The sequence below is a fragment of the Bacillus sp. PK3-067 genome (assembly GCF_056738645.1).
The window spans coordinates 5,247,711-5,363,053 of the sequence record NZ_CP096490.1; the positions used below are offsets into that span (position 1 = coordinate 5,247,711).

General features: G+C 35.8%; 99 protein-coding genes, 3 pseudogenes and 1 riboswitch (2 of these 103 cut by a window edge). Of the genes and pseudogenes, 37 read left to right on the top strand and 65 right to left on the bottom strand.

The features are described 5' to 3' along the window. The 7 genes from M1D73_RS27110 to spo0F form a co-directional block, all read right to left on the bottom strand. On the bottom strand, positions 1-106 hold the start of the coding sequence (locus M1D73_RS27110) for a thymidine kinase (RefSeq protein ID WP_000280859.1). It extends 482 nt beyond the left edge of the window; only the first 106 of its 588 coding nucleotides appear in the window; it begins with the start codon at positions 104-106; its stop codon lies off the left edge, out of view. Between the two features lie 108 nt (positions 107-214). Beyond that, the gene (locus tag M1D73_RS27115; RefSeq protein WP_000643433.1) at positions 215-460 is read right to left on the bottom strand and encodes a type B 50S ribosomal protein L31; all 246 of its coding nucleotides are present in this window, start codon (positions 458-460) and stop codon (positions 215-217) included. 500 nt (positions 461-960) lie between these two features. Beyond that, a complete protein-coding gene (gene rho, locus M1D73_RS27120; protein WP_001053903.1) occupies positions 961-2,232 on the bottom strand; it encodes a transcription termination factor Rho in 1,272 nt (423 codons plus the stop codon). A 516-nt stretch (positions 2,233-2,748) separates the two neighbouring features. Beyond that, positions 2,749-3,714, bottom strand: coding sequence for a class II fructose-bisphosphatase (gene glpX, locus M1D73_RS27125; RefSeq protein ID WP_000442340.1), 966 nt, complete (start codon positions 3,712-3,714; stop codon positions 2,749-2,751). Positions 3,715-3,830: 116 nt separating this feature from the next. Then, positions 3,831-5,120: a UDP-N-acetylglucosamine 1-carboxyvinyltransferase gene (gene murA, locus M1D73_RS27130; RefSeq protein ID WP_000413254.1), complete on the bottom strand. Its 1,290-nt coding sequence runs from the start codon at positions 5,118-5,120 to the stop codon at positions 3,831-3,833. A 332-nt stretch (positions 5,121-5,452) separates the two neighbouring features. Continuing rightward, positions 5,453-6,310, bottom strand: a complete 858-nt coding sequence (locus tag M1D73_RS27135; protein WP_001131855.1) for a class II fructose-bisphosphate aldolase — start codon at positions 6,308-6,310, stop codon at positions 5,453-5,455. A 210-nt stretch (positions 6,311-6,520) separates the two neighbouring features. After that, complete coding sequence (gene spo0F / locus M1D73_RS27140; RefSeq protein WP_000398594.1) at positions 6,521-6,889, bottom strand: sporulation initiation phosphotransferase Spo0F; 369 nt, start codon at positions 6,887-6,889, stop codon at positions 6,521-6,523. Between the two features lie 201 nt (positions 6,890-7,090). On the opposite strand from spo0F, the gene M1D73_RS27145 reads away from it, so the two are divergent. Beyond that, positions 7,091-7,615, top strand: a complete 525-nt coding sequence (locus M1D73_RS27145; RefSeq protein WP_000912402.1) for a DUF2529 domain-containing protein — start codon at positions 7,091-7,093, stop codon at positions 7,613-7,615. A 31-nt stretch (positions 7,616-7,646) separates the two neighbouring features. Here the strand turns inward: M1D73_RS27145 and pyrG are convergent, their stop codons facing one another. From pyrG to M1D73_RS27185, 8 genes are all read right to left on the bottom strand, one after another. Further along, positions 7,647-9,254, bottom strand: a complete 1,608-nt coding sequence (gene pyrG / locus M1D73_RS27150) for a CTP synthase (RefSeq protein ID WP_000170460.1) — start codon at positions 9,252-9,254, stop codon at positions 7,647-7,649. A 257-nt stretch (positions 9,255-9,511) separates the two neighbouring features. Continuing rightward, positions 9,512-10,045, bottom strand: coding sequence for a DNA-directed RNA polymerase subunit delta (gene rpoE / locus M1D73_RS27155; RefSeq protein WP_000346279.1), 534 nt, complete (start codon positions 10,043-10,045; stop codon positions 9,512-9,514). Between the two features lie 155 nt (positions 10,046-10,200). Further along, a complete protein-coding gene (locus M1D73_RS27160) occupies positions 10,201-10,830 on the bottom strand; it encodes a TetR/AcrR family transcriptional regulator (RefSeq protein ID WP_000238605.1) in 630 nt (209 codons plus the stop codon). Between the two features lie 66 nt (positions 10,831-10,896). Next, the gene (gene acdA / locus M1D73_RS27165) at positions 10,897-12,036 is read right to left on the bottom strand and encodes an acyl-CoA dehydrogenase AcdA (RefSeq protein ID WP_000545544.1); all 1,140 of its coding nucleotides are present in this window, start codon (positions 12,034-12,036) and stop codon (positions 10,897-10,899) included. A 21-nt stretch (positions 12,037-12,057) separates the two neighbouring features. Further along, positions 12,058-13,188 carry an acyl-CoA dehydrogenase gene (locus M1D73_RS27170; protein ID WP_001011179.1) on the bottom strand — a complete coding sequence of 377 codons (1,131 nt, stop codon included), beginning with the start codon at positions 13,186-13,188 and terminating at the stop codon, positions 12,058-12,060. 73 nt (positions 13,189-13,261) lie between these two features. Then, the gene (locus tag M1D73_RS27175; protein ID WP_000538874.1) at positions 13,262-14,113 is read right to left on the bottom strand and encodes a 3-hydroxybutyryl-CoA dehydrogenase; all 852 of its coding nucleotides are present in this window, start codon (positions 14,111-14,113) and stop codon (positions 13,262-13,264) included. Positions 14,114-14,162: 49 nt separating this feature from the next. Beyond that, positions 14,163-15,446, bottom strand: a complete 1,284-nt coding sequence (locus tag M1D73_RS27180; RefSeq protein ID WP_002026635.1) for an acetyl-CoA C-acetyltransferase — start codon at positions 15,444-15,446, stop codon at positions 14,163-14,165. Positions 15,447-15,455: 9 nt separating this feature from the next. Further along, a complete protein-coding gene (locus tag M1D73_RS27185) occupies positions 15,456-17,567 on the bottom strand; it encodes a (Fe-S)-binding protein (protein ID WP_001086776.1) in 2,112 nt (703 codons plus the stop codon). Positions 17,568-18,014: 447 nt separating this feature from the next. On the opposite strand from M1D73_RS27185, the gene cls reads away from it, so the two are divergent. The 3 genes from cls to M1D73_RS27200 all read left to right on the top strand — a co-directional run bounded on the left by cls (position 18,015) and on the right by M1D73_RS27200 (position 22,996). Then, on the top strand, positions 18,015-19,208 hold the full coding sequence (gene cls, locus M1D73_RS27190) for a cardiolipin synthase (protein ID WP_088324968.1): 1,194 nt from the start codon (positions 18,015-18,017) through the stop codon (positions 19,206-19,208). Between the two features lie 32 nt (positions 19,209-19,240). Then, positions 19,241-20,194, top strand: a complete 954-nt coding sequence (gene uvsE / locus M1D73_RS27195; RefSeq protein WP_011110499.1) for a UV DNA damage repair endonuclease UvsE — start codon at positions 19,241-19,243, stop codon at positions 20,192-20,194. Between the two features lie 123 nt (positions 20,195-20,317). After that, complete coding sequence (locus M1D73_RS27200) at positions 20,318-22,996, top strand: DUF4084 domain-containing protein (protein WP_002184091.1); 2,679 nt, start codon at positions 20,318-20,320, stop codon at positions 22,994-22,996. A gap of 16 nt (positions 22,997-23,012) precedes the next feature. Here the strand turns inward: M1D73_RS27200 and M1D73_RS27205 are convergent, their stop codons facing one another. Next, a complete protein-coding gene (locus M1D73_RS27205; RefSeq protein ID WP_000734730.1) occupies positions 23,013-23,159 on the bottom strand; it encodes a quorum-sensing peptide PapR in 147 nt (48 codons plus the stop codon). Positions 23,160-23,246: 87 nt separating this feature from the next. Continuing rightward, the gene (gene plcR / locus M1D73_RS27210) at positions 23,247-24,104 is read right to left on the bottom strand and encodes a transcriptional regulator PlcR (RefSeq protein ID WP_098212624.1); all 858 of its coding nucleotides are present in this window, start codon (positions 24,102-24,104) and stop codon (positions 23,247-23,249) included. Between the two features lie 168 nt (positions 24,105-24,272). On the opposite strand from plcR, the gene M1D73_RS27215 reads away from it, so the two are divergent. Next, positions 24,273-26,024, top strand: a complete 1,752-nt coding sequence (locus M1D73_RS27215) for a M4 family metallopeptidase (RefSeq protein WP_001109506.1) — start codon at positions 24,273-24,275, stop codon at positions 26,022-26,024. 39 nt (positions 26,025-26,063) lie between these two features. Here the strand turns inward: M1D73_RS27215 and M1D73_RS27220 are convergent, their stop codons facing one another. The 4 genes from M1D73_RS27220 to M1D73_RS27235 are packed head-to-tail and all read right to left on the bottom strand — an operon-like array spanning position 26,064 to position 29,427. Continuing rightward, a complete protein-coding gene (locus M1D73_RS27220) occupies positions 26,064-26,666 on the bottom strand; it encodes a response regulator transcription factor (RefSeq protein ID WP_000619237.1) in 603 nt (200 codons plus the stop codon). Then, positions 26,663-27,793, bottom strand: a complete 1,131-nt coding sequence (locus M1D73_RS27225; RefSeq protein WP_000570607.1) for a sensor histidine kinase — start codon at positions 27,791-27,793, stop codon at positions 26,663-26,665. Before M1D73_RS27225 ends, M1D73_RS27220 begins: the two co-directional genes overlap by 4 nt. Then, positions 27,794-28,528, bottom strand: coding sequence for an ABC transporter permease (locus tag M1D73_RS27230; RefSeq protein WP_121868352.1), 735 nt, complete (start codon positions 28,526-28,528; stop codon positions 27,794-27,796). Next, positions 28,525-29,427 carry an ABC transporter ATP-binding protein gene (locus M1D73_RS27235; protein ID WP_098212626.1) on the bottom strand — a complete coding sequence of 301 codons (903 nt, stop codon included), beginning with the start codon at positions 29,425-29,427 and terminating at the stop codon, positions 28,525-28,527. The genes M1D73_RS27230 and M1D73_RS27235 overlap by 4 nt, the downstream gene beginning before the upstream one ends. 157 nt (positions 29,428-29,584) lie before the next feature. Here M1D73_RS27235 and map point away from each other — a divergent pair, with 157 nt between their 5' ends. The 4 genes from map (at position 29,585) to M1D73_RS27255 (ending at position 42,915) form a co-directional block, all read left to right on the top strand. Then, entirely contained in the window at positions 29,585-30,379 is a 795-nt protein-coding gene (map, locus tag M1D73_RS27240; protein ID WP_047792083.1) for a type I methionyl aminopeptidase, read from the top strand. A gap of 771 nt (positions 30,380-31,150) precedes the next feature. After that, positions 31,151-40,504 carry a SpaA isopeptide-forming pilin-related protein gene (locus tag M1D73_RS27245; protein WP_121868353.1) on the top strand — a complete coding sequence of 3,118 codons (9,354 nt, stop codon included), beginning with the start codon at positions 31,151-31,153 and terminating at the stop codon, positions 40,502-40,504. A 489-nt stretch (positions 40,505-40,993) separates the two neighbouring features. Beyond that, positions 40,994-42,394, top strand: coding sequence for a M28 family metallopeptidase (locus tag M1D73_RS27250; RefSeq protein ID WP_098212628.1), 1,401 nt, complete (start codon positions 40,994-40,996; stop codon positions 42,392-42,394). 146 nt (positions 42,395-42,540) lie between these two features. Further along, positions 42,541-42,915: a hypothetical protein gene (locus M1D73_RS27255; RefSeq protein ID WP_098212629.1), complete on the top strand. Its 375-nt coding sequence runs from the start codon at positions 42,541-42,543 to the stop codon at positions 42,913-42,915. Positions 42,916-42,941: 26 nt separating this feature from the next. On the opposite strand, the gene M1D73_RS27260 is transcribed toward M1D73_RS27255, so the two are convergent. The 5 genes and pseudogenes from M1D73_RS27260 to M1D73_RS27280 all read right to left on the bottom strand — a co-directional run bounded on the left by M1D73_RS27260 (position 42,942) and on the right by M1D73_RS27280 (position 46,684). Beyond that, a complete protein-coding gene (locus M1D73_RS27260; RefSeq protein ID WP_001001598.1) occupies positions 42,942-43,613 on the bottom strand; it encodes an ECF-type sigma factor negative effector in 672 nt (223 codons plus the stop codon). Further along, entirely contained in the window at positions 43,606-43,911 is a 306-nt protein-coding gene (locus tag M1D73_RS27265; RefSeq protein WP_098212630.1) for an anti-sigma factor, read from the bottom strand. Before M1D73_RS27265 ends, M1D73_RS27260 begins: the two co-directional genes overlap by 8 nt. Continuing rightward, positions 43,898-44,425: pseudogene (locus M1D73_RS27270) on the bottom strand (RNA polymerase sigma factor). Before M1D73_RS27270 ends, M1D73_RS27265 begins: the two are co-directional and overlap by 14 nt. Positions 44,426-44,576: 151 nt before the next feature. After that, positions 44,577-46,247, bottom strand: a complete 1,671-nt coding sequence (gene argS, locus M1D73_RS27275; protein ID WP_001086454.1) for an arginine--tRNA ligase — start codon at positions 46,245-46,247, stop codon at positions 44,577-44,579. After that, on the bottom strand, positions 46,247-46,684 hold the full coding sequence (locus M1D73_RS27280; protein ID WP_000414867.1) for a YwiB family protein: 438 nt from the start codon (positions 46,682-46,684) through the stop codon (positions 46,247-46,249). The genes argS and M1D73_RS27280 overlap by 1 nt, the downstream gene beginning before the upstream one ends. A gap of 202 nt (positions 46,685-46,886) precedes the next feature. Between M1D73_RS27280 and M1D73_RS27285 the strand changes: the two genes are divergently transcribed. After that, complete coding sequence (locus M1D73_RS27285) at positions 46,887-47,873, top strand: S66 family peptidase (RefSeq protein WP_000613226.1); 987 nt, start codon at positions 46,887-46,889, stop codon at positions 47,871-47,873. A 25-nt stretch (positions 47,874-47,898) separates the two neighbouring features. Here the strand turns inward: M1D73_RS27285 and M1D73_RS27290 are convergent, their stop codons facing one another. Then, the gene (locus tag M1D73_RS27290; RefSeq protein WP_000779922.1) at positions 47,899-48,261 is read right to left on the bottom strand and encodes a YxeA family protein; all 363 of its coding nucleotides are present in this window, start codon (positions 48,259-48,261) and stop codon (positions 47,899-47,901) included. Positions 48,262-48,494: 233 nt separating this feature from the next. Between M1D73_RS27290 and M1D73_RS27295 the strand changes: the two genes are divergently transcribed. Next, positions 48,495-49,532 carry a PTS sugar transporter subunit IIC gene (locus tag M1D73_RS27295; RefSeq protein ID WP_000996319.1) on the top strand — a complete coding sequence of 346 codons (1,038 nt, stop codon included), beginning with the start codon at positions 48,495-48,497 and terminating at the stop codon, positions 49,530-49,532. 264 nt (positions 49,533-49,796) lie between these two features. On the opposite strand, the gene speB is transcribed toward M1D73_RS27295, so the two are convergent. The 4 genes from speB to M1D73_RS27315 all read right to left on the bottom strand — a co-directional run bounded on the left by speB (position 49,797) and on the right by M1D73_RS27315 (position 53,477). Then, a complete protein-coding gene (gene speB, locus M1D73_RS27300) occupies positions 49,797-50,669 on the bottom strand; it encodes an agmatinase (protein WP_001209831.1) in 873 nt (290 codons plus the stop codon). Positions 50,670-50,886: 217 nt separating this feature from the next. Next, positions 50,887-51,714 (bottom strand): polyamine aminopropyltransferase, encoded by an 828-nt coding sequence (gene speE / locus M1D73_RS27305; protein WP_000424696.1) that lies wholly within the window; start codon positions 51,712-51,714, stop codon positions 50,887-50,889. 186 nt (positions 51,715-51,900) lie between these two features. Continuing rightward, positions 51,901-53,064, bottom strand: a complete 1,164-nt coding sequence (locus M1D73_RS27310; RefSeq protein ID WP_000444228.1) for an MFS transporter — start codon at positions 53,062-53,064, stop codon at positions 51,901-51,903. A 5-nt stretch (positions 53,065-53,069) separates the two neighbouring features. Continuing rightward, positions 53,070-53,477 (bottom strand): MerR family transcriptional regulator, encoded by a 408-nt coding sequence (locus M1D73_RS27315; RefSeq protein ID WP_000276560.1) that lies wholly within the window; start codon positions 53,475-53,477, stop codon positions 53,070-53,072. A gap of 152 nt (positions 53,478-53,629) precedes the next feature. On the opposite strand from M1D73_RS27315, the gene M1D73_RS27320 reads away from it, so the two are divergent. Both M1D73_RS27320 and M1D73_RS27325 read left to right on the top strand, forming a co-directional pair. Next, positions 53,630-54,355 (top strand): glycerophosphodiester phosphodiesterase, encoded by a 726-nt coding sequence (locus M1D73_RS27320; protein ID WP_000042779.1) that lies wholly within the window; start codon positions 53,630-53,632, stop codon positions 54,353-54,355. A 100-nt stretch (positions 54,356-54,455) separates the two neighbouring features. Further along, a complete protein-coding gene (locus M1D73_RS27325) occupies positions 54,456-56,507 on the top strand; it encodes a transglycosylase domain-containing protein (protein ID WP_000372958.1) in 2,052 nt (683 codons plus the stop codon). A gap of 33 nt (positions 56,508-56,540) precedes the next feature. Here M1D73_RS27325 and M1D73_RS27330 read toward each other — a convergent pair whose 3' ends face one another. Continuing rightward, positions 56,541-57,050 (bottom strand): YwhD family protein, encoded by a 510-nt coding sequence (locus M1D73_RS27330; protein WP_000136678.1) that lies wholly within the window; start codon positions 57,048-57,050, stop codon positions 56,541-56,543. Between the two features lie 25 nt (positions 57,051-57,075). Further along, on the bottom strand, positions 57,076-57,750 hold the full coding sequence (locus M1D73_RS27335) for a site-2 protease family protein (RefSeq protein ID WP_000372445.1): 675 nt from the start codon (positions 57,748-57,750) through the stop codon (positions 57,076-57,078). 112 nt (positions 57,751-57,862) lie between these two features. Here M1D73_RS27335 and M1D73_RS27340 point away from each other — a divergent pair, with 112 nt between their 5' ends. After that, entirely contained in the window at positions 57,863-58,048 is a 186-nt protein-coding gene (locus M1D73_RS27340; RefSeq protein ID WP_001147171.1) for a 2-hydroxymuconate tautomerase, read from the top strand. A 39-nt stretch (positions 58,049-58,087) separates the two neighbouring features. On the opposite strand, the gene M1D73_RS27345 is transcribed toward M1D73_RS27340, so the two are convergent. The 6 genes from M1D73_RS27345 to M1D73_RS27370 all read right to left on the bottom strand — a co-directional run bounded on the left by M1D73_RS27345 (position 58,088) and on the right by M1D73_RS27370 (position 64,099). Then, complete coding sequence (locus M1D73_RS27345) at positions 58,088-59,392, bottom strand: HD domain-containing protein (protein ID WP_000262741.1); 1,305 nt, start codon at positions 59,390-59,392, stop codon at positions 58,088-58,090. Between the two features lie 145 nt (positions 59,393-59,537). Next, positions 59,538-60,476: an ABC transporter substrate-binding protein gene (locus M1D73_RS27350; protein ID WP_000787724.1), complete on the bottom strand. Its 939-nt coding sequence runs from the start codon at positions 60,474-60,476 to the stop codon at positions 59,538-59,540. Between the two features lie 189 nt (positions 60,477-60,665). Then, complete coding sequence (locus tag M1D73_RS27355) at positions 60,666-61,478, bottom strand: ABC transporter ATP-binding protein (RefSeq protein WP_000212068.1); 813 nt, start codon at positions 61,476-61,478, stop codon at positions 60,666-60,668. Positions 61,479-61,493: 15 nt separating this feature from the next. Further along, the gene (locus M1D73_RS27360; protein WP_001260757.1) at positions 61,494-62,510 is read right to left on the bottom strand and encodes a FecCD family ABC transporter permease; all 1,017 of its coding nucleotides are present in this window, start codon (positions 62,508-62,510) and stop codon (positions 61,494-61,496) included. Beyond that, positions 62,507-63,562, bottom strand: coding sequence for a FecCD family ABC transporter permease (locus M1D73_RS27365; protein WP_000388293.1), 1,056 nt, complete (start codon positions 63,560-63,562; stop codon positions 62,507-62,509). The genes M1D73_RS27360 and M1D73_RS27365 overlap by 4 nt, the downstream gene beginning before the upstream one ends. Before the next feature lie 312 nt (positions 63,563-63,874). Next, positions 63,875-64,099, bottom strand: coding sequence for a YuzB family protein (locus M1D73_RS27370; RefSeq protein WP_000526071.1), 225 nt, complete (start codon positions 64,097-64,099; stop codon positions 63,875-63,877). 284 nt (positions 64,100-64,383) lie between these two features. Between M1D73_RS27370 and M1D73_RS27375 the strand changes: the two genes are divergently transcribed. Beyond that, entirely contained in the window at positions 64,384-65,076 is a 693-nt protein-coding gene (locus tag M1D73_RS27375) for an RsfA family transcriptional regulator (RefSeq protein ID WP_000868358.1), read from the top strand. 128 nt (positions 65,077-65,204) lie between these two features. After that, positions 65,205-66,050 carry an octanoyl-[GcvH]:protein N-octanoyltransferase gene (gene lipL / locus M1D73_RS27380; RefSeq protein ID WP_000071943.1) on the top strand — a complete coding sequence of 282 codons (846 nt, stop codon included), beginning with the start codon at positions 65,205-65,207 and terminating at the stop codon, positions 66,048-66,050. A 48-nt stretch (positions 66,051-66,098) separates the two neighbouring features. Here the strand turns inward: lipL and pta are convergent, their stop codons facing one another. Next, positions 66,099-67,070, bottom strand: coding sequence for a phosphate acetyltransferase (gene pta, locus M1D73_RS27385; RefSeq protein WP_000067215.1), 972 nt, complete (start codon positions 67,068-67,070; stop codon positions 66,099-66,101). 255 nt (positions 67,071-67,325) lie between these two features. Between pta and hemQ the strand changes: the two genes are divergently transcribed. From hemQ to gerQ, 4 genes are all read left to right on the top strand, one after another. Further along, positions 67,326-68,069 carry a hydrogen peroxide-dependent heme synthase gene (gene hemQ / locus M1D73_RS27390; RefSeq protein ID WP_001287595.1) on the top strand — a complete coding sequence of 248 codons (744 nt, stop codon included), beginning with the start codon at positions 67,326-67,328 and terminating at the stop codon, positions 68,067-68,069. A gap of 199 nt (positions 68,070-68,268) precedes the next feature. After that, entirely contained in the window at positions 68,269-69,540 is a 1,272-nt protein-coding gene (locus M1D73_RS27395; protein ID WP_000722871.1) for a serine hydrolase, read from the top strand. A gap of 319 nt (positions 69,541-69,859) precedes the next feature. Further along, positions 69,860-70,282: a cell wall hydrolase CwlJ gene (gene cwlJ, locus M1D73_RS27400; RefSeq protein WP_000538168.1), complete on the top strand. Its 423-nt coding sequence runs from the start codon at positions 69,860-69,862 to the stop codon at positions 70,280-70,282. A gap of 27 nt (positions 70,283-70,309) precedes the next feature. Beyond that, complete coding sequence (gene gerQ / locus M1D73_RS27405) at positions 70,310-70,738, top strand: spore coat protein GerQ (protein ID WP_000068652.1); 429 nt, start codon at positions 70,310-70,312, stop codon at positions 70,736-70,738. Between the two features lie 31 nt (positions 70,739-70,769). On the opposite strand, the gene M1D73_RS27410 is transcribed toward gerQ, so the two are convergent. The 3 genes from M1D73_RS27410 to M1D73_RS27420 form a co-directional block, all read right to left on the bottom strand. Next, positions 70,770-71,138: a DUF423 domain-containing protein gene (locus M1D73_RS27410; RefSeq protein WP_000688315.1), complete on the bottom strand. Its 369-nt coding sequence runs from the start codon at positions 71,136-71,138 to the stop codon at positions 70,770-70,772. A 64-nt stretch (positions 71,139-71,202) separates the two neighbouring features. Continuing rightward, on the bottom strand, positions 71,203-71,490 hold the full coding sequence (locus M1D73_RS27415; RefSeq protein ID WP_001167352.1) for a YwdI family protein: 288 nt from the start codon (positions 71,488-71,490) through the stop codon (positions 71,203-71,205). Positions 71,491-71,496: 6 nt separating this feature from the next. Continuing rightward, on the bottom strand, positions 71,497-72,489 hold the full coding sequence (locus M1D73_RS27420; protein WP_000993980.1) for a potassium channel family protein: 993 nt from the start codon (positions 72,487-72,489) through the stop codon (positions 71,497-71,499). Between the two features lie 95 nt (positions 72,490-72,584). Here M1D73_RS27420 and M1D73_RS27425 point away from each other — a divergent pair, with 95 nt between their 5' ends. The 3 genes from M1D73_RS27425 (at position 72,585) to M1D73_RS27435 (ending at position 75,420) form a co-directional block, all read left to right on the top strand. Next, complete coding sequence (locus tag M1D73_RS27425; protein WP_121868355.1) at positions 72,585-73,868, top strand: purine/pyrimidine permease; 1,284 nt, start codon at positions 72,585-72,587, stop codon at positions 73,866-73,868. A gap of 227 nt (positions 73,869-74,095) precedes the next feature. Then, complete coding sequence (locus tag M1D73_RS27430) at positions 74,096-74,917, top strand: Cof-type HAD-IIB family hydrolase (protein WP_000221387.1); 822 nt, start codon at positions 74,096-74,098, stop codon at positions 74,915-74,917. A 209-nt stretch (positions 74,918-75,126) separates the two neighbouring features. Next, positions 75,127-75,420: a DUF3817 domain-containing protein gene (locus M1D73_RS27435; protein ID WP_000953396.1), complete on the top strand. Its 294-nt coding sequence runs from the start codon at positions 75,127-75,129 to the stop codon at positions 75,418-75,420. A gap of 41 nt (positions 75,421-75,461) precedes the next feature. On the opposite strand, the gene M1D73_RS27440 is transcribed toward M1D73_RS27435, so the two are convergent. Genes M1D73_RS27440 through M1D73_RS27460 form a run of 5 tightly spaced genes read right to left on the bottom strand, consistent with a single transcriptional unit; the run spans position 75,462 to position 79,927 of the window. Continuing rightward, positions 75,462-76,139: a uracil-DNA glycosylase gene (locus M1D73_RS27440; protein ID WP_000432527.1), complete on the bottom strand. Its 678-nt coding sequence runs from the start codon at positions 76,137-76,139 to the stop codon at positions 75,462-75,464. 19 nt (positions 76,140-76,158) lie between these two features. Beyond that, the gene (locus M1D73_RS27445; RefSeq protein ID WP_121868356.1) at positions 76,159-77,151 is read right to left on the bottom strand and encodes an ABC transporter permease subunit; all 993 of its coding nucleotides are present in this window, start codon (positions 77,149-77,151) and stop codon (positions 76,159-76,161) included. Further along, positions 77,144-78,061 (bottom strand): ABC transporter ATP-binding protein, encoded by a 918-nt coding sequence (locus M1D73_RS27450; RefSeq protein ID WP_000207722.1) that lies wholly within the window; start codon positions 78,059-78,061, stop codon positions 77,144-77,146. The genes M1D73_RS27445 and M1D73_RS27450 overlap by 8 nt, the downstream gene beginning before the upstream one ends. Then, the gene (locus M1D73_RS27455) at positions 78,058-78,939 is read right to left on the bottom strand and encodes an SGNH/GDSL hydrolase family protein (protein ID WP_002022849.1); all 882 of its coding nucleotides are present in this window, start codon (positions 78,937-78,939) and stop codon (positions 78,058-78,060) included. Before M1D73_RS27455 ends, M1D73_RS27450 begins: the two co-directional genes overlap by 4 nt. A 10-nt stretch (positions 78,940-78,949) precedes the next feature. Then, complete coding sequence (locus M1D73_RS27460; RefSeq protein WP_000181976.1) at positions 78,950-79,927, bottom strand: LacI family DNA-binding transcriptional regulator; 978 nt, start codon at positions 79,925-79,927, stop codon at positions 78,950-78,952. A gap of 97 nt (positions 79,928-80,024) precedes the next feature. Here M1D73_RS27460 and M1D73_RS27465 point away from each other — a divergent pair, with 97 nt between their 5' ends. After that, positions 80,025-80,651: a YczE/YyaS/YitT family protein gene (locus tag M1D73_RS27465; RefSeq protein ID WP_121868357.1), complete on the top strand. Its 627-nt coding sequence runs from the start codon at positions 80,025-80,027 to the stop codon at positions 80,649-80,651. 30 nt (positions 80,652-80,681) lie between these two features. Here M1D73_RS27465 and M1D73_RS27470 read toward each other — a convergent pair whose 3' ends face one another. From M1D73_RS27470 to M1D73_RS27480, 3 genes are all read right to left on the bottom strand, one after another. Next, the gene (locus M1D73_RS27470) at positions 80,682-81,977 is read right to left on the bottom strand and encodes a homoserine dehydrogenase (RefSeq protein WP_000659109.1); all 1,296 of its coding nucleotides are present in this window, start codon (positions 81,975-81,977) and stop codon (positions 80,682-80,684) included. A 141-nt stretch (positions 81,978-82,118) separates the two neighbouring features. Beyond that, positions 82,119-83,024, bottom strand: coding sequence for a homoserine O-acetyltransferase MetA (gene metA, locus M1D73_RS27475; protein WP_001121540.1), 906 nt, complete (start codon positions 83,022-83,024; stop codon positions 82,119-82,121). Further along, complete coding sequence (locus tag M1D73_RS27480; RefSeq protein WP_000504780.1) at positions 83,008-84,306, bottom strand: bifunctional O-acetylhomoserine aminocarboxypropyltransferase/cysteine synthase; 1,299 nt, start codon at positions 84,304-84,306, stop codon at positions 83,008-83,010. The genes metA and M1D73_RS27480 overlap by 17 nt, the downstream gene beginning before the upstream one ends. A 92-nt stretch (positions 84,307-84,398) precedes the next feature. Continuing rightward, positions 84,399-84,503, bottom strand: a riboswitch (SAM riboswitch). Between the two features lie 321 nt (positions 84,504-84,824). Between M1D73_RS27480 and M1D73_RS27485 the strand changes: the two genes are divergently transcribed. Then, positions 84,825-86,054 (top strand): chloride channel protein, encoded by a 1,230-nt coding sequence (locus tag M1D73_RS27485; RefSeq protein WP_121868358.1) that lies wholly within the window; start codon positions 84,825-84,827, stop codon positions 86,052-86,054. A gap of 43 nt (positions 86,055-86,097) precedes the next feature. Here the strand turns inward: M1D73_RS27485 and M1D73_RS27490 are convergent, their stop codons facing one another. Next, positions 86,098-86,793, bottom strand: a complete 696-nt coding sequence (locus M1D73_RS27490) for a YjjG family noncanonical pyrimidine nucleotidase (protein WP_069604551.1) — start codon at positions 86,791-86,793, stop codon at positions 86,098-86,100. 107 nt (positions 86,794-86,900) lie between these two features. On the opposite strand from M1D73_RS27490, the gene M1D73_RS27495 reads away from it, so the two are divergent. After that, positions 86,901-87,572: a transcriptional regulator YeiL gene (locus M1D73_RS27495; RefSeq protein ID WP_000703327.1), complete on the top strand. Its 672-nt coding sequence runs from the start codon at positions 86,901-86,903 to the stop codon at positions 87,570-87,572. Between the two features lie 61 nt (positions 87,573-87,633). Here M1D73_RS27495 and M1D73_RS27500 read toward each other — a convergent pair whose 3' ends face one another. From M1D73_RS27500 to M1D73_RS27510, 3 genes are all read right to left on the bottom strand, one after another. Beyond that, positions 87,634-88,260, bottom strand: a complete 627-nt coding sequence (locus M1D73_RS27500) for an FMN-dependent NADH-azoreductase (protein WP_000246735.1) — start codon at positions 88,258-88,260, stop codon at positions 87,634-87,636. A 191-nt stretch (positions 88,261-88,451) separates the two neighbouring features. Next, complete coding sequence (locus tag M1D73_RS27505; protein ID WP_000695801.1) at positions 88,452-89,099, bottom strand: response regulator; 648 nt, start codon at positions 89,097-89,099, stop codon at positions 88,452-88,454. Positions 89,100-89,119: 20 nt separating this feature from the next. Continuing rightward, entirely contained in the window at positions 89,120-90,691 is a 1,572-nt protein-coding gene (locus tag M1D73_RS27510; RefSeq protein WP_000488138.1) for a GAF domain-containing sensor histidine kinase, read from the bottom strand. Positions 90,692-90,825: 134 nt separating this feature from the next. Here M1D73_RS27510 and pdxK point away from each other — a divergent pair, with 134 nt between their 5' ends. Next, positions 90,826-91,650, top strand: a complete 825-nt coding sequence (pdxK, locus tag M1D73_RS27515) for a pyridoxine/pyridoxal/pyridoxamine kinase (protein ID WP_086404465.1) — start codon at positions 90,826-90,828, stop codon at positions 91,648-91,650. 85 nt (positions 91,651-91,735) lie between these two features. Here the strand turns inward: pdxK and M1D73_RS27520 are convergent, their stop codons facing one another. From M1D73_RS27520 to M1D73_RS27555, 8 genes are all read right to left on the bottom strand, one after another. Then, entirely contained in the window at positions 91,736-92,794 is a 1,059-nt protein-coding gene (locus M1D73_RS27520) for a GGDEF domain-containing protein (RefSeq protein WP_086404466.1), read from the bottom strand. 145 nt (positions 92,795-92,939) lie between these two features. Then, positions 92,940-93,143: a YbdD/YjiX family protein gene (locus tag M1D73_RS27525; RefSeq protein ID WP_000914503.1), complete on the bottom strand. Its 204-nt coding sequence runs from the start codon at positions 93,141-93,143 to the stop codon at positions 92,940-92,942. Next, positions 93,136-95,211: a carbon starvation protein CstA gene (gene cstA / locus M1D73_RS27530; protein WP_000854314.1), complete on the bottom strand. Its 2,076-nt coding sequence runs from the start codon at positions 95,209-95,211 to the stop codon at positions 93,136-93,138. Before cstA ends, M1D73_RS27525 begins: the two co-directional genes overlap by 8 nt. A gap of 122 nt (positions 95,212-95,333) precedes the next feature. Beyond that, positions 95,334-96,050 carry a LytR/AlgR family response regulator transcription factor gene (locus M1D73_RS27535; protein WP_000698256.1) on the bottom strand — a complete coding sequence of 239 codons (717 nt, stop codon included), beginning with the start codon at positions 96,048-96,050 and terminating at the stop codon, positions 95,334-95,336. Between the two features lie 218 nt (positions 96,051-96,268). Next, a complete protein-coding gene (locus M1D73_RS27540; RefSeq protein WP_098212634.1) occupies positions 96,269-97,468 on the bottom strand; it encodes an MFS transporter in 1,200 nt (399 codons plus the stop codon). Between the two features lie 214 nt (positions 97,469-97,682). Further along, the gene (locus tag M1D73_RS27545; RefSeq protein WP_000290747.1) at positions 97,683-98,423 is read right to left on the bottom strand and encodes a WecB/TagA/CpsF family glycosyltransferase; all 741 of its coding nucleotides are present in this window, start codon (positions 98,421-98,423) and stop codon (positions 97,683-97,685) included. Between the two features lie 21 nt (positions 98,424-98,444). After that, positions 98,445-99,554: a glycosyltransferase family 4 protein gene (locus M1D73_RS27550; RefSeq protein ID WP_001221227.1), complete on the bottom strand. Its 1,110-nt coding sequence runs from the start codon at positions 99,552-99,554 to the stop codon at positions 98,445-98,447. A 95-nt stretch (positions 99,555-99,649) separates the two neighbouring features. Beyond that, positions 99,650-101,122, bottom strand: a complete 1,473-nt coding sequence (locus M1D73_RS27555) for an O-antigen ligase family protein (protein WP_000880755.1) — start codon at positions 101,120-101,122, stop codon at positions 99,650-99,652. Between the two features lie 494 nt (positions 101,123-101,616). On the opposite strand from M1D73_RS27555, the gene M1D73_RS27560 reads away from it, so the two are divergent. The 3 genes and pseudogenes from M1D73_RS27560 to M1D73_RS27570 all read left to right on the top strand — a co-directional run bounded on the left by M1D73_RS27560 (position 101,617) and on the right by M1D73_RS27570 (position 103,685). Further along, on the top strand, positions 101,617-102,249 hold the full coding sequence (locus M1D73_RS27560) for a trimeric intracellular cation channel family protein (protein ID WP_000924371.1): 633 nt from the start codon (positions 101,617-101,619) through the stop codon (positions 102,247-102,249). Between the two features lie 254 nt (positions 102,250-102,503). Then, positions 102,504-102,881: pseudogene (locus M1D73_RS27565) on the top strand (protoglobin family protein); the annotation flags it as partial. Beyond that, on the top strand, positions 102,879-103,685 hold the full coding sequence (locus tag M1D73_RS27570) for a methyl-accepting chemotaxis protein (protein WP_374221796.1): 807 nt from the start codon (positions 102,879-102,881) through the stop codon (positions 103,683-103,685). The pseudogene M1D73_RS27565 and the gene M1D73_RS27570, both read left to right, overlap by 3 nt. A 91-nt stretch (positions 103,686-103,776) precedes the next feature. Here M1D73_RS27570 and M1D73_RS27575 read toward each other — a convergent pair whose 3' ends face one another. Next, on the bottom strand, positions 103,777-105,090 hold the full coding sequence (locus M1D73_RS27575; protein WP_001015630.1) for an ArnT family glycosyltransferase: 1,314 nt from the start codon (positions 105,088-105,090) through the stop codon (positions 103,777-103,779). Positions 105,091-105,388: 298 nt separating this feature from the next. Here M1D73_RS27575 and M1D73_RS27580 point away from each other — a divergent pair, with 298 nt between their 5' ends. Beyond that, entirely contained in the window at positions 105,389-105,901 is a 513-nt protein-coding gene (locus tag M1D73_RS27580) for an acyl-CoA thioesterase (RefSeq protein WP_000412120.1), read from the top strand. Positions 105,902-105,962: 61 nt separating this feature from the next. On the opposite strand, the pseudogene M1D73_RS27585 reads toward M1D73_RS27580, so the two are convergent. Then, positions 105,963-106,565, bottom strand: a pseudogene (locus M1D73_RS27585) (4-amino-4-deoxy-L-arabinose transferase); the annotation flags it as partial. A 200-nt stretch (positions 106,566-106,765) separates the two neighbouring features. Here M1D73_RS27585 and M1D73_RS27590 point away from each other — a divergent pair. The 6 genes from M1D73_RS27590 to M1D73_RS27615 all read left to right on the top strand — a co-directional run. Further along, positions 106,766-107,746 carry a glycosyltransferase family 2 protein gene (locus M1D73_RS27590; protein WP_000970527.1) on the top strand — a complete coding sequence of 327 codons (981 nt, stop codon included), beginning with the start codon at positions 106,766-106,768 and terminating at the stop codon, positions 107,744-107,746. A 97-nt stretch (positions 107,747-107,843) separates the two neighbouring features. After that, entirely contained in the window at positions 107,844-109,259 is a 1,416-nt protein-coding gene (locus M1D73_RS27595; RefSeq protein ID WP_000856146.1) for an oligosaccharide flippase family protein, read from the top strand. A gap of 347 nt (positions 109,260-109,606) precedes the next feature. Further along, positions 109,607-112,285, top strand: a complete 2,679-nt coding sequence (locus M1D73_RS27600) for a YfhO family protein (protein ID WP_071740972.1) — start codon at positions 109,607-109,609, stop codon at positions 112,283-112,285. Positions 112,286-112,368: 83 nt separating this feature from the next. Then, a complete protein-coding gene (locus tag M1D73_RS27605) occupies positions 112,369-113,307 on the top strand; it encodes a glycosyltransferase family 2 protein (protein ID WP_000175826.1) in 939 nt (312 codons plus the stop codon). 156 nt (positions 113,308-113,463) lie between these two features. Then, on the top strand, positions 113,464-115,017 hold the full coding sequence (locus M1D73_RS27610; RefSeq protein WP_121868362.1) for an ABC-F family ATP-binding cassette domain-containing protein: 1,554 nt from the start codon (positions 113,464-113,466) through the stop codon (positions 115,015-115,017). Between the two features lie 192 nt (positions 115,018-115,209). Beyond that, a protein-coding gene (locus M1D73_RS27615) for an MBOAT family O-acyltransferase (RefSeq protein ID WP_000232078.1) crosses the window boundary here: on the top strand, positions 115,210-115,343 show its start. 1,261 nt of this gene lie beyond the right edge of the window; 134 of the gene's 1,395 nt are visible here — the first part of the coding sequence; the start codon lies at positions 115,210-115,212; its stop codon lies off the right edge, out of view.

Consider the following 115,343-nt stretch of genomic DNA (forward strand, 5'->3'; position numbering starts at 1 on the left):
TTGCAAATTGCGTACGGCGCACACGGCGGATTAGCTCTTCTGACTTGCCAGAAAACATACTACCGCAAATCACTTCAATCCAGCCATTTTGATTTATTAAGTACATGAAGCTCTCCTTTCATCTACTTTTCAGTTAAAAGTAGGGTAAAGGTATAATATTTTCGCAAAAAAAACAGACAAGCGAATACATACACTTGCCTGTTTTATGTTTTTATTACTTAAGACCGTATTTCTTATTGAAGCGGTCAACGCGTCCGTCTGCAGTAGCAAACTTCTGACGTCCAGTGTAGAATGGGTGAGAATCAGAACTGATCTCAACTTTTAGTAATGGATAAGTGTTACCATCTTCCCACTCAACAGTTTCGTTAGATCCTTTAGTAGATCCGCTTAAGAATTTGAAGCCTGTGTTTGTGTCCATGAATACAACTTTCTTGTAATCTGGGTGAATTCCTGCTTTCATTCTTTTCATCTCCTTCCGCCCTGAATCATTTTCGAAACAGAGTTTTTCATCTTCAGCTGCATACACAACTATATTGATGAAACACATATGATGAAATTATAACAAGGCTAACTTCATTTTGCAACTACCTGTTTTTGTCTTTTGAAATTAAAAGTGTAGACGGCTCGTTTAGCTCTGACCGGCTAAGGTTCTCTCGCACAAAAGGTGCTTTTTACCTTTAGTGCGGGAGGTTCTTAGACACGAAGAGCTAGCCGTCGGAACTAGATACAATTTAAAAGCAGAAGCGGCTCGTTCAGAATGGGAGGGGGATGGAGCTTCTGACGTAGAGGTGCTTTTTACCTTGTAGGAAGACGCGAAGCCATCGACCATTCTAGCCGCTGGAGGGAGCTCATCCAGCTCTGACTAACTCAGGTTCTTTCACTTATTTCTCTCTTTAATATCACCTAAACAGCATAAAAAACTCGCTTACTATAAAATAAGCGAGTCTTGATTTTTTCCCTTTACTTAGTTGTTACATACCTTTTCGAGTCTGCAACAATGTTTTGTAAAAACTCTTCATTTGTCTTCGTTTGACGAAGCTTACGTAAGAAACTTTCAACAAAGTCTGGTGTATCACGCATTGTCTTACGAATGCCCCATAACTTGTCTAAATGTTCTTTTGGAATTAATAGATCTTCTTTACGTGTACCAGAACGACGAATATCAATCGCTGGGAAGATACGACGTTCAGCTAATGAACGATCTAAGTGAAGTTCCATATTTCCAGTTCCTTTAAATTCCTCGTAAATAACATCGTCCATACGTGATCCTGTATCAACAAGGGCTGTTGCTAAAATTGTTAAGCTACCGCCTTCTTCAATATTACGTGCAGCTCCAAAGAAACGCTTCGGTCTATGGAAGGCAGCTGGATCGATACCACCTGATAATGTTCTACCACTTGGTGGAATAACGAGGTTGTAAGCTCGAGCTAAACGGGTAATACTATCCATTAAAATGATAACATCTTTCTTGTGCTCTACAAGACGCATCGCACGTTCTAACACAAGCTCAGCTACTTTAATATGATTTTCTGGTACTTCATCAAAAGTAGAACTTACAACATCTCCTTTAACAGAACGTTCAATGTCTGTTACTTCCTCTGGACGCTCATCAATTAAAAGTACAATTAGTTCTGCTTCCGGATGATTTGTTGTAACACTGTGCGCGATTTCTTTTAATAGACTTGTTTTACCAGCCTTTGGAGGCGCAACAATTAAACCACGTTGTCCAAATCCAACTGGTGCGATTAAATCCATGATGCGTGTCGGTAACTTTTTCGGTTCCGTTTCCAATTTCATTTGGCGATCTGGGTATAATGGTGTTAATGCAGGGAAATGCACACGCTCTTTTGCTGAATCTGGATCATCTCCGTTTACAGCTTCAACTTGTAATAACCCAAAATAGCGTTCATTTTCTTTCGGAGGTCGTACTTTACCAGAAACCTTATCTCCATTACGTAAATCGAAACGACGAATTTGCGAAGCTGAGATATAAATATCTTCTGAGCTTGGAGAATAGTTGATAGGACGTAGGAATCCAAATCCTTCTGATTGAATAATTTCTAATACGCCTTCCATGAAAAAGAAACCTTCTTTTTCTGCTCGAGCTTTCAAAATAGAAAAAATCAGCTCTTTTTTCGTTAACTTGCTATAATACGAAATCTTAAATTCTTTCGCAAGCTCGTATAACTCTTTTAATTTCATGTTTTCTAATGCTGCAATTGACAAATTCATTCAGACACCACACTTTAACGTTATTCTCTTTTTTCATGGGTAAAGGGAAAAAATACGGAAGGCAAATAATTAATAATGAAAGGCAATAAGTTCAAGTAGGGTAATATTCACTATTGTAACCCTTTTATCTAGTTTTAATCAATACGTTGGAACACAAATACAAGAAGCGAAGACAAGAAAATTTGTCTTCGCTTCTTATTTAATTTAGTTCCAGCTCCGATAGTTAGAAAGATCGACCATTTTAACCTTTCTGAAGGAGCTGCTTACGCTTTTTATTTAATCTAGCTTCAGCAGCTAGAAGGGTCGGTGGCTTCACTTCTTCCTGCGAGGCAAAAAGCGCCTCTACGTCAGAAGCTCCATCCCCCTCCCATTCTGAACGAGCTGCTTACGCTTTTTATTTAATCCAGCTCCGGTGGCTAGAAGGGTCAGTCATTTCACCCCTTCCTGCGAGGCACAAAACGCCTCTTCGTCAGGAGTTCCAATGCCTTCCCCTTCTGAGCAAGCCACCTCCGCTTTTTACTTAATAACCAAGTTTGGTTTTTTATTTAAGCTATGACGACCATCTACGAAGCGAACTGTGCCTGATTTTGCGCGCATAACAAGGGATTGCGTTGTTCCTACGCTACCTTTAAATTGAACACCGCGTAATAGTTCTCCATCTGTTACGCCTGTTGCTGCAAAGATTGCATCGTCACCTTTTACTAAGTCCTCCATGCGAAGGATACGATTAATGTCTTCTATGCCCATTTTTTTACAACGTGCTAATTCAGCTTCGTTTTGTGGCAATAGTTTTCCGTGAATTTCTCCACCTAAACATTTTAAAGCAACTGCTGCTAATACACCTTCAGGTGCTCCACCAGATCCAAATAAAATATCTACACCTGTACGATCAAACGCTGTATTAATCGCTCCAGCTACATCTCCATCATTAATCAATTTAATGCGCGCACCAGCTTTACGAATTTCTTCAATAATTTCTTGATGACGTGGACGATTTAAAACTGTCGCTACAACATCTTCAATATCTTTATTTTTCGCTTTCGCAACTGCACGTAAGTTATCAATAATAGGCGCATCAATGTCGACCGCCCCAACTGCTTCTGGGCCAACCGCGATTTTATCCATGTACATGTCAGGGGCATGTAACAAATTACCGTGGTCTGCAATTGCAATGACAGCAAGAGCATTCCAGCCACCAGCTGCTACGATGTTTGTCCCTTCTAAAGGATCAACCGCAACGTCTACACGTGGTCCATATCCTGTACCTAATTTCTCTCCGATATATAGCATTGGTGCTTCATCCATCTCACCTTCACCAATTACAACTGTACCTTTCATCGGAATTGTATCAAATACATCACGCATAGCTGATGTTGCTGCACCGTCTGCCTCATCCTTTTTCCCGCGCCCCATCCAACGCGCTGATGATAAAGCTGCAGCCTCTGTTACACGTACTAACTCCATAGATAAACTTCTTTCCACGATAATCCCTCTCCTTTAAGCCTTTATATTTCTGCCGTATTTTGTGAACCGTGTTTTTCTATAAAGTGTACTTCCGCAAGTAGTGATGCTTCGCTTCCCCCTTGCGGAAGTATCACTTATGCGTTCTTCATTTCTTCAATTTCTTGCTTTGTCATTTGTTCTCGCCAAATGTTTGCACCAAGCCCTTTAAGCTTGTCCACTATATTCTCATAACCTCGATCAATATGCTCAAGTCCTGTTACTTCTGTAATTCCATCTGCCATTAACCCTGCAATAACAAGTGCCGCTCCTGCTCGTAAATCACTCGCCTTCACTTTTGCACCTTGCAGTAACACAGGACCAGTTACAATTGCCGAACGACCCTCTACTTTAATTTGAGCATTCATACGACGTAATTCATCAATGTGTTTGAAACGGGCACCGTAAATTGTATCTGTTACAACTCCCGTCCCGTGTGCCTTTGTTAAAAGCGTCGTAAACGGCTGTTGTAAATCCGTTGGAAAACCTGGATATACAAGCGTTTTGATATCAACTACTTTTAACTTTCTATTACCGTTCACCGTAATTTGATCATCGTTCGTTTCAACTTGAACACCAGCTTCTCTTAGCTTTGCAGTAACTGATTCTAAATGCTGAGGAATAACGTTATCAACCGTTACTTCTCCTCCTGATGCAGCTCCTAGAATCATATACGTACCAGCTTCAATACGATCTGGGATGATAGTATGGTGACAACCATGTAAAGAGTCAACACCATCTATTCGGATTACGTCAGTACCAGCACCTTTAATACGTGCTCCCATGCTTGTTAACAATGTAGCTACATCAATGATCTCAGGCTCTTTCGCTGCATTTTCAATAACAGTTCTACCTTTCGCTCGTACAGCTGCTAGCATAATATTAATCGTAGCTCCTACACTAACAACATCTAAATAAATACGTGCCCCGCGTAGCTCATCTGCTCTTAAATAGATGGCACCTTGTTCATTCGTAACATGTGCACCTAGCGCTTCAAACCCTTTAATATGCTGATCAATCGGCCTCGGTCCTAAATGACATCCACCCGGAAGCCCAATAACAGCTTTTTTAAAACGGCCAAGCATTGCACCCATTAAATAATAAGAAGCGCGCAATTTTTTCACTTTTCCATTTGGCAAAGGCATTGCAACCATGTTAGAAGGATCGACTACCATCTCTTCCTCCTGTCCATAAGTTACTTTCCCTCCAATTTCCTCTAGTAAGTCTCCTAACATTTTCACGTCCGAAATATTAGGGACACCACCAATAGTTACTGGAGTATCTGCTAAAATTGTCGCTGGAATTAATGCAACGGCACTGTTCTTTGCACCACTTACTCGAATTGTTCCATTTAAAGCTCTTCCGCCTTCAATTAGCAATTTTTCCATATTGAGCTCCCTTCTTGTGAATGTATTTACTTTCTATCTTTTTATAGAAAGCTCCCCTTAAGAATCTCAATTACTCTTTCCATCCCAAAACTCAATAAATAGGAAACCATTATCTTCATTTCTCCTGTAGCACGAATAGATAAAGATCAACTATTCATCGAATTTACTTTATCAATTTAGATACGTTATCACATTTATTAATAGGACTATGCACATTATTTTCTATTTAAAAACCAAAAATGATAAAATCTTTAGACTTGTTCACGCTTTCATTATACAACGAAAGGAAACCGTCTAAAAGACTAGACGGTTTCCAAAACGGAATTTTATTCTTACGCTTTACCGTTAGAACCGAATTCGCGAATTTTACCAATAACAGTTGCTTTGATAGCGTCGCGGCCAGGTCCGATAAATTTACGAGGATCGTAAACTTCTTGGTCTTTGTTTAATACTTCACGAACAGCTTTTGTAAACTCGATTTGGTTCTCAGTGTTTACGTTGATTTTTGAAGTACCTAAAGAGATAGCTTTTTCGATATCAGCAGTTGGGATACCAGTACCACCATGTAATACTAAAGGTACGCCAGTGAAGTCACGAACTTGTTCCATTTCAGCGAATCCTAAGTTAGGCTCACCTTTGTAAGGACCGTGTACAGAACCTAAAGCTGGAGCTAGGCAATCGATACCTGTTGCTTCAACAAGGTGCTTACACTCTGCTGGGTCAGCGTAAATTACGCCTTCAGCGATTACGTCGTCTTCTTGTCCGCCAACTGTTCCAAGCTCAGCTTCAACAGATACGTTACGAGCGTGTGCGTATTCTACTACTTGTTTAGTAGTTTCAACGTTTTCTTCGAATGGGTGGTGAGAAGCGTCGATCATTACAGATGTGAAACCTGCATCAATTGCTTCTTTACATTTTTCGAAGCTTGAACCATGGTCAAGGTGAATCGCTACAGGAACAGTGATGTTCATTTCTTCGATTAAAGCTTTAACCATAGCTACAACTGTTTTGAAACCAGTCATATGACGAGCTGCACCCTCAGATACACCTAGGATTACAGGAGATTTTTCTTCTTCCGCAGCAGCTAAGATAGCTTGAGTCCACTCTAAGTTGTTCATGTTGAATTGACCAACTGCGTATTTTCCTTCTAGTGCTTTGTTTAGCATTTCTTTCATAGAAACTAAAGGCATGGTGAATCCTCCTAAAAAACGTTTTTTGTATCCGATAAGTTCTTATCGCTGGTAGTATGACCAGAATAAGGTAAAATATGTATATCTACATACCGGACTTTTTTCTACACTCAATAGGATAACAACTTGTACTCAAAAACTCAACCGTATTCACCTGCACAATAGTCCATGTAAACGCTTTTTTCCATATTTTTTATAAAAAATTCATTTTTATGCCTCTACAGCGAGCTCATTTCTCACAGCTTGACGAATTTCATCAATATCAAATGGTTTAGCAAAATGCATTAAAGCTCCTAAATCTTTTGCTTCTTGGATCATATCAAGCTCTCCATAAGCAGTCATTAAAATTACTTTAATACTCTCATCAATTTCTTTTACATGCTTTAAAATCTCTATACCATCCATGCCTGGAATTTTCATATCTAACACTACTAAATCTGGATTATCTTTTTTCACGATATCTAAAGCTTGAAATCCATTCGCTGCTTGGAATGTCTGATAACCTTCTTTTTGGAACACTTCATGTAATAACACACGAATCCCATATTGATCATCAACGATTAAAATTTTACCTTCCATAATTCCCAACCTTTCTGTGTAAGTACAAGATTTAAAGCTTCTTATATCTTAACGATTTAATTTCGCTATCCTTTGGCAAATTCCTTCCTATTCTTTCTTATTTTACCGTTTCCTATTTTGTTATGCTACCCTACGATTTCACCTTTCTAAAAAAATAAATTATAATGAAAGCCGGCAAACACGTACGAAGGGAGTAACATTATGTTAAAAATTTTTTCAACTCAATTAAGTGGTTATTTCTCCAGAGTTTCTCAAAAAGAAGAAATGAATATAGAAGATAGCGCTCGTTTACTTGCTCAAGCACTAGTTGGCGATGGTTTCATTTATTTACATGGTACAAATGAAATGGAGGGCGTTGTTGCCGAGGCACTATTCGGTGCTGAACCAATGAAGCAAGCAAAACGCTTATTTGAAAATGGTAAAGAAGCAGAAGTAACCTCTGCGGATCGTGTACTTCTTATTAGCCGTTTTTCAACAGATGAAGCGGTTGTAGAAATTGCAAAAAAACTACAAGAAGAGGGACACTCTATTGTCGGCATTTCTGCTCTTCAAGAAGGTACGGAATCACTCGAACGATATACAGACGTACATATTGATACAAAACTGTTAAAAGGTCTTATTCCAGACGATGAAGGTAATCGCTACGGATTCCCAAGTTTAATAGTAGCCTTATTTGCTTATCACGGGATCAAATTCACAATCGATGAAATGTTAAATGAATATTAAAAAAAGCGCCTTATTTCAGGCGCTTTTTTTATTACTTGCTCTCTTTATTCGTAATAGAAGCTCTTACGAAGTCATGGAACAATGGTTGTGGACGGTTTGGACGAGAAACAAGTTCTGGGTGGAACTGTGCTGCCACGAACCAAGGATGATCTTTTAATTCAATGATTTCAACTAGACGACCGTCTGGGCTTGTACCAGAGAATACAAATCCTTCTTTTTCCATATCCGGACGGAACTGGTTGTTGAACTCATAACGATGACGATGACGTTCATATACAACCGGCTCATTATAAGCATTGTAAGCATTTGTTTCTTCAGCAAGCTTACATGGGTATAGACCAAGACGAAGTGTACCACCTAGGTCCTCTACATCTTTTTGTTCTGGTAATAAGTCGATGATTGCATATGGTGTGTCAGGGTTGATTTCAGAAGAGTTAGCACCTTCTAAACCTAATACATTACGTGCGAATTCGATTGATGCAAGTTGCATACCTAAGCAAATTCCTAAGAATGGAACTTTGTTTTCACGAGCATATTGAATCGCAACGATTTTACCTTCTACACCACGATCGCCGAAGCCACCTGGTACAAGGATACCATCTGTATCGCCAACTAATTCTTTTACGTTTTCTGCTGTTACGTGCTCAGCATTTACCCATTTTACTTCTACATCTGTGTCGAATGAGTAACCAGCATGACGAAGTGCTTCTACAACAGAAATATAAGCATCTTGAAGTTCTACATATTTACCAACAAGAGCGATTTTTGTTTTCTTAGAAAGATTACGCACTTTGTTAACTAGAGCAGTCCACTCTGTCATATCTGCAGCTGGATTGTCTAATTTTAAGTGGTCACAAACGATTTGGTCCATGTTTTGTTCTTGAAGAGATAATGGGACCGCATATAAAGTATCTGCATCGCGAGCTTCGATAACCGCTTTTGTATCGATGTCACAGAATAATGCAAGCTTGTCTTTCATATCTTGAGAAACAGGCATTTCTGTACGAACAACGATAATGTTTGGTTGAATACCTAAGCTACGAAGTTCTTTAACACTATGTTGTGTTGGTTTTGTCTTCATTTCACCCGCTGCTTTTAAGTACGGGATTAACGTACAGTGAATGTACATTACATTGTCACGACCGATGTCGCTCTTAATTTGACGGATTGCTTCTAAGAATGGTAGAGACTCGATGTCACCAACAGTTCCACCGATTTCTGTAATAACAACATCCGCATTTGTTTCACGACCAGAACGATATACGCGTTCTTTAATTTCGTTAGTAATGTGAGGAATAACTTGAACGGTTCCTCCTAAATATTCACCGCGACGCTCTTTTTGAAGAACTGAAGAGTAAATTTTACCTGTTGTTACGTTGCTGTATTTGTTTAAGTTAATGTCGATGAAACGCTCATAGTGACCAAGGTCTAAGTCAGTTTCTGCGCCATCATCTGTTACGAATACCTCACCGTGTTGATATGGGCTCATAGTCCCTGGGTCTACGTTAATGTATGGATCAAACTTTTGAATCGTTACGTTTAAACCACGATTTTTTAAAAGTCTTCCAAGAGATGCTGCTGTAATACCTTTTCCTAAAGACGATACTACACCGCCTGTTACAAAAATATACTTAGTCATGAAAAAGCTCCCTTCTATTTTGCTGTTATATAATCACCGTTGCAAAGCGCAACGTATGTAGATAACACTGTATCCATCTTATTGTTAGACTCTTTTTATTTTCTAAACAAAAAACAAAAAAGAAAATTGCTCCCCTCATCACAAAAAGTAATAAGTAGGGAGCAATTTTCTTTTATATTTACACTTTAAAAGTATTATCGTCCTTTTTTAAAGAGCCCAAAAATGATTCTACATGGACGATAATGAAAAGTCAAGAACTACAGTTCTTCCTCTTCTTCTTCTTCAGTTTCGTCATACTCAAGTTCTTCTTCAGCGAAGTCGTCGTCATCTTCGTCTAAATCATCAAGATCGTCGTCATCTCCGTCTTCTTCTTCAAGAACCTTGTCCAAATCTTCTACATCATCATCTTCGTCTTCACTTACGTCTGCATCGTCGAAGTCATCTTCATCTTCTTCAATGTAGTCGTCAAAACCGTCTTCTTCAACTTTACGTTTCTTCTTCGGTTTTGGTTGAGGCAAGATTTCTTCATCAATTTGCTCGTATGGGTACCAGCTGCGTAGCCCCCAACGATTTTCTCCTAAATTAATGAAACGTCCATCAATGTTTAAGTCTGTATAAAATTGTGCGATTTTCGCATTAACTTGCTCTTGAGATAGTCCCAGCACTTGAGCGATTTCTTGAACCAACTCGTTGAATGTCGTTGCTTGTTTTTTATCCCCTAAAACGCTATGTACAACTTCAATCATTGAACATTCTTTTAGCTCTTCTGGTGAATATTGCTTAAAATCCACTTATGCGGCACTTCCTTTCATCAAATATAACCTTATATATAACGGCCTGCTTAAAAAAATCCATACTATTCATTATAAACAAAAGTCGCACAAATATGCTACAAAAAAAAACGGGAAACTTTTATAGGGTAGTAAAATTATAATTTGTCTGTTCCTTATTTCGGAAGCATATGGGCCCCTTGCAATACATACCTAATTTGCATTTCTGTATATTCTTCGAGCGTATACAGTTTTTGCAGCGCCCAGCGTCTAAATCCCCACATCTGTCCTTGTATAAAAATATTATGGGCAAGAAGCTGTATTTCTTTTTTATTTAATGTAAATGTTCCATTTTCCGTACACTGTTCTAAAATATTCTCGAACATTCCTACCATTTGAAACTCCTTTTCTAATACATACGGAAGTGATTCTTTCGGTAAAAAGCGTACCTCTTGATACATTATCAATACTTCTTCCTGTAATTCATCCATCACTTTAAAATAATTCGTTATTGCTATCTTTAAACTTTCTACACTCCCTTTTTCTGTACAAACTACTTCCTCTAATCTTTCTTTTACATGTTCATAAATACTATCACAAACTAAATACAAAACATCATCTTTTGTACGAATGTACTCATAAAGTGTCCCTATACTAAATCCAGCCGCTTTTGCAATTTCTCTCGTTGTTGTACGCGGAAATCCTTTTTGTTTAAACAGTTGCACCGCACCTTTAATCATTTGCTCACGTCTTAACGCAACTAATTTTTCATCTTTCACCGATGCATGTACATTATGTTTAACCATTCCCTTCACCTCTCTCTATTATTTTTTGGAAGGAAAAAGCGTAGGAAAATACCTACGCTTTCGTTCCTACTTCGTTAACATACGAGAAATTACAAGCCTCTGAATCTCTTGTGTTCCTTCATATATTTGTGTAATTTTTGCATCTCGCATATAACGCTCTACTGGATAATCTTTCGTATAACCGTAACCACCAAATACTTGCACCGCTTCAGTCGTCACCCTCATCGCTGTATCTCCTGCAAATACTTTTGACATCGCTGACTCTTTTCCATACGGAAGCCCTTCTGATTCAAGCCAAGCCGCTTGATATGTTAAAAGGCGTGCCGCTTCTACATCTGTTGCCATATCCGCAAGTTTAAAGCCAATCCCTTGCTGCGCCGCAATTGGTTTTCCAAATTGATGGCGCTCCCTTGCATATTCTACAGAAGCATCTAAAGCCCCTTGTGCAATACCAACAGCTTGCGCCGCAATACCGTTACGACCTCCATCTAATGTTTGCATCGCAACTTTAAACCCTTGCCCCTCTTCTCCAAGTAGATTCTCTACAGGAATACGGCAATCTTCAAACATAATTTCAGTCGTTGGTGAAGAGCGAATCCCTAGCTTGCTCTCCTTCTTCCCAACTGAAAATCCCGGTGTATCACTTTCTACAATAAATGCACTCGTACCGCGCTGCTTTGATTCAGGATCAGTTAGCGCAAAAACGACATAAATATCAGCAATACCGCCATTTGTAATGAAAATTTTTGATCCATTTAAAATATAATGGTCTCCATCTCTCTTTGCGATTGTCTTCATTCCACCAGCATCCGATCCAGATCCTGGCTCCGTTAAGCCGTATGCACCAATTTTCTTTCCTTCAGCCATCGGTCGTAAAAACTTTTGCTTTTGCTCTTCCGTCCCAAATTTAAAAATTGGCCATCCTGCAAGTGAAGTATGCGCGGACAGTGTTACGCCTGTTGAAGCACAAACGCGGGATAATTCTTCAATAGCGATTACGTACGCTAAGTAATCGCTTCCAATTCCACCGTACTCTTCAGGCCACGGAATACCGGTTAAACCAAGCTCTGCCATTTGATCAAATAATTCTCGATCAAATCGCTCTTCCTCATCACGCTCAGCTGCTGTTGGTGCCACTTCATTTTTAGCAAAATCTCGAACCATTTTTCTTATCATTTCATGTTCTTCTGATAGTTTAAAATGCATCTCCGTCTCCCCCTCGCCCTTTTATAAAGCACGGCTAATAACAAGTTTCTGTATTTCACTTGTTCCTTCATATATTTGCGTGATTTTCGCATCACGGAAAAATCGTTCTACTGGATAGTCTTTCGTATAACCGTAACCACCAAACACTTGCACCGCCTCAATCGCGACTTCAACCGCTGTCTTAGAAGCAAATAATTTCGCAATAGATGCTTCTTTACCGCATGGTAAGCCCTGTGCCCTAAGAGATGCCGCTCTATATACGAGTAACCTTGCTGCTTCGACACTTGTTGCCATATCTGCAAGCTTGAAGCCAATCCCTTGCTGCGCCGCAATTGGCTTCCCGAATTGCTCTCTTTCTTTTGCATAATCAATTGCACAGCCAAGCGCCGCTTCAGCAATTCCTAACGCCTGCGCACCGATTCCAATTCGCCCAACATCTAAATTCGCCATTGCCACCTTAAATCCTTGTCCTTCTTCCCCAAGTAAATTCTCAGCTGGCACTTTCATATCTTCAAAAGTAAGTTGTACTGTACGAGAACCGAGAAGTCCCATCTTATGTTCATCTTTTCCGATGATTAAACCAGGTGTATCTTTCTCTACTATAAATGCAGAAATACCACTTTTTCCTGCCTCTGGATTTGTAGAAGCGAATACAATGTATGTACTTGCTTCACCACCATTTGTAATAAACACTTTCGATCCATTAATAATATAATGATCACCTTTTTTCACAGCTCTTGATTTCAAACTCCCTGCATCTGATCCTGCATTTGGCTCTGTTAAAGCAAATGCACCTAAATATTCCCCAGTTGCAAGTTTAGAAACATATTTTTTCTTCTGTTCTTCTGTTCCGAAATATAAAATCGGATTCATTCCAACTGACGTATGTACAGCTAAAATTACACCAACTGTTGCACTTACCTTTGAGATTTCCTCAATTGCTAGAATGTAAGATATAAAGTCCATTTCTGCCCCACCGTATTTTGCAGGCGCTGGAATACCCATTAATCCAAGCTCACCCATCTTTTGCAAAATCTCTTTCGGGAACACCCCTTGTTCCATACTAGGAACAAAGGGAGCTATTTCCTTCTGTGCAAAATCCCGAACCATTTTCCTCATCATTTGCTGCTCTTCATTAAAACGAAAGTTCATATATTCCGCCTCCATTTGCTATATATCCTTTAAATAATTTGGTAAGACCACTATGTTGTAACAAAGGGGGCATTTATTCGTAAACGTAGAATCCACGACCTGTTTTACGCCCTAACCATCCTGCATTCACATACTTACGTAATAACGGACATGGGCGATATTTACTATCTCCTAATCCTTCATGCAACACTTCCATAATGTATAAACACGTATCTAAACCGATAAAATCGGCGAGTGTCAAAGGCCCCATCGGATGGTTCATACCAAGCTTCATGACTTCATCAATTGCTTCTTTCGTCGCTACACCTTCATATAACGTATAAATTGCTTCGTTAATCATCGGTAGCAAAATACGATTTGATACAAAACCTGGGAAATCATTCACTTCAACTGGTACTTTCCCAATTTTTTTCGTAATATCTTCAATTGCTTCATATACCGCATCATCGGTAGCCAAACCACGAATAATCTCAACAAGCTTCATAACTGGAACCGGATTCATAAAGTGCATACCGATTACTTTTTCCGGACGCTTCGTTACCGCTGCAATTTCTGTAATTGGCAGAGATGACGTATTCGTTGCTAAAATTGCGTGTTCTGGAGCAATTTCATCTAGATTCGCAAAGATTTTCTTTTTAATATCCATTTTCTCAACAGCTGCTTCAATAATAAGATCCGCTTCTTTCACACAATCTAAATCAAGCGTTACTGTAAGACGATTTAATGTGGCTTCCTTCTCTTCTTCCTTCATACGTCCTTTTTCTACTTGCCGTGCTAAGTTTTTCGTAATGATAGCCAATCCTCTATCTAATTGCTCTTGCTTTAAATCTTGTACCTTCACGTCATATCCTGCCATTGCACATACTTGTGCAATTCCTGATCCCATTTGCCCTGCACCAATTACAACAATGTTTTGTACACCCATTTTTTCTTCCCCCTTAATTGTTAATAAATTTTATACCCTCGAATTTTAATTAGTGAACTTCAATCATCACTGCGTCCCCTTGACCGCCACCGCTACAAATCGAAGCAATTCCAATTCCGCCGCCGCGCTGCTTAAGTGCATGGATTAGTGTAACGATAATGCGCGCTCCGCTTGCTCCAATTGGATGTCCCATCGCTACCGCGCCGCCATTTACATTCAATTTTTCCGGATCAATTCCTGCGATTTCTGTACTTGCAATTGCTACCGCTGCAAAGGCTTCATTAATCTCGAATAAATCAATGTCTTCAATTGTCTTTCCTGTTTTTTCAAGCAATGCGTTAATTGCATAACCTGGAGTTCTTGGGAAATCTTTAGATTCCACTGCAATTGCTGTATGCGCCAAAATTGTCGCTAATGGCTTTCTTCCTTCTTGCTTCGCTCTGTCTTCGCTCATTAATACAAGTGCGGCACCACCATCGTTTAGTCCCGGCGCATTACCAGCTGTCACCGTCGCTGTCTTATCAAATACAGGTTTTAACTTTGCTAACTTTTCAATCGTTGTATCTTCACGTGGCGCCTCATCCTTTGCAACGACAATAGGATCGCCTTTTCTTTGCGGAATCGTTACTGGCACGATTTCCTCTTCAAAACGCCCTTCTTTATGCGCTGAAACCGCACGCTGATGGCTACGATATGCCCATTCATCTTGCGCTTCACGAGAAATTCCATCTTCCTTTGCAACTTCTCCGCCATAAACGCCCATGTGTGTACCTGAAAATGCGCATGTTAAACCGTCAGCAACGTTTAAATCAATAACTTCGTTGTTGCCCATTCTGTATCCCCATCTTGCTCCACGTAAAATGTAAGGACTGTTACTCATCGACTCCATACCGCCAGCTACAATCAGTGATTGATCGCCAGTACGAATAATCTGATCCGCTAACGTAACCGCACGAAGCCCTGATGCACAAACTTTATTCACTGTTTCCGTCTGCACTTCCCAAGGGATTCCAGCAGCCCTCGCAGCTTGGCGCGATGGAATTTGTCCCTGCCCACCTTGAATAACCGTTCCAAATATAACTTCTTCAACATCACTAGCCGCAACATTTGCTCTTTCAAGTGCTGCTTTAATTGCAATTCCTCCAAGTTCCGTCGCTTTTACATCCTTTAAAGATCCTCCAAATTTTCCAACTGGTGTTCTTGCGGCACTTAAAATAACTGTTTTACTCATGTTTCTTTCCCCCATTTCATTTTTTAACACTGAGCGCTCGCTCGGTATCCCTACGTTGAGAAGAGGTGCAATCATTGCACCTCTTTCTAAAGTTGTATACATTCTTACAAACTACATTGCTTCTTTTTTCTGTCCGATAACAGATCGTTCTAAAATCTCTGTCACATCAAGAGTTTGAACTTTCTCTTCTACCTCTTTCGCTTTCGTTCCATCACTGATCATCGTTAAGCAATATGGACAACCTGTACCGATAATGGATGGCTGTACAGCTAATGCTTGTTCTGTACGAGCAACGTTAATACGAGAACCTGTTGTTTCTTCCATCCACATTAAGCCACCACCTGCGCCACAGCACATTCCAGTTTCACGGTTACGTGCCATTTCTACAAGATTCACTCCAGGAATCGCTTTCAAAATGTCACGTGGCGCTTCGTACACTTCGTTGTATCTTCCTAAATAACAGGAATCATGGTACGTAACTGTTTCTTCAATAGCGTGAACAGGCTTTAAGCGCCCTTCTTTCACCCACTGAGCTAACAATTCTGTATGATGATAGACTTCTGCTTGCAAGCCAAAGTCCGGATACTCATTTTTAAATGTGTTATAAGCATGAGGATCAATCGTAACGATTTTCTTCACTCCTGCCTTTTCAAATTCTTCGATATTCTTTGTCGCCATCTCTTGGAATACAAATTCATTTCCGAGGCGGCGTGGTGTATCTCCAGAATTCTTTTCTTTATTACCGAGAATTGCGAATGAAATACCTGCTTCGTTCATTAACTTCGCAAACGATATCGCAATCTTCTGACTACGATTGTCGTATGATCCCATTGAACCAACCCAGAATAAATACTCGAATTCCTCCCCAGCTTTTGATTTTTCTTTTACAGTTGGAACTGTTACTTCGTCATCACCTTGGCGCCATGTTTCACGCTCTTTACGGTTCAGACCCCACGGATTCCCTTGACGCTCGATATTTGTCATCGCGCGTTGTGCTTCCGCGTCCATTTTTCCTTCTGTTAAAACGAGATATCGACGTAAATCAATAATTTTGTCAACATGCTCATTCATAACTGGGCATTGATCTTCACAGTTACGACACGTTGTACATGCCCAAATCTCTTCTTCTGTAATAACATCTCCGATTAAACTCGGATCGTAAGCGAGCGTTGTAGACGCTGATTCTTGTTGTCCTTTTCCAGCTGCCATCATCGCTAACTGATTTCCTTGTGTATTATTGAAGGCAACTACTGGAACCCACGGTGCTTTTGATGTTACCGCAGCTCCTTTATCAGTTAAATGATCGCGAAGTTTTAAAATTAAGTCCATCGGCGATAACATTTTTCCTGTTCCTGTTGCCGGACACATATTTGTACAACGGCCACACTCTACACAAGCGTATAAGTCAATAAGTTGATTTTGTCTAAAGTCTTCAATTTTACCAACACCAAATGTTTCTTGCGTTTCATCTTCAAAATCAATCTTTTCAAGCTTCCCTGGGTTTGAAAGACGACCGAAGAATACATTAGCTGGTCCTGCAATTAAATGCGCATGTTTTGATTGTGGAACATACACTAAAAACGTTAACAAAATTAGTAAATGCACCCACCAAGAAAAATAGAACACTGAAATGGCTACGGTTTCATTTATCCCGCTAAAAACGTAAGCGATTGCAGAAGCAATTGGTTCACTCCATGAAAGCTCCTCGCCATGCCATATAAGTCCCATACCGTTACCAAGTAGCACAGAAATCATTAAGCCACCGATAAAGATAAGAACAAGACCTGATTTGAAGTTACGTTTTAAACGAACAAGCTTTTCTACATAACGTCTATGAAAAGCCCAAAATACTGCAATTAAAATAACAAGTGTGACAATTTCCTGGAAGAATGTAAATGCAGGGTATAGTGGTCCAAGTGGAAGATGTGATCCTGGTGCGAGTCCTTTCCAAACGAAGTCAATTGCTCCAAATTGGACAAGAATAAATCCGTAAAAGAACATAACGTGAATGATGCCGCTTTTCTTATCTTTCAGCAGCTTTTTTTGACCGAAAACATTGACCTTAAGGAGATCCCAACGCTCTTTAAAACGACGGTCAAATTCAATTTTTTTTCCTAATTGTATGTAGGCCATTCTCGTCCGTATAAGATATACAAACAAATATCCTGCATAAGCAATAACAGCAATGGCAGCCAGCCAATTAATAATCAGTAAGCTATTCATTTTTATGCTACCCCTCTCTTTGTAAGCCCTCTTTCTTTTTTTGAATCTTCAAAAATATATAATTTTCTGAATTATATCCCCTATCCCCATTATATAATGAGTGAGCATTCAGTCAACAGTTTTTTGTTATAGAACAACACATTTTTTCATAAAGCTGTTTATTTCGGTGAAACTATAAAGTGAAACTTTAATCAGCAGGGGTGGTTCATCCCCCGCTGATTATTAGTTGAACCAATCGGGCTTTTACGGGCAGTTGATTTCCAAACTAGCTTCTGCTTATTCATCAATTTTTGAAATAGGAAGCTTACTGCCCGTTAAAGCGGGATAAAGTGAAACTTTAACCAGTACAAGATCTATCCTCTAAAGAAATTTATAATAACAGCCGTGCTACCCGTATCATTTGTAACACACTGAAGGTGAAAAGAATGCGAAGGAGGGAATTCACTAATGCTCTACTTATCTCTTTTGTTAATATCCGTTGCTCTTTGGATTACAATTGACCTTTCATACGGGAGACTTCTTCATTTAAAACGAGTAAGCTCTCGCACTTTCCCTTTACGTCAAAGTGATTTTCACCTTTATACATACGGGAAAGATTTGTATGACGCTTTATTTACTGATATAAAACAAGCACAGCATCACATTCATATTTTATTCTTCATTGTAAAAAACGATAAAATCAGTCGTGAATTTTTAAAATTGCTGATTGATAAGGCTCAGGAAGGAATTGAAGTACGACTTTTACTTGATCGATTTGGCAGCCATTCTTTATCAAACGAAGCTATTCGCTCCCTGCAAAAACATGGTGTATCTTTTTCATTTTGTCATAAGGTAAAATTTCCTCTGCCTTTCTTTTCTGCCAATCAACGAAATCATAGGAAAATTACAGTGATTGATGGGAAAACCGGCTATATCGGGGGATTTAATATCGGTGAAGAGTATCTAGGGCATAATGAATATTTAGGATTATGGCGAGACTACCATTTACGTCTTACAGGAGAAGGGGTTCAAGATTTACAAAAGCAATTTTTGCATGACTGGTTTGATGATACGAAACAAAATTTATTAGATGCTTCTCTTTATTTTCCAAAACAAAACCCAGGTACCATCCTGCATCAATTTATTCCGACTGATGGGGCTTATTTACAGCATACTTTTTTACATTTAATTAACGCGGCAAAAAAAGAAATCTGTATCGGTACACCATATTTCATTCCTGGAAAAAAAATTATGAATGCCTTATTAAAAGCAAAAGAAAGAGGGGTTCAAATCACAATTCTTGTTCCAGAAAAAGCTGATCACCCTCTTGTTCGAGAAGCCAAATTTCCGTACTGCCGAAAATTAATACAGGCTGGTTGCAATATTTATGCATTTCAACAAGGTTTTTTTCACGCCAAAATTATTATAGTAGACGATGATATTTGTGATATCGGAACAGCAAACTTTGATATGAGAAGTTTATATATTAACCATGAAATAAACTGCCTGTTATATAATAAACATTTCATTCAAACAGTAAAAAAGAAATTCCATGAAGATCTAGATAATGCATCTGTACTTTCCTATAGCGATGTAAACCCGCCTTCTCTTATCGATAGAGGAAAGGAATGGATTGGAACAATATTTGCTTTCTTTTTATAGGAAAGACAATGAATAAAAGAGGTGTATCTCATATGCTTATACGGTTTGGATATGTCTCACATGCAATGGCACTCTGGGACTGTTCTCCTGCCAAAACAATGACGTTTACAAGCTTTAAGAAACTCAGCAAGCAAGAGCGAGAAGACAAACTGTACCATGTTATAAGGCAAAATTTAGAGCACACAATACGTATCCTTCATTACAATATAGCGCATGAAATCCCACTATATCGCCTATCGTCTTCCATCGTCCCACTTGCAACACATCCCGAAGTCGAGTTTGACTATATTGGGGTATTCACACCACTTTGGCGTAAAATAGGGGCTTTAATTAAAGAACACAATTTACGAATAAGTTTTCATCCAAATCAATTTACGCTATTTACAAGCGACAAGCCACATATTACTACTAACGCTATTACGGATATGACTTATCATTATAAAATATTGGATGCTATAGGCATTGCAGATTCTTCTTACATTAATATTCATGTAGGTGGAGCCTATGGAAATAAAGAAAAGGCAATTGAGCGCTTCCATGAAAACATAAAAAAACTTCCTACACATATAAAAAAACAAATGACTCTTGAAAATGATGATAAAACCTATACAACCGCTGAAACTTTATCCATTTGCCAAAAAGAAAATATTCCATTTGTATTTGATTATCATCATCATATGGCCAATCTTTGCGAGGAACCACTAGAAGAGTTGCTTCCTGCAATTTTTGAAACTTGGTCACATACAAATATCTCTCCTAAAGTTCACATTTCCTCCCCGAGATCGGAAAAAGAATTTAGGGCTCATGCTGAATATATCGATTTAGAGTTTATTAAGCCTTTCTTACACATTGCAAAAAAACACAATCATAATTTCGATATTATGATTGAAAGTAAACAAAAAGACTTAGCACTATTCCAATTAATAGATGAACTTTCTGCTATAAGAGGAATTAAAAGAATAAGTGGTGCAATGTTACAGTGGTAAATTGTAACTTTGCACCATTTTTTCAAAAAAGTAATTTTTATAGTAAAAAACATCCTATTTTATATGCTATTATTTAAATTAGCATTCCCTCGAGATTCAACTTTATTGAAACGGAGTCATAATATGATTAATCAAAAAAAATATGTACAATTTGTCATAATATACATATCTATATTTGCTCTTTGGATACTCTTTATTCCAAATGAATCGCATATAAAGGAGATTGGAATTCTTTTCTTATTCTGTTTCGCTGCACTTTTTTCTTGTCACTGTTTATATAAAGCTATTAAGAGAATGAAACGCAGCGATAAACTATTTTGGATTTTATTACTATGTACTTGCCTATGTGGGTTAGTTATGGAGATAACCCTATTTCTTAGTTCACTTTCTATACATGATCAATCTATATTTTCATATAAAGCATTACCTTTTTTTATCATACAATATATTTTGCTCTTTGTTGGATTTGCTATAAAGTTTATAAAAAATTATTCTATTAAGGGGCTTTCTCAATTTTCATTCGATAGCATCTTTATTATTATTATGAACATTTATTTCACCTTAACTTTTATCTTAGACCTTTCAAGCTTCCGCATGTTAACAAAGGATACTTGGATTTTAATTGGGTATTTCATTGCACAATCATTAGTAATTTACGCCGTTATTAGCCTATATAGAAGAGAACAATATTCTTCTAGTAGAATTGCATTAATTATCGGTTTCACTATTATACTCGTATACGGTTATATTCATCTGTTTCAATTGAATTTTGGAATGAAAACTTCTGCTGAAATTAATTATTTAATACACACTGCTTCTATTTTATTAATTGGACTTTCTTCCATACTATATATTTTAGATAAACCAATGCAGCATGAAACGAAAACAAAATATTATCGATTCGATTATGTACGTTTTATACTACCTTATTTTAGTATAATTATTACTTTTTCTTTTATTATCATTCAACCTTGGGATGATAAATTCATGTTAATCGGTCTCGTATTATCACTTATTTTGTTATTCTTGCGGCAACTTTACATGTGGAAAGATAATCAAGCACTAATTCATACATATGAACAGTTGACTACACAACTAGAGGACGAAGTTGAAGAAGGTGCATTTGCATTATCAAAAAGTGAACAACGTTATAAATCTTTATTCGAGGACCATCCCGATGCCGTTTTCTCTTTAAATATGAATGGCATTTTTCAACAATCTAATAAGGCGTGCGAAAGCTTATTTACTGCCTATTATTGCGAAGTGGCAAGCTATTCTCTGGTACACTTCATTGATTCAAAAGACCACGAACTACTAAAGAAGGCTTTACAAATTACAAAGGAAGGTAGGCCACAAACGTTAGAAGTTCGTACAAAAGAACAAGAAGGCTATTATTATTATCTCCATATTACACTTATCCCTACTTTTATAAACAAAGAAGTGGTCGGAATGTTTGGGATAGCACGTGATATTACCACCTTATATGAAAAACAAAAACAAGTAGAACATTTAGCCTTTCACGATGCACTTACTGGATTACCAAATCGTCGAAAGTTCGAAAAAGATTTAAAAGCCATTTTAAATACAGCCCAAACTAACGCAAATGATGTCGCCGTCATATTCCTTGATTTAGATCGATTTAAAAAAATTAACGATAGACTTGGCCATGACGTTGGAGATTTATTATTAATTGAAGTAGCAAAAAGATTACGCGGTTGCTTGCGTTCAAAAGATATCGTCGCTCGCCAAGGTGGAGATGAGTTTACAATTCTATTACCAGAAATGTACTCAGAAAAAAGTGCAATTTTTATAGCTGAACAGATTTTAACTATTTTAAACAAACCATTCTTCATTCAAGGCGAAGAACTTTCTATTACACCAAGTATCGGAATTGCGATGTACCCTGATTATGGAACTGATGTAAATGAGTTAATGAAAAATGCTGATATGGCTATGTATCGTGCGAAAGCAAATGGAAAAAACAGATTTGTTTTCTTCTCAAAAGAAATGAGTATCGCTCAAAATGAAATTCAATTCTTAGAAGGTGAACTTTCAAAAGCATTACAACAAAATGAATTTTTCCTTGAATACCAGCCACAAGTAAGCACAAAAACAAAACAAATTATCGGTTTTGAAGCATTAATACGTTGGAAGCATCCAAAACTCGGTATCGTATCTCCTGCCCAATTTATCCCTCTAGCAGAGGAAACTGGTTTTATTATTGAACTTGGCAATTGGATTTTACGTACTGCTTGTTTAGAGGCAAAAAGATGGCATAATCAAGGTTTCTCTCATTTAAAAGTTGGTGTAAATTTATCTGTTGTTCAATTTAACCATGCAGATTTAATCCCAACTATTTCAAAGGTATTGGAAGAAACAGAACTGAAACCAGAAGCACTAGATATTGAAATTACGGAAAGCATCGCAATTAATCAAAATCAATCTGTAGTTGCAAAACTAGAACAACTTCAAAATCTCGGTATTCAAATTTCAATCGACGACTTTGGAACTGGTTATAGTTCTTTAGCTTATTTAACAAAATATCCAATCAACACATTAAAAATCGCTCGAGAGTTTATTTGTGGAATTACAACTAGCCCTTTAGAAGAAGCAATTGTCTCTTCCATTATTACACTATCAAAACAACTAAATTTAGAAGTGATTGCAGAAGGTGTAGAAACGGAAGAAGAATGGGAATTTTTACATAAACAAAATTGTGATCACATTCAAGGATTCTTTATTAGCAAACCTGTTTCTAGTAAAGACGTTTGGATGTTACTCCATAAAAAAACAACCGCCTAAGTAAGACGGTTGTTTTTTAATATTCAAAAGGTAAATCTTTAGCTAATTGTACCTCTTGATCGTTATGAGAAATTATATGGCTTTTCTCTAATGCCGTATCGCCTAATGAAATACCCCATGCCATCGCTAACGTTAATAAACTACCAATAAGTAATTTCTTCATATTCCATCACCCACATTTTTTATTTTAATATATCATGAAAATTTATATCTATTATATGCAATTATGCATACCCATTTTTTAGGATATTTATCTGCTGATCTTATTTACGAGCGCTTCTTTATATGTATGCATTTCTAATATATCAAAAAAGAAGCTTGCCTTTTTATATGCATCTTCAACCTCTGCCCTATCGTACTCCAACTTCCCTAGGCATTCACCTCTTTGATAATATAGCTGTCCAATTAATGCCATACTATTAATTCGGCATGATATTTCAATCGCTTTATTTACTTGATAAAGTGACTCTTCATATTGATTATCTAAATATAATGCTTTCGCATGATTATATCTTACCTTCACTTCAAATTCTTCATTATCATGCAATACCTCTAATTGTTTTAATATATCTTCAAATAACTCAATACTCTTCTTAAAATAGCTATTTTCAGCATAAATATTTGCAATCGCATTTTCTATATAAAGATTTTGGTATACGTCTATTCCAGCTAACTGTTGATTTAACAATTTTTTTAATTCTAAAATACAATATTCGTAATCGATTTTCTTTAATATGTAAGCTGCTACATGATATTGCCATTGAAGAAATTGCTGGAATTCAGGATGATATTCTTCCTTTTTCAGCTCATTCCATACTTTATTATAAATTTCTTTATATTTCTTTTGCTTACAAAGCATAATGATTTGATCTTTAAACTGTTTTTTTCTTTCAATATCGGAATAAATGAGTACCTCATAAAAATGAATAATAGGAACTTGTAATTTTGCTGCGATACCTTGCAATATATCCATACTTGGGTATACCGCACCCGATTCAATTCTACTCACTTCCGATTGATGACATATATTATCGGATAACTGTTTCTGTGTTAATCCTCTCATCACCCTAATTTTCTTAATTTCACTTCCTAATTTTTCTGCGTGCATACTTACTCACCATCCCATTAGAACAATCTAATTTTTTGAGTTGTCATACCACTACAATAATGTGAATTCGACAATTTTTGATATGAAATAATGCATAATATATATAAAATTCGGCAAATTTTTCATACAATTCATCTCACATACAATAATAGATTAGGAGTGTTATAGATGAATTATAGAAAACTTGCTAGTGCTTTCGTTACATTCGGTCTTCTTTGCCCTTTATCAACAGAAGCTATTCATGCTCAAGAATTAGACAAAAGTGCAGTCAAAGTTGAAATTGCTCAGCCTGGTTTAACAATCGGGAAATTAACACAACCTCAAAATGATACGAAAGAAAATATTGCTAAAAAGTATTTAAAAGGTGAGGTAAATGGGGCGAAAGCTCAACAAGAACAAGTCACTACTGAAAAAAATGTAGATTTCCAACCTACAAATAAAGAAACCAAAGAAAATCAAACCGAAGTTCGCCTTGCACAAACATATAAAAACTATAAAATATATGGCCAAGATCTCATTGTAAAAGTAGATAAAAATGGAGTAATCACAACTGTTAGTGGTAAAGTTGTTCAAAATTTAAATCAACAACCTAATCTTACTATAACAAATTTTTTGTCGAAAAATGAAGTAAAATCTAAATTACGCGATATAGTTCAAATTCCAAGTGATGCAGTTGAGACAGAATTCTCTAGCGAAACCGTTGTTTACAAGAAAAAAGATGGCTATTATACATTCGCAACTGTTATTACATTTACTTATGAAAACAATGAACAAATTATAAACGGCAATGCTATCGTTGATTTAAAAACTGGCGAAGTACTTTTCCAAGAAAAATTCATTAAAAACAAAGAGAATAAGACTATAAATCAAGTAACATCACCTAGATTATCCCCTGCAAGTGAGCAAGGAACTGGGAAAAATGCACTTCAAGAAAACATCTCTTTCAATATTGCCAAAGGAACTGATGGGAAGTTTTATTTAGCAGATTTATCACGCGGAAATGGTATTTATATTTATAATGCAAACTACGCCGATTCCCTCGGAGGATATAGTCAAGCTGGTTATCCAGGGACACTAATTTCAAGTAGTACTCCTAATTTTGCAGATAAAGAAGCCGCGGGCGCTATGAAGAACATGAGTGATATTTACGATTACTTTAAGAAAGAACATAATCTAAAAAGTTACGACAATAAAGATTCAAAAGTTGTTGCTAGTGTACACGGTTTTGATTCTACTGAAGTTAGTGATGGTGTAAAAGAAGACTATGTAAATGCATTTTGGCATCCCGCTTGGAACCAAATGGTATTTGGTGATGGTTTAGACGGAAAACTAACATCCGCTCTTGATGTAACAGCTCATGAATTTGGACATGCTGTATTCAGTGGCACGACGAAAAATAAAGTCGTGAGATATCCAAGCGCTGAAACATCTGCACTAAACGAGGGATTAGCAGATTTCTGGGGTACACAAATCGAATATTACGTAAAGAAAGATAAAGGAAACTGGATTATGGGCGATACATTAGGTGGCCTAACAATTCGTGATATCCCAAGGGAAATTGGTGACGGCGGTCATAAACTATATACAAATTTACAAGATTTCTATAACGATGGTAATAATCAAGAATCACACGTGAATTCTGGTATTATCAGTCACGTATTATATCAATTAGCTGAAGGTAAAACATATAACGGTGTTGCTGTTCAAAAACAAGGAAATGAAAAAGTAAGTAAAGTTGTTATGCGTGCATTGCAAAATTATGCAACTTCCGCTGAAGACTTTGAATCACTTCAATCTCATATCGTACAAGCTGCAAAAGATTTATATGGCACTGCCGTATCAAATGAATTTGCAAAGGCATTTGAAGCACACGGTTACAAACCGTTACAAAAAGTAAATCAAGTAATAGAAGTACAATAATTATAAAAAGAAGGTTACCTCTCATAGGTAACCTTCTTTTTATATCCAACCCTTTTCTTCCGCAATTGTAATTGCCTCAATTCTATTTTTCGCATCAAGCTTCGCTAATACTTCAGAAATATAATTACGTACTGTACCCGGCGAAAGATAAAGTGCCTTCGCAATTTCGTTTGCCGTCTTTCCTTCTTTCGCAAGCAACAGTACTTCCTTTTCGCGATCTGACAACGGATTTTGCTCCTGCCATAAGCCAAACATTAAATCTTGGGAGACCTCTCGTTTCCCCTTCATTACATTACGAATTGCTGCCGCTAAATCTTCACTTGGGCTATCCTTTAATAAATAGCCGTGCACACCAGCTTTCATTGCTCTTTCAAAATATCCCGGCCGTGCAAATGTTGTTAAAATCATTACTTTGCATGATGATTTTTCTTTCTTTAAAGTCTCAGCGACATCCAATCCACTTTGAATCGGCATTTCAATATCCATAATACTTACATCTGGCTTTAACGATTCAATTAATTCTAACGCCTCTTCCCCGTTCGCAGCTTGCCCAATTACTTCGATATCATCTTCTAGATCAAGCAGGGCCCCTAATGCACCACGAAGCATCCGCTGGTCTTCTGCAATAATAATTCGAATCATGCCCTCACCTCATCTTTTCCTGTTCTAATAACAACTGGAACTTTTACCGTTAATAACGTCCCTGGATTGATTGTACCTAGTTCAACAAATCCATCAATAAGAGCAATTCGTTCTTTCATGCCGCGAATACCATTTCCATCATGATTTTGATCTGTTAAACCGATTCCGTTATCTTCTACTTTCAAAATCAGTTCACCTTGTGATTCTAATACAGAAACTGCGCACCGCGTTGCCTTACTATGTTTTACAACATTTGTAACGGCCTCACGTAAACACATCCCGACAATATTTTGTTCAATTGGTGATAACGAGCTCGATCTTGCTTCTTGCCTCACTTCTAATTCAATATTAGCTGCTTGTAAGATCGCTTTTATTTGCTCTAGCTCTTCTTCTACCGTAATCATACGCATATCAGAAATTAATTCTCTCAGCTGTTTTAAGGCTGTACGAGACGTTTGTGTAATTTCCTTCGCTTCCGCACTTGCACGCTCTGGATTTTTCACAATTAACTTCTCTACAAGCTGGCTTTTCAAAGTAATAAGAGATAACGTATGCCCTAATGTGTCATGAAGATCTCTTGCAATCCGCTGCCGTTCTTCACGTTTTACTAAGTCTTTAATTTGCTCGTTCGCCTGATCCAATTGATTTCTTAACATCTTTTTCTGATTAAAATTGCGCATACCAAATGGCGTAAGAAGCATTAAAATAAACATTGGAACGATATTTACTAAACTTGTAGTTGTTAGTTGATTCATATTTACAAATAAAAATGCTCCAAGCATGATAACTAACGAACATAACAGCACTCGAAATACTTTCTTATTTGGCGCAAATCCCATCGCACTTGCTGTGAAAAAGCCAAAAAATATCATAAAAGGATTATAAAATAAAGCAAATAAAAAGATGAGTACCATTTGAATACACGCCCAAAAAACAAACGTCCTCTGAACAAAATAAAGCTGACGGTATGTGACGATAAAAATTATCAACATACCGCTTCCTATTACAAGCTTCCATCCTGATGCCTGCGCTAAGTGATAAATTGGAAATAATAGATAAACAAACCACATATACGGGAAGAATCCCATATGTTTCGGAAAAATCTCAATCCTCTTCTTCTCTATCATTTATACCGCTTCCTGTCTTTTTCTTATATATATTGATACTACAACAAATATAAGGAAATAACCTCCTAATACCGCGATATTTTCCCATCCAATTGATTTTCCAGCTACAATATCCCACGCACCACTTCCGAAATGGTATGTCGGTGTCCATTCACCAATCGTTCTTAATATTTTGGGAAATACTTCAACCGGCATCCATAACCCGCCAACTATAGCTAAACTCATATTTAAAATATTTGCTAAGCCAGCAGCTGCGTCCGCCTTCTTAATGGAACCTATTACTGTTCCTAACGCTAAAAATGGTGTTACCCCTAACAATAACCATAATCCCGCACCAATCCATTGCCCTATCGTTAACTCAACATGATTAATTAGTATCCCTGCAATAAAGATAACTAATATTGAAAAAGCATTTACTACTGTTTGAGCGATAATTTTTGCTGTTAAATATGCTCCCTCTGGAAGCGGTGTAATTTTTAGAAGATGTGTCCATCCTTGCCCTCTTTCCTGAGAAAGTCTCACACCGAAACTAAAGAGTGCAGTCCCTACAATACTGAAAGTTGCCATCGAAATTAAATAATGTGCTTTCCACGCATCTCCGTTTTGTGGTACTTGAACAACATTTGTGAAAATGTAGTAAAACATAACAGGCATTAATAATGAGAAAAAGATAAATAATTTATTGCGGAATGTACGTAAAATTTCTATTTTGCATTGCATCCATAATGCTCTCATGCGATTTCCTCCTTCTGATTTGCGACAAACTGTTCGAATGCTTCATCAAGACTTCCACGTTCAACTGAAACATCTGTTACAGGTAAACTCTTTTGATAAATGGCTTTTAAAGTTGCATCCGTATCCTCCGTTGTTAAAATGAAGCGTCCTTCGCTTGACTTTACTTCTGTTACATTTGGTAATTCCTTTAGTAATTTTGTAGGAATGCTTTCCTTCGAGTAAAATGTGATTGTTTTTCGCGAAATCGTCGCTTTCATTTCGTCTGGTGTACCATCTGCGATAATCTTTCCGTTCGCAAATAATAAGATACGATTTGCTAAAGCATCTGCTTCTTCTAAATAATGCGTCGTTAAAATAATTGTTTTCTCTTCACTTGCTAACTTTCGAATCGTTTCCCAAAACATTCTTCGAGACGTAATATCCATTCCGACTGTTGGCTCATCTAAAAATAACAAATCTGGATTTCCCGCAAGTGCAAGCGCAAAATTCAACCTTCTTTTTTGCCCACCTGATAACTTCTCACATCTTTGCTTTCGCTCTGATTCTAAATTTGATAGCTGCAGTAACGTTTCTTTCGCTATAGGATTCGTATAATAACTACGGAATAACTCGATTGCCTCTTCCACCGTAATACTATCAATGACACTTACTTCTTGCAGCATCGCACCGAGGCTATTACGAACATCTCTATGCTTTGGACTCTTTCCAAATATAAAGACCTTACCTTCTGTCGGGTCCTTTAATCCAAGCATCATCGACATCGTCGTTGTTTTCCCCGCACCATTCGGACCAAGTAACGCTACTATTTCCCCTTTATTTACATGAAATGAAACATTATTTACTGCGTTTTTATGTTTAAATGTTTTAGAAACACCATTTACTTCAATAATCTTTTCCATCTCTCCACCCCCGCTGTTTCTTATATTTACATTGTATTACTTGGAAAACTTAGGAAACAGTATGATGCGTCATGACATCGATATGACAATTGTCATGTATTCTTTATGAGAGGAATCAACCCGCATACCGCAAGCGAGTAGCAGGACGAAAATAAACATGATACAATCGGATAAGATATATATTCGAGGAAGGACAGTGGTTTTCATGATTATTCGTAATGAACAAGATTTAGAAGGCTTACGAAAAATCGGCCGCATCGTTGCGCTTGCACGTGAAGAAATGAAAAAAGAAGCGAAGCCAGGTATGACAACGAAAGAGCTTGATTTGATCGGTAAAAAAGTATTAGATGAGCATGGTGCTATTTCTGCACCTGAAAAAGAATATGATTTCCCAGGTGTAACTTGCATTAGTGTAAATGAGGAAGTTGCTCATGGTATTCCAGGAGATCGCGTATTAAAAGAAGGCGACTTAGTAAACGTCGATGTATCTGCTGCACTTGATGGCTATTATGCAGATACAGGTATCTCATTTGTTCTTGGAGAAGACGAAGCAAAAGAAAAGCTTTGCCAAGCAGCAGTTGATGCATTTTGGGCAGCAATGAAAAAGGTTAGAGCTGGCTCAAAACAAAATCAAATTGGTCGTGCTGTTTCAAACTTCGCACATAAAAGTGGATACAATGTTATTCAAAACTTAACTGGTCACGGCATTGGTCTTAGCTTACATGAAGCACCAAATCACATTTTAAGTTACTATGATCCAATGGATAATGCGCTTTTAAAAGACGGTCTTGTTATCGCTGTAGAACCGTTCATCTCTATGAAAGCTGATCATATTATTGAACGTGGTGACGACGGCTGGACATTCGTTACACCTGATAAAAGTCTTGTTGCACAATGTGAACATACGGTTGTCGTAACGCGCGGCGAACCAATAATTTTAACAGAAATCTAATACCAAAAACGGCTGTTTTGTAGATTTATTCCACATAAAACAGCCGTTTTTATTTTTGGGAAAATATGTGAACTACTGTTGAACTCTTTATCATTTAAGTATATAATCTTTAGCGGAGGTTACTTAAGCTTATCTTTACTAAAAAGATATTGTAACTAAAAACACCTTCTTTCTTATTGTTTAAACAGTCTCAAAAATGACCGTAGTAACGTGTTAGTCGAATATTCTGTAATTCTTATATTCCTCTAACAATGTAAGAAACTATCATCTTTCAACTTCGGTCCACTAATCGCACAACTCTCTTTAGACAAAATAAATGACTATTTTCAAAGTACATATTGTCTTCATTCTGACCAAAACCAACCCTATCTAGCTTTTTATCTCCACATAACTTTAAGGCAAAAATAAGCCTTCACAAAGGGATACACTACATTGGTTAGTATGTATCGTAAAACTTACCTTTATAACCATTCTTTTTTACTAGATATACATGAAAACTATCTCACATATAAAGGTCTGATATCATTCTTTATATCAGTATTTTTTTCGACATTTTTTGTCGAATTGTGTATATTTCCATAGAACTGTGTAAATATACATTTTGTTTTACGTTAAACAATTTTACTTTGAACATAATCCTGTTTGTCTGAGAACGCGTATAGAAACGGAGGGATAGCAAAAATAAATAGCTTATAACAAATACTTTTAATATTCCATTTGTTCATGTGGAATAAGTCCCCAATGGACAAATGAATGTTCAGAGGAGGAAAAATGAAAAAAATTTTTAATGTATGTTTAATTGTATTCGTACTATTTTCGCAACTTGCTAGTTTTCCATACAATCAAGTAAAAGCGGAAACCTTAACAGGAGATTCCTTATTTGACACTGTTGAAATGAAAGATGCAACGAATCATATTATTGACGAAGCAAAAAATCCTAACAATTTAATAAAGATAGGATCAATCATTCAAGTAGAATACGCTTGGTCAATAAAGGATCAACAAGCTGCACACGCAAATGATACAGCAATAGTTCAAATACCACTTGCATTAAAAGTATCTAAAGATTTGCAAGGAGATTTAGTAACAGATCAAAAAAATATTGGTCAATATTTTATAACAGCTAAAGATAATAAATTAAAATTAATATTTAATAATCAAGTAGAAAATTTGAAAGACGCTAAAGGAAAAATTAAAGTTGATACCGTGTTTAACTCAACTTTAAAAACTGGAGAAAAATCAGTTCAAATCGCTTTTCCTTTAGGAACAATGGTTCAGCCTATATCAGTTCCTGTTCAAGTAGAAAACTCTAAAGAAGATAGCACCAAACAGGATACTAATAAACAAGCGCAAGATCCAGTAGCTAAACCTGTTACTGACAATCCGGAGCAAGATCCAGCAACTAAACCTGTTACTGATAATCCGGAACAAAACCCAACAACTAAAACTGTTACTGATAATCCAGAACAAAACCCAACAACTAAAACTGTTACCGATAATCCGGAACAAAACCCAGCAGCTAAAACTGCCACTGATAATCCGGAACAAAACCCAGCAGCTAAAATTGCTACTGACAATCCAGAACAAAAGCTAGCAAGCGACCCTGCTGAGAATACAAATTCAGGTCCAAAGCAAATAACAACAAACATTTTAACCAGTGTAAAGTTGACGGATAAAGACGGAAAACCATTTACAGAGGATAACCGTCCAAGTACAGATTCCCCTGCCAATATTGAGTTTACATGGGAACTTTTAAAATCAATGAATGTGAAAAATGGAGATTACTATATTTTTGATCTTCCTAAACATTTTAAGATTTACAATACAATTAACAGTCCTTTATATGATAGTGAAAACCATCAAATTGGTAATTTTACTGTTACAAAAGATGGAAAAGTCACAATGACATTCAACGATTATGTTGAAGAGCATCCAGATGTTGCTGGTAACCTACAATTAAAGACAGAATTTAATAAAGCTGAAATTAAAGGTACAACAACACAAGAAATTCCTTTCCCGATTAAAGATAAGGATGTTTCTATTACAGTTGACTTTAAGCCTAATGTACAAACAGCTACGAATAAAAAGGGTTTACCTGATAGACCAATTAATACAAATGAAATTAATTGGAAAGTAGAGATGAACAAAACGAAAGACCCCCTTAAAAACGCTGTTTTTAAAGATAACATTCCACAAGGTACAAGCTTAAATAAAGATTCTATTAAAGTTTATTATTTAGAAGTTGATGTTAATGGGAATGTAACGCGTGGTGCAGAAGCTGAGCCAACAGATTACAATATTATTTCATCAGATGGCTCAAAATTGGAGATTGCTTTCAAAGATTCTATCAATAAAGCATATCAAATCGAATATGCCACAAAAATTACTGATGAAAATATTAAAAGTTTCCGAAATAACGTTACGATAACGAGTGATAATCAAAAGCAACAAAACGCAAGTTCTACTGTAACGGTTTCTCGTGGTACACACTTAAATAAAACAAGTAAATATGATCCAAAGACGCAAACAATTGAGTGGACAATTACTTACAATGGTGATCAAAGAGAGATCAAAAAAGCTGATGCGATTTTAAAAGATATTTTTGACGATACACACGAACTAGATGCAAATTCTATTGTTGTAAAAAACGCTTCATATAATGAAAAAGGAACGCTTGTAACAGGAGACGCTGTTAATAATTACACTGTAAATAACAAGAAGAATGGATTCGATTTACAGTTTAATGATGATATTAATAGTGCTTATGTGATTACCTATAAAACCAAGCCAACTAATAAAGTTATAGAAGATGGAAAAGTAAAAAATAAAGTTACAGCTGATAATGATTCAAGTAAAGAAAATGAAGCTAGCTTCAAGCAGCAAAATATTATTAAATCTAATAATAAAGCTGAAACAAATTATAAAGACAAAACAACAACTTGGACAATTATAGTAAATAATAACAACTATCCATTAAGCAACGCGATTATTACGGACACCTTTGATCATGGTGGATTACAATTAAAAGATAAGAAACTAGAAATTAAAGACGGAAATTATACCCTTCAAGCTGGGACTGACTATGTTTTAGATGTAACAGATAAAGGCTTCAAAATTACTCTTATAGGTACGTATCAGTCTAATATGACAAAGACATTAGTCGTAAAATATACGACAGACTTTGATTATACAAAGCTAGAAAGTGGTAAAACTTCATTTAAAAATACAGGTAACCTTTCTTGGATAGATACGGATTCTAATCCACAATCAAATAAAGTTGAAGCTAATTTCGATCCTGATACTTTCACAAAGGCAAATGGTTATAAATACGGTTCTTATAACGCCCAAACGAAGGAAATTACTTGGATAATAGGCTTTAACTATAATAATGTTGAGATTAAAGATCCTTATGTTATAGACGTAATACAAGATAAACAAAAATTAGTGCCTGGATCCATTGAAGTGCGCGATATGATTCTAAATGGAAATCCTGATAATGCACAACCTGGTAATGCTGTACCAACTGAGAAATATGAACTTGAAGAACCTACAGAGAAAAATAAAAACACCCTAAAGGTTCATTTCAAACAATCAATTAATTCACCTTACTATATTATCTTTAAAACAAGCCTTGATGGTGAACTTATCCAAGGCACCTACAAAAACGAGGCAGATTTAAAAGATGGCTCTAAAATCGTAAACACCCTTACAGGTGACACTCAAGTAAATAAAGGTGGCAGCTTCGTTACTAAAAAAGCTGTGCAAGACGACAACTATATTAATTGGAGTATCGCAATTAACGAAAGCCAATCAACCATTGCAGATGCCGTTGTAACAGATGATCCAACCGAAAATCAGGTAATTGTGGAAGATTCATTCCACTTATATCCTACAACTGTTGATCCATATGGAAATTTAACAAAAGATACAGTAAACGAATTAAAAGAAGGAACAGACTATAAACTCAAAATAACAACAGACAATAATACCGGAAAGCAACATTTCGAAATTGCCTTCTTGAAAAAAATTGATCGAGCTTATATTTTAGAATATCGCTCACTTATTAATGCAGACGATAAAGAAAAAGTAAGTAATAAAGCGAAAATCACAGGCAATAAGTTGACAGTTAAAAACACAGAAACTACTGAAACGATTGAAGTGAGAATGTCTTCTGGTTCAGGCGGAGGATCTGCTACTAAAGGCCGTGGAAACCTTGAAATTATAAAGGTAGATAACGACAATAAGAACGCACTATTAGCTGGGGCAGAATTTACTTTATACGATCGTACAGGTAAAACTGTTATCCGTAAAATTACAACAGACAAAGACGGTATCGCTAAATTTAATAATTTAAAACGCGATAAATATTTATTAAAAGAAACAAAGGCTCCTGAAGGCTATGTAATTAGCTGGGATTTAAAACAAGGGAAAATTGTTGAACTTGGTACACAAGAGACTACAACATATAAACTTGCAAATAAGAAGTTTGTCGGTAAAGTAGTTTTAACAAAGTCTGATGACCTGAATAAAAACGTCACACTGCAAGGTGCCGTTTTCACACTACTTGATAAAGACAAAAAAATAATTTCAGAACACGAAAAATTAACAACAAATAATCAAGGACAAATTACTGTAGATAATTTAAAACCAGGAACTTACTACTTACAAGAAACAACTGCTCCTGAGCATTATAAATTAGACAGTACACCTATACAATTCACAATCAAAGAAGATCAAACAACAGTAATAAACCGAACTGCAACAAACAGTTTGATTCCAGGATCGGCCATTTTAACAAAATTCGATAAAGCTGGAAAAACTTTAGCAGGTGCGGAGTTCAGTGTACGCGATCGATATAACAAAGTAATTCGTGGATATGAAAAATTAACGACAAATGATCAAGGACAAATCGAAGCAAAAGATTTACGCCCTGGAGACTATCAATTTGTCGAAGAAAAAGCACCTAAAGATTACGACATAGATAAAAAACCAATTGAGTTTACAATTATAAAAAGTCAAAAGAAAGCACTTACTGTTACAGCGACAAATCACCTCATTAAAGGTGGTGTCACTTTAACGAAAGTCGATGATGTCGATGGCACTGCCCTTGAAGGTGCTGTATTTAAAATTGTCGATGCGAATGACGAGAAACAAGTAATTCGTGAAAATATAAAAACAGGTTCAGATGGAAAAGTTACCGTTAAAGATTTAGAGCCTGGTGCTTATAAATTTATCGAAACAGAAGCTCCTAAGGATTATACGTTAAGTACAAACCCTATCGAGTTTACAATTGATAAAAGCCAACAAGCTCTTGCTACTGTTACGGCAAATAACAGCTTAAAAACGGGCGAGGTTGAATTATTAAAAGTTGATGAGTTTGGTGAGAAAAAACCACTAGAAGGTGCTGTATTCAAACTTGTCGATACAAATAATAATGACGTTTCCCCTCACACTAACTTAACTACTGATAAACATGGTAAAGTTAAAGTTAGTAACCTACGTCCTGGTACGTATAAATTTATTGAAATAGCTGCTCCTGAACATTACGTTTTACGAGCAGAACCTATTGAATTTACAATCGATAGAAGTCAGAAAGAAACTCTACTTGTGAAAGCTGAAAATGCTTTAAAACCAGGAGATGTTGAATTAACAAAAGTTGATGATATCGATGGTACAGCTCTTGAAGGTGCTGTATTTAAAATTGTTGATGCAAATGATGAAAAGAAAGTTATTCGCAAAAATGTAAAAACTGGTGCAGATGGTAAAGCTATCGCTACTGGCTTACGCCCTGGCGATTATAAATTTATCGAAGTAACAGCACCGAAGTATTACGACAAAAATACAAAACCAATTAAATTTACGATTACAGAAAGTCAAACAACTCAGGCTACTGTTACCGCTAAAAACAGCTTAACAAAAGGCGGTATTGAGTTAACAAAAGTGAATGCTGCAGATGAAAAAGAAACACTTGAAGGTGCAGTATTTAAAATCGTTAATAGAGATACTAATGAAGATGTTCGTACGGACCTTGTTACGAATAGTAAAGGAATGCTAGTTGTAGATGACTTACGTCCTGGTAACTATAAGCTTATCGAAACAAAGGCTCCAACTTATTACGATGTAAATGTAGAACCAATTGAATTTACAATCGAAAAAGGACAACAAAAACTCCTTCCACTTACATTTAAAAATAGTTTAACGAAAGGAAAAGTTAAACTTATTAAAGAAGATGATGTGGAAAGTAGTAAAGCTCTTGCCGGCGCTGTATTCACATTGCAAGATGCAACTGGCAAAGAAATTATGAAAGATTTAACAACAGATGATTACGGAGTATTAGTTATTCCTGATTTAGCACCAGGGGATTATCAATTTATCGAAACAAAAGCCCCTGAACATTATAAATTAGACAAAACACCTATTAAGTTCACAATTAAAAGAGGTAGTAAGGAAGATCTTCCTATCCCTGTTACTGTAAAAAACAGTTTACTTACAGGTGGCGTCACTTTAACAAAAGTTGATGATGTTGATGGCACTATTCTTGAAGGTGCAGAATTTATAATCGTTGACGCTCATGATACTAAAAAGGTAATTCGCAAAGGTTTAACGACTGATAAAAACGGTAAAATTTCTGCTTCTGATTTACGTCCTGGAGACTATCAATTTATTGAAGTAAAAGCTCCAAAAGACTATACCTTAAGCAAAGACCCTATTCCATTCACTATCGAAAAAAGTCAAAAAGAGAATATTACTGTTACTGCTACTAACAGTTTAAAGAAAGGTGCAGTAACATTAACAAAAATTGACGACATCGATCGTACGATGCTCGAAGGTGCAATCTTTAAGATTGTTGATATGAATGGTAAGGAAGTTCATACGAATCTTGTTACAGATAAAAACGGTAAAATTTCTGTTTCTGATTTACGCCCTGGAGACTATCAGTTCATTGAAACAAAAGCTCCTGAGCACTATGTATTAGATGAAACAACGATTCCATTTACAATTGAAAGAAGTCAAACGAAAGAGATCAATGTTACAGGCAAAAATGCTTTGAAAAACGGTAGCGTTGAACTAACAAAGATTGACGATATTGATATAAATACAAAACTTGCTAACGCCGTATTTAATTTATTAGATGCAGACGGAGAGCTAGTTAAAGAAGGCTTAAAAACAAATGATGAAGGTAAAATTGTTGTTGAAAACCTACGTCCTGGTACGTATCAATTCGTTGAAACAATTGCTCCTGAACATTACGATTTAGATAAAAATCCTATCGTATTTACAATTAAAAAGAGCCAAACTGAAACTCTTCATGTCACTGCTACAAATGCTTTAACAAAGGGTGCAGTTAAACTTGCTAAAGTTGATGATGTTGATGGCACTGTTCTTAAAGATGCAGTATTTAAAATTGTTAATATGAATGGTGATGTAGTTCATAAAGACCTTGTTACAAATGAACAAGGAATAATCGAAATTAACGACCTACGTCCTGGTGATTACCAATTTATCGAAACGAAAGCTCCGAAGCATTACGTTTTAGATGAAACACCAATCAAATTCACTATTGAAAAAGGACAGAAGAAAGCTATTTCTTTAACTGCTACAAATAGCTTAAAACAAGGTAGTATCGAATTACTTAAAGTTGATGATTTAAACACTCAAACAAAACTTGCCGATGCGGTATTTAATTTACTAGATCAAGATGGCAAAGTACTTAAAACAGATTTAAAAACAAACAGCGAAGGTAAAATCGTTATCGAAAACTTACGTCCTGGTACGTATCAATTCGTTGAAATAACGGCTCCTGAACACTATGATTTAGACAAAAAACCAATTATATTTACAATTGAAAAAAGCCAAAAAGATATTGCTACCGTTACTATGAAAAATAGTTTAACAAAAGGCGGCGTGGAACTTTCTAAAGTGGATGACGTCGATGGCACTACTCTTGAAGGCGCAGTATTTAAAATTGTGGATATGAATGGTACTGTAATTCGCAAAAATCTTGTTACGAATCAACAAGGTAAAATTAGCGTTTCTGACCTACGTCCTGGTGATTATCAATTCATCGAGACAACGGCTCCGAAACACTACGATTTAAACAAAGAGCCGATTCCATTCACAATTACAAAGAGCCAAGCTGATCCTATCTCCGTTACAGCTACAAATAGCTTAACGAAAGGCGCTGTGGAACTTTCTAAAGTGGATGATGTAGAGGGTACTGCTCTTAAAGATGCGGTATTTAAAATTACTGATCTGAATGGTAACGACATTCGTACTGAGCTTACAACAGATGTACACGGAAAAATTTCTGTTTCTGATTTACGTCCTGGGGACTATCAGTTTGTTGAAACGAAAGCTCCTGAACACTATAAATTAGATAGTACACCTATTAAGTTTACAATTAAGAAAAGCCAAAAAGAAAAGCTCCAAGTTACTGCTACAAATAGCTTAACTGAGGGTGCTGTAGAATTAGTAAAAGTGGATGATATAAATCCAGATACAAAACTTTCTGATGCAGTGTTTAACATCATCGATGCGAAAGGTAAAATTGTTCGCACTGATTTAACTACTGATAAAGATGGTAAGATTACTGCTACGAACTTACGCCCAGGAGACTATCAATTCATTGAAACGAAAGCTCCGAAAGATTACGATTTAAATAAAACACCTATTAGCTTCACTATCGAAAGAAGTCAACTAACTCACACTTCTGTTACTGCTAAGAATGGCCTAACAAAAGGTGGCGTGGAATTAACGAAAGTTGACTCTATAGATAAGAAAGAAATGCTAGAAGGTGCGGTATTTAAAATTACTGATCTGAACGGTAACGACATTCGTACGAATTTAGTTACCAATAAAGACGGAAAAATCATCGCTAAAGACTTACAACCAGGAGACTATCAATTTATTGAAACAAAAGCTCCTAAACATTATGACTTAAATGAAGAACCAATTAAGTTCACAATCGAAAGAAGTCAAACAAAGCATGTCTTCGTTACAGCTATTAATAGCTTAACGGAAGGTAGTGTTGAGTTAATTAAAGTTGATGATGCCAAGCAAAACACAACACTTGAAGGTGCAGTATTTAAAATTGTTAATAAGGATGGACACGATGTTCGTACCGATTTAACTACTGATAAAAACGGCCGTTTAGTTGTGGATGAATTACCGCCAGGAGACTATGAGTTTATCGAAACGAAAGCTCCTGAACACTATGACTTAAACAAAACACCTATTAAGTTCACAGTTAAAAAAGGACAAGAAAAAATCGCCTCTGTTACTGCTACTAACAGCTTAACTAAAGGCGCAGTTGAATTAACTAAAGTTGATGACATCGATGGTACTACTCTTGAAGGAGCAATCTTTAAAATTGTAGATATGGACGGCAAGGATGTTCGTTCTGATTTAACTACTGATAAAGATGGGAAGATTTCTGTTTCTGATTTACGTCCGGGAGATTATCAGTTCATTGAAACGAAAGCTCCAACTGGCTATGATTTAAACATTAAACCAATTCCTTTCACAATTACGAAAGGACAATCTCAGATTACCTCTGTTACAGCTTTAAATAGTTTAACAACAGGTTCAATTGAGTTAACTAAAGTTGATATTGATCACCATGGAACACTTGAAGGTGCCATTTTCAATATTTTAGACCAAGATGGAAAAATCATCCGAGAAGGTTTAAAAACAGACCAACACGGAAAAGTAATCGTAAATGATTTGAAACCTGGTAATTATCAATTAGTAGAAACACAGGCTCCTAAAGGCTATCAATTAGATGCATCACCAATAAACTTTACAATTGATAAAGCCCAAGCTACACCACTACAAATTACAGTTTCAAATAAAAAGATTGAATCTTCGTCAGGTGGAGATGACAAGCCAGTTACTCCTCCAAATAAAGAAGAGAACAAAGGCAATGAAACATCTGAGAAACACGAAAACGGAACTTCCGAAGAAACATCGAATAAAACAGATAACAAACAGCAAGATGATCGAAATACGGATAAACACCTTCCAAATACAGGTCATAAAGAAGACCCTACACAAACAGTAGGTATCCTTCTTCTACTAGCTGGATTATTAAGTATTTTGGCTACAAAACGCAAAAAAAATTATTAATAATTTTTTCACATCCAATCAATCTCTCAATTGATTGGATGTTTTTTTATACAAAAAGGACGATACATAAAGTATCGTCCTTTTAACGGGGTGAGGCTGCCCAAAAGTACGGAAAACCTTTGAACAGCCTCTTATTTTCATATGGATGCCTTACATATATCACTGATAATAATTATGAAATGCGGAAACATAATTACCATCAACTGATTCAAACATGAGAAATGAAACCCTACAGTGGTTCCATTTCTCTACATAATCTAAAGTTTGGGTACACTAGATTCATGCAATGTAGGAGCTTTCAGAGTAGAAAGCGAACCTTCGTTTAAAATGATAGCATACATATCTTCCTCAAAAATATGCAAATATGCATATATTGTTTTTATTTCTCAATGTCAGAATATTGAAAAACAAAAGACTCGAAGGTAAAATAAAGTCATTATCCGTCTTCTTTTGTCAGTCACAGAGAATAGAAGAATAGGAGAGGAAAAAATGAGAAAATCATTGAAACAAAAAATAGTAAGCTCTTTGCTTGCTGTATCACTCGCTGTTAGCTTAGCTCCAATTGGGCAAGCAAAAGCGGATTCCACGTCAGAGGTTACACAAACTCCATCTATTACAAAACAGATTGATCCAAACCGCGCGATTGAACATGTTCGTTTCTTATCTGAAACAATTGGTCCTCGCCCCGGTGGAACAAAATCCGAAGAATGGGCTTCTCGTTACATTGGTATGCAGCTTAAATCAATGGGCTATGACGTAGAATATCAACCATTTCAGGTGCCCGATCAATACGTTGGATTCATTGAATCACCACTATCAACAAAACGTAATTGGCAAGCTGGTGCTGCTCCTAATGCACTCATTTCTACAGAAGCTGTTACAGCTCCCCTTATCTTTGTTCAAGGTGGGACAAAATTAGAAGATATTCCAAATGAAGTAAACGGTAAAATTGTTTTATTTGAAAGAGGAACGACAGTTACAGACTATAATAAACAAGTTGAAAATGCTGTTAGCAAAGGTGCAAAAGGTGTTCTTTTATACAGTTTAATTGGCGGACGCGGAAATTATGGACAAACCTTCAATCCCCGCCTAACGAAAAAGCAGTCTATCCCTGTCTTTGGTCTTGCTTATGCGCAAGGAAATGCATTTAAAGAAGAACTCGCTAAAAAAGGGACAACAATTCTTTCCCTAAAAGCGAGACATGAATCTAAATTAACATCTCTAAATGTTATCGCCAAAAAGAAACCAAAAAAGAGTACAGGTAATGAGAAAGCAGTCGTTGTAAGCTCGCACTATGATAGTGTTGTCGGAGCACCTGGCGCAAATGATAATGCTTCTGGAACTGGATTAGTATTAGAACTAGCTCGTGCTTTTCAAAATGTAGAAACTGATAAAGAAATTCGCTTTATTACCTTTGGTTCTGAAGAAACTGGATTACTTGGTTCGGATTATTACGTGAATAGTCTATCCCAGAAAGAACGCGACCGTATTTTAGGTGTCTTTAACGCCGACATGGTTGCAACAAATTATGATAAAGCAAAGAATTTATACGCTATGACACCTGATGGCTCTACAAACTTTGTAACAGACGCTGCCTTGCAAGCAGGTAAACAACTAAATAATGACCTCGTCCTACAAGGTAAATTCGGTTCTAGTGATCATGTTCCATTTGCTGAAGCTGGTATTCCTGCTGCTCTATTCATTTGGATGGGTGTCGATAGTTGGAATCCATTAATCTATCATATTGAGAAGGTATACCATACACCTCAAGATAACGTATTAGAAAACATTTCACCTGAACGAATGAGAATGGCATTAGACGTTATCGGAACAGGAGTTTATAACTCGCTTCAAAAACCTGTTCCTCAAACTGAACAGAAAGCTGCTTAATCATTTAAAAGACCACTGATTTTATCAGTGGTCTTTTATTGAGAAAAAATATATATGCATAAAAGCATATTTTATCCTACCCATTATCGTATACAATATTAACTGTAACAACACCGATTACAACTAATAAGGAGGCTTTTTCTATTATGAAAAAAATGATTTTAGCAGGTGCATTAACTTTAGCAGGAATTACTGGAGCTACTGCGTTTATTCATGAAACAAAAGTCGCTGCTGCCGCTCAAGAACAAAGCTTTACAAAATTTTATTCTTTGCAAACTGGAGGTAGTTCTGAACAAGAACCTATTTTCCTTCAAAAAGGACAAGAACTAACAATTCATCCTAACAGCAAAACTCCTAGTTACAGTGTTTATGACTCAAATCATAACCTAATTGGACGTTATTCTGATGGTTACGGCCGAATTTTCACTGCAAAAACAGATGGAAATATGTATGTTCAATTTCATGCACCTTACGTTTACTATAGTCCTGTTAGTTTTTCTGTTACTTATACTATTCAATAAAAAAGAGGTCCTTTATAGGGCCCCTTTTATTTCTCTTGCCAATTCACTTTTACGAATCCATCTTTCACTTTTAATCCACTTATATTCAATACATACTCTTCATTTGCTTTTAAAGTAACTGTAAAACTACCTTTTTTCGATTCACAGATTTCCTTTAACTCTTTTATACCTTCTCCTCGTCTTTCATACACGCTAAAGCATAAGTTCCCTCGTTTTGCATCTGTCTCATAAGAAAATGTCACTTCTGTGTCCTTCTCATACTGAAGTTCAATATCTTTACCGGCAATATCCCATGATGAGAATTTCGCCTCGTAACTTGTCTCCCCTTGCTTCTCATTTTCTAAATATATATCTCCTGCTTTCCACGCGTCATTTAACGTTTGTGCAAAAGCAAAACCACTAAGTAATACAAACATTGTACTTGCCAATATCGCAACTAATGTTACTTTCTGTTTTTTAACAAAGTTCATCTTATATTCTCCTTCAACTTTCTTTTTACTTCTTCTTACCATATATAACAAAAAACCGATAAAAAATGGAAATATAACCGCTAAGACACTCCATCCTTTACTCATTTGATGTGCTTTAGCATCTGTATATACCCATGATGCAACACATATTAAAAGTGCTATAAAAGCTAAAAACATCGTCACTCCAGCTACTTCAAATAGTACAAACGGATTAGCGAACTCATTCATGTAATTTATACTCCTTCTTTAAAAATGACTGTATTACAACATATATCGGAATGTATACATGCATCATAATCACAATGGCTATTAACATAGGAATTTTATAATCCAAATGAGTGACAAATTGTTCTATAACAATTGTTAGCAAAACAATCCAAATGGTATGAATACAAATCATCCATTTCCTCTCTAACTTCTGAGCCTTTCGCACGCCCTGCTTCGTGTTATATATTAGCTCTTCGCTTGGAGTTATCTCTTCTGCTAAACTGCTCTTTATTTTCTGTTCAAATTTATCTTCCTTCATGAACGGACCCCTCCAAATGTTCTCGCATTTTCTTTTTCCCATAATTAAGCCGATACTTTACCGTACCAATCGGTATATTTAATATTTCGCTCATTTCTTTATAAGAGTATTGTTCATAATAGTAGAGTACGAGCACGGTTTTATATTTTTCATTCAATAGCTGTATAACTTCCCGTATCATTTCCGCTTCCACTTTTTGAATAAATTCTTCTGATATATTCACATCATCTGCGAAATCTATTTCTCCACCATCCTCTTTATGAAACAAATCCAATATTCGATCTTTCCACCTTTTTTTCTTACGATAAAAATCATAAAACGTACGAACACAAATTGTAGTAATTCATTTTTTATAATTCTCCACGTAAGAAAGTTGGTGCCGCGATGAAAAAACTTTTATCCATGTCTCTTGAAAAATATCTTCCGCGTCTTCTTTCGTCTTTGCTAACTTATAGCATAAGGAATATATTTGCTTCTTATATATATCAATTAATTCTTCTACCTTTTCTTCCATCATAAGCCTCCTGTCATTTATATAAGACGACGCAAATTCCCTTTTTGTTTGATAAAATTTTATTTTTTATTATCTCCACATAAAAAGGCAATCACAACATCGTGTGATTGCCTTTTATTTAAAAACGAAAGTCCGCTTCCGCTTTTCTTTATTACATTTTTTCTGGTGCAGATACTCCTACGATTGCTAATGCATTTTGAAGTGTAGTGCGTACTGCTTTCATTAACTCGTAACGAGCTTTACTTAATTCTAAATTATCTTGGTTTAATACTTTTTCTGCATTGTAGAAGCTGTGTAATGTTGCTGCTAATTCAAATGCATAGTTTGTAATACGGTGTGGTAGACGTTTTTGTGCTGCATCCGCAACTACCGCTGGGAATTCACCAAGTTTTTTCAGTAACTCTACTTCTTTTTCAGAAGTAACAAGTTTGTAGTTAACGTCTCCGCCTGTAGCTAATCCTAATTCTTCACCTTGGCGAAGGATGCTGCATACGCGAGCGTGAGCGTATTGTGCATAGTATACTGGGTTTTCATTAGATTTTGATACAGCTAAGTCCATATCGAAGTCTAAATGAGAGTCACCGCTACGCATTGCGAAGAAGTAACGCATTGCGTCCACGCCTACTTCTTCCATAAGCTCACGAAGTGTAACTGCTTTACCCGTACGCTTACTCATCTTCATTTTTTCACCATTTTGGTATAGTTGTACCATTTGGATGATTTCTACTTCAAGCGTGTCTTTATCGTAACCAAGTGCTTGAATAGCAGCTTTCATACGTGGAATATAACCGTGATGGTCAGCACCCCAAATGTTAATTAACTTATCGAAACCACGCTCTAATTTATCACGATGATACGCGATATCTGGCGTTAAGTATGTGTAAGAACCGTCATTTTTAATTAATACACGGTTTTTATCGTCACCGTAAGTCATTGAACGGAACCAAGTTGCACCGTCTTCTTCAAAGATCTCGTCGCGCTCTTTTAATACAGCAAGTGCTTGATCAATTTTCCCGTTTTTGTATAATGATGTTTCTGAGAACCATACATCAAATTTAACGCGGAAGCTTTCTAAGTCTTTTTGAAGTTTTGCTAATTCATATTTTAAACCGTACTCACGGTAGAATTCATAGCTTTCTTTTTCATCAGCTTTCGCATAACGATCACCGAATTCTTCTGCTAAACGTTTACCAATTCCAATGATATCCGCACCATGGTATCCGTCTTCTGGCATTTCTTTTTCTAAGCCTAAAGCTTGCATGTAACGAGCTTCAACAGAAAGAGCTAAGTTATGAATTTGGTTACCAGCGTCATTAATGTAGTACTCACGAGATACATCGTATCCTGCTTTTGCTAATAGGTTACATAAAGTGTCACCTACTGCCGCACCGCGTGCATGTCCTAAGTGAAGGTCACCTGTTGGATTCGCAGATACGAACTCAACTTGTACTTTTTCACCTTTACCAGTATTCGTTTCACCGTAAGCTTCACCAGCGTTTACGATTGTTGGAATTAAATCTGTTAAGTAGCTATTATCCATATAGAAGTTAATAAAACCAGGACCAGCGATTTCGATTTTTTCAATAGAAGCTTTTGCTTTATCGAAGTTTGCAACTAGTTCTTCTGCAATCATACGAGGTGCTTTTTTCGCAACGCGTGCAAGTTGCATTGCCATATTTGTAGAGAAGTCACCATTTGTTTTATCTTTTGGAGATTCTAATACAACGTTTGGAATTTGTTCTTCTGTCGCTAATTCTGCCTTTAATACAGCAGCCTGAATTTCTTCTTTAATCAATCCTTTTACCTGTTCTAAGGAATTCATTATTTTGCCTCCTTCAAATTAATTGTAATAGTATATCTGCCAGCTTCTTGTTCACTTAGAAGCAATGCGTACGTTAAGAAGAGTTGTCCTTTTTTCTTTTCATCCGACCATTTAAAAAGAACGTTATCAGTCTTTGTTTGCAATGCAAACGTACCAAGTTCACTCGTATACGTACCAGTTGTCCATTCACCTTTCACATGCGTCTGACGCATAGAAACAGCACCTGAACGCATAATGAGAACTTGTTCATCTTGAATTTTAATAATTGTTTTCACTTCGCCTTGTTCGTTCGGCTCCTGGAATGTTACATATGTACCTTGACCTTTTACATAGTATTGACCATTTGCTTCAAAAGCAACGGTTTCCTTCCTCGCCCCTTCACGGATTTCTGTTACGAAATGAACGTGTACCGGCAAGCCTGCAAGTTGTTTCTCCACGTCTTGCACACCTTTCAAATGTTATAGATATTAAATACTACTTATAATAAATCACTTTTCCTATCATATCAAAAAAAGACTCTGTCTGTCTGCTGAAAAATCAGGAAAACTCCATTTCAAAAAATAATTCACTTCTACTTTATTTCATATGATAAAATATTTTTTAAATCTAAATATTCTTTCAATTAAAGAGGTGAATGTAGTGATACCAACAAAGTTAAAAAAGGGTGCTGAAATACGAGTGATTTCACCATCGTGTAGTTTAAGTATTGTTTCAAATGAAAATAGAAAACTTGCTATAAAAAGATTAACTGACATGGGCTTTCAAGTTACATTCTCAAAATATGCTGATGAGATAGATCGATTTGCTTCCTCCTCTATTTCTTCCCGCATTCAAGACCTCCATGAAGCATTTCGAGACTCTAATGTAAAAGCTATTTTGACTACACTTGGCGGATACAACTCAAATGGTTTATTGAAACATCTCGATTATGATTTAATTCGTGAAAACCCGAAATTTTTCTGTGGTTATTCTGATATTACTGCCTTAAATAATGCAATTTACGCAAAAACAGGGCTTGTTACATATTCAGGACCCCATTTCTCTTCGTTTGGAATGGAGAAAGGGCTCGGGTATACAACCGATTACTTTTTAAAGTGCTTAACTTCTAATGAGCCTATTGAAGTCCTTCCATCTGAAACATGGAGCGATGATTCTTGGTATATAGATCAGGAAAATCGAGAATTTATTAAAAATGAAGGATATGTTTCAATTCAAGAAGGAGAAGCTACGGGAGATATTATCGGTGGCAATATGAGCACATTTAACTTACTGCAAGGTACACCATATATGCCAAATTTAAAGGAGAAAATTTTATTTATTGAAGAAGATAGTTTAACTGGAACATCTACTCTTAAAACTTTTGATCGTTATTTACATTCCCTTATGCAGCAGCAAGGTTTTGAATACATAAAGGGAATCGTTATAGGAAAGATGCAAAAAGGTGCAGAATGTACGATAGAAGACATTCAAGAAATGATTGGTTCAAAACCTGAACTTGCACATATCCCTATCATTGCAAACGCAAGTTTCGGGCATACAACCCCGATTTTCACTTTTCCAATTGGTGGACATGCAAAAATTATTTCTCACAAAGAGAAGACATCTATCACTATTTTAACGTACTAAAAAAGGAGCGAATGAGTCGCTCCTTTTATGGTTTTTCTATTTTTTTCAACGCTTTTTGCGGAATGGATTCTTTCGGGATTTCAGCCCATCCTTTTCCTTGCATACCTTTTGCATAAATTTTTATAAACGCCCCCGTATGCAATTCACGGTTCATCATTCTTTTAATAACCTGTAACTTTCCATCTTCTGTATACCCTTTAAAAGTATACAAGTATTCTCCGTCTTTTTTCTCACCTTTATCTATAACCGCATAATAATCTTGTATTTCTTTATTTGAAAAGAAGTTGTCTACAAAAGCATGTACACCTTCTGTTTTTGTGTTCAAATAATACGCTGTTCCACCTAGAATAATGGCGAATACAGCTAAAACTTTAATTACCAATTTCATACATGAACCTCCTGTTTGCACTTCTTTCTCGCTAGTATTATATCTATACTTGTATTATACGGAAAAGAGCATACTATACTCTATCTAAAAGTCTTACACTTTCCTTACATTATTGTAAGGGATTTTTTCTTACAACCAGTTCCCAAGAAAAAATTTTTCCGTTTCATACACTTTTATATTATTATTGAATGATACGAATTTTTATTACAAAAATCAAAGGAGACAGTTTTCAAATGGCTATCTTGCAAGGTTTAGCACTATTACTTGTTGTACTTTGTCTATTTACACTTTTCAGTTACCGTGCGCCTTACGGAATGAAGGCGATGGGCGCTTTAGCTAATGCAGCAATTGCAAGTTTTCTTATTGAAGCATTTCACCGTTATATAGGTGGAGAAATGTTTCATAATGACTTTTTACAATCAGTAGGAGAAGCTTCCGGTAGTATGAGCGGTGTCGCAGCAGCGATTTTAGTCGCATTAGCAATCGGTGTTTCCCCCGTATATGCTGTTTTAATTGGTATCGCTACTAGTGGATTTGGTATTTTACCAGGATTTTTCGCTGGATACGTTTGTGCCTTCGTCGTGAAATTTCTCGAAAAGAAATTACCAGCTGGTGTGGAATTTTTAGCAATCCTATTTATCGCTGCACCAATCTCACGCGGAATGGCAATGCTTATGGATCCGCTCGTTAACGCCACACTTGGTAAAATCGGTTCTATGATTTCAGTTGCAACTACAGAAAGTCCTATCATTATGGGTATTATGCTTGGTGGATTAATAACAGTTATTTCTACCTCTCCACTGAGTTCTATGGCACTAACTGCAATGCTTGGATTAACAGGTTTACCAATGGCAATTGGTAGTCTGGCTGTAGCAGCTTCAGCCCCAATGAACTTTATTTTCTTTAAACGCTTAAAAATTTGTTCAAAGAAAGATACAATTGCTGTAGCAATCGAGCCTTTAACACAAGCCGATGTTGTTTCAGCAAATCCGATTCCAATTTATGCGACAAACTTCGTTGGCGGTGCACTTGCTGGTATTATTACCTCTCTGTTCCAGCTCGTTAATAATGCACCAGGAACAGCATCACCAATCCCAGGACTTCTTGTCTTATTCGGATTTAATGACGTTGTAAAAGTAACAATTGCTGCTATATTATGTGGGATCGTTACCACTATTGTCGGATACATCGGATCTATTGTGTTCCGTAAATATCCGATCCGCTCTGCTGATGAAATTCGCGGAGTTACTTCGGAAGAGAAGGTTGCATAAGAAAAAGAGCTATTCCCATCGTTTAGGAATAGCTCTTTTTTGTGTTGCGTAACAGTAAATGAAATTATATCGGCGGTTTTTTTAATATATCGACTTACCGACACATAACGAAAAAATAAGAGCCCTCTAATCATATAGAGGGCTTTTATTTTATCTAGCTGCAGTGGCTAGAATGATCGGTGGCTTCGCTTCTTCCTTCGAGGCAAAAAGCGCCTTTTGCAGGAAAGAACCTTAGCCACCGGGCCTAAACAGTCGGCTTCACTTTTATTTCACCCAACCGAGCAGCATTTCCCGCACGAATTTGCTTGCTGCGACTGGTGTTTGATCACTATGGTCGTAGACTGGAGCTACTTCTACCAAGTCTGCTCCAACTACATTTATATTTGAATTTGCAATTGCTACGATGGAATCTAATAATTCTTTAGATGTGATACCGCCAGCTTCTAACGTTCCTGTTCCTGGAGCGTGAGCTGGGTCTAATACATCAATGTCGATTGTGACATAGACTGGGCGGCCAGCAAGTTTCGGTAATACTTCTTTTAACGGTTCTAATACGTCAAATTTGTATAAGTTCATACCTACTTCTTTCGCCCATTCAAATTCTTCCTTCATTCCAGAACGAATTCCGAAAGAATATACGTTTTCCGGACCAATTAAATCACACACTTTACGAATTGGTGTAGAGTGGGATAAAGGCTCCCCTTCATACGATTCACGTAAATCAGTATGAGCATCCATGTGGATGATTGCTAAATCCGGATATTTTTTTGCCATTGCCTTAAAAATTGGCCAAGACACTAGGTGCTCACCGCCGAGACCTAGTGGAAACTTATCGGCATCTAAAAGTTTTGATACATACTCTTCAATCATGTCTAAGCTGCGTTGTGCGTTTCCGAATGGTAATGGGATATCACCCGCATCAAAATATTTTACCTCTTCTAGTTCACGATCTAAATACGGGCTATATTCTTCAAGACCGATTGATACTTCACGAATACGTGCAGGGCCAAAACGAGATCCCGGACGGTAACTTACTGTCCAATCCATAGGCATCCCATAAATAACTACCTTTGACTCTTCAAAACTTGGATGACTTTTAATAAATACTTTACCTGAATAAGCTTCATCAAAACGCATATTCTTTTCCTCCTTATGTGGAACTTAAGGTATCCCAACCTTTCACTATTTCTCAAATTTGGAGCGAATTGCTCCTCTTTCTCGATTTACCGGGTCTTCTTTTTAACAACAAGAAGACGATTTTCTCTACAGAAGTGTAAGTAGCTAGCATGTTCAAGTCTTCTGGACAAACACCTTAAATGAGCTACTTACACTTTATTTGTTTGATACAATTCTCTTACTTAATTAAATCGCCAACAAATTTCGGTAATGCGAATGCTGCATTGTGTAATTCTTTTGTGTAGTATTTCGTTTCGATTTCGTGGAAACGCTCTTCACTTACTTCTAATGGATCATGTTTTTTAGATCCAATTGTGAACGTCCAAAGACCACTTGGGTAAGTTGGAATGTTTGCTGTGTATAAACGAGTGATTGGGAAGATCTCTTTTACGTCTTTAAACACAGTTGTAATTAACTCTGGTGTGAACCAAGGGTTGTCCGTTTGTGCAACGAAAATACCATCTTCTTTTAACGCTTTTGAAATTCCAGCGTAGAAGCCTTTTGTAAATAGGTTTACTGCTGGTCCTACTGGCTCAGTAGAATCTACCATAATTACATCGTATTCATTTTCGCTTTCTGCGATATGTAGGAAACCGTCTCCTACTTTTACTTCTACACGCTCATTATCTAATGCGCCTGCAATTGATGGTAAGTATTGTTTAGAGTACTCAATTACTTTTCCATCGATTTCAACAAGAGTTGCTTTCTTTACACTTGGGTGTTTTAACACTTCACGAATAACACCACCATCACCGCCACCAACAACTAATACGTTTTCAGGGTTTGGATGTGTAAATAAAGGTACGTGCGCTACCATTTCGTGATAAACGAACTCGTCCTTTTCTGTTGTCATAACCATGCCATCTAAAATAAGCATGTTTCCGAACTCTTCCGTTTCAACCATATCAAGTTTTTGGAATTCTGTTTGCTCCGTATGTAATGTGCGGTTAATACGCGCCGTAATCCCAAAATGTTTTGTTTGTTTTTCAGTGAACCATAGTTCCATCGTACAATCACGCCTTTCAATGCAAATTTATAATAGGGACATCATTAATGTCCCCTAACAAAAATAAAACAAAACATCCAAAATGTATAGTTAAAAGTACAAAAATACCGAAAATATATTTTAGTCAGAGGGTTCTAACATATGTGCGGAAAGGGTTTGCACCGTAAAAGGAAAGAAAACCCTTTCTTAAGAAAGGGCTTTTGTCTCTATTTCTACTGGTTTACGAATTGGAATTAGGATCATAATACAACCAACTAACACCACAATTCCACCTACTAAAAACGGACTTTGTGGTGAAACAGTATGACCGATAATTCCTGATAAAATCGGAGCAATCGCACCACCTAACCAACGAACAAAGTTATAAACACCTGACGTAACAGATCTTTCATAAGGTGAAATATCCATTACATAACTTGTGTATAATGCATTGTTTAAGCCAGACGCCAATCCTGATAAAACGATAAGAGTAATTTGTAACCACATAATTTTCACAAAGAATAGTGCAATTAAGAAAATCGCAAATACGAGTAAACTACCCTTCAATAATGTTTTTGGTTCATATTTCCCTTCTAGCTTATGTGCTAAAATTGCAGAACCGTAAGCTAACGCGAGTCCCCATCCGCAAAATACAAAGCCTAATTGAATAGCTGATAAATGCATAATAAGTGGTGAATATGCTAACACGACAAAAAATCCGTAGTAGTATAGCATCCCTGAAATGGCACCTTGCATAAATGGTTTATACTTCACCAGGTTAAGTAATTCCCCTACGCCAGCAGCCTTACGCTTCACTTTTCGTTCTGGTTCTTTTACAAAAAAGAATACTAAAATAAATGCTAAGAAAATTAAAATACTCGTCGCGAAAAACGGATAACGCCAAGAATGACCACCTAATATCCCGCCTAATAACGGTCCGCCAGCCATACCTAAGCCGATAGCTGCTTCGTATAATCCTACTGCTTCATGAACTTCTTTACTTAATGCAATCAATAAAGTCATCGCCGTCGCGAAGAACATCGCATTCCCTAATCCCCATCCAGCGCGGAAAAGAGATAATTGAGCAATCGTTTGTGACATACCACATATAAACGCAAATACAGTCACAATCGCAAGACCGATTGTCATCATCCGTTTATCACCAAATCTCGATGCAAATATACCAGCTGGTAACATCATAATTGCCATCGTTAAAATATAAGCGGTAAATAACATTTCAACTTGCCAATGCGATGCACCAATTTTCTCTGCAATAATCGGCAAAATTGGGTCGACTACTCCTATACCCGAAAAGGCAAGGAAGGTAGCCACCACTGTAATCAATCTCCCTAGTTTTTGTTTGCTCTCCATTTTGATTACTCTCCTTTTGTGCTCTCTAAAAATGTTACTGCACGATGTAAACTATCTTCTAGTTCTGCCTTTACACGTTGCATTTGCTCCATTTTTTCGTCTAACGTTTGCACTTGTTTTTCAAGCATATCTTTAATTTCTTGAATCACTTCACGATCACGAGGATTTTCGCTATTTCTTCTTTGCTCCATTCTTTCTTTTAGTGATAAGAAATGCTGCATTTCTTGAAGTGTGATTCCTAGCACTTCTTTCGCTTCTACAATTCTTTTAATTCTGGCAATATCCTCATCCGTATACAGACGGATATTTCCCTCACTACGTTCTGGGGGATGAATTAAACCAATTTCCTCATAATAACGAAGTGTACGTTTTGTTAAACCGACTTGCTTTGTTACTTCATCAATTTTATACATGTTTATTCCTCCCTTCACTTGATTATTACATTTTACGTTAACGTTAACTTTTCTGCAACTGTTAGACTTTTGTAAATGTTTGTCATATTCAATTGTATTTTCCCTAAAGCAGTTTCATAATAAAAGAAAAGAGATAATAAGGAGAATTTCACATGAGTAAACCACTTATTTTCGCTCACCGCGGAGTAAAAGGAACACATCCCGAAAATACGATGATTGCCTTCCAAGAAGCAGAACGCATTGGTGCTCACGGAATTGAACTCGATGTCCACTTATCAAAAGATGGTGAACTTGTCGTAATTCACGATGAAACCGTCGATCGTACAACAAATGGCGTTGGACTTGTTTCTGAAAAAACGGTAGAGGAACTACAATTATTGGACGCTGGTAGCTATAAAGACCCTTCTTTCCATGAAGCAAAAATCCCAACGTTGCGTGAGGTTTTCATTTGGCTTTCCACAACGAACTTACAACTAAATATTGAATTAAAGACTGATGTTATTCATTACCCAAATATTGAGGAAAAAGCTGTTGCACTTGTGCGTGAATATCATCTTTCTAATCAAATTGTATTTTCATCATTTAACCATGACTCTGTTTCATTATTAGCAGAAATTGCTCCTGAAATCCCAAGAGCAATTTTATATGATACACCACTTACTGATCCAATTTCCGAAGCAAAACATAGAGAAGCAAGTGGATTACATCCAAACTTCCAGTTATTAACGAAAGAATTTGTGCAGTTAGCACAAGAGCAAGGATATGTTTTCCGTCCATATACAATTAACGAATACAAAGATTTACAAACTATGATTGATTATGGTGTAGATGTCATCATTACCGATTGGCCAGCACGTGCCTTTGAGCTCCTTTCTTAATGGAAGGAGCTTTTTATTTTCGAAATTTCATTGTTTAAAATAAACGAAAACCCTCAATACTAATACAATAACGCTTGTATTAATGAGGGGCTGAAAAAAGATGGATCAAACTATGAATCCAAAACTTAAAAAATATAAACGTCTTTTCTTCACCGCAATGTTTTCGTGCGTCCTTTTCTTCGTTTTTTCTTTTTTTGTTATTATTATAGTTGCAAAAATTATGGGACCTCCTCCTGTTGCGGTCCCGCAAACAAGCGTCTTTTACGCAAACGATGATACTGTTATTGGACAAAGTAACGAAATTCAAAAACGTTACAATGTCTCTCTTAATGAAATTTCACCTTATGTAAAAGAAGCGACCCTTTCTATTGAAGATCAAAGATTTTATAAACATCACGGCTTCGATGTGAAACGGATTGCAGGTGCAATTGTTGCTGATTTAAAAGCGATGGCAAAGGTACAAGGAGCTAGTACAATTACACAACAATACGCGCGTAATCTGTATTTAGATCATGATAAAACGTGGAAACGAAAATTATTAGAGGCAATGTACACTATCCGCCTTGAAGTAAACTATAATAAAAATCATATTTTAGAAGGATATTTAAATACAATTTATTACGGACATGGCGCTTATGGCATCGAAGCTGCGTCCCGTCTATATTTCGATAAAACGGCAAAAGAGTTAACATTAGCAGAAGCTAGTATGCTGGCAGGTATCCCGAAAGGGCCAAGTGTCTATTCTCCCTTTTTGAAAGAGGATCGCGCTAAAGGACGACAAGCTCTCATATTAGATGAAATGGTGAAGCAAGGATATATTACGAAGCAACAAGCAACCTTAGCGAAGAAAGAGACACTAACTTTTGCCTCATTAGATACGAAAAAAGTAGCAGAGGTCGCACCATATTTCCAAGATGCTGTACAAGCTTCGCTTCTTCGTGATGTTGGATTAGACGAACAAGCTTTACAACGAGGTGGCTTACGAATTTATACAACGCTAGACCCTAAACTACAAGCTGTAGCAGAACAAGCTGTAAAAGATCATATACCTGACACAACAAACATACAAACTGCTCTCGTCTCTATGAATCCAACGACAGGTGAAGTGGCTGCTCTTGTTGGTGGAACTGATTATAATATGAGTCAATTTAACAGGGCTACACAAGCCGTTCGTCAGCCTGGTTCTACATTTAAGCCATTTCTATATTATGCGGCATTAGAACGAGGATTCACGCCTGCTACGCGCTTAAAAAGCGAATATACTGTATTCACCCTAGGTGACGGCGTTTCAAAGTATAAACCGAAGAACTATAAAGATTATTATGCAGATGATTTCGTAACGATGGCACAAGCTCTCGCAGTCTCTGATAACATTTATGCTGTGAAAACGAATTTGTTTTTAGGAGATGACACGCTAGCAAAAACAGCGAAACAATTTGGAATTAAAAGTGCATTAAAAGATGTGCCTTCTCTAGCTCTCGGTACATCACCAGTAAAACCAATTGAAATGGTTAACGCTTATAGCATGTTCGCAAACGGTGGAAAAGAAGTAAAACCTACTTTCATTCGCCGCATTATGGATCATGAAGGAAATATATTATACGATGCTCATTTAGAGAGTAAACAAGTTCTCGACAAGAGCAAAGCGTTTGTAATGGAAGAAATGATGACTGGTATGTTTAATAAGAAACTAAGCAGTTATGCTGCTGTAACTGGCCAATCGATGTTATCAAAATTATCAAGAACATATGCCGGCAAATCTGGTTCTACTGAAACGGATAGTTGGATGATCGGATTTACTCCGCAAATCGTAACAGGTGTATGGGTCGGATATGATCAACCTAAATCTATTTCAAACGTAGCAGAACAGGGGTATGCGAAGAAAATATGGACTGATACGATGGAGAAGGGCTTAGATGGACAGCCTAAAAAAGAATTTAAACAACCAAGTGACGTCGTAGCGGTTAATATCAATCCAGAGAACGGTAAAATTGCTACAAAAAATTGTCCTATTTCTGTGAAAATGTATTTCGCTAAAGGTACCGAACCGACTGAATATTGTATGGATCACGTCGATGATAAAGAAGAATTTGAAAAAACAACTGAAGAAAAGAAAAAAACAAGTTGGTGGAAAAAATATCTTCCTTGGTAAAAAAATAGCTGACGGGCATCCGTCAGCTATTTTTTATTCACTTAATAATGCACGGCGCAATTCTTCACTAGATTCGTTCCAAATCGCTTCATTATGTTCTTTCAAGAACGTACCAAGTACCTTTTTAGATGATTCATCCATATGGTCAACCATAATGTGACGCTTCAATGATTTATCCATTTTATTTACGTGTTCTGGAAGTGATTTATATCCGCGGCGAATCTCACGGTCAACTGTCATTTCACAAGCTGTTACACCTGCGTAATACGCACCTGTCGCAGTTCTTTCAATTGTTACCCAAACAAGCCAAAATGGTTTTCCATTTGGAACTTCATCTTTATTTGTTAAAAACTTAATACCTTTTTCTACTGTACTACGCGCATGCATCGCACCGATATCAACGAATGCAGTCTTCTCTAGTACATCAACAAATACGGGTGAAATGTTTTCTAAGCTTAATGCTCCAACACCAAATCCACCATGTCCATCTGTTGAATCATTTTTCACGATATTAAAACCGATTTTTTTCTTTTTCTCTGTCATATGTAAAATCCTCCTCACTTAAAAATTATAAAAGGCCAAAAATAGGCGCAATGATGCTGTCTAAAAATACAAATACATGCGGAATAACTACCTGGAAAATAGGTTGAATTGTGTAATTACTAAGCGGTGTAATAACGAGAATTAATAACGCAATTGCCCCGTATTTTTCATACTGTGTCATTTTCGCGCGAATATTTGCTGGCGCTAAATCTTCCACAACTCGATATCCATCAAGTGGCGGGATCGGTAATAAGTTAAATACAAGTAAAACGATATTCAGCATAATAAAAATCTGGAAAAATTGAGCTAACGTATCTGCCACTGCAGATGGAATTGAGTATAATACACCAAATTTTAATAAGCTATACCAAATAATTAAACCAATTGCACTTAAAATTAAGTTACTAATCGGCCCTGCAATTGACACTAATATACCTGCCAGACGCGGTCTTTTAAAGTTATATGGATTAACAGGAACTGGTCTTGCCCAACCGAATCCAAGAATTAATACTGCAATCAAACCGATAGGGTCTAAATGGGCCATCGGTGATAACGTTAAACGCCCTTGTCTCTTTGCTGTATCGTCCCCAAATTTATATGCAACATATGCATGTGCAAATTCATGAACGGATAGTGCAATAATAATTGCCATTGCTACTAACGGAATTTCGTGCAATGGATATCTAAATAACTGATCCATACTTCATCTCCTCTTCCATATGTCAAAAAAAGAAATTATTTGTTTTTTCGATTGTTCTTCCCCATAATCCGCTATAATAAGAGTGTAACTTACATAAAAGGAGCGATTGTACATGCCATACGTAACAGTGAAAATGCTAGAAGGACGCACAGAAGAACAAAAGAAAGCTCTTGCTGAGAAAGTAACAGCAGCAGTAAGCGAAACAACTGGTGCTCCTGAAGAAAACATCGTTGTTTTCATCGAAGAAATGTCTAAAAACCATTATGCAGTTGGCGGAAAACGCTTAAGCGACAAATAATTTCAAGTTTTTTCATAAGAAGCAGCCATTAGCTGCTTCTTATTTCTTTCCTTCTAACAACTCAATAATTCTCTCTTTATATTTTCCTTTTCTTCCATCTTCATAGATTAAATCATGTGGATAGAATAGCTTTTGATCCGTTCTTTTCTTACCTGTAATCGCCTCAACAATATCCGACTCACGTGAAAGCTCTCTAAGCTCTCCGTTTGGCATAAGAAGTAGGATTGGTAGACGCTCTTCTTCTTCTCCTGCACGATAAAAGTCATACGGTAAGTCTGATGTTGAATCAACTACTAAATAATACTCCGGATCAAGTCCAATCTTTTTAAATAAACTACTTAATTCCATCCAATTATCTAAACCGTGTTTATCTGTAAACTCTACATATTTAAATAGATTTCGATTCATAAAACGGCGGCATAAATCGCTTAAAATTGGATCTTCTTCTTCCTGCCATACTTGGAAGTAGTAATACATAACGTTCTCGTCTAACTTTAAATAATCCTCTACTGTTACTTCTTCTTCAAATAAAGAATAGAAATGAACAGGATGATTTTTGAATGTATAATACTTCTCGTGCAGTGATTTCGCACGGTGTAAAATCTTCGTTAAAATAACTTCTGCACTTCGCGTTACTGGGTGGAAATATACTTGCCAATACATTTGATAACGACTCATAATGTAATGCTCAACAGCATGCATACCACTATTTTTAATGACTACTTGATCCCCATACGGGCGCATTACACGCAGTATACGTTCCATATCGAAGTTTCCGTACTTTACGCCTGTAAAATAAGCATCTCTTAATAAATAATCCATACGATCCGCATCAATTTGGCTCGAAATCATACTAATTGCTAATTTATTAGTAGACGTTTTTGCAATTACATCTGCTACCTTTTGTGGAAACTCCTTATCAACACGACTTAATACATCATTAATCTCCGTATTGCCAACAATAATCTTTTGCGTAAATTTCTCATGATCTAATGAAAATACTTTTTCAAACGAGTGAGAAAATGGGCCGTGACCGACATCATGAAGTAATGCCGCACATAAACATAACAATCTATCTTCAGCATTCCAATTTGGTCTGCCATCAAACACATCATCAATCATACGACGAATAATTTCGTATACACCTAACGAATGAGTAAAGCGACTATGCTCTGCACCGTGAAATGTAAAAAATGTCGTTCCAAGCTGCTTAATACGGCGCAAGCGTTGAAATTCTTTCGTTCCGATTAAATCCCAAATAACACGATCACGCACGTGCACATATTTATGTACTGGGTCTTTAAACACTTTTGTTTCGCTGAGTTTGTCGTTTAAATATACCACTTTCCGACATCCCCCTTTCTTTACTACATTCTTACTTTATATTATAAACGAAATGAGAAACAGAAAGAAATGAAAGACTGTATTAATTCCCTTTATAAAAAGAAAAAATCACCTTTACCGAAGTAAAAGTGATTTCCTTTATACATTATTTACCTAAAACGAATTCAGCAACTTCGTCTAAGATCATATCTTTCCCTAATGGGAAGTAACCTTTGTTTAAGTCTTCATTTTTAATTGTGAATACGTGGTTGTTTTTAACAGCGTTCATGTTTTTCCAAATTGATTCTTCTTGGAATTCTTTCAAGCGCTGAGAACCGTCACCAGTTGTAAATACGAATAAGTAATCTGGGTTGTAATCGATTAAAGCTTCTTTTTGTACTTGTACTAGTGGTTTATCAGTTGGTGTACCTTTAACTGCTGGTAGTTTTAAGTCATTAAAGATTACGCTACCGTAACCGTAGTCACCGTATACGCGGAAAGCATTTGGATATGCAGCCATTTTCATAAATGTTGCTTCACCAGTTTTAGCGACGATTTTGTCATGTAATTTGCTTGCTTTTTCATCATACTTTTTGAACCATTCTTTTGTTTCTTTTTCTTTACCGAAGATTTGACCTACTTCTTCAAATTTTGGACGCCATTGATCTAATGGAGTGTTTAACATAACTGTTGGTGCAATTTTAGATAATTGATCATAAATCTTTTCTTGACGATTATTTACAAGAATTAAATCTGGTTTTGCAGCAGCTACTGCTTCGATGTTAATTTTATCGCCCCAAGCAGAACCAACTGGTTTAACGTCTTTTAGTTTCTTTTCAATATGTGCATCAATTTTTTCTTGAGATGTATTAGCAGTAATAACCGGTTTCATACCGAAAATTAATAATTCTTCTGTTGAACCACTAAGGTCAGCAATTTTCTTTGGGTTTGCAGGAATTTTAATTTCCCCTTTTGCATGTTTTACAGTGCGCTCTTCAGTCTTTGCATCTGCTTTCTTTTCTTCTTCTTTGTTAGAACAAGCTGCAAATAGTACAGAAGTCACAACTAGTACCATTGCTAATAGTGCCATTTTAAAATTCTTCATGTTCCCACTCCTTCTAGCTGTATTTATCTTATAAGTTACAACGAACTATAAGAAACAAAGATAACAATTAATTAATATATATTTATTAATTGTTGTTAATAACCCATTCTAACGGGCGTTCAACTTCCCATTCTTATATAAGAAGCTCAACGTCCATTAGAAGTCCCCCTCTTCACGAGGGGGTTCTACTTATGCTTTTTTACGCAATTGATTACTAATCATCGCTAAATCATATGTTAAACAAATTGGCTTACAGTTTACTGGACATGGAACGATTTGAGCTTCAATCTCAAATACGTTACGAAGTGTTTCACTTGTCATAACTTCATCTGGCGTTCCTTGTTTCATTAACTTACCTGCTTTTAATGCAATCATATGATCGGAGAAACGAGAAGCGTGATTTAAGTCATGGATAACCATAACAATCGTTCTACCTTCTTCTTCATTTAACTTTTTCAATAAGTTTAATACTTCTAATTGATGAGCCATATCTAAGTACGTCGTTGGTTCATCCAATACAAGTAATTCTGTTCCTTGTGCAAGAGCCATTGCAATCCAAACACGTTGACGTTGACCGCCTGATAGCGCTTCTGCTGGACGATTCGCAAATTCTTTCATTCCTGTCACTTCAAGTGCCCAGTTAATGTAGCGATAATCCTCTTCTTTCAACGTGCCAAACCCTTTTTGATGAGGGAATCTTCCATATGACACAAGCTCAAATACAGTAAGACCCGTTGGCACTTCTGCAGTTTGTGGTAAAATCGCCATTTTCTTTGCAATTTCTTTCGTTGGCTGTTTCTCAATTGCTTTTCCGTCAAGATAAACAGTACCTTGCTTTGCCTTCAAAATACGAGACGCCGTTTTTAATAATGTGGACTTCCCACAACCATTTGGTCCAATAATTGTTGTAATTTTCCCTTCCGGAATTTCAACTGTTAATCCATCAATAATTAAACCTTCATTATAGCCAACCGATACCGCATCCACCGCTAAAGTTGCCATACGAAAAGCCTCCCTTTATTTTGTCCTCATAAGTAAATAAATAAAATACGGTGCACCAATTACAGAAATAACAAGACCGACTGGTATTTCTGAAGTTGTTAGTACACTTCTTGAAATTACGTCTGCGAATAAAAGTAAAAACGTTCCTATTAGCGCAGCTGTGGGCAACATAATTTGATGTTTACCACCAACAAGGCGCCTTGCTAAATGCGGGGCCATTAAACCGATAAAGCCAATTCCGCCGGCAACAGCAACAGATGCCCCTGCTAAACAAACTGCAATAAATAATAATTTACGTCTTTCTTTTTCTACGTTTACACCAAGGCCAACTGCTGTAGAATCGCCTAGGTTCATTACATTTAATATGTGTGCTTTACTTATAGCAAGCGGTAAGAAAATAACCATCCATGGAAGTACACTTAATACGAATTTCCAATCTGTACCCCATAGACTTCCCGCCAGCCAAATCGTAGCAAAACGAAAATCGTTAGATGTCATCTTCATAGAGAAAATTAAACTAACAGCTCCAAATCCAGCTGCAACGGCAATACCGACTAGTATTAATCGAGTCGATGAAACGCCGTCTTTCCATGCTAGTAAATAAATAATTACCGCTGCTAATATCGCTCCAACTAGTGCGAAGAATGGGAGAATGAATACAGATAAAAATGTACCAGTCCCTACTTTCCCGAAGAAGAAGTAGACGAATATAACAACTGTTAATCCCGCTCCAGCATTAATACCTATAATACCTGGATCAGCAAGAGGATTTCGTGATAAACCTTGCAAAATCGCGCCTGACATAGCTAAAGCAGATCCGACTAGTATAGCAATTACCATACGCGGCATACGGAATTCAAATAAAATAACAGACTGATCTTCAGCCCCTAGTCCAACCAATGACTTTAATACGTCCATTGGCGGGATTTTAAAAGTTCCTGTATTTAAACTAATAAGAAATATAGAAACGATTAGTCCTACTAAAATCGTTAATATAGAAATGTTCTTTTTTGTTAAGACACTCGTCCTCACATCTTTCCTCTCCCTTCATTACGTGCTAAGTAGAGGAAGAATGGAACCCCAATTAGCGCTGTAATTGCTCCAATTGGCGTTTCAAATGGCGGGTTAATAACGCGAGATAACATATCTGCACATTCAATTAACAGCCCACCTAAGACCGCAGAACATGGAATAACCCATCTATAGTCCGAGCCTACGAGGAAACGAGTCATATGCGGAATTACAAGACCAACAAATCCAACTGATCCTGCCATGGAAACTGCGGAACCCGTTAAAACAAGAACAAGTACTGTTCCGATAAATTTAATCAATGTCGTATTTTGACCAAGTCCAATCGCAATTTCTTCACCGAAGCTCAAAATTGTAATATATCTCGACATCATAATTGCGATAAAAAGACAAATAAGGCCAATTGGCACTAACATATTAATACTTTGCCATTTCACTCCAGCGACTCCGCCTGCATTCCACATACTCACCTCTTGGGCAAGATTGAAATACAATGCGATTCCAGATGAAATTGCCCCTAATAAAGCACTAATAGCTGCACCTGCTAAAGCTAATTTCACAGGTGTTAATCCACCTGGTGAAGAAGATCCAATTCCATATACAATGCTTGCACCAAACGCAGCTCCAATAAAAGATGCGATAACAAACATTAAATAAGGTGAATTAGGGAAAAATGCATACATAATTGCAATTCCAAATACAGCTCCATCTGTAATCCCCATTAACGATGGTGAAGCAAGTGGATTTCGCGTCATACCTTGCATAATTGCTCCTGATACCGCTAAAAAGGCACCTGCAACTACGCCCCCTATTGCTCTAGGCATGCGAAGCTCTTGAATTACGTTATGATGTGTAATAGATCCATCAAACTGAAATACAGCTTGCCATACAGTCTTTAAACTAATATCTGCAGCCCCAAAAGAAATAGAAACTGCCATGCTTAAAGCTAACAAAATTGTACCCGCTACTAAAATAATAGAAGCGATGAGCGGTCTGCTCTTAATCTCTTTAACATTCTCTTCTTGCTGTTCTATACTGCTTGCGCTCGCTTCCATCCCTCAACCATCCTAACCAACAACATATATTTATTGAAATGAAATTTATTCTCAAATAGTAATAAAAAAATTAGGTGAATTGTTATTTCCCTGATAATGATTCTCAGAATCAGACACTTCTATTCTACCTATCGCTTTAAAAGACTGTCAACCATTATTTTGAAATATAAATTTATACAAATTGGTATTTTAATACAAAAGTTATGTTCATCCTTTAGAAAATGTTCGTCCACACAAGAGTACTTTCGCAGAATAAATCATTCCTCTTATGGGCATAAAAAAAGAAGAGTAATCTTTTCACTCTTCTTTTTCTTACTTATTTAACTTTGCTTCAATTTTCACGATTAACTCATCTTCTGTTGGAGCCGCAACTGGACGGTTATTTACAAATGCGAATGATTTTTTACGACCAGGACCACAGTAAGACTGACATCCAACTTCAATCGTTGCACATGAATCTACTTTTTTTAACTTCGGAACTAACGTTTTAATGTTCGTTGCCTGACAGTCATCGCACACGCGAAACTCGTTTCCCATTACATAACACTTCCTCTATTTTAAACTTTTCTCAAGTACATTTAAAAATAAACACTAAATGGTATTTTACCGCTCTTTGAAGCTCGTTGCAAGTTTCCCTACAAAGCCTATTCTCTACATAATGATACATATTTATATGCTCTCCTACAGAAGCGCTCACCATTCATGGGAAAATTTTTACCTTTCATCGAAATCTACCATATTTTTAAAAGCTTTGTATAAAAGTTTATTTTTTTGCCCATTATAAAAATAGGAAGTTCATAAAAAGAAAGGGAGTTGAATCTATGAAAGTAAGACAAGATGCTTGGACAGATGAGGATGATTTATTACTTGCTGAAACGGTACTTCGTCATGTTAGAGAAGGAAGTACGCAATTAAATGCATTTGAGGAAGTAGGGGATCAGTTAAATCGTACATCTGCTGCTTGTGGTTTCCGCTGGAATGCTGTTGTTCGCTATAGCTATGAACAAGCTCTTCAACTAGCAAAAAAACATCGTAAAGATAAAATGCGTGCTGCAAGCGGTGAACAAGCGAAAAAACGTTTACTTTATACACCACCAGCTTCAGATTCGATAACTGATTATGAAGAATTAGTACAAGAAGAATCAATCGTACAATATAAAGAAGCTATTCCATATCAAGAATCTACTGCTCCTGCTGCAAGAAGCTCTATGACAATGCAAGATGTTATTTATTTTTTACAAACAGTCGGATCTTCAAATATAAAAGTGACAGCTCTTGAAAACGAGAATACGAGATTGAAACAAGAAATTAAAGCACAAATCCTTCGGAATGAGGAACTAGAAAAGAAACTAGAAAAATTAGAAAAGCAATCTCATACTGTACAAGAAGATTACGAAACACTTATGAACATTATGAACCGTGCTCGTAAATTGGCAGTCATGGATGACGAAGAACGTTCTCAAACATCTTTCCGAATGGACCGAAACGGTAATTTAGAAAAAATTGCAGAATAAGAAGGATGCATGCAATGCATCCTTTTTATTATTTCACCTTTAATCTCCCCCTTTATATGTGAGAAAACTCCATTCTTCATTTTTTGCTATAATAGAGATTGTCATTTTAAAGATAAGGGGTTAGTTATATGAGCAATTCCCGTTCCATTTTATCTCAGCCAGAGTGGCGCATTGTAGATCAGTCTAGTTTGGGACCAACATTCCATGCACTTCAGTCATTCGCAATGGATGACACATTATGCACAAGCATTGGAAATGGCAAGTCAGCCGCAACAATGCGTTCTTGGGTTCATCACAATACAATTGTCCTTGGCATTCAAGATTCACGCCTTCCGCATTTAGAAGAAGGTATTTCTTTTTTAAAACAACACAACTTCAATGTTATTGTTCGTAATTCTGGCGGGCTTGCAGTCGTGCTTGATGAAGGTGTTTTAAACGTATCACTTTTATTCCAAGAAACAGAAAAAGGTATCGATATTGATCTTGGATACGATACAATGTGGCATTTGATTAAGGAGATGTTAAAGGATTACGACGTTACTATCGAGGCAAAAGAAATTGTTGGCTCTTACTGTCCTGGTAGTTATGACTTAAGTATTCGCGATCAAAAATTCGCTGGTATTTCACAACGTCGTATTCGCGGGGGGGTCGCTGTCCAAATTTATCTCTGTGCTACCGGAAGTGGCTCTGAGCGTGCCGCACTCGTTCGTGATTTCTACAACCTAGCAATTCAAGGAGAAGAAACACGCTTTACGTACCCTGAAATTGTACCAAGTACGATGGCCTCACTCTCAGAATTACTTGGCGAAACCATTACAGTACAAGATTTAATGATGCGTCTTTTAAAAACATTGCAGCAATTCGCTCCAAAGTTAACACCATCTCAATTAACAATAGATGAGATTCCTTTATATGAGACGAATTTACAACGTATTATTGATCGTAATAATAAAGCACTTGGCTTAGAAAAATAAAGACCGTCGCTATTATAGCGACGGTCTTTATTTCAATTCATTATAGAATTAAAGTGCTTGAGCTGCTGTAATTAAAGCTAACTTGTACACTTCTTCTTCGTTACATCCACGAGACAGATCATTTACAGGCATGTTTAAGCCTTGTAAGATTGGTCCTACTGCTTCGAAGTTACCTAAACGTTGAGCGATTTTGTAGCCAATATTACCAGCTTCTAAGCTTGGGAATACGAATACGTTAGCATCACCTTTAATTGTAGAACCTGGAGCTTTTTTCTCAGCTACAGATGGTACGAATGCAGCATCGAATTGGAATTCTCCATCTAAAGTTAACTCAGGAGCCATTTCTTTTGCAATGCGAGTTGCTTCTACAACTTTTTCTGTTTCTGGAGATTTCGCAGAACCTTTTGTAGAGAAGCTTAACATAGCAACGCGTGGATCAATGCCGAATAACTCAGCAGTTTTCGCACTTTCGATACCGATTTCAGCTAAATCTTGGCTGTTTGGTGCAATGTTAATTGCACAATCAGCGAATACATATTTCTCTTCTTCACGTACCATGATGAATACGCCAGAAGTTTTTGTAACGCCTGGTTTTGTTTTAATAATTTGAAGTGCTGGACGAACTGTATCAGCTGTAGAGTGAGCTGCACCACTTACTAAACCGTGTGCTTTGCCCATGTATACAAGCATTGTACCGAAGTAGTTTTCGTCTTTAAGGATTTTGCGAGCGTCTTCTTCAGTTGCTTTACCTTTACGGCGTTCAACGAAAGATGCTACCATTGCATCCATTTCTTCGTATGTAGCTGGGTCGTAAATATCAACGCCTGCTAATGTTAAATTCATGCTAGCAGCTTTTGCGCTAATTTCTTCCTTATTACCAACTAAGATTGGTTTTACTAACTCTTCTTTTGCTAAACGCTCTGCAGCGCCTAAAATTCTTTCATCAGTTCCTTCAGGAAGTACGATAGAAATGCCTTTTCCTTGAACTTTTTCTTTTACTGTTGTAAATAAGTTGCTCACGAATAAACCCTCCTACATATGTTAAAAAAACTCTATCTTTAAGAATACTGCTTTTCTTCTATATTTTAAACTTATAGCTCCCAAAAAATAGATAAAATAAAAATGATTATATTTTCATAAAATTCAGCCGTTAAATTCACCTTGCTTAAACACTTAAATGTGACAATTTTATGCGCCAAGGTTTTATATAGATGATTTTAAAACTATATATGCTATAGTTAACGTGTAAAACTATCATTAACTGAGGTGAATAGAATGAGTGAAGCAACAACAACGTTAGATGGCTGGTATTGTTTACATGATTTACGTTCTATTGATTGGGCTGCATGGAAAACATTATCTAGCGACGAACGCGGACAAGCAGTGTCTGAATTTTTAAATGTCGTTGAAAAATGGAACGAAGTAGCTACTGCGAAAAAAGGTAGTCACGCAATGTATACAGTTGTTGGCCAAAAAGCTGATATTATGCTTATGATTTTACGTCCAACAATGGAAGAGTTAAATGAAATTGAGACAGAATTGAATAAAACAACTTTAGCTGAATATATGGTTCCTGCATATTCTTACGTATCTGTTGTTGAATTAAGCAACTACCTTCCAGCTGATGAGGATCCATACCAAAACCCGCAAATTTTAGCTCGTTTATATCCTGAATTACCGAAAGCAAATCATATTTGCTTCTATCCAATGGATAAGCGTCGCCAAGGTGATGACAACTGGTACATGCTTCCTATGGAAGAACGTAAAAAAATGATGTACAGCCATAGTAAAATTGGTCGTCAATACGCAGGTAAAGTACGCCAAGTGATTTCAGGATCTGTTGGATTCGACGATTTCGAATGGGGCGTAACATTATTCGCTGACGATGTTCTTCAATTTAAGAAACTTATATACGAAATGCGCTTCGATGAAGTAAGTGCTCGTTATGGTGAATTTGGAACATTCTTCGTTGGAAACATTTTACCAGACGAAAAAGTAGAGAAATTTTTACACATATAAATGGTGAAAAGGAACGAAATTCGTTCCTTTTTTTATTCTTCTCTATATTTATCCTCAAAAATCTCCTTTTTTCTACACTTTTGAAGAAAAACCAACATTTTTTCAAATTTCTTGTAAAATTGTAACCTTTTTATATGTAAAGATATGCTAAAATGATACGAGCTATATGCTAAATAACGATGCGAAGGTGATAATCTATATGAAAAAAATCTTGTCTATTTTACTATTGCTTGTATTGTCAATTTCTTCCTTAGGAGTAACAACATCCCATGCGGAAGAAAAAATACATATTGAGGCGGCGGCTGCACTTTTATTTGATGCAGATACAGGAAAAATACTTCACGAGCAAAATCCAGATGAATTGCTAGCTATTGCTAGTATGTCAAAATTAATTGTTGTTTACGCTGTTTTAGAAGCAATTAAAGAAGGAAAAATCACATGGGATACGAAAGTAAATATTTCTGATTACGCTTATGAAGTCTCTCGTAATAATGAATTCTCTAATGTACCGTTCGAAAAAGGACGTCAATATACTGTAAAAGAATTATATCATTCTATTGTTATATTCTCTGCAAATGGATCTAGTATTGCTTTAGCAGAACTTCTTGCAGGAAGTGAGAAAAACTTCTTAAATCTTGCAAATGAACATGCTAAAAAGCTAGGATTAAAGAAATATAAATTTGTAAACGCTACTGGCTTAAATAACGCTGACTTAAAAGGAAAACATCCTGAGGGTACTGATCCAAATGCAGAAAACTCTATGTCAGCTCGTGATATGGGTATGCTTTCAAAAGCAATGATTACAAAGTATCCAGAAATGCTAGAGGATACAAAACAAAGATTTAGAAACTTCCCAGACAATCACCCAAAACCAATTCGTATGGAAAACTGGAATTGGATGTTACCAGGAGCTGCTTTCGCTTATGAAGGTACTGATGGTTTAAAAACCGGAAGTTCTGATACAGCTGGATACGGATTTACCATTACTGCTAAACGTGGTGATGTACGTCTTATCTCGGTTATTATTAAAACAAAATCAATGGATGAACGTTTCACGGAATCTCGTGAATTAATCGAATATGGATTTAATAACTTTGAAAAACAAAAACTAAAAGTTAATAAAAACAATACAATCTCTGTAGTAAAAGGGAAAGAAGACCAAGTAACTGTTGCACCCGAAAAAGAAATAACAGTAATTGCGAAAAAAGGTAGCAAAGAGCCTTATAAAATTGGAACTGAATTAGATAAATCTCTTTCTGAAGATGGACATTTAGTTGCACCTATTAAGAAAGATACCAAAGTAGGCTCAATTACTTTAGAATCAACTGATAAATATGGTTTCTTAGACGGTAGTAAAAGTATGAAAGTTACTGCAAAAACGACAGAGGAAGTTGAAAAAGCAAATTGGTTTGTGTTAACAATGCGCTCTATTGGTGATTTCTTCTCAAACTTATGGTCTAGAGTTTTTTAATAAAAAAGCTGGCTCACGCTAGCTTTTTTTATTTTCCACTCTCAATGTAAAACTTCGTTTGGTTGTCATATCTGAGTCCTTTTCCTCATACGTATGAACTAGTAATTGTTACACACTTCATCTAGAGATAAAGTGAAACTTTAATCAGTGGGGGAATCCCCCGCTGATTATTAGTTGAACCAATCGGGCGTTTACGGGCAGTTTGATCTCCCATCTAATTTCTTTACTTCAACCAAATTTTAGGGCAGGAGTCTTACTGCCCGTTAATGCGGGATAAACCTCTTTCCAAAAGGTATTACAAAAAGAGAGGTGACACATAATGGGCGTTATTGCTTATAACGAAGAAGATGTAAAGTTGTTGGCTAGACTGATGCGTGCTGAAGCCGAAGGAGAAGGGCAACAAGGAATGTTAATGGTCGGAAACGTTGGGGTAAATCGTGTCCGCGGAAATTGTTTAGACTTTAAAAGCATTCGTAATTTACGTCAAATGGTTTATCAAAACCCCGGCGGTTTTGAAGCAACGCAAAAAGGATATTTTTATCAACGGGCACGCGAACAAGATATTGCCCTAGCGAGACGGACCATTCAAGGGCAACGTTTTTGGCCTGCCAACTTTGCCTTATGGTTCTTTAGACCTGAAGGTCCTTGTCCACCAACTTGGTATAACCAACAAAACTCTGGTCGCTTTAAAAAGCACTGCTTCTTCCAGCCATCTGCTGGAGACTGCCCTAGCGTATATTAAGGAATAAAAATGAGGAGGGATTTTTGAATGGCACAGCAACAAAATCCATACTATGGAACAGGTTTTTATCAACCATCTGGAACTTATGTACAACCGCAACAAATGACTCAACAACAGCAGCAAGCGATGCAACAACAAACAGCTCAAGCTGCGCAAGCTCAATATGCAATTTCTCAAGGCATGTTACCTCTAGAGCAATCCTATATTGAAAATATCCTTCGTTTAAACAAAGGTAAGCAAGCTACGGTTGTAATGACCTATGAACGTGGCAGTTCCCTTGGCACACAATCTTATACAGGTATTATTGAAGCAGCTGGCCGTGACCATATCGTTATTAGTGAACCGCAATCAGGAAAACGCTATTTACTACTAATGATCTACTTAGATTACGTAGAATTTCCAGAAGAAATTACGTATTTACCTAGTCAACAAGCAACTTATACTCCAAGACCATAAAAAAAGCTGGCAAATGCCAGCTTTTGTTTTTTTATAATCCTTTTACAACTGCAGTCCCTACTAGGATCCACGCCACAATAAACGCTACACCACCAAGAGGTGTAATTGGACCAAAGAACTTAATACCTGTCGTACTTAATGCATACAAACTACCTGAGAACATAATAATTCCAGCTACCATTAGCCAACCAGCAGTAGTTAAAAGTGATGATTGAACCTTATCCATCAATAAAGCAACTACGAATAGTCCACCTGCATGAAACATTTGATATGTAACGCCTGTTTTCCACACTTCTAACATTTTTGCAGAAATTTTATTTTCTAAACCGTGTGCTCCAAAGGCCCCTAATGCAACAGATAGCCCCGCTGCAATACAACCTAGTAAAAAGAAAATTTTCATCTTAATTCCCCTTTTTTACCTTTATCATAAGCAATTTTTGCATATAAGCCAAACGATTTATCTTCTAAAAATCAAATAAAGAATTACCGTTTGCATCACTTTCTTTTATATATACTGGCTCCCCAGAAACAGGTGCAATTGGTTGCATAGTTGTTACTGGTTGTGATCCAATTACTTGCGATGGAATTTGCGGTTCTCTATATGTAGATGTTTCAACTTGTTCATCTAATAATAAGTCACATAAAGCACGCACAACTAATAAATGTTCTTTTGACTTTTGTCCTTCACTACTTTTTGCCTTCGCAATTTCATTCGCCATTTTATTTAAAATCTTGTCGCTAGATATTTGCATTCCTTCTCACCTCGTACTTTGTAATTCTTTCTCGAATTGCCCCAATTTCTCTACTGAACCAAATACTATTATCATATCACGTTCTTTCAATTTTTCCTGCCCTGCTGGATTATGTATAATATCCCCATTTCTTGAAATCGCTAATATTGTTACATCAAACTGATTCCTTACATTACTCTCTAGTAACGATTTACCAACTAATATTGAATCTTTGCCAACTAGAATTTCTTCAATGACAAATGACTGTTCTATTCCATACAACACTGTATCAATATAATGAACGGTTAATGGATTTGCAATACCTTTTGCGATATGAATACCCGCCATACTAGATGGATTAATAACCTTATTTGCACCGGCACGCCTTAATTTCTCTTCAGTTTCTGGCTTTTCAGATCTCGCCACAATTTTAATCGTATCGTTTAACCCTCTTGCTGTTAATGTAATAAATACATTTTCGGCATCATTTGCAACAATAGCAACTAAACCAGCTGCTTTTAAAATTCCGGCATTATGTAATACTTGATCTTCCGTTGCATCTCCATGTACAAATAAAAGCTTTTCCTGCTCCAATATACTTTCATCTTTATCAACAACGACAAATGGAATATTCTTTTCTTGCAATTCATGTACAACTTGAAGCCCCACTCTACCGCAACCACATACTATAATATGATTTTTCAACTGCGCTATTTGTTTATCCATCTTCTTCCTCCGTACTGCATGAAATAAATTCCCTTCAATAATCATAGCTGCCACTACCCCAATTGCATACGTAACAATACCTACGCCAACAGGAATAATAAGAAGCGCAAATACTTTCCCCGCTTGCGTTACAGGAACAGCATCTCCGTATCCAACAGTCAATACAGTAATCATTGTCATCCAAAATGCTTGAAACAAACTAATCTCTTCAATCGTCATAAATCCTATCGTTCCTAGAATTACAACAAAAGTCATACATATAACTGCTATCCATAATTGCTTACGTGCATTCATACCGTGTTTCAACTCTTTTCTCTATCTACAATCTTTGCCAGTGGAAATAAAATACGTATATACTAGATACGGAATCTATGAAAGAGGTTGATATAATGAAGACATTTCTTTCCGCCTTACAATGGGCACTATTTATTTTAGCTGGAAGCCTTATTGTACCAATTAGTGTCGCAACTAGTTATGGTCTTGATGGCGCTGAAGCCATTGCATTCGTACAAAGAACATTATTTGTTCTAGGCTTTGCTGGTCTCTTGCAAGCTATATTTGGGCATAAACTTCCTATTCAAGAAGGTCCTGCTGGCCTTTGGTGGGGAATTTTCTCCCTTTATGCGAGTTTAGGCGTCGTATTATTTGGATCAAGCAATGAGACACTTAAAGTTCTTCAATATGCTTTCTTATTAAGCGGTATTATTTGTATTATTCTTAGCGTTTTTGGACTTATTGATAAACTCGTTCGCTATTTTACACCGACAGTCATTGGAACGTATTTATTTCTTCTTGTCGCGCAGCTTAGTGGCTCCTTCTTAAAGGGAATGTTTGGCCTTGATGGAAAACATACAGAAGTACAACCTAACGTATTTATTCTTTCACTCATTGTTATTTTACTATCCTTTTTCATCATGAAGCTACCTATTATTGGACAATATTCCGTTCTTTTCAGTATCGTATGCGGCTGGATATTATTCGCATGTTTCGGATTATCTAATCCAATAACACCAGTGACAGACATAATCCGTTTTCCATCCTTATTTGTTTTCGGAATGCCTCGTGTTGAATGGAACATGGTAATTACGGTCATTTTCGTTACACTCTTACTTCTAACAAATATGTTAGCAAGTATTCGCGTTGTACAAAAGGTTGTCTCTAAATATGAAGAAAACGTTGCATCAGATCGTTTTAAACAAGCTGGCATTATAACAGGAATCAACCAATTGCTAGGCGGCCTATTTTCAGCTATTGGGCCTGTCGCTATTTCTGGATCAGCAGGTTTTATTGCAACGACTAATATTTATAAACGTCTCCCGTTTATATTAGGGTCAAGCTTTATTATTGTCGTTAGTATATTTCCAAAGATTACTTCATTCTTTGCAGCAATCCCTGTTGCAGTTGGTTATGCCGCTATTTATCCTGTATTCGCAAGCATGATTGGTCTCGCCTTTCGAGAATACGAAACTGTCCAGGATAAAGAACGATTATTTAAAGTAGCCGGTCTTTCAATCTTTACAGGAGTCGGAGTTATGTTTGTTCCAGCAGGAGCATATTCCACACTTCCACCATTTCTAGCATCGTTTTTAAGTAATGGTCTCGTTCTTGGATCTGTAATGGCAATCTTGCTAGAAATACTATTTTCTCGTTCCGCTGCAAAACAAATATCGTAAATTGGAAAACTTCCATTATTGCACTCTACCTTTAGAGTTGTTACGATAAAATCAAACTTTAATCATTGGGGTTTTATTCTTCCCCAATGATTATTAACCAATATTATGAGCAACAACTCATAATAATTTATCTACTTCTTTTCAAAGAGGTTTGATGTCTTACTATTATTCCTCAACATCTTCATGAACATGTATTTTGATTTCAATTAAAGAAAGGAATTTTCTATATGACTTATAAAATGATTGTTTTAGATTTAGATGATACTTTATTACGTGATGACCATACTATTTCACCTCGTACGAAAGAAGCGTTAATGACTGCACAAGAGCAAGGGGTAAAGGTTGTACTTGCTTCTGGACGTCCAACGTTTGGTATGCGCAATGTAGCCAAAGAACTTCGCTTAGAAGAATACGGCAGTTTCATTCTATCTTTTAATGGCGCAAAAATTATTAACTGTAAAACAAACGAAGAAATCTTTAGTAGTACACTATCTCCTGAAATCGTTCACAACCTATTTGAAATTAGTAAAACTGAAGATGTATGGATTCATACTTATATGGGCGATGATATCGTAACGGAAGAAAATAATCCTTATACTGAAATTGAGGGCGATATTACTGGTATGCCAATTGTTGTAGTAGATGACTTTAAAGCCGCAGTTAAAGAGCCTGTAGTAAAAGTATTAATGAATAAAGAAGCTGAACGCCTTGTTGAAGTTGAAAAGAAACTTCAACAACAACTAGAAGGCCAATTAAGCGTGATGCGTTCGAAACCATTCTTCTTAGAATTTACTGAAGCCGGTGTTACAAAAGGAACGAGCTTAAACAAACTGATTCAAAAGCTTGGCATTAAGCGTGAAGAAGTTATCGCAATGGGCGATAGCTATAACGACCAAGCAATGATTGAATTTGCTGGTCTTGGCGTTGCAATGGGCAATGCACCTGATGATATTAAAGAAATTGCGAACTACGTAACAGATACAAATATGAACGATGGTGTTGCAAAAGTTGTAGAGAAATTCGTTTTAAAAACGGATGTACTTGTTTAATATTTTCATTCACAAAACCTATTTGAAGTCAAATACTTCAAATAGGTTTTTATTTAAATTCTCATGCTTTTGTGACTATATTTTGAACTTTGCACTATTCTCGTAGTGTAAACTTTCTTTTTGTATATAATGAAACAAAATAGACTATTTTATTTTGAAAAAGAATACAAATTTACTATATACAAGCATACGTTAAAGGAGGCTACTTTATGTTATCTACACCAATCGGACGATTAAGAGCAATTGGACTAGTTGAGGGTATTTCTTTCCTATTACTATTATTTGTAGCAATGCCATTGAAATATTTTGCAGGATTTGCAACAGCTGTTAAAATTACAGGCATGGCTCATGGTGTTCTATTTATTCTATTCATCTTTGCAGTAATTCAAGTAACAATCGTACACCGTAAATCAATTTTATGGGCACTTGGAGCATTCGTTTCATCAGTTATCCCATTTGGTACTTTTGTACTAGATGCAAAATTAAAGAACGAGCAACAATGATAATAAAAAGGTAGTTAACAACTGTTAACTACCTTTTCTATTTATAAATTTGGAATTTCCCAATCAATTTCTCTTTCGCCCATATTAGCTAAAATTGTATTTATTTTAGAATATGGCTTACTACCAAAGAAACCACGTCTTGCCGATAATGGGCTTGGATGTACAGATTCGATAATATGATGATTCGGATTCGTAATTAATTTCTTCTTCGCCTGCGCATGGCGCCCCCACAATATGAAAATAACTGGCTTTTCACGTTCGTTCAATAGTTCAATTACACGATCTGTGAAGTGCTCCCATCCTTTTCCCTTATGAGAATTTGCTTCGCCTTGACGAACTGTTAATACGGTATTTAGTAATAATACTCCTTGTTCCGCCCATTTTACTAAATAACCATTATTCGGGATTTCATAACCATATTCATCTCGAAGTTCTTTATACATATTTAACAATGACGGTGGTGTTTTAACACCAGGTTGCACAGAAAAGCTTAAACCATGCGCTTGATTCGGTCCATGATATGGATCTTGCCCTAAAATGACAACCTTTGTATTTTCATAACTTGTATACTGAAGAGCGTTAAAAATATCTTCTACCTTCGGATAAACAACATGCGTGCTGTATTCTTCTGTCAAAAAACTGGATAGAGTAAGATAATACTCTTTCTCGAATTCTGTTGCCAATAGTGGCTCCCAATCATTCTTTAAAACATTTTCCATACTGTCACTTCCTGTCTAATTAATTCACCATATCCTGTCTTGTAAATACTACGAACGAAATAACAAGAGAAACAACTGCCCAAACAGTTAAATTCATCAAAGAAAATCCCATCGATAAACTTTGTAATGCAGGTAATTTTCCTGATAAATAATCCGTTAATGATAAATTCACACTAAAAATATATTTGGCGCCTTCCCAAGATGTTGCGAACGAGCTTAAAATACCGCCTGCAATTAATGCAGCTAGCATAACGCCCATACCAGCTGGTGTATTACGAATTAAAACAGAGACCATAAATGATATAGTTCCGACAACGATAGCAACAAACCAGGCTAGTCCATACGCCATTAAGATGTATTGCCACTGCGGAATAAGATGTACAAAGTTCGTATTTAACGTTTCCTTATCAATGACGAATCCTGTTAAAACAGGTAAATTCCATCCCGAGTACCCAAATACAAGCCCTGATAATATGTAAGCAAACAAACCTATAAGAAACAGTATGAGCGAAATGAAAAATAACATCGTCACGTATTTACTAAGGAGTATTTTCCAGCGCCGAATCGGCCGCGTAAGTAACATCTTCATCGTCCCATCACTTCGTTCTCCTGAAACGATATCAATGGCGACAATCATTACGAGAAGCGGAATAAATAATGTAATTCCTTGTTCAATAAATGCTCTGACAAAAGTCGGTGCACCCGGTGCCATCGGATTAATATTATGATCTAAATAATATTGTTGTTGCTCAACTCTTACCTTTAACCAATCACGCCATTCTTCTGGCAACCTAGAATTGTTCAACCGGTTCTGAGAATCAACAATTTGCTGTTGCAATGAAACCTTCCAATCAGTTGTACCGAGTCTTTTTTGTGTCGTTTCTATTTCACGATACTGCGCATACACAAAAAGCGGGATCAAGATTGCTAAAATAAGCATGACAACAAAAATACGTTTCTTGCGGTAAATCTTTTCTGATTCATTTAAAACTAGATTCGCAAATTCACGCATGCTGCTCACCCCTTGTGAGTTCAATAAATAAATCTTCTAGCGTAAATACAAGCTCCTTAACGCTATGTACATCTATTTCATTTGCGACAAAGTGTTTATTCCAACTACTTATAGATGCAATATCCATGCGGCATAGTAATCGATCGCCTTCTACACTCACTTCCCTTACTTCTTCGGCCACTTCTAGCATATCTTTCGCCTTAGAAATCGGTGTAACAATCCATTCTACACGATCACTTGCTGTTTTAATTAATTCTTCAACCTTGGCAACTGTTATCATCTTTCCTTTATGAATAATAGCAACGCGATCGCATATCATTTGCACTTCACTTAGCAAGTGACTTGAAATAAACACGCTCATATTTTCTTCTTTCACAAGCTTATGTATAAATTCCCTAAGTTCTCTAATCCCTGCTGGATCTAAACCATTCGTTGGTTCATCTAATATGAGCAATTTCGGATTTCCAAGGAGCGCCTGCGCAATTCCAAGGCGTTGTTTCATACCAAGTGAGTACGTTTTTACCTTGTCATGAATTCTTTCATCTAAATGAACCATTTCAGCAATTTCAATAATACGTTCATCTGATATATCACCTAACATACGAGCAAATTGCTTTAAATTTTCCCATCCCGTTAAATATGTATACAACTCTGGGTTTTCAACGATACTCCCAATTTGACGCATCGCTTCTCTGAAATTTTCCTTAATCGAATAACCACCGATAGAAATCGTACCTTCTGTCGCCTTAATCAATCCGACTAACATTCGAATGGTAGTCGTCTTTCCAGCACCATTTGGTCCTAAGAACCCGAACACTTCTCCTTGCTTTACATCAAAGGAAATATTCTCTACAAGAGTCTTCTTTCCAATTACCTTCTTCAAGTCTCGTACAGAAAGTATCGTCGTCATTTTACCCCTCCTTGTTCTAGTTTTAATTTACTTACAACATTTTGAACTAAACGTTCTGCCATATACGTATAACCTACTTCGTTCGGATGAAAATGATCAGAGTATAATAAATCTTTCCCGCGGTTTTGGAATAAATCAAATGTCGGTGTAATATACACATTTTTATCGTTTAGCGCTAATTTCTCTAAAGATGCATTCCAGTCCACAACAATGTTTGAAGACCCTTTTAAATCTTCTACATCTTCAAAAGGATTGTATAAACCAAGCCAAAAAATCGGACTATCTGTATTTAATTTACGAATTTCTTCTATAATTTTCTTTGCTTCATTTTGAAATGTCTCTGTGTCAGGACGATACGTCTCTAAATCTATTTTCCCAAGTGATTCCCAGCCTGGGAACAAATCATTTCCACCAATCGTTAACACAATTACATCTGCTTGCTTAATTGAATATTGAGCGCCATTACTTTCAATTTGTTTTAATAAATCGGGCATTTTTGCACCACTAACTGCTAAATTTGTTAATGCAATTTTTTGCTTATAATCTTTTTGTAAATCCTCTTTCATTCGCCCAACATAGCCAATTCCTTCTTTATCACCAACGCCACGCGTTAATGAATCACCTAAACTAACGATTTGTAACGTTCCCGTTTTCTTTTTCTCTTTTGCCACTACATCGGTCTTTTTAATTAAATTTGAAGCTTTCGGATTTAATACATCATTTACACCTGAAACAAAGCCATATGCAAATAAACAGAAAGATGCAATTGTAATGAGTAGAATTACTTTTACTACTTTTGATCTCATATCAAAACCCCTTTTAGCCCTCATAGATTGTCCATAATTATACCAAACGAAATTTTGAAAAGCGATTTTCACACCTTCTCAATTATGTCGTTTCTCTATCTACTAACTCTGGTAATAACTCTATATGCTTCACATCTAATTTCTCTTCATTAATCTTTTCATATAATAATTCAAACGCTTTCACTCCAACGTTTTTACTAGAATGCGAAATCGTCGTTATACCCAATATATCTGCCACCTCTTGATCATCACACCCGATAATCGTAATATCCTCTGGAATACGAACTCCTTGTTTTTTTGCTTCTGTAACCATCCCCGCTGCAATATGGTTACAAGATACAAGGAACGCCGTCGGTTTTACTGACATATGAGCCCATTCTCTAATTACATTGCGTCCATCTTCCACTGTAAAACATCCCTCAAATTTCCAGGTCTCTAACGGTGTTACGATACTCTGTTGAAGCGAATCTTCGTACGCCTTCTTTCGTCTTTGGCTATTAACGCTATTACTTCTTCCAATACAATATCCAATACGTGTATGACCGGCATCTATTAAGCTTTTCATCCCACGTGAAAATACTTTGTAGTAATCGATATGGACACTTGAAATATACTTCGAATCTATTTCTTCACACATAACAATCGGGCCGAATTTCGTATATTCTTCAAGCTTCTCCTTACTATTTGTCCGAGAACAAATAATAACCCCATCAAGCTTTTTCATTTTTAACATATTCAAAATTTCTAGTTCTCTTTCTTCACTATAATTCGTCTGGCAAAGCATCATATTATAATTATTCTTTGCTGTCTCTTTTGATATCCCCTCGATAATAGCGCTATAATATTGATCATTTACGTGTGGCAATAAAACGCCAATTACATTCGTTTTTCCTTTCACTAAATGAATTGCATTCACGTTTTGCGTGTAATTTAATTCTTCTATAATCGCTAAAATTTCTTTTCGTTTCTGTTCATTTACGTACGGATGATTATTTAGTACACGTGAAACAGTTGAAACAGATACTCCAGCAAGTTCAGCAATCTTTCTTATATTTGTCATCTCATTTTCCCCTTCTCAAAAAAATTCTTCCTTGACCTGGTAAGCTTTCCACAATATATCCTTTCCTAGCAAATACATTTAGAAAGGATATACAACTATGCTTCGATTCAAATTAGAATATATATTTTTCATTGGCGGTTTACTCATTCTTGCCATCGGTATTAATATGATGACGACAATTACTTCCTTTGGACTTAGCCCTTATGATTCCTTCTTTATTGCACTATATCAAAATTTTGGGATAAGTATTGGTTTTTGGATTTTCATGATTAACTTTGCCTTTACACTTATCGTACTCTTTTGGAATAGAAAACAAATTACAATCGGTACAATTGTAACGATGGTTCTTATTTCTCTTTTTGTTGATTGGATTGGTTCCATTACAACTATTATGGACGCTATCCGCTCTCTTCCAAAATATATAACACTTATTTGCGGAAATCTATTCGTTGGAGCTGGAATTGGTCTTTACGTCTCTACAAACCTTTGTGCAGCGCCTCAAGAAGCTTTCGTTTTAACGTTTGCCGAGAAGAAAAAATGGACGTTTAGAAGAACAGAGATTTCATTAGCCTTTTTATTTTTAACGTTAAGCTTTTTATTAGATGGACCTATCTATTTTGGAACAATCATCTTATCCTTTACAACAGGCTGGATTATCCAAGCATTTATTCAAGTTGGTACGCAGATTTTAAATAGAAAAGAGCCTATTAAGCAAGCTGCTTAATAGGCTCTTTCTGTTTTATGGTAAGAGATACTACTTAGCATCCCCTTCAATTCGATAGTTCGCTTTCAAACAATCTATTTCTTCATACCCTTGCAACGTATGTAGAATATAATCATAATCAGCAAGAGACGCACGATGCGTTACAATTACAATTTCAGCCTTTCCTTTCTCTTCAAGCGGCATTTGAATAATTTTCTCAAAGCTAACTCCGCGCTCAGAGAACAATGAAGTAATTTTTGCAAATACACCAATTTCGTCTTTTACATGCAGTCTTAAAAACTTTTTCACGACAATTTCGTCTGGCTCTTTTAATACTTTTTGATATTGTGGGACTACAGCACTATTTCCTGTTACCCCTAATCTAATATTTTGCATTACAGCAACTAAATCCGAAACAACAGCTGTAGCTGTCGGTAAACTTCCTGCGCCTGGTCCATAAAACATCGTTTCCCCAACTGCTTCACCGTACACATACACAGCGTTATATTCATTTTGTACTGCTGCAAGAGGATGTGTATTTGGAAGTAAAGTTGGTTCAACTGTAACCTCCAATTTTTCACCATCTCGTTTTGCAAGACCGATTAATTTAATTGTATAACCTAAGCTCTTACTGTATTCAATATCTTCCTCTGTAATAGAGGTAATACCTTTTACTTTCACATCTCCAAGCTCTACATTTGTAGAGAAACCGAGGGTAGCTAAAATCGTCATTTTTCTTGCTGCATCTAAACCTTCTACATCTGATGTTGGATCTGCTTCTGCAAATCCAAGTTGTTGGGCTTCTTTTAACACGTCGTTATATGCTCTCCCTTCGTCTGACATTTTCGTCAAAATAAAATTTGTTGTTCCATTTACAATTCCCATTACTTTCGTAATAAGATCTGAAGAAAGTCCTTCTACGATACTGCGTAAAATTGGAATTCCCCCTGCCACACTCGCCTCATAGAATAAATCAGCCTTATTATCTTTTGCTGTCGCTAATAATTCAGCTCCATGTAATGCCATTAAGTCTTTATTTGCAGTTACAACATGCTTTCCGCTTTTTAAAGCTTGTAAAATATATGATTTTGCATCATCAATGCCACCCATCACTTCAATAACAACATCAATATTTGGATTATCTAAAATTTCATTTGCATCTTGTGTTAATAGAGTAGAAGGTACCTCTACCTCTCTCTCTTTCTCAATGTTTTGCACTAATACTTTCGTTACCTTCACTGGACAACCTACTTGGTGTATGAGTCGTTCTTGATGATCCGTAATAATACGAACCACACCACTGCCAACTGTCCCAAGACCTAATAACCCAACTTGAATTTCTTTCATAGTACTGTCCACCCCTCAAAAATTGTGTTTAGATGAAATTATATGAGTAAAAAATCTGAAAAACAATGTATTTTGAACATTCGGAAAAATAAAGGTTAATCTTTACAAGGAAAACGTTGCCACGTGTTACACAATCTTTCTTTACAATATATAAGGGGTTTCTTGATACACGTAATAATTTAACCAATTAGAAAACAATAAATTACCATGACTTCTCCACCTAACAAGCGGCTTTTCATCTGGATTATTATGTTTAAAATAGTTTTTTGGCACATCAATATTTAATCCCTTGTCACGATCTCGTTCGTATTCTTGTTTTAACGTCTCACAACTATATTCGCTATGTCCAAGGGCAAACACTTGCCTTCCTTCTGGCCCAATAACAAGGTGAACACCTGCTTCTTCAGAGTTTGCTAACAATGTTAATTCTTTCACTCCTCTAATATCATTCTCTCGTACTTCTGTATGACGAGAATGCGGAGCAAAAAACAATTCATCAAATCCTTGTAATAATTTCACATGTTGCTCGCAAACTTCATGTTCAAATACACCGAACACTTTTTCCTTAAGGGGATACTTTGGAACACCATAATGATAGTACAAGCCAGCCTGTGCCCCCCAGCAAATATGGAGCGTAGATGTTACATTCGTTTTTGAATACTCCATAATATGTTTAAGCTCTTCCCAATAATCTACCTCTTCAAAAGCAAGGGTCTCCACTGGCGCTCCTGTAATAATGAGCCCATCAAACTTTTCATTTTCAATATCACGAAACGTTTTATAAAAGCTTGTTAAATGTTCTTGCGTTACATTACGCGATAGATGTGATTCCATATGAAGCAAATGAACATCTAATTGTAACGGCGTGTTTCCAATTAAGCGAAGTAATTGCGCCTCTGTATCTTGTTTCGTTGGCATTAAATTTAATATAGCAATTTTTAAAGCACGTATATCTTGTGTTTCTGCCCGCTCCTTCGTCATTACAAAAATATTTTCTTTTTGCAACACTTTGCGAGCCGGTAAATCTTTATCAATTATGATCGGCATGTGTTTTGCCTCCAACTAGAGCTGCTTCCAAATCTGCAATAATATCAGAAACATCTTCTATACCAACCGATAAACGAATTAAATCAGATGTAACACCCGCTAAACGCTGATCTTCAGCATTTAATTGTCTATGCGTCGTACTAGCAGGATGTATAACGCAAGTTCGTGCATCAGCTACGTGCGTTACAAGAGTTGCTAGTTTTACATTTGCGATAAATTCTTTTGCTGCTTCTAATCCGCCTTTAATACCGAAAGTTAAAACACCACTAGCACCTTTTTTCAAGTACTGTTGTGCTAACGAGTAATTTTCATTACTATCTAACCCCGGATAATTCACCCATTCAATACGTTCATGATTAGCAAGCCACTTAGCAACTGCCAGAGCATTTTCACTATGACGCTCCATTCGTAAATGCAAAGTCTCTAAGCCAATATTGCTAATATATGCATTGAATGGGCTCATACAATTTCCATAATCTCTTAATAGCTGAACACGTGCTTTCACAATATACGCTGCTGCACCAAAGTTTTGAACGTAACTTACACCGTGATAACTTGGATCTGGTTCAACAAGCTCAGGATACTTTCCATTTGTCCAATCAAAGTTTCCACCGTCAATTACAATACCGCCTAAGGAGCTCGCATGCCCATCGATATACTTCGTCGTAGAATGAACAATAATATTTGCCCCATGTTCAAATGCCTGGCATAAATAAGGAGTTGCTAATGTATTATCAACGATAAAAGGTACCTCTAATTCTTTAGCGGCAGCTGAAAATTCTTTAAAATTTAAAACATTCATCGCTGGATTTCCTAACGATTCTGCATAGATAAGTTTCGTCTTGTCATTAGCAAGCGCCGTAATTTCATCTGCCGTTAAATTTGGATTAAAGAACGTAACATCAATGCCAAGCTTACGTAAACTCACCCCAAATAAATTAAACGTTCCCCCGTAAACAGTTGAAGAGCAAAGTAAATGGTCTCCACTACTACAAATATTTAAAACTGCGAGCATAATAGCTGCTTGCCCAGAAGCCGTTGCAACAGCTCCTACACCGCCTTCTAAATCTGATAATTTCTGCTCAAATGCTGCTAGAGTAGGGTTTCCAATACGTGTATAAATATATCCTTCTGCCTCTAAGTTAAATAGAGCTGCTAAATCATCCGAAGTATCGTATTTATACGTTGTGCTTTGATAAAGTGGTAAAACACGTGGTTCACCATTCTTTGGCGTATAGCCACCTTGCACACAAATTGTTCCTTTTCCCCATGATTCTCCCATCTCTCATTCTCCTTTCTTTTATACAAAATAAAAAACTGCCCCTTTCCTGAAAACAAGAAAGGAGCAGTTTGAAAACACGCTCTAAAGGCTCTTTCTTATCTCTCAGGATTACTACCTGCAGGATTTGGCACAATTCCGTTATACGGCTGTTGCCAAGGTTTCATCGGGCCTGTCCCTCCACCTTTTCTTGATAAGACTATGCAATTACCGTTGATTTTATAGCAATAATTTCCTAATGTCAAACAGTTTTTCTGAATGTTCTAAAATAAATGTTAACAGTTTCATATAAAGCAACAAAAGAAATATATTCTAGTCTATTTCAAAAAAGACCTTTAAAAACCTCAAATCAGTCTATAAAATTAAATAAGTAATTTAACCTATAAATTCAAATTCCCCAAAAGTTAGCCTATATGTTGAATAGGCCATCTTCTCAAAAAGATACTATATATATTCAATCCATTTTTCACTAGTATATTTCACTTTTTTCCCTACTAAGATTTACATAACGGAGGTATAACATGACAAATAAAAAAGATATGCATTACATACTTGCTCTATATGGCATTCTTCTAGGATCTATAGTAGGAGCTACAGTCTGGTTATTTTTAGTCACAATAAATATTGGAATCCACTTTATTTGGGGATACTTGCCTGAAGTTCTCTCTTTTCCCTCTTATTACACCCTTTGCGTAACAATAATTGGCGGGGTCCTTGTTGGTCTATCACAAAAACATTTCGGTACATACCCACGCCTTATGCCTGAAGTAATGGCTGAATATAAAAAAACTGGTCGAATCGAATATCGCTTTGTCCATCGGGCTACTTTAACAGCGATTATTGTTTTAATTTTCGGTGCTAGTCTTGGTCCAGAAGCCGCACTAGTTGGAATTATAGGCGGACTGTGCACATGGGTAGGGGATCGCTTTAAATTTGCCTTAAAGGGTATGAATGAGCTAACCGAGATCGGAATTGGCGCTACTTTAAGTGTCATTTTTAACGCACCATTATTCGGTTATTTAGCACCAAATGAAAATGAGGGGGAAGAAATTGCTGCTTTTTCTAAAGGAAAAAAAGCGATTGTATACTTAACTACTACTTTCGCAGGTTTTTCTGTTTATTTACTACTGAGTAAACTTGATAATCGTGGATCCTTTATTGTTGATTTCGGGGAAGGTGCACTTTCTTTTAATGAATGGATTGCATTTCTTCCACTTGCTAGTATCGGCGCTATAGTTGGTTTCTTTTATTTCAAGTTAGAATTCACATTAGAAAAGTTAATTCACCCTTTTAGAGAATACAAGCTGACACTCGGAATTATCGGTGGTATTTTATTAGGAATCGGGGGAACTTTTCTTCCGTACACATTATTTTCAGGGGAACATCAATTAAAAGAATTAGTTGTTGAATGGAGCCATTTATCTTTTTGGATACTACTTCTTTCAGGGATTTTAAAGTTGTGCATTACTGCCGTTTGTTTGAACACAGGGTGGCGAGGTGGACATATCTTCCCAATTATATTTTCTGGTTCAAGTATCGGATACGCTGTAGCATCTATTCTTCCTATAGATCCAGTAGCATCTGTTGCCATCGTAACGACAGCAATTTCAAGCTATGCGTTACGAAAGCCAATAGCTATAACATTACTATTACTTATGTTTTTCCCGCTTAATTTACTATTGCCCATGCTTGGTGCAGCTGCTATCGGGAATGCCTTTCCACTCCCAAAACATAACGAAAATAAAAATTAATAAAAATAGGCAGTGGGGACGAAAGCTCCACTGCCTATTTTTATTACACATGCTGCTTTAATAAAGCTTCTAACTCCTCAAAATTATGCACTTCATATGTCGGTATAATCCCACTATCATTTAATTTCCTTTCTGGATTAAACCAACAAGTATCAATTCCCGCTACATATCCACCTTTAATATCAGCGCTTAATGAATCCCCAATAATCAGCCCTTCTTCAGGTGCAAAGTTAGGAATCCGTTCAAAAACATAATCAAAATACTCTTTCATCGGTTTTTGAAAACCTGTATCTTCCGAAACAAAGACATCTTTAAATAATGAATGTAACCCTGCATTACGCAAACGTTTATCTTGCGTCTTAGAAACACCATTTGTCACTATATACAATTCATACTCCCCTTGAATTTGATTTATAAATTCAAACGCACCTTGCATGAGTTGATTTCCTTCTTCTAAGTAGTTACGATAATTATTTTCGAATAATATTCCATTTACTTCTTCTCCATACTCTTTAAACAACAGAGAGAATCGTGTATTTACAACTTCATTGCGTGATAGTTCACCTTTTTCAAAAGCATCCCAAAGACCTTTATTTATTTTTTTATAACGAGTCTCTATCTCGTCTGTTAAAGGGATTCCCTTCTCTTCAAAAAGTACCCGTAAAGCCACTTTTTCAGCCTTTTGGAAGTCTAGTAATGTATCATCTACATCAAATAACAATGTTTTATATTTTTTCATAAATTCATCACACTCTCTTTTCTACAAAAACAAATTTACATAAATCGTATCATTCCTTCTTGTAAAGATAATAGGAGATATCTCATACTATACATAGGGGTGAAAATATGAAAATCAGCAAAAATGAGGAAGAAATTTATCAATACATGCGAATCCATCAATTCCATACCCTATTTTCATTTCATGTCTTGCCATATGTAGAGCTGCATTCTTTTCAAACGAAAGAGATGATATGTAGCGAAGGAAATGCTCTTCCTTATCTCTATTACTTAATTTCTGGGAGAGCCAAAATATATATGAGTCATAAAAACGGGAAGGTTTCATTAATTAATTTTATTCAAGCACCATCTTTTATCGGAGAATTAGGATTAATAGGAGTAGAAAATATTACTAAGTCCGTTGAAGTACTAGAAGATTGTGTGTGTTTGGCACTTCCTCTTAAAGATTGTCAGCAACTTTTATTACAAGATGCAACGTTTTTACAGCACTTATGTAAATTTATTGGAGAAAAGACAATTACTCGCACTGAAAATTACGCAAAAAACTATAGTTATCCTTTTGAAAATCGATTAGCTGCTTTTATTTTATTAACAGAGCAAAATAATTGTTATATAGAAAAGCATACCGAGGCCTCGGAATATTTAAATGTCAGCTACCGTCATCTTTTATATGTATTAAATCAGTTTTGCCAACAAAATTATTTAAGAAAAGAAGGCCGAACATATTATATACAAGATCGAAATACATTAGAAAAGCTGGCTGATGAACTAAAAATATAAAAAAGCAGCATTAACGTTTACATGTTAATGCTGTTTTTTCGAGTGACGATTATAATTTTAATTAAAATTTACTTGCTACTTTAGCTGCTTCTTCAAGACCTGCAGCGATGATTTCTTCTGCTTTATCTGGGAATTGGTTATGTCCTTCAATAACTACTGTTTCCATGTTTGTTGCGCCGAAGAAGCCCATCATACTTGCTACATATTTAACAGCCATTTCTACCTCAGCTGCTGGACCTTCTGAATATACGCCGCCTCTTGCATTTAATAATGCAATCTTCTTATCTCCAATTAGGCCAACTGGACCCTCTGGCGTATATTTGAACGTTTTACCAGCACGGTTTAAATAATCAATATATGTGTGCAATACTGCTGGAATCGTTAAGTTCCATAATGGGAAGCCGAAAACAACTTTATCAGCTTCTAGGAATTGATTTAAATACTTATCAGCAACTGCTACTGCTTTTGCTTCTTCTTCTGTTAAATCAAATCCTTTACCTACCTTGAATGTACCATTGATCATGTCTACGCCTACGTATGGTAATTCTTCTTTATATAAATCAAGTTCTACTACTGTATCATTTGGGTGTGCTTCTTTATAGTTTGCTAAAAATGCCTCATATAATTTTACACTAACTGCTTGTTCCGCTGGACGGTTATTTGCTTTAACGAATAAAACTGTTGCCATTATTTATTCCTCCTAGTACTCACTCTTATGTTGTTATATGCTTTCAAAAAAGGTATCCCTTGTAATTGTTGTTTTGTTGCTTACAAACATATTTTATCTTTATATAAAGACAATTTCGTCCTCACATAGACGTATTTTTCCATAAAAAAAGTCCACCTTCTAAAGGCGAACTTGGTCTTACGACTTTCGTCTTATACAATTCCATTTTTAACTGCATATAATGCCGCTTGCGTACGATCAGATAAATTCAACTTACTCAAAATACTACTTACATGCGCCTTAACCGTCTTTTCTGTAATAACTAAAACAGATGCAATTTCCTTATTGCTCATCCCTTTCGCTAATAGCTGCAATACTTCATTTTCTCTCGCTGTTAGCACATCCACTTGAATAGAAGATTCTTCTTCCTTTTCTTCTACAGGTAATGTTTGAGAGAGAAGAGCATTTGCTATATCCGGATGTAATTGAATATTACCTTTATATGCGCTTCGAATAGCCTCAACAAGCTGATCTGGTTCTACATCTTTTAAAATATACCCACTTGCTCCAGCCCTTAATGCAGGTAACACATGCGCCTGATCAGAAAAGCTAGTTAATACAATTACTTTCACATTTGGATACTCTTTTTTTATATATGCCGTCGCCTCAACACCATCCATTTCAGGCATATATAAATCCATTAATATAACATCGGGATTTGTTTCTCCTACTTTCACTAACGCTTCTTTCCCATTATTCGCTTCTCCAACTAACTCTAAATCTTCCTGTGTACTTAAGAAAAATGCTAATCCTTTTAAAACGACTGTATGATCATCAACTAACAATACTTTTATTTTCACAAACTTCCCTCATTTTCACATCATAATGGTACATTTACTTTTACGCTCGTTCGTTTATTACTACTTACAATTTTAATTGTTCCACCAACTAATTCTACTCTTTCACGCATCGTAGTCATACCTAGTGATTTCTTTTCTTTTATATTCTTTTCCACAAAGCCCTTTCCTTGATCAACTATTTCTAATGATACATTTTTCTCATTCACTGTAAAATAAATCGTCGCTTCTTTTACACCTGCATGCTTACTTACATTGTTCAGTGCTTCTTGGCCTATGCGCCACAAAGCTTCTTCTACTACACGAGGTAAATCACGAACACCCGTAACTTGCTCCCTAATTTTCAGTCCCAAATTTTCACCGTACTGCTTTAGAGCTGGCAATAATCCTTTTTCTAATCCTGCCGGACGAAGCTGCCAAATTAATGTCCTCATTTCTTTCAAAGCTCCTTGCGCAAGTTCACGCATCTCATGCAAAGATTGATCTACCTTTTCATTTTTACCTTTTAAAACTGCCTCGGCGCCTTTTGTCATGAAGGTTAATGAAAATAATTTTTGCGAAACAGAATCATGTAAATCTCTTGCTAACCGATTTCTTTCTTCCATTCGTACAAGTTCACGGCGCTGCTCGTTTAACCTCAAATTCTCTATTATTAACGAAACATGGTTCGATAATGCTTGAATTACATCTATTGTATTAGCATCAAACTCTCCATTATTCAAACTAACACATAAAACACCAAATATATGGTTTTGAATATGTATTGGTGTAGCAATAACAGCTCGATTTAGATGTACATTATGTCCTATTTGATGTTTTATTAGAACTGGTTCATCTTGTTCTAACGCCTTCTTGGCCGCCTCTTTTACATCCTCTTGTAACTCTTCCTGAACGTAAGACGCTCGCAGAGATAATTCTTTTTCCTCCCTAATAAAAAGCGCTACTTGATTCCATTGAAATACTTCACCTACGTGATTTACCACCTTTTCAGGTAGTACATTAAACTTATGAATCATTTTTAAATCTTGAATGAAACGCTCTAATTTCACATAATAATGTGCTCTTCTCTTTTCATTTTCATATAATTTTGTTCGCTTTAAAGCCGTACCAATTTGGAAGGCAACCGATTGGAGTAATACTAATTCTTCTTCTGAAAAATGTGTTTTACCCGGACTTGCAACATTTAACACCCCAAATTTTTCTCCCCCAGCTTTTAAAGGAACCGTAGCATGATGAAGAATGCCCTCCGTATCCCCCCAATTATATTCAATTGCATTATTAATTCTTTTACATTCAATAATATTAACGGCTCTCTCCAATTTTCCATCTACAAAACCTCGTAAACACCAACATTCACCTTCGCACATCGGGCGTTTATTTTCATATGTAAGTGCCTCTGGTAATTGATAATCAATTAACTTCGTATACTTACCATTTTCATCCGCAAGAAAAATCCATCCTGTCGTTAAACCTGTTACACTTAGCAATTTCTCGAGGACAGCTTGCAATACATGATATGTATCATTTGATGTATTTAATGTTTCTGCAATTTCCTTTAATATAACTAATTCATTCGTACGATTATCTCGAAACATACTCAGTCTCCTGCATACAAGATTTTAAATAGCTCTTAAAATAAATCATCTACTTTTCACTTTGTACTTATTCGTAACATTGATATAATGGTGAAAACATAGTTTTCATTATATCACTCGAGGGGGCTTTCATAATGACGTTAAATAAAGCACTTACTATCGCTGGTTCTGACACAAGTGGCGGTGCTGGTATACAAGCAGATTTAAAAACATTCCAAGAACTGGGCGTATACGGAATGACATCTCTTACAACAATCGTAACGATGGATCCACATAACAGTTGGGCACATAACGTATTTCCAATCCCAGCTTCTACATTAAAACCACAATTAGAAACAACAATTGAAGGTGTTGGCGTAGACGCTTTAAAAACAGGTATGCTTGGATCAGTAGAAATTATTGAAATGGTTGCAGAAACAATCGAAAAGCACAATTTCAAAAATGTAGTAGTTGACCCTGTTATGGTATGTAAAGGTGCAGATGAAGCATTACACCCTGAAACAAACGATTGCTTACGTGACGTTCTTGTGCCAAAGGCATTAGTTGTAACGCCAAACTTATTTGAAGCTTACCAATTAAGTGGTGTGAAAATTAATTCTCTTGAGGACATGAAAGAAGCAGCGAAGAAAATCCACGCTTTAGGTGCCAAATACGTACTAATTAAAGGCGGAAGCAAACTTGGTACGGAAACTGCAATCGACGTCCTATATGATGGAGAAACATTCGAACTTCTAGAATCAGAAAAAATCGATACAACCAATACACACGGTGCAGGTTGTACATATTCTGCTGCAATTACAGCAGAACTTGCAAAAGGAAAACCTGTGAAAGAAGCAGTAAAAACTGCTAAAGAATTCATCACAGCTGCTATTCGTTACTCATTCAAAATTAACGAATACGTAGGTCCAACTCACCATGGTGCATATCGTAAATTCGTTGTATCAAAAGAACTTGTCTAATATATAAATAAAAACACTCACAAGGTTCATACATTGCCTCTGTGAGTGTTTTTTATAAGCTTTATGTCTTCCGGTCATCTTATCTTTAAGATGCAGAGCTGACCTTATTTCTACCATTTCGTTTCGAGTAGTATAACGCATCATCCGCCGCTTGAATAAATCGCTCTGATGCCCCTTCATACTCTGAAACCCCTACCGAAACTGTAATTTTTATTTTTGTTCCATCTAACAATTCAAATGAATGTTTTTCAACAGCTATACGAGTTTGTTCCCCAACATGAATTCCATAAGCCATTCCTTTCCTTGGTATCAAAAGCGCAAACTCCTCTCCACCCTTTCGAAAAACCAAATCCGGAAATGCTGACATTTCTCGCAAAATATGACCTACTTGTTTTAACACTTCGTCTCCCGCTGGGTGCCCATACGTATCATTTACATGCTTAAAATGGTCAATATCTATAAGTAGTAAACAAAGTGAATCGTTTTTCAAGTGTTTATTACTAATATGACGATTCATCTCTAAATCAAACTGTCTTACGTTTCCTAGACCTGTCAATGCATCTATCGTTGCGTATTGCTTCATCGTTTGAAATAGCTCATTGGATTGTAAAACATAATTTGCACTTATGAATGTTATGTAACCTGTAATAATACTAGAAATTAAATATAATCCCACTATGTGGATCTCTTTAATTAACCATATATATAACGCTGGGATTAGAATAGATAAAATATATGCGTGTAACCATACCCACTTTTCCCCTAAAGAAAGCTTCATACGCGAAATAAAGATACTCCCTATTCCTATCGCAATGATTGTATAAAAGGCCACTTGAGAAGCTAATGAATAATCCATAAACAACAGTCTAGTTACTAAAATCATAATAATTGTTATGGTACTCGCTATCGGCCCTCCAATAATAACAGCTAGAATAACAGCTAAGTAGCGTAAATCCAATAGGATGGTACCAACACGAACACCGAAATACATTAGTAATATACCTAGTATCCCAGTAAAAATGCCTACTACACATTTCTGCCCAAAAGAGAATCCTTCTTTTAACGGCTTATCTCTTAAAAGCTGACCTCCAACAAAAATAAAGGAAAGAATAATTGTTGTATTTACAAATAAGTCCCTTAACATAAAATGATCTCCTTACTTTTCTATCTATCCCTTTCCTTACTTTATTGTATACGAAATCCCTATAATTCCCAAAGTTTTTATTTATTTTTTGCTGTTCCACGTGAAACAGCAAAAAATAAAAAGGGCGAAAACTCGCCCTTTTTCATTAACAACAGCGTGATATTTTTCCACCCTTTGCGTTAAATCTTGCTTCTTGTGCCTCAGCAAAAAATTGCTTTTGACATAAAACCTCTTCTTCAGGATGATGCTTTTTCATATGCTCCACATATACTTCATAACTTGGTACCCCAACGAGCAAACTAATAAAGCGCTTCCTTTCCCCCCATACTTGCCACAGCTTTTTAAGCATAGTTCCTCGACTCACTTTCATCTCTAGGAATATATGGTGCCTCTTTTAACGGCATTGGCTTATTTCTTAATACTTGTATCCAAATTCGAAGTGCTGAAATTAACACAGCGATTACAACTATCATAAAAATCCCACAAAGCGCTGCATCAATATAATCATTGAAAATAATTTGCTTCATTTGAGCGACATTTTTAGCTGGCGCTAGCACTTTTCCCTCATCTAATGCTCTCTGAAATACCTTTGCATGCGATAGAAATCCAATTTTAGGATTTTCATGAAATAGCTTTTGATACCCCGCCGTCATTGTTACAATCAGCAACCCGACAGTTGGAATAAGTGTTACCCAAACGTACGCCTTTTTTCCCATTTTGAACAAAATTGTCGTTCCAAGTAATAATGCAATACCTGCTAGCATTTGATTTGCAATACCGAAAAGTGGCCATAATGTATTAATTCCACCGAGCGGATCTATTACCCCTTGGTATAAGAAATATCCCCACCCTAATACACATAATGTTGTAGCGATTACATTTGCTAATGTAGAATCCGTTTTCCCAAATGGCTTATATACATGCCCTAAAATATCTTGAATCATAAATCGGCCGACACGCGTTCCGGCATCAATCGTTGTTAAAATAAATAGGGCTTCAAAGAGAATCGCAAAATGATACCAAAATGCCATCATGGCCGTTCCACCTATTACTTGTGAGAAAATATATGCCATACCTATCGCTAATGTTGGCGCACCACCTGTACGTGATAAAATCGTTTGCTCTCCAACATTTACAGCGAGATCTTTTAGTTCATTTGGTGTAATAGCAAATCCCCATGAGGAAATAACTTGAGCTGCCTGCGAGACATCTGTACCGATAAGTGCTGCGGGACTATTAATTGCAAAATACGTTCCCGGTGTTAATACACAGGCTGCAATCATCGCCATCGCTGCTACAAACGACTCCATTAACATTGCTCCATAACCGATTGGCTGTGCGTGTCCCTCTTGCTCAATCATCTTCGGCGTCGTACCTGATGAAACAAGAGCATGGAATCCAGACACTGCACCACAAGCAATAGTAATAAATAAGAAAGGGAATAGGTTTCCAGAGAACACAGGACCAGTTCCATCAATAAATTTCGAAACTGCTGGCATTTGTAAATCTGGTGCTACAATTAAGATACCGATTGCTAACCCTACAATTGTTCCGACTTTTAAAAATGTACTTAAATAATCACGTGGTGCTAAAAGCATCCAAACTGGTAATGCAGATGCAATAAATCCATATACAATAAGCATAATAGCAATTGTTTCACCACTAAATGTGAACATACTTGCAAGTGTTGGATTTTCTGCTACATACTGTCCTCCAACAAGAGATAAAATAAGTAGGATAATACCGATTACTGATCCTTCTCCAACACGACCAGGCCTAATATAGCGCATATAAACTCCCATTAAAATAGCGATAGGAATCGTTGCTGCTATCGTAAACATTCCCCAAGGACTTCCGATTAGTGCCTTTACTACGACCAACGCTAATACTGCTAATAAAATAATCATAATTCCTAAAATACCTATCATTGCAATTAGTCCTGTAACAGGTCCAATCTCATCTTTAATCATTTCTCCTAACGATTTACCATTACGTCTCATTGAAGCAAATAAAATAACAAAATCTTGGACAGCCCCCGCAACAACTACCCCAACAATAATCCAAATGGTCCCTGGTAAATACCCCATTTGTGCCGCTAAAATCGGTCCTACTAAAGGTCCCGCTCCAGCAATCGCTGCAAAGTGATGTCCAAACAATACCCACTTATTTGTTGGAACATAGTCTTTCCCATCATTTAATGTATGGGCTGGTGTTTGCCGATTATCATCTAAATTAAAAACCTTTCTCGCTATAAATCTACTATAAAAGCGATAAGCAACTGCATATACACATACGGCAGCTACTAAGAGCCATACAGCATTAATGGTTTCACCTTGTGATAAAGCTATTACCCCAAAAGCACCTGCTCCTACTGCTGTAATAACGCCCCAAAGTAAGATCGATTTCAATGTCTTCACATACAATTCCCCCAATACTATTTCTTAGTGGAGATTGTACTAAATTTTCTGAATATTTAACTTGAATCCTCCCTATCATGAAGGATTTTTAGTTTATCATGTTAAAATACTCTCATTATCTACTATAATTCAATGTTATTTCGAAGGCGTTTTACATAATTACGACTGACTGGAATCGGTTGCTCATCATACCTATCTAAATACAAATTATACGTGCCATTATAATAAGGTTTCAGTTCTTTTACATATGACATATTAATTAAATAGCTTTTATGTACACGTAAAAAATCATATGCATTTAGCTTATTTTCTAATTCCTGAAGTGTATATGTTGAAATATACTGATTATTCGTTGTGTAAATTGAAACAGTTTTATTTTCTTTATTTTTACTTACATATACGATATCTTCTGGAAGAATATATCGTATGCCCTCTTGACTTTCTATCGGTAGTTTTCGCAAATAACTCTTTGCTTTCTCGCCTTGTTCTTTACCTATTTTATATAAAAGAAATTGTAAATCTTCTTCACGAAATGGTCGCAATAAATAATAAAATGCTTGGAAACGAAAAGCTGTAATAGATTCTTCTATGTTTTCACCTACAAAAATAAATTTTGTATAGCAATTTATTTCTCGTAATAAACTTGCATATTCAAAACCAGTACCATCTAGTAATTTGGAACTTAAAAAAACAAAGTCTGGTATATGTTTTTTCATCATAAATAAAGATTCTGTTCCTGTCTTTGCTTCAAAACATTCTACATTTCTCATATTTTCAGTGAAATTTTCAGCTAACTCTCTTCTCTCTTCTGCCTCTTCCATAATCAGTAAAATTTTCATTTCTTCAACCACCTAATTCTTTGTCCATATGTCCTGTTGTATACATTCGCTTTTATAAGAAATAATCCCTTTTTCTTACTATACCATTATTTATCTAAAAAAACAGAAAAAAGGAAACCCCTTCGGTTTCCTCTCCCCCTTTATCCTACATTAACTGCCTAGAAAGAGCCGAGTAGTGTAGGGTAATAAACGATCAGGCATACATTTAAAATTTCACTTTATACTAATTCTCGTTGCTTCGTTTCTTGTCCAAGTATTACTACAGCGAATACACCAATTAAGATTGATCCGCAGAAAATCGTAAATATTAATGATAGTGAAGCTTCTGAGGCAACTAAATACCCCACTAATAATGGTCCAAGAATACCACCAATACGCCCAAACGCTGCTGCCATTCCTGCACCTGTACCACGAATAACGGTTGGATACTGCTCAGGTGTATAGGCGTATAATGCTCCCCAAGCACCTAAGTTAAAGAAGGATAGTAACATACCTGCCACGATTAATACTGTTAATGAATCCGCAACCCCAAACAAATAAGCACTGCAAGCTGTCCCAATTAAATACGTAACCAAAACAAATTTACGACCGAGACGTTCAATAAACCAAGCAGCGGTGAAATACCCTGGAAGTTGAGCTAACGTCATAATAAGTACGTATTGGAAACTTTTTATTAAACTAAACCCTTTTAGCACCATTACACTCGGTAACCAAAGGAACATTCCATAATAGGAAAAGACAACACAAAACCATAGAATCCATAGCATAATTGTTGCTTTACGATATTCCCCAGACCAAACTGATTTTATATTTTCAATAACAGATGGTCTTTTTTCAACTTTTTGGAACCTTGGGGAATCCGGTAAATTCCATCTTAAATATAAAGCATATAGTGCTGGAACTGCACTCAATACCATCGCAACTTCCCAACCATATTTCGGAATAACAAAATACGAGATAAGAGCTGCAATTAGCCATCCACCTGCCCAAAAACTTTCTAATAACACAACAATTTTCCCACGCTCATGTGCTTCAACACTCTCTGATACTAGTGTAGAGGCAACCGGAAGCTCTCCGCCAAGCCCCATACCAATTACAAAGCGTAAAACGAGAAACATCGCAAGTGTCGTCGTTAACGCAGTTAAACCACTACCGATAGAAAATAATAATAATGTAATAATAAAGACTGATTTTCGCCCTATTTTATCTGATAGTATCCCAAAAATAAGCGCTCCTACTGCCATACCGATTGAGTTAATACTGCCTATCCAGCCCATTTCTTGCGTACTTAATCCCCAATCCTTTTGCAAGGCTACCATTACAAATGAAAGCATTCCAACATCCATTGCATCAAATAGCCATCCAAGCCCAGCTATACCAAGTAGTTTGCGCTTCGAAATTTCTTTTACCTTGCCCACTAGAAGTCCTCCTCACACAGGTGTCTTTACACATCATTTTACATGTGTGAATTGTATAAGTAAAATACTTTTGTGTAAAAAATTCTCCTTCATCATTCCCAAAAAGTAAAACGTCTATCCCGATTGGTGAGAGCTAATAATCAGTGGGGATGCCTCACTAATTAAAGTTTCAATTTATTAAAAATGAACAAATAAAAAAAGCAGCGATATTTCGCTACTTTTTCGAACGCATTACTTCTTTTAAAAATTCCGCTAATACTAACTGACGACGCCAGCGTGTTGGATTACTGCATAATCTATAAAACCACTCTAAATGAATCGCTTGAATCCATTTTGGTGCACGTTTTACCTCTCCAGCCCATACGTCTAAACTTCCACCCACTCCAACAGCCATTTTCGTTTCTAAACGATGCTTATTGTTTTGGATAAAGTTCTCTTGTTTCGGGAAACCAAGTGCAACAAGTAATAAATCTGGTTTTGCTTCTTGAATGCGAGAAATAATATTCTCTTCGTCTTCTTGTTTAAAATAACCATCTTGTATACCGGCGATGGATACAGCTGAATATGTCTTTGTTAAATGATCTGCTGCAGCTTGTACAACATGCGGCTTTGCACCTAATAAGAAAACAGATACCGGCTTACTATCTTCAGATAACTTCGCAAGTAAATTACACATTAAATCAAAACCTGCTACACGTTCTTTTAAAGGTGTACCAAGCATCCCGCTTGCCTTTACAACCCCAATACCATCAGGTGTAATTAAATCTGTATTCAATAATGTTTGATAGAACTTTTCATCCTTTTTTGCGCACATAACAATTTCAGGGTTTGCTGTTACTACCTGAAACGTATGAGTTCGCTCCGCTTCTAGTTGTTCTTTTAAATATTGGACCGTTTCATCCATTGTCATTGTAGAAAAAGGAACGCCTAGAATATCAACTGTTTGTACTGCCATAGTTAACTATCCTCTCTATCATTACAAGTTTTTCGCTATTAATTGCTTATATGTTTCCTTTGTATCTTCATATAGTTTTTGAAGTGAGAAGTTCATAGTAGCATGCTCATAAATATGTTTACCCATTGCTGCTAACTCTCCAGTTTTCCACTTATCATATGCTTCTTCTAAAGCTAATGCTAATGCCTTTCCATCACCTGTTGGCACAATCCATCCGTAAGTTTCATCTACGATTAATGGTTCAATTTCTCCAGCCCTAGTCACAATTGATGGTACGCGTTGATTTGCCGCTTCTAATAAAACTAATGGGAACCCTTCACTATGGGAAGTTAATAAATTTACATGTGACGACGCAAATAATTGTTTTACATCTTGACGATGTCCTAAAAACTCTACTTTATCGTTAATCCCTTTTTCAGTAGCTAATGACTTTAGATTTTCTTCTAATGGGCCATCGCCAACTAATAATACTTTAATTTTCTCTAATTTTGTTTGTTGTAACGCATCGAATAAAACTTCATGTCCTTTGACAGGATGTAATCGTGCTACTTGGATTGCTGTAAATACATCTTCATCAATATTGAACATTTCTTTTTTATTATAGCCTTCTGCTTTTTCCTTATCGTATTCAATTCCATTATAAATAACATGCATCTTTTCATTTGAAATACCTAATGCTGCCAGGCTTTTTTTTAATCTATTTGTTACAACGAAAAATAAGTCTATATTTTTTAAGGCTTTCAAATTTAATTTCGTAAAAATCCAACCTTTTAAGCCCTGTTTAGTAAAGTCTTGAAATGGATCACTATGAATAGTCGTTACCCATTTTGCCTTTATTCTCTTTTTCATTAAAGAAACATAGAAATTAGCCCTAGGGCCATGTGTATGAACTACATCAAATTTTTCTTTATTAATAAATTCACTTATATTCTTTAAAATGGATAAATCATAGCGCGATTTTTGTGAAAACACATGGACTTTTATCCCTAACTCCCTTGCTTCCTTCGCAACAATTCCATCTTCAAATACTGCTAATTCTACTTCACCAGTTGGAAACTGATCGAGAAGTGAAATAATATGTGTTTTCCCTCCCCCATCTTCTGCTCCTGCATTCATATGCAATATTCTCATATTTTTTCCTCCTTTAAATCCTCGCTACGTTTCCATCTATTTTTATTTTACTGTACTAAAAAATAAAAGCTAACAAAAGTTAGCTTTTATTTTTATCATTCAATTTCTAGGTCTACTATTAGATAAGCTAACACCACTACAAAGTAAATCCCAACTCCTGGTGCTGTTAAAATATGTCCTGCAATATAAGCAATACCTAACGCTAACAATAAGCTTGCTGAAATCATTCCATATTTTATATTGAATATGTCCTTAAATCTCGTAGCAAATGCTAGTAAAATTCTTAGCCCGTAATAAATAAATGGAATCATTAGTAATACAAAGCCAATAATCCCGAAATCATAAAACCAATCATGGAAGTCCATTTCAATTAGTTTTGGATCTGGCTGCTTTTGTTCATTGTATTTAAAGTTACCTGCATAACCCATTCCTAATAACTTTTGTGACATTGGCGCTTCTTTAAAGAACTGCTTATGTCTTTCTTCATATACTTGACGTCCACTGAAAATAAGATTTTCTTGATTTTCTTTCTTTTGCTCTTTCTCAAGCTCTTTCTTAACTTCCTCTTCTATCTTCGCCTTTTCTTCTGGCTTTTCAACTTTATGATGATTTTCTTCTTTTGCTTTAAGTTCTTGCTCTTTTTTCAGCTTCTCTTTAATTTCTTTTTCTTTTTGACCTTGCTGTGCCACATTTTGCTCTGATAAATAATTATTGTGAATACCCATATTTTGTGCTAATGGTGTTTGTTTAAACGTCCCAACTACACCAGCTAATAGGACCATAGCAATTACTGCATTAAGCGCAAGGGATTTTTTGTTCGGATTTTTTCTATCAAATAATAATTGTAGTACAATGATTCCGATTGCTGCCCCTAACGTAGCACCAATTGAGCCCATTCCAACTTTTGTACCGACTTGAATTAGCGAATAAATCATTAAAAGTGATGGAATCCAATATAAAATGTGTTTCCAGCTCTTTGTTTTTTGAATAGAATATAGTACCACAATAGGGAAAATAATAGCTAAGATTGAACCTAGTTCATTCCCTGCATAGAACCAACCTCGAGAACCAACCTTCATCCATTCATAACTACCAAAGTCAGTAGATGTTGAAATAGAAATAACCATAATTGCGTTAATGATTAATGTAGAATATACAATACTATTTCGAACCTTATCACTAATATTAACTGTCTTTTTCAATGATTTTAAAGCTAAAATGTATGATCCCAGCATGATATATATATATAATGCTTTCGCAACGAATTTAACCTCTTCACCAAGTACAATAGGATTTTTAACTAGTTTGTTATTAATAAACCCTATCCCTAAAACTCCGGCTAATAATATAAGATAAATTAAAAACTTTCTATTTTCCTTCTCTTTTGCCTGAATTAAAATGTAAATACCACCAACAGCCATAATAAGGAATCTTACTAAAATTCCAACGGTAGCATTTGACTTTAATAAAGTTATGCTAAGAGACGTTAATAAATCTAAAACAGGCTGTAAAATAATAAAAAAGAGCAAAAAATGCTCAAATCTAACCCTAGCTTGATTTGCTAACATTCCAAGACCTCCATACAAAATCTTAACATTATCTTTTAATCATAATTTTTTATCATTCAAACACACCTAGCAATTATAACATAACTCATATTCAAATCGAGAACTATTTTTCCAGCTAAAACTAGCCAGGACAAGTATTAATAAGTAATAAAAATCATCGTCCTTTAGCTATACTCCCCTATTTTTACAAAATCTATCTAACAACCATCCCCTTATTTTTGTCAGTATATACATATTTTTTTATCATTTTATACAAATATAAATATCTCACCTCTAATTGTAATATTTTACCAAATTAACAACATCAAAAAATGTAAAATTAATCTTTTCATATCTTTTTCAGATTACTTTATGGTTATTTTCCAAACATTTTCAAACGCTTTCTTTATGAATTTTATCCGTTTTTCTACATGTAGCGAAAAGTAATTGTTATTTCCAATACTTTAGTGTATATTTTTTCTCTGGAACATCTTTAAGAGGAAGGGATTAAGGCCATGTTATTAATCGATATATTTACGTTTCTTGGCATTATCGCCGCTGCCATTTCTGGTACATTAGTTGGTTTAAAAAAAGATTTAGATTTATTTGGTGTCCTTTGTTTAGCTGTAGCCACTGCGCTCGGCGGCGGTATTATTCGTGATATCATGATTGGTAACCTGCCCCCTGTCGCATTTGTAAAACCCATTTACTTTTTCGTAAGTGTATTATCAGCATTATTTACTTGTATGTTTTTTGAGCGTATCAATAAACTTCAAGTCGTTATTATGCTTTCTGATGCTGTTGGCTTAGGCGTTTTTACAGCTATTGGTGCAAATGCGGCAATGTCACATCATGTTGACGCCTCATTTCTAGTTGTTTCAATGGGAGTCATTACAGGTATTGGAGGCGGTATTTTGCGTGACATTTGTGCTCAAGATATCCCTTACGTATTCCGAAAAGAGATTTACGCAATCGCTTCTATCTTAGGAGCAATTAGCTTCCTAATTACACACGCTATGGGGGCGCACGTATTAGCTTTCTATGTTTGTTTATTAGTAACATTCGTTATTCGTGTCGTCACTGTAATATATAATGTGCATTTCCCTGTCTTCTTTAAAACACATGCTAAAATTAATAAAGGCCATTAAGAGAATTCTAGATAGAATTCTCTTAATTTATATACTATTCAACGAACTAATATAGAGTAATTATATATAAGCATATATAATTACTCTATATTAGTTTTAAAATTGAAAACGTTTTATATACAGGGGGAAGAATGATGCTTGGGGTTTTCAAAAAAAATATTAATAAAACAAATGCCAGTATAATCGAATTAAGTAAGAACCAACAAATAACTTTTAATGTACCTACTAATTCTGAATTAAAAATTCAAATGGATATGCTACATATTTCAAAAGAAGATTTACAAGTTGTAAAAGTGCTACAGCCTTTTATTTATGCAGAAATTGATTGGATTACTGAAAAATTCTATGCCAACATTACAAAACAACCTAATTTAATTACTATTATTGAGCGTTACAGCTCTATTCCAAAACTAAAACAAACTTTAAAAACACATATTAAAGAATTATTCAGCGGAAATATGCATGAAGATTTTATTGAACAGCGTGTTAGGATTGCCAAAAGGCATGTACAAATTGGTTTACATCGAAAATGGTATACTGCTGCTTATCAAGAATTATTCCGCTCTATCATGAAGATTTTGCAAACAAAAATAACGACAATCGATGATTTTTCATATTCTATAAATGTTATAAATAAATTATTCACTCTTGAACAAGAACTTGTTCTTGCAGCTTATGAATCTGAATACGAAAGAATGCAAAAAGAGCATGAGAAAGAAAAAGAATTAACTGCTATGACAATTACGCATATCGCAACAGAACTAGCTGCTGTATCTGAAAAAACAAGCTCTTCTATTCAAAAACTAACCGCCAAATCTGAAACTATTGTAGAGATTGCTAAAACAGGTACATCATTAGCTACAACATCTGAAGAAAAAGCGAATAAAGGGAAAGAACAATTAAACCAGCAAAACAAACGAATGGGATCTATTCAAATGAATATGGAAACGATTATTACAGATACTCATGAACTTCTCAATATTTCTAACAAAATTAATGAAATCATAGATATTGTTAAATCGATTGCGGAGCAAACAAATTTACTCGCACTAAATGCTGCTATTGAGTCGGCACGTGCTGGAGAATTTGGGAAAGGGTTTTCTGTTGTTGCTGGCGAAATCCGAAAATTATCAGAGCAAACGAAAGAATCTATATTTAACGTTACAAAGCTCGTCGAAAAAACAAATGAACAAATTACTCGTGTCTCGTCTTCTGTGAAACAAATTAGCTCTCTCGTATCGGAAGGAACAGATAGTATGTCGGCAACAGATCGATACTTCCAAGAAATCGTAAAAGATATGTCTAACTCAAAAGAACAGAATAAGAAAATTGAACACGAACTACAAGCTATTTCACAAGTAATGAAAGGAATTCAAGATGATTCCTCACAAATGGCTCTAACAGCCGATAATTTGCAACTAGAACTAAATCGATAAGATGAAATTTAGTAGTCAAGCATACTTTTCATCTGTACTAACTACTAAATTTCATCTTCCATCAAAAAAAAGAATCCAGAATGGATTCTTTTTATTTTCTGAAAAATATTTTTTGACAATACACATAACTCATATAAACACCAAAGCTCTGCAAAATAAACAATGCTGGCATAATTACATTGTAATATGCCATATCTACTTGGAAGAGCTTTAACAATACGTATCCACTAATTAAAAATAAGAACAACATATATCCCTCATTTTGTTGTTTCTTAATAAGGAAGTGTAATAGAGCTATAGTCATAAACAATGTTACGGCTATATATATCAGTTTTTCATATTTGAAAAGAATAGAATTTATCCCCTCATCTGAAAACTGATTTATCATCGGTTCTAAAAGTTTAAATCTTTCTCCCTCAATCTCTTTTAACTTTTGATCAATATGCTCTGTTACACTTTGATTTTTCGATATTTTTTCTTCATGTTGCGTTTTTCCAATTAAAACAGATTGAACATACGTCTCATTCGCAATCGTATATTGTGACATTCCCATTGTCTTAATTCCATAATTCACACCAAAATGGGCACTATAAAATAGAATAAGTATCCCTATCATCTTTAGTAACACCTTTTGTTTCGTTGCTGATTGAAATACTTCGATTAATAATACATATACCGTGATAAAAATAGGAAGAAATAATCCCATTGGGAAAATCATATTACTAAATGCAAATAAAATCGCTGAAAATACCCACATATAAGGATGATCTAATCCTTTATATAAAAGTATGTAACAAGCAAAATAAAATAAAAATATTGCAAGTGACTCAGGAGTTAATACGGAACTCATGAATATATTTGGAATATACAGAGCATAAAAGATAGAAGCAATACGACCGCATTCTTCTCCAAAAACCATTGCTGCAATACGATAAATAAAAAATGCGGTTCCTGCGCAAAATAACACATTAAATAGTTGTAAAGCGAATAATGTATCACCAAATATACGAATAATTACTGACTCATATATAATAAAAGGCAAATGAGTTACAGTCTCTATATTATTACCAATTGCAATCTGCTTTGCAGACTCATACATCACTTTCAGATCACCAATTATTGGAGCGTCTACAAATAACAGCATACTAAGTCTCACAACTATAGATATACTTATAAGAAAAATAAGAAATTGTTTATCTGTAAAACGATATTGTAGAATTGATGCCACTAACAAAATGAGTATGATAAAAATTGCTAATATGATTGTTACACTTGTTGTACTTCCTCCAAAAAATTGCTTACTTTTCTCAAATGCTGCCCAACAACTATAAACAAAAAATGCGAGCATCGCACCGATTGTAATTTTATTAAAGAAAGATGAAAAATTTGTTTGTATATGATTCATATGTCCATTGCACCTCTATTTCCATTCATAACAAAACGATTCTATCATGAATGAGTACACGGCTGATAGAGAATTTCTATGACAAATACATAGTCATTACTTTTTACTTGCAATGTAAGCGAATCCTCTTTTACACTACATTTTAGATAAAATAAATTTTCTTTCAGTTACATGAATACAAATACAGAAGTTTAAATAATCCTCTTTTGGAATACACTTTACTTCATTAAATATCTAATATGAGTAATCCGCTTACACATATTATTCTGATTGAAAACAGACTATAGGGGCTGAATATATGGAAAAGAAATTCATGCGAGAATCTAAAGCAATTAAGACAACACGTGTTTTTCCTAACGATTTAAATAATCACCAAACACTTTTTGGAGGGAAATTATTAGCAGAAATTGATAGTATTGCTTCGATTGCGGCTGCAAGACATAGTCGTAAACATTGCGTAACAGCATCTATTGATTCAGTTGATTTTTTAACTCCAATTCACCAGGCTGATTCTGTTTGTTATGAAGCATTTGTATGTTATACAGGGAAATCTTCAATGGAAGTTTTCGTAAAAGTAATCGCAGAAAATTTATTAGCAGGCGAGCGTAGAATTGCTGCTACTTGCTTCATTACATTTGTAGCAATAAAAGATGGAAAACCTTCGTCGGTACCACAAGTACTACCTGAAACTGAGGAAGAACATTGGTTACACACAACCGGTTTAGAACGCGCGGAAAACCGAAAAAAGGGACGTTTAAAAAGTAAAGAGATGGCTGAAGTTTTAACTTTAAGTAAACCTTGGAATATTTAACATAATCTTCTCATCATACATGCACAGGTCCTTCCTTGCATGTATTTTTTATTATAAAAAATACTATCGCTTGCTTCATCAATGTGGAATGGATAGCGCTTCATTAAAAGATATATAAGTAATGGTATTGGATATAAAGCAACTTGTAGGCGTAAGTACAATGCTAAAAAGTAGAAAATGTTTCGTTTTATGAGTATCAGCTAATTTTAAACTCCAATATAATAATCCCAATGAAAAGAATAGAAGCTGTCCTTCTGTTAAAGTTAAATTTTCCAAAACAATCTCTGGAGGATACACGGCTAATAAGAAAGTACCTATTAATCCTGCAGCGGGATTCAATAAATAAGTACCAATCTTATAAGTTAGTAAAATAATAAGTACCCCTAATAGGATAATAATTAATTTAGCTACAAAAAGGCCTTTATTGCCATTTACAAAAAAAGTAAAATACAGTAACTAAAAACACTTGAAAACCTGGCATAATATGAATAGATGGTTTATCCATCTCATGATATATCAACATTCCTGTTTCCAATAAAATAGTTGCCGTTTTTTGATGACCTATATCATCGCTAGCTAGAGTCCAATCTGCACCATGTGTTTGTAAAGTTGCAAAACGAAGCGCAAATCGCCTTAACATTTCATACTTTCCCTTAAAATACATAATTTCCAAATTGCATTTCTATATTTTCACAAGAAAATATATTCTATAATGAATACTTTTATACAAAGTACAATAATAGAAAGTTGATTTACAAAGTTTATATGCGTTAAACTGATACAGATGTTCTTGTAATCTTCTTCCTTTCAAAAGGCTTGTATATATGGTGCAAGACATAAAAAATTTGAGGAGATAAAAATTCTATGATGGAACAAAAACAACTTGTTTCTGTTGTCATACCTCTGTATAACACAGAAAAATATATTGAAGAAACAATGCAGTCAATACTGGATCAAACATATAAAAACATTGAAATTGTAATTGTAGATGATGGAAGTAAAGATCAATCACCTTCTATCGTAAAAAATCTTGCAGAAAAATATCCGGGGCAAGTAAAATACGTTCACCAAAAAAACCAAGGCGTTTCAGTAGCTCGTAATACAGGGATTGAAAATGCTAGCGGGGAATACGTCGCTTTCCTTGATAGTGATGACTTATGGCATCCAACTAAAATTGAGAAACAAATCGAGAGTATGCATAAAAACAACATGGATGCGTGCTATTGTGGTTATATGAATTTCTACGAAGAAACAGGCGAAAAGGTTGAGCATACAACAAACTTTATTAAAGGTGATATGGCAAAAGCATTCTTAACACACCAAGTTGTTGCTCAAACAAGTACTTGGATTTTCAAACGCTCTATCGCAATGAATCATAATATCCGTTTTACACCAGGATGTAGCTGGGGAGAAGACTTGGAGTTTTTATTTAAACTAATGAGTGTGACAAATGTATGCTATGTCGATGAATATTTAACATATTATAGAATCTTATCCGAAGGAAATCTTTCTTCTAAATATAAAGATTACGAATTAAAAACAACTAAAGAACTAGAAGTATTCAATCGTATGAAAGACTGGGTACATAATAAATCTCAAGACTTCATTACGAAAGACCCTCAGTCACTTATTGAGATTCTTGAGACTTATTTATTCCCTTATACGGTTATCAATAATGCTTGTATATACATTAAGGAAAACTCTCAATTAAATAATACCCAAGTCCAATTAATCAAAAAAGATATAAAGAAATATTGCCGTAAAATCTATTCAAAAAACGGAAAGCGTAGTAAAAAACTATATGCAATGCTTTGGTTTGTGCGAATTAAATTTCTGTTTTCTTAAACTGAAAATATAGTACTCATCTCTCTTTCCGTAAACAAATCAAATTTACAAATAGGACAAACGAAAAAGGTCCTAAAGAATAGAAAGGTTTTTTCTCATGAAAACAAATAAGATTCTTAAAAATGCCTCCTACCTATTTGTAGGAAATATTACTGTTCGATTTGTACTTGCTATCGCGACGATTCTCTTCGCAAGATACGTTTCTCCTGGTGAGTATGGGATGTTTACAACTGCATTAGCAGTTTCCGCTGTTATTTGTTATTTCACAGATGCAGGTTTGACACATACGTTTATGCGTGAAGGAACGAGAAAGGATGCAAATATTAGTGTACTAATCAGTAGTTATTTACGCATTCGTTTCGTATTAGCTGTCGTAATTTCTGTACTCTTCGCTATTTTTGCTCAGTTCTTCTATACTGATGCCTACTTACGCGCCATGGTATATTGGGTTGTACTACCAACAATGTTTGGAGCAACTTTACAAGGCGTTGGAATGGCTTATTTCCAAGTAACAGAACGTATGCAATTTACAGCGATTATTTCTGTACTACAAGGTATAACAGCCGCAGCTGCGCTTCTACTAGGAATGTCGTTGAAATGGTCACTTATGACGGTCGCTGCTATGTATGGGATATCTAGTCTTGTAACAGGAGTCATCGCCTTCATAATGGTACTCCGCCATACGACAGTTCATAAGGGCTGGGACAAAGGGATTTTAGATCAACTGCTGATTTTCACAATCAATGGCATTATTATTATGCTTTTACCACAGTTAGGCCCTATTATATTAGAAAAAGTTTCGACGTATGAGCAAGTTGGATTCTTTGGAGCTGCATCGAAAATACCTGCAGTCCTTTATCAAATACCTGGTGTAATTGCAGCAGCCTTCTATCCAAAATTATTTACTTTTGGAAATGAAAAGAATATTGATGAACATAGAAAACTATCTCAGTTTGAATTAAAACTAATGTCTTTCTTAGGGATGGGAATCTCCATTCCATTTATCGCTGATCCAAGTTTTTGGATTGTTACTTTATTAGGCGAAGAGTATGCGCCAGCTGGTGATGCTCTTGCCATTTTAGCCTTTATGGTCATTTTACAATCTATTAACTATCCACTTGCTGATAATTTAACGACCATTGGTCAACAATGGAAACGTGCAACAACAATGGGAATCGGACTAGCTACTGCCATTATAAGTTACATCGTCTTAGGTAGTCAGTTCGGAATGATGGGAGCCGCTATTGCCGCTATCCTTACCGAGATTACGTTATTGATCGGATTCACTCTATTTGTTCGTAAAGGCTTCTCGTTACTATTTAAAGGGATTATATTCAATACCTTAGCCTTTATATTAAGCTATATTCTATACCGTACAATATTAATTACCTTACCGCCACTAGTTGCTTTAACAATTACTGGTATATTATACGGGATTATCGGTCTTGCAATCGATCCACAAATACGAGGATTGATTTTAGGATTTATAAATAAAAAGCTGGCTCGAAAATAAATAAAAATAAAAACTTCAAATTAAATTTGAAGTTTTTATTTTTATCTTCTTCACTTAGAAAATGGCCTTTTTTCAATCTATATCTTAAATTGACTTGCCTTTCTGGAATGATTATACTTGGAAACGAACAGCACTAGATGTAAAACACCTATTATTAAGGTAATTCATAGTTAATTCTTCATGTAAATATTAACTACAAACACCCTAAATTTACTATAAATTACACAAATAAACACTTTATTAATACTATTAAAAATCGCCGATTCATACATAGTTTTTCTTCATCCTAAAAAGATAACTAGAGATGAAGAATGTGGCAATTGCATTTAAGGAGGCTTATTTATTTAATGACTTCAGAAGTAAATAAAAGAACATTTTTCACTAAAAGCACACTTATTATTATTCCATTATTAATAATATGTGCATTTGCTTTTCATTACTTTTTCCTAAAATCAGACAGTGTATTTTCTAGTACGGGAGATGCATTATCACAATTCAGTTTCTTTACATTCCTTTTACAACACGCATTTAAAGATGGAAATTTATTTTGGTCTTGGGATTATGGCTTAGGTGGAGATTTATTCGGAGAATTTAGTTATTACTATAGTACAGCACCATTTTTCTGGCTTACGCTTCTACTTCCTAAACTAAATTTTGATCAAATCTTTGAGCTGAAACTATATATGAGTGTTTTAAAAAGTACATTAGCTATGTTATTCATGTATGGTTCTTTACGTTATCACAATAAAACTATTTTTTCTTCTTTCATTTCTGCCATTATATATGGAGGATGTATAACTTTCATTCGCCATTCTTTATTATGGGATTTCATGGCAGATGCTATAGTGTTTTTACCTTTAGTAATATGGGGATTAGATAAATATATTTTAGAGCGAAAAAAAGGATTATTCCTGTTTGCAACAGCACTTATGCTTGCATCAAATTTCTATTTCGCTTTCATTACTAGTATTTTTATCTATATTTATGCCTTTTTCCAATATTTCGCTACACAGCAGAACAAAACAATTAAAACATTTATAATTTATTATATTAGAATTTCTTTTCTATATGCTTTATCACTAGGTTTATCTGCTGTTTGCTTTATACCATCTGTAAATGGTGTATTTAGTTCCGATCGACTCGCTACAAAATTTACTATACCGTTATTTTTTGAAGATACGTTTTATAAAAACTTAATGGAAAGTATCTTTTTCATTAATAATACAGAGGAGTATCAGCTTGCATTCCCTGTTTTCATCCTCTTCCTTATTACTAGCGCGCTTCTAATACGCAATAAACTTGTCACAAATAAATTACTCTTTACTGGGTTTATGTTAGTGCTATATATGCTTCCATATACGTATTCCGTATTTAATGGCTTTTCTGCCATGCAACACAGATGGTTTTACTTATTTGCATTTGTGGTTGCGCAAACTGTTGCCTACATTTTAGATTGGATGCTACTCCACAAAAAGAAGGTCAATTATTTAATAGGTCCTTTACTAGCAACAGCATTATTTATTTACGCATTCTATAGAAAAGTAAATATAAACGCACAGCCACTACAAACGATTGATAACATTTTAATTTGCATTACTGTATTATCTATTATTACCATATTACTATGGCGCTATTTATCAAAAGTAGCCTTACAATGTTTCATTGTATTAAATGTACTCGTCAATGTAATATTTATTAATTACTTCTATTCAGATTTTGCTCTTAGTAAACACTTTAATCAAGCAGGCGTGACAAAAGAATCATTACACGGGCCAGGTCTTGATAATAAGGATGAAATTGACGCAATTCGTTATATACAAAATCAAGATAAAGATTTTTATCGAATTATCAATCCAAACAATAATTATAAAAATACGCCGATGTTGCAAGGTTATCATGGTACAAGTACTTATCAAAGCTTAGTCAATTATCATATTCATGACTTTATGAAGAATAAGTACAATGTTTTCCAAGGATATGATAGCCCATCTATGTTCTTCCAGTTAGATAAACGATTATTCCTTGAGAACATGCTAGGGGTAAAATATTATGTACTAAGTGAAGGTGCTAATAAAACCGAAATTCCTTATGGCTATACGCATTTACAACAAGTAGGTCCTTACAACATTTATAAAAATGAATTTGCACTACCATTAGGCTATGTATACGAAGCTGGAATAAGTGATGAAGACTTTTCAAAACTTAATTTTGCCGAGAAAGATCAACTTTTATTAGATGCTGTAGTTGTAAATGATGTTGGAAGTCTCCCACTAAAACAATTTAATACAAAACAGCTAGATTCAAAACAAATTAAGATTAATCCAAATAAAATGAAGTGGGAAAATATAGAGAAAGAGAAAGATATACTCACTGTTCATGAAAATGGGCGTATAATAGTACCTATTGATAATAACGATATGTTAGGTGATCTTCTTGTTGAAATTAAAATTAGAAATATAAACAAGGAATCATTTGGGGTTACCGTGAATGACAAATCTATGATAAAAGGTAATGAAGATGGAGCTTATGCTTATCCGTTAGAAAGATTTGTTTACAACTTAGGAAAAGATGCAAAGCCAACCGAGCTAATCATTTCTATTCCTACTCCTGGTCAATATGAGTTGAAAGATTTACAAATCAACAGTACTAACTATCAGACTGTCCCGAAAAAAGTAAATACTTTAAAAGAAAATAGCCTACAAAACATTTACTATGAAGGTAACTCCTTAAAAGGTGATATTAATTCCACTAAAGATGGATTACTATATTTATCGGTACCATATAGTAAAGGATGGTCAATAAAAGTTGACGGTAAAGAAACCGAATTTACGAAGGCTAATTCCGCCTTTATTGGCGTTCCTATTTCCAAAGGGCAACATGTAGTTGAAATGAAATACGTCACACCTTATTTCAAAATGGGTCTCGTTATTTCTATCATTTCATTTATCATTTGCATCTCGCTTCTAGTTCTTGGAGATACGAAAAGATATTCAAAATTAAAAAGTCGTTTTAAAAAAAGGTATTAAAATGAAGTGAAGTAAAAGTTGAAGATGATTGCTTAACTTTTACTTCATGCCCACTTTAAAATTACACCTAAGGAGGTCCTAACATGACCCTTTCAATAGTAGTACCATGCTACAATGAAGAAAAGGTGCTTCGTGCCTTTTATTCAGAGACTTCTCTTGAAATTCATAAATTAACTACCGATTATGAATTTGTTTTTGTTAATGATGGTAGTAAAGATGATACATTAAATATTTTACGTGATTTAGCTAGTGCAGATTCATCGGTACACTATATATCATTTAGTCGAAACTTCGGAAAAGAAGCTGCAATGTTAGCTGGTTTAAAATATGCTACAGGCGATGCAATTGTTATTATGGATGCCGACTTACAACACCCTCCTACGTTAATAAAAGAACTGTTAGAAGGATATAACGAAGGCTACGACCAAGTCATTGCAAAAAGAACAAGAACTGGTGATTCACCTGTTCGCTCTTTCGTCTCTCGTCTTTACTATAAGGTGATGAATAAGTTTGTAGATATTGAATTAGTAGATGGTATTGGTGACTTTAGACTTTTAAGTCGAAGAGCAGTGGATTCTTTAGTGTCTTTAAGTGAATACAACCGATTTTCAAAGGGTTTATTCTCTTGGATTGGTTATAACGAATTAATCATTGAATATGAAAATGTATTACGTTCTGATGGAGAAAGTAAATGGACCTTCTCGAAATTATTAAATTACGGAATTGATGGTGTAATTTCATTCAATAATAAACCGTTACGTCTATCTATATATCTCGGATTACTAACAACCATTTTAGGACTTTTATACGTAATCACTACGTTCGTTCAAATCATCCTTGGTGGTGTGGAAGTTCCTGGTTACTTTACTCTCATTTCCGCTATACTATTTATTGGCGGTATTCAACTCATATTCCTAGGTGTGATTGGTGAATATATCGGTCGTATTTATTATGAAACAAAACGTAGACCGCATTTTATTGTAGCTGAAAAGAAAGTTAGTGAAGTTAAACAAAAGGCATAACCAAAAAGTTACTTCTGTAGGTAGAAGTAACTTTTTTATATACTAACATTTACAATCACTTCTTTTGAAAAAATATACATTTTGAAATGATGGCATTATATGAAAGAATTTAGTATCATGATTCAAGGTACTATTTCAAGTTGGACGGAGGATACTATGAGCTTATTAACAGTTGAAAAATTAGGACATACATTTGGCGATCGTACATTATTTAAAGATGTATCTATGCGATTATTAGCAGGTGAACACGTTGGATTAGTTGGTGCAAACGGTGTTGGTAAATCAACATTCATGAATATCATTACTGGTCAGCTTATTCATGACCAAGGTCGCGTAGAATGGACACCGGGCACACATTATGGCTACTTAGATCAGCATACTATTTTAACGCCTGGGCGTACAATCCGTGACGTACTAGCGGATGCATTTTTACCGTTATTCGAAAAGGAAAAAGCTTTAAATGAAGTTACAGAAAAAATGGGAACTGCTACACCAGAAGAACTAGAAGAACTTCTTGAGCAAATGGCAGAAATACAAGATGCACTTGAAGCAGGTGGTTTCTATTTACTAGATATGAAAATTGAAGAGGCTGCACGTGGTCTTGGAATTGATGCAATTGGTTTAGATCGTGATGTTTCAGCACTAAGTGGTGGACAACGTACAAAAGTATTGCTTGCAAAGCTATTACTTGAACAGCCAGAAGTGTTATTGCTTGATGAACCTACTAACTATTTAGACGTTGAACATATTCATTGGTTAACAAATTATTTGAAAGAATACCCACATGCATTCTTATTGATTTCTCATGATACGGAATTTATGAATAAATGTGTTGATGTTATTTTCCATCTAGAATTCACAAAAATGACACGCTATACAGCGACATATGAAAAATTCCTAGAACTAGCAGAAATCAATAAAAATCAACATATAAACGCTTATGAAAAACAGCGCGAGTTTATCAAAAAGCAAGAAGACTTCATTGCAAAGAACAAAGCTCGTTATTCAACGACAGGTCGTGCAAAGAGTCGTCAAAAACAACTTGATCGCATGGAGCTTATTGATCGTCCGGAAACAGCAATTAAACCGGAATTCTCATTTAAAGAAAGTCGTGCAAGTAGTCGCTTCGTCTTTGAAGGTGAAAATGTAGAAATCGGATATACACATCCGCTACTACCAAAGCTATCAATGACGATTGAACGTGGTGAAAAAATTGCTATTGTTGGATGTAACGGTGTTGGTAAATCAACGTTACTAAAAACAATCTTAGGTAAAATTAAACCTTTAAGCGGTAAAACAAGTCTTGGTGACTTCTTAGAGCCTGCATACTTTGAACAAGAAGTTAAAGCTGATAATATAACACCAATTGATGATGTATGGAATACATTCCCTGGCCTAGACCAGCATCAAATTCGTGCGATGTTAGCAAAATGCGGATTAAAAAATGAACATATTTCTCGCCCATTAAGTCAATTAAGTGGTGGAGAACAAGCAAAAGTTCGTTTATGTAAGCTAATGGGCGAGGAAAGTAACTGGCTACTATTTGATGAGCCGACAAACCATCTTGATGTTACAGCAAAAGAAGAACTTAAGAAGGCTATGAAAGCATATAAAGGGACTATTCTTCTTGTATGTCACGAACCAGAATTCTATAAAGATTGGATTACAAAGGTTTGGGATGTTGAAGAGTGGGCAGAAAAAAACAACTAAATTATTTCCTATCAGTAAAAAAGCCGTTCCTAAAAATATTTTGGGACGGCCTTTTTTTATAAACAAGGATTTTTTATATCTCTCACAATATAAAAAAATTAAATACGTTAATAATATCCTAGTTTTTTAATGATTACATTTAAATGATATTTTTGGTATTATTTAGATAAAATAGGAAAGGAATTAATTAAAATGGTATTTAGTAACCTTGTCTTTTTATGTTTATTTTTACCTGCCGTACTCTTAATTTATTATGCTGTACGCAAAGAACTACAAAATATAGTTTTATTATTTTTTAGTTTAGTATTTTATGCTTGGGGCGAACC

Coding starts and splice junctions, on each gene's coding strand:
- M1D73_RS27115 (WP_000643433.1), bottom strand. CDS start 460: ATGAAAGCAGGAATTCACCCAGATTACAAGAAAGTTGTATTCATGGAC.
- rho (WP_001053903.1), bottom strand. CDS start 2,232: ATGAATTTGTCAATTGCAGCATTAGAAAACATGAAATTAAAAGAGTTA.
- murA (WP_000413254.1), bottom strand. CDS start 5,120: ATGGAAAAATTGCTAATTGAAGGCGGAAGAGCTTTAAATGGAACAATT.
- M1D73_RS27135 (WP_001131855.1), bottom strand. CDS start 6,310: ATGCCTTTAGTTTCTATGAAAGAAATGCTAAACAAAGCACTAGAAGGA.
- spo0F (WP_000398594.1), bottom strand. CDS start 6,889: ATGGAAGGTAAAATTTTAATCGTTGATGATCAATATGGGATTCGTGTG.
- M1D73_RS27145 (WP_000912402.1), top strand. CDS start 7,091: ATGTTAAAAATTTTTTCAACTCAATTAAGTGGTTATTTCTCCAGAGTT.
- pyrG (WP_000170460.1), bottom strand. CDS start 9,254: ATGACTAAGTATATTTTTGTAACAGGCGGTGTAGTATCGTCTTTAGGA.
- M1D73_RS27160 (WP_000238605.1), bottom strand. CDS start 10,830: ATGGTTAAACATAATGTACATGCATCGGTGAAAGATGAAAAATTAGTT.
- acdA (WP_000545544.1), bottom strand. CDS start 12,036: ATGCATTTTAAACTATCAGAAGAACATGAAATGATAAGAAAAATGGTT.
- M1D73_RS27170 (WP_001011179.1), bottom strand. CDS start 13,188: ATGAACTTTCGTTTTAATGAAGAGCAGCAAATGATGAGGAAAATGGTT.
- M1D73_RS27175 (WP_000538874.1), bottom strand. CDS start 14,113: ATGGGTGTACAAAACATTGTTGTAATTGGTGCAGGGCAAATGGGATCA.
- M1D73_RS27180 (WP_002026635.1), bottom strand. CDS start 15,446: ATGTATACAACTTTAGAAAGAGGTGCAATGATTGCACCTCTTCTCAAC.
- M1D73_RS27185 (WP_001086776.1), bottom strand. CDS start 17,567: ATGAATAGCTTACTGATTATTAATTGGCTGGCTGCCATTGCTGTTATT.
- cls (WP_088324968.1), top strand. CDS start 18,015: ATGCTCTACTTATCTCTTTTGTTAATATCCGTTGCTCTTTGGATTACA.
- uvsE (WP_011110499.1), top strand. CDS start 19,241: ATGCTTATACGGTTTGGATATGTCTCACATGCAATGGCACTCTGGGAC.
- M1D73_RS27200 (WP_002184091.1), top strand. CDS start 20,318: ATGATTAATCAAAAAAAATATGTACAATTTGTCATAATATACATATCT.
- M1D73_RS27205 (WP_000734730.1), bottom strand. CDS start 23,159: ATGAAGAAATTACTTATTGGTAGTTTATTAACGTTAGCGATGGCATGG.
- plcR (WP_098212624.1), bottom strand. CDS start 24,104: ATGCACGCAGAAAAATTAGGAAGTGAAATTAAGAAAATTAGGGTGATG.
- M1D73_RS27215 (WP_001109506.1), top strand. CDS start 24,273: ATGAATTATAGAAAACTTGCTAGTGCTTTCGTTACATTCGGTCTTCTT.
- M1D73_RS27220 (WP_000619237.1), bottom strand. CDS start 26,666: ATGATTCGAATTATTATTGCAGAAGACCAGCGGATGCTTCGTGGTGCA.
- M1D73_RS27225 (WP_000570607.1), bottom strand. CDS start 27,793: ATGATAGAGAAGAAGAGGATTGAGATTTTTCCGAAACATATGGGATTC.
- M1D73_RS27230 (WP_121868352.1), bottom strand. CDS start 28,528: ATGAGAGCATTATGGATGCAATGCAAAATAGAAATTTTACGTACATTC.
- M1D73_RS27235 (WP_098212626.1), bottom strand. CDS start 29,427: ATGGAAAAGATTATTGAAGTAAATGGTGTTTCTAAAACATTTAAACAT.
- map (WP_047792083.1), top strand. CDS start 29,585: ATGATACAATCGGATAAGATATATATTCGAGGAAGGACAGTGGTTTTC.
- M1D73_RS27245 (WP_121868353.1), top strand. CDS start 31,151: ATGAAAAAAATTTTTAATGTATGTTTAATTGTATTCGTACTATTTTCG.
- M1D73_RS27250 (WP_098212628.1), top strand. CDS start 40,994: ATGAGAAAATCATTGAAACAAAAAATAGTAAGCTCTTTGCTTGCTGTA.
- M1D73_RS27255 (WP_098212629.1), top strand. CDS start 42,541: ATGAAAAAAATGATTTTAGCAGGTGCATTAACTTTAGCAGGAATTACT.
- M1D73_RS27260 (WP_001001598.1), bottom strand. CDS start 43,613: ATGAATGAGTTCGCTAATCCGTTTGTACTATTTGAAGTAGCTGGAGTG.
- M1D73_RS27265 (WP_098212630.1), bottom strand. CDS start 43,911: ATGAAGGAAGATAAATTTGAACAGAAAATAAAGAGCAGTTTAGCAGAA.
- argS (WP_001086454.1), bottom strand. CDS start 46,247: ATGAATTCCTTAGAACAGGTAAAAGGATTGATTAAAGAAGAAATTCAG.
- M1D73_RS27290 (WP_000779922.1), bottom strand. CDS start 48,261: ATGAAATTGGTAATTAAAGTTTTAGCTGTATTCGCCATTATTCTAGGT.
- M1D73_RS27295 (WP_000996319.1), top strand. CDS start 48,495: ATGGCTATCTTGCAAGGTTTAGCACTATTACTTGTTGTACTTTGTCTA.
- speB (WP_001209831.1), bottom strand. CDS start 50,669: ATGCGTTTTGATGAAGCTTATTCAGGTAAAGTATTTATTAAAAGTCAT.
- speE (WP_000424696.1), bottom strand. CDS start 51,714: ATGGAACTATGGTTCACTGAAAAACAAACAAAACATTTTGGGATTACG.
- M1D73_RS27310 (WP_000444228.1), bottom strand. CDS start 53,064: ATGGAGAGCAAACAAAAACTAGGGAGATTGATTACAGTGGTGGCTACC.
- M1D73_RS27315 (WP_000276560.1), bottom strand. CDS start 53,477: ATGTATAAAATTGATGAAGTAACAAAGCAAGTCGGTTTAACAAAACGT.
- M1D73_RS27320 (WP_000042779.1), top strand. CDS start 53,630: ATGAGTAAACCACTTATTTTCGCTCACCGCGGAGTAAAAGGAACACAT.
- M1D73_RS27325 (WP_000372958.1), top strand. CDS start 54,456: ATGGATCAAACTATGAATCCAAAACTTAAAAAATATAAACGTCTTTTC.
- M1D73_RS27330 (WP_000136678.1), bottom strand. CDS start 57,050: ATGACAGAGAAAAAGAAAAAAATCGGTTTTAATATCGTGAAAAATGAT.
- M1D73_RS27335 (WP_000372445.1), bottom strand. CDS start 57,750: ATGGATCAGTTATTTAGATATCCATTGCACGAAATTCCGTTAGTAGCA.
- M1D73_RS27340 (WP_001147171.1), top strand. CDS start 57,863: ATGCCATACGTAACAGTGAAAATGCTAGAAGGACGCACAGAAGAACAA.
- M1D73_RS27350 (WP_000787724.1), bottom strand. CDS start 60,476: ATGAAGAATTTTAAAATGGCACTATTAGCAATGGTACTAGTTGTGACT.
- M1D73_RS27355 (WP_000212068.1), bottom strand. CDS start 61,478: ATGGCAACTTTAGCGGTGGATGCGGTATCGGTTGGCTATAATGAAGGT.
- M1D73_RS27365 (WP_000388293.1), bottom strand. CDS start 63,562: ATGGAAGCGAGCGCAAGCAGTATAGAACAGCAAGAAGAGAATGTTAAA.
- M1D73_RS27370 (WP_000526071.1), bottom strand. CDS start 64,099: ATGGGAAACGAGTTTCGCGTGTGCGATGACTGTCAGGCAACGAACATT.
- M1D73_RS27375 (WP_000868358.1), top strand. CDS start 64,384: ATGAAAGTAAGACAAGATGCTTGGACAGATGAGGATGATTTATTACTT.
- lipL (WP_000071943.1), top strand. CDS start 65,205: ATGAGCAATTCCCGTTCCATTTTATCTCAGCCAGAGTGGCGCATTGTA.
- hemQ (WP_001287595.1), top strand. CDS start 67,326: ATGAGTGAAGCAACAACAACGTTAGATGGCTGGTATTGTTTACATGAT.
- M1D73_RS27395 (WP_000722871.1), top strand. CDS start 68,269: ATGAAAAAAATCTTGTCTATTTTACTATTGCTTGTATTGTCAATTTCT.
- cwlJ (WP_000538168.1), top strand. CDS start 69,860: ATGGGCGTTATTGCTTATAACGAAGAAGATGTAAAGTTGTTGGCTAGA.
- gerQ (WP_000068652.1), top strand. CDS start 70,310: ATGGCACAGCAACAAAATCCATACTATGGAACAGGTTTTTATCAACCA.
- M1D73_RS27410 (WP_000688315.1), bottom strand. CDS start 71,138: ATGAAAATTTTCTTTTTACTAGGTTGTATTGCAGCGGGGCTATCTGTT.
- M1D73_RS27415 (WP_001167352.1), bottom strand. CDS start 71,490: ATGCAAATATCTAGCGACAAGATTTTAAATAAAATGGCGAATGAAATT.
- M1D73_RS27420 (WP_000993980.1), bottom strand. CDS start 72,489: ATGAATGCACGTAAGCAATTATGGATAGCAGTTATATGTATGACTTTT.
- M1D73_RS27425 (WP_121868355.1), top strand. CDS start 72,585: ATGAAGACATTTCTTTCCGCCTTACAATGGGCACTATTTATTTTAGCT.
- M1D73_RS27430 (WP_000221387.1), top strand. CDS start 74,096: ATGACTTATAAAATGATTGTTTTAGATTTAGATGATACTTTATTACGT.
- M1D73_RS27435 (WP_000953396.1), top strand. CDS start 75,127: ATGTTATCTACACCAATCGGACGATTAAGAGCAATTGGACTAGTTGAG.
- M1D73_RS27440 (WP_000432527.1), bottom strand. CDS start 76,139: ATGGAAAATGTTTTAAAGAATGATTGGGAGCCACTATTGGCAACAGAA.
- M1D73_RS27445 (WP_121868356.1), bottom strand. CDS start 77,151: ATGCGTGAATTTGCGAATCTAGTTTTAAATGAATCAGAAAAGATTTAC.
- M1D73_RS27450 (WP_000207722.1), bottom strand. CDS start 78,061: ATGACGACGATACTTTCTGTACGAGACTTGAAGAAGGTAATTGGAAAG.
- M1D73_RS27460 (WP_000181976.1), bottom strand. CDS start 79,927: ATGACAAATATAAGAAAGATTGCTGAACTTGCTGGAGTATCTGTTTCA.
- M1D73_RS27465 (WP_121868357.1), top strand. CDS start 80,025: ATGCTTCGATTCAAATTAGAATATATATTTTTCATTGGCGGTTTACTC.
- M1D73_RS27470 (WP_000659109.1), bottom strand. CDS start 81,977: ATGAAAGAAATTCAAGTTGGGTTATTAGGTCTTGGGACAGTTGGCAGT.
- metA (WP_001121540.1), bottom strand. CDS start 83,024: ATGCCGATCATAATTGATAAAGATTTACCGGCTCGCAAAGTGTTGCAA.
- M1D73_RS27480 (WP_000504780.1), bottom strand. CDS start 84,306: ATGGGAGAATCATGGGGAAAAGGAACAATTTGTGTGCAAGGTGGCTAT.
- M1D73_RS27485 (WP_121868358.1), top strand. CDS start 84,825: ATGACAAATAAAAAAGATATGCATTACATACTTGCTCTATATGGCATT.
- M1D73_RS27490 (WP_069604551.1), bottom strand. CDS start 86,793: ATGAAAAAATATAAAACATTGTTATTTGATGTAGATGATACATTACTA.
- M1D73_RS27495 (WP_000703327.1), top strand. CDS start 86,901: ATGAAAATCAGCAAAAATGAGGAAGAAATTTATCAATACATGCGAATC.
- M1D73_RS27500 (WP_000246735.1), bottom strand. CDS start 88,260: ATGGCAACAGTTTTATTCGTTAAAGCAAATAACCGTCCAGCGGAACAA.
- M1D73_RS27510 (WP_000488138.1), bottom strand. CDS start 90,691: ATGTTTCGAGATAATCGTACGAATGAATTAGTTATATTAAAGGAAATT.
- pdxK (WP_086404465.1), top strand. CDS start 90,826: ATGACGTTAAATAAAGCACTTACTATCGCTGGTTCTGACACAAGTGGC.
- M1D73_RS27520 (WP_086404466.1), bottom strand. CDS start 92,794: ATGTTAAGGGACTTATTTGTAAATACAACAATTATTCTTTCCTTTATT.
- M1D73_RS27525 (WP_000914503.1), bottom strand. CDS start 93,143: ATGCTTAAAAAGCTGTGGCAAGTATGGGGGGAAAGGAAGCGCTTTATT.
- M1D73_RS27535 (WP_000698256.1), bottom strand. CDS start 96,050: ATGAAAATTTTACTGATTATGGAAGAGGCAGAAGAGAGAAGAGAGTTA.
- M1D73_RS27545 (WP_000290747.1), bottom strand. CDS start 98,423: ATGGCAGTACAAACAGTTGATATTCTAGGCGTTCCTTTTTCTACAATG.
- M1D73_RS27550 (WP_001221227.1), bottom strand. CDS start 99,554: ATGAGAATATTGCATATGAATGCAGGAGCAGAAGATGGGGGAGGGAAA.
- M1D73_RS27555 (WP_000880755.1), bottom strand. CDS start 101,122: ATGTTAGCAAATCAAGCTAGGGTTAGATTTGAGCATTTTTTGCTCTTT.
- M1D73_RS27560 (WP_000924371.1), top strand. CDS start 101,617: ATGTTATTAATCGATATATTTACGTTTCTTGGCATTATCGCCGCTGCC.
- M1D73_RS27575 (WP_001015630.1), bottom strand. CDS start 105,090: ATGAATCATATACAAACAAATTTTTCATCTTTCTTTAATAAAATTACA.
- M1D73_RS27580 (WP_000412120.1), top strand. CDS start 105,389: ATGGAAAAGAAATTCATGCGAGAATCTAAAGCAATTAAGACAACACGT.
- M1D73_RS27590 (WP_000970527.1), top strand. CDS start 106,766: ATGATGGAACAAAAACAACTTGTTTCTGTTGTCATACCTCTGTATAAC.
- M1D73_RS27595 (WP_000856146.1), top strand. CDS start 107,844: ATGAAAACAAATAAGATTCTTAAAAATGCCTCCTACCTATTTGTAGGA.
- M1D73_RS27600 (WP_071740972.1), top strand. CDS start 109,607: ATGACTTCAGAAGTAAATAAAAGAACATTTTTCACTAAAAGCACACTT.
- M1D73_RS27605 (WP_000175826.1), top strand. CDS start 112,369: ATGACCCTTTCAATAGTAGTACCATGCTACAATGAAGAAAAGGTGCTT.
- M1D73_RS27610 (WP_121868362.1), top strand. CDS start 113,464: ATGAGCTTATTAACAGTTGAAAAATTAGGACATACATTTGGCGATCGT.